103 protein-coding genes and 4 pseudogenes (2 of these 107 running past the window's edge) are annotated in these 115,343 nt (G+C 41.8%); 19 read left to right on the forward strand and 88 right to left on the reverse strand.

The window, feature by feature from the left end:
- The 3 genes in view from O3640_RS04080 to miaA are tightly spaced (at most 31 nt apart) and all read right to left on the reverse strand, a layout consistent with a single transcriptional unit that may run on beyond the window.
- On the reverse strand, positions 1-46 hold the start of the coding sequence (locus O3640_RS04080) for a cystathionine beta-lyase (RefSeq protein WP_268723196.1). 578 nt of this gene lie to the left of the window's left edge; 46 of the gene's 624 nt are visible here — the first part of the coding sequence; its start codon is at positions 44-46; its stop codon lies beyond the left edge, outside the window.
- The gene (gene hflX, locus O3640_RS04085; protein WP_268723195.1) at positions 39-1,277 is read right to left on the reverse strand and encodes a GTPase HflX; all 1,239 of its coding nucleotides are present in this window, start codon (positions 1,275-1,277) and stop codon (positions 39-41) included. The genes O3640_RS04080 and hflX overlap by 8 nt, the downstream gene beginning before the upstream one ends.
- A 31-nt stretch (positions 1,278-1,308) precedes the next feature.
- Positions 1,309-2,193, reverse strand: coding sequence for a tRNA (adenosine(37)-N6)-dimethylallyltransferase MiaA (gene miaA, locus O3640_RS04090; protein WP_195321665.1), 885 nt, complete (start codon positions 2,191-2,193; stop codon positions 1,309-1,311).
- 81 nt (positions 2,194-2,274) lie between these two features.
- Between miaA and O3640_RS04095 the strand changes: the two genes are divergently transcribed.
- Positions 2,275-2,445: a DUF3042 family protein gene (locus O3640_RS04095; protein ID WP_008808815.1), complete on the forward strand. Its 171-nt coding sequence runs from the start codon at positions 2,275-2,277 to the stop codon at positions 2,443-2,445.
- Positions 2,446-2,541: 96 nt separating this feature from the next.
- Here the strand turns inward: O3640_RS04095 and O3640_RS04100 are convergent, their stop codons facing one another.
- The 5 genes from O3640_RS04100 to O3640_RS04120 form a co-directional block, all read right to left on the reverse strand.
- Positions 2,542-3,789 (reverse strand): MFS transporter, encoded by a 1,248-nt coding sequence (locus O3640_RS04100; RefSeq protein WP_371586733.1) that lies wholly within the window; start codon positions 3,787-3,789, stop codon positions 2,542-2,544.
- A gap of 228 nt (positions 3,790-4,017) precedes the next feature.
- Complete coding sequence (locus O3640_RS04105; protein WP_371586734.1) at positions 4,018-4,383, reverse strand: nuclear transport factor 2 family protein; 366 nt, start codon at positions 4,381-4,383, stop codon at positions 4,018-4,020.
- An 83-nt stretch (positions 4,384-4,466) separates the two neighbouring features.
- The gene (locus O3640_RS04110; protein WP_371586735.1) at positions 4,467-5,393 is read right to left on the reverse strand and encodes a helix-turn-helix transcriptional regulator; all 927 of its coding nucleotides are present in this window, start codon (positions 5,391-5,393) and stop codon (positions 4,467-4,469) included.
- 59 nt (positions 5,394-5,452) lie between these two features.
- Positions 5,453-6,643: a methionine adenosyltransferase gene (gene metK, locus O3640_RS04115; RefSeq protein WP_371586737.1), complete on the reverse strand. Its 1,191-nt coding sequence runs from the start codon at positions 6,641-6,643 to the stop codon at positions 5,453-5,455.
- A gap of 415 nt (positions 6,644-7,058) precedes the next feature.
- The gene (locus O3640_RS04120) at positions 7,059-7,547 is read right to left on the reverse strand and encodes a hypothetical protein (RefSeq protein ID WP_227221526.1); all 489 of its coding nucleotides are present in this window, start codon (positions 7,545-7,547) and stop codon (positions 7,059-7,061) included.
- A gap of 336 nt (positions 7,548-7,883) precedes the next feature.
- Here O3640_RS04120 and O3640_RS04125 point away from each other — a divergent pair, with 336 nt between their 5' ends.
- From O3640_RS04125 to O3640_RS04140, 4 genes are read left to right on the forward strand one after another with little or no spacing between them, the layout of a single operon-like run.
- On the forward strand, positions 7,884-8,564 hold the full coding sequence (locus O3640_RS04125) for an amino acid ABC transporter permease (RefSeq protein ID WP_045634939.1): 681 nt from the start codon (positions 7,884-7,886) through the stop codon (positions 8,562-8,564).
- A complete protein-coding gene (locus O3640_RS04130) occupies positions 8,524-9,201 on the forward strand; it encodes an amino acid ABC transporter permease (RefSeq protein WP_195321656.1) in 678 nt (225 codons plus the stop codon). Before O3640_RS04125 ends, O3640_RS04130 begins: the two co-directional genes overlap by 41 nt.
- 1 nt (position 9,202) lies before the next feature.
- Positions 9,203-9,961, forward strand: coding sequence for an amino acid ABC transporter ATP-binding protein (locus O3640_RS04135; RefSeq protein WP_061586258.1), 759 nt, complete (start codon positions 9,203-9,205; stop codon positions 9,959-9,961).
- 11 nt (positions 9,962-9,972) lie between these two features.
- Positions 9,973-10,827 (forward strand): cysteine ABC transporter substrate-binding protein, encoded by an 855-nt coding sequence (locus O3640_RS04140; protein ID WP_195321655.1) that lies wholly within the window; start codon positions 9,973-9,975, stop codon positions 10,825-10,827.
- 76 nt (positions 10,828-10,903) lie between these two features.
- Here the strand turns inward: O3640_RS04140 and O3640_RS04145 are convergent, their stop codons facing one another.
- Positions 10,904-11,371 (reverse strand): deaminase, encoded by a 468-nt coding sequence (locus O3640_RS04145; protein WP_045502598.1) that lies wholly within the window; start codon positions 11,369-11,371, stop codon positions 10,904-10,906.
- Between the two features lie 18 nt (positions 11,372-11,389).
- Positions 11,390-11,956: a TetR/AcrR family transcriptional regulator gene (locus O3640_RS04150; RefSeq protein ID WP_195321654.1), complete on the reverse strand. Its 567-nt coding sequence runs from the start codon at positions 11,954-11,956 to the stop codon at positions 11,390-11,392.
- A 125-nt stretch (positions 11,957-12,081) separates the two neighbouring features.
- Here O3640_RS04150 and O3640_RS04155 point away from each other — a divergent pair, with 125 nt between their 5' ends.
- Positions 12,082-12,927, forward strand: a complete 846-nt coding sequence (locus O3640_RS04155; RefSeq protein WP_195321653.1) for a DegV family protein — start codon at positions 12,082-12,084, stop codon at positions 12,925-12,927.
- Between the two features lie 71 nt (positions 12,928-12,998).
- Here the strand turns inward: O3640_RS04155 and O3640_RS04160 are convergent, their stop codons facing one another.
- From O3640_RS04160 to O3640_RS04225, 14 genes and pseudogenes are all read right to left on the reverse strand, one after another.
- Positions 12,999-13,220 (reverse strand): accessory secretory protein Asp5, encoded by a 222-nt coding sequence (locus O3640_RS04160; protein WP_195321652.1) that lies wholly within the window; start codon positions 13,218-13,220, stop codon positions 12,999-13,001.
- Position 13,221: 1 nt separating this feature from the next.
- Positions 13,222-13,404 (reverse strand): accessory secretory system protein Asp4, encoded by a 183-nt coding sequence (gene asp4, locus O3640_RS04165; RefSeq protein ID WP_045634942.1) that lies wholly within the window; start codon positions 13,402-13,404, stop codon positions 13,222-13,224.
- Complete coding sequence (gene gtfB, locus O3640_RS04170) at positions 13,397-14,749, reverse strand: accessory Sec system glycosylation chaperone GtfB (protein WP_195321650.1); 1,353 nt, start codon at positions 14,747-14,749, stop codon at positions 13,397-13,399. Before gtfB ends, asp4 begins: the two co-directional genes overlap by 8 nt.
- On the reverse strand, positions 14,733-16,253 hold the full coding sequence (gene gtfA / locus O3640_RS04175) for an accessory Sec system glycosyltransferase GtfA (RefSeq protein WP_195321648.1): 1,521 nt from the start codon (positions 16,251-16,253) through the stop codon (positions 14,733-14,735). The genes gtfB and gtfA overlap by 17 nt, the downstream gene beginning before the upstream one ends.
- Before the next feature lie 12 nt (positions 16,254-16,265).
- Positions 16,266-18,647 carry an accessory Sec system translocase SecA2 gene (gene secA2, locus O3640_RS04180; protein WP_268723194.1) on the reverse strand — a complete coding sequence of 794 codons (2,382 nt, stop codon included), beginning with the start codon at positions 18,645-18,647 and terminating at the stop codon, positions 16,266-16,268.
- Positions 18,640-19,119: an accessory Sec system protein Asp3 gene (asp3, locus tag O3640_RS04185; RefSeq protein ID WP_195321644.1), complete on the reverse strand. Its 480-nt coding sequence runs from the start codon at positions 19,117-19,119 to the stop codon at positions 18,640-18,642. Before asp3 ends, secA2 begins: the two co-directional genes overlap by 8 nt.
- Positions 19,116-20,645: an accessory Sec system protein Asp2 gene (gene asp2 / locus O3640_RS04190; RefSeq protein ID WP_195321642.1), complete on the reverse strand. Its 1,530-nt coding sequence runs from the start codon at positions 20,643-20,645 to the stop codon at positions 19,116-19,118. The genes asp3 and asp2 overlap by 4 nt, the downstream gene beginning before the upstream one ends.
- Positions 20,635-22,215, reverse strand: a complete 1,581-nt coding sequence (asp1, locus tag O3640_RS04195) for an accessory Sec system protein Asp1 (protein ID WP_195321640.1) — start codon at positions 22,213-22,215, stop codon at positions 20,635-20,637. The genes asp2 and asp1 overlap by 11 nt, the downstream gene beginning before the upstream one ends.
- A gap of 8 nt (positions 22,216-22,223) precedes the next feature.
- Positions 22,224-23,447, reverse strand: coding sequence for an accessory Sec system protein translocase subunit SecY2 (secY2, locus tag O3640_RS04200; protein ID WP_195321638.1), 1,224 nt, complete (start codon positions 23,445-23,447; stop codon positions 22,224-22,226).
- 31 nt (positions 23,448-23,478) lie between these two features.
- Positions 23,479-24,483, reverse strand: a complete 1,005-nt coding sequence (locus O3640_RS04205; protein WP_048774718.1) for a sugar transferase — start codon at positions 24,481-24,483, stop codon at positions 23,479-23,481.
- Between the two features lie 16 nt (positions 24,484-24,499).
- A pseudogene (locus O3640_RS04210) lies at positions 24,500-26,506 on the reverse strand (SP_1767 family glycosyltransferase); the annotation flags it as partial.
- Positions 26,507-26,886: 380 nt separating this feature from the next.
- On the reverse strand, positions 26,887-32,847 hold the full coding sequence (locus O3640_RS04215; RefSeq protein WP_371586785.1) for an accessory Sec-dependent serine-rich glycoprotein adhesin: 5,961 nt from the start codon (positions 32,845-32,847) through the stop codon (positions 26,887-26,889).
- A 239-nt stretch (positions 32,848-33,086) separates the two neighbouring features.
- Positions 33,087-33,615, reverse strand: a pseudogene (locus tag O3640_RS04220) (ECF transporter S component).
- Positions 33,605-34,468 (reverse strand): pyridoxamine kinase, encoded by an 864-nt coding sequence (locus O3640_RS04225; RefSeq protein ID WP_195321974.1) that lies wholly within the window; start codon positions 34,466-34,468, stop codon positions 33,605-33,607. Before O3640_RS04225 ends, O3640_RS04220 begins: the two are co-directional and overlap by 11 nt.
- Before the next feature lie 55 nt (positions 34,469-34,523).
- On the opposite strand from O3640_RS04225, the gene O3640_RS04230 reads away from it, so the two are divergent.
- Positions 34,524-35,849 carry a PLP-dependent aminotransferase family protein gene (locus O3640_RS04230; protein WP_195321976.1) on the forward strand — a complete coding sequence of 442 codons (1,326 nt, stop codon included), beginning with the start codon at positions 34,524-34,526 and terminating at the stop codon, positions 35,847-35,849.
- A 12-nt stretch (positions 35,850-35,861) separates the two neighbouring features.
- Here O3640_RS04230 and O3640_RS04235 read toward each other — a convergent pair whose 3' ends face one another.
- From O3640_RS04235 to udk, 12 genes are all read right to left on the reverse strand, one after another.
- Positions 35,862-37,604, reverse strand: a complete 1,743-nt coding sequence (locus tag O3640_RS04235; protein ID WP_227221669.1) for an ABC transporter ATP-binding protein — start codon at positions 37,602-37,604, stop codon at positions 35,862-35,864.
- A 1-nt stretch (position 37,605) separates the two neighbouring features.
- Entirely contained in the window at positions 37,606-39,345 is a 1,740-nt protein-coding gene (locus O3640_RS04240; protein WP_195321970.1) for an ABC transporter ATP-binding protein, read from the reverse strand.
- A gap of 90 nt (positions 39,346-39,435) precedes the next feature.
- Positions 39,436-40,107 carry an MmcQ/YjbR family DNA-binding protein gene (locus tag O3640_RS04245; protein WP_125367035.1) on the reverse strand — a complete coding sequence of 224 codons (672 nt, stop codon included), beginning with the start codon at positions 40,105-40,107 and terminating at the stop codon, positions 39,436-39,438.
- A 44-nt stretch (positions 40,108-40,151) separates the two neighbouring features.
- Complete coding sequence (locus tag O3640_RS04250) at positions 40,152-40,784, reverse strand: copper homeostasis protein CutC (protein WP_125367034.1); 633 nt, start codon at positions 40,782-40,784, stop codon at positions 40,152-40,154.
- Between the two features lie 80 nt (positions 40,785-40,864).
- The gene (locus O3640_RS04255; RefSeq protein WP_125367033.1) at positions 40,865-41,731 is read right to left on the reverse strand and encodes a GNAT family N-acetyltransferase; all 867 of its coding nucleotides are present in this window, start codon (positions 41,729-41,731) and stop codon (positions 40,865-40,867) included.
- Positions 41,732-41,742: 11 nt separating this feature from the next.
- Complete coding sequence (locus O3640_RS04260) at positions 41,743-42,357, reverse strand: hypothetical protein (RefSeq protein ID WP_125367032.1); 615 nt, start codon at positions 42,355-42,357, stop codon at positions 41,743-41,745.
- A gap of 185 nt (positions 42,358-42,542) precedes the next feature.
- The gene (gene whiA / locus O3640_RS04265; protein WP_125367031.1) at positions 42,543-43,454 is read right to left on the reverse strand and encodes a DNA-binding protein WhiA; all 912 of its coding nucleotides are present in this window, start codon (positions 43,452-43,454) and stop codon (positions 42,543-42,545) included.
- Complete coding sequence (locus tag O3640_RS04270) at positions 43,451-44,425, reverse strand: YvcK family protein (protein WP_125367030.1); 975 nt, start codon at positions 44,423-44,425, stop codon at positions 43,451-43,453. The genes whiA and O3640_RS04270 overlap by 4 nt, the downstream gene beginning before the upstream one ends.
- A complete protein-coding gene (gene rapZ, locus O3640_RS04275; protein WP_045634959.1) occupies positions 44,422-45,312 on the reverse strand; it encodes an RNase adapter RapZ in 891 nt (296 codons plus the stop codon). Before rapZ ends, O3640_RS04270 begins: the two co-directional genes overlap by 4 nt.
- 24 nt (positions 45,313-45,336) lie before the next feature.
- Positions 45,337-45,717 carry a RidA family protein gene (locus tag O3640_RS04280; protein WP_125367029.1) on the reverse strand — a complete coding sequence of 127 codons (381 nt, stop codon included), beginning with the start codon at positions 45,715-45,717 and terminating at the stop codon, positions 45,337-45,339.
- Positions 45,718-45,935: 218 nt separating this feature from the next.
- On the reverse strand, positions 45,936-46,607 hold the full coding sequence (locus tag O3640_RS04285) for a YoaK family protein (protein WP_125367103.1): 672 nt from the start codon (positions 46,605-46,607) through the stop codon (positions 45,936-45,938).
- Between the two features lie 41 nt (positions 46,608-46,648).
- Positions 46,649-47,281 (reverse strand): uridine kinase, encoded by a 633-nt coding sequence (gene udk / locus O3640_RS04290; RefSeq protein ID WP_008808855.1) that lies wholly within the window; start codon positions 47,279-47,281, stop codon positions 46,649-46,651.
- A 102-nt stretch (positions 47,282-47,383) separates the two neighbouring features.
- Between udk and O3640_RS04295 the strand changes: the two genes are divergently transcribed.
- A complete protein-coding gene (locus O3640_RS04295; RefSeq protein ID WP_125367028.1) occupies positions 47,384-48,364 on the forward strand; it encodes a Gfo/Idh/MocA family protein in 981 nt (326 codons plus the stop codon).
- The gene (locus O3640_RS04300) at positions 48,354-49,445 is read left to right on the forward strand and encodes a DEAD/DEAH box helicase (protein ID WP_185760656.1); all 1,092 of its coding nucleotides are present in this window, start codon (positions 48,354-48,356) and stop codon (positions 49,443-49,445) included. The genes O3640_RS04295 and O3640_RS04300 overlap by 11 nt, the downstream gene beginning before the upstream one ends.
- Before the next feature lie 93 nt (positions 49,446-49,538).
- Here the strand turns inward: O3640_RS04300 and O3640_RS04305 are convergent, their stop codons facing one another.
- From O3640_RS04305 to O3640_RS04385, 17 genes are all read right to left on the reverse strand, one after another.
- Positions 49,539-50,936: a polysaccharide deacetylase family protein gene (locus O3640_RS04305; protein WP_125367026.1), complete on the reverse strand. Its 1,398-nt coding sequence runs from the start codon at positions 50,934-50,936 to the stop codon at positions 49,539-49,541.
- A gap of 164 nt (positions 50,937-51,100) precedes the next feature.
- Positions 51,101-52,033, reverse strand: coding sequence for an alpha/beta fold hydrolase (locus O3640_RS04310; RefSeq protein ID WP_371586751.1), 933 nt, complete (start codon positions 52,031-52,033; stop codon positions 51,101-51,103).
- A gap of 16 nt (positions 52,034-52,049) precedes the next feature.
- Positions 52,050-53,087: a M42 family metallopeptidase gene (locus tag O3640_RS04315; RefSeq protein WP_371586753.1), complete on the reverse strand. Its 1,038-nt coding sequence runs from the start codon at positions 53,085-53,087 to the stop codon at positions 52,050-52,052.
- 87 nt (positions 53,088-53,174) lie between these two features.
- Positions 53,175-54,320: an FtsX-like permease family protein gene (locus O3640_RS04320; RefSeq protein ID WP_082307690.1), complete on the reverse strand. Its 1,146-nt coding sequence runs from the start codon at positions 54,318-54,320 to the stop codon at positions 53,175-53,177.
- Positions 54,321-54,323: 3 nt separating this feature from the next.
- Complete coding sequence (locus tag O3640_RS04325) at positions 54,324-55,004, reverse strand: ABC transporter ATP-binding protein (RefSeq protein WP_125375804.1); 681 nt, start codon at positions 55,002-55,004, stop codon at positions 54,324-54,326.
- Positions 54,997-55,578: a TetR-like C-terminal domain-containing protein gene (locus O3640_RS04330; protein ID WP_082307691.1), complete on the reverse strand. Its 582-nt coding sequence runs from the start codon at positions 55,576-55,578 to the stop codon at positions 54,997-54,999. The genes O3640_RS04325 and O3640_RS04330 overlap by 8 nt, the downstream gene beginning before the upstream one ends.
- Positions 55,579-55,708: 130 nt before the next feature.
- Positions 55,709-63,502 carry an SIALI-17 repeat-containing surface protein gene (locus O3640_RS04335; RefSeq protein ID WP_371586756.1) on the reverse strand — a complete coding sequence of 2,598 codons (7,794 nt, stop codon included), beginning with the start codon at positions 63,500-63,502 and terminating at the stop codon, positions 55,709-55,711.
- A 202-nt stretch (positions 63,503-63,704) separates the two neighbouring features.
- Entirely contained in the window at positions 63,705-64,778 is a 1,074-nt protein-coding gene (locus tag O3640_RS04340) for a hypothetical protein (protein WP_371586758.1), read from the reverse strand.
- Complete coding sequence (locus O3640_RS04345; protein WP_125375803.1) at positions 64,771-67,248, reverse strand: phosphoenolpyruvate synthase; 2,478 nt, start codon at positions 67,246-67,248, stop codon at positions 64,771-64,773. The genes O3640_RS04340 and O3640_RS04345 overlap by 8 nt, the downstream gene beginning before the upstream one ends.
- On the reverse strand, positions 67,248-68,147 hold the full coding sequence (locus O3640_RS04350) for a UbiA family prenyltransferase (RefSeq protein WP_060970740.1): 900 nt from the start codon (positions 68,145-68,147) through the stop codon (positions 67,248-67,250). Before O3640_RS04350 ends, O3640_RS04345 begins: the two co-directional genes overlap by 1 nt.
- Positions 68,132-69,004 (reverse strand): phosphatidylserine decarboxylase, encoded by an 873-nt coding sequence (locus O3640_RS04355; RefSeq protein ID WP_125367019.1) that lies wholly within the window; start codon positions 69,002-69,004, stop codon positions 68,132-68,134. Before O3640_RS04355 ends, O3640_RS04350 begins: the two co-directional genes overlap by 16 nt.
- Positions 68,997-69,629: a phosphatidylcholine/phosphatidylserine synthase gene (locus O3640_RS04360; protein ID WP_125367018.1), complete on the reverse strand. Its 633-nt coding sequence runs from the start codon at positions 69,627-69,629 to the stop codon at positions 68,997-68,999. Before O3640_RS04360 ends, O3640_RS04355 begins: the two co-directional genes overlap by 8 nt.
- Positions 69,616-72,111 carry a PEP/pyruvate-binding domain-containing protein gene (locus O3640_RS04365; RefSeq protein ID WP_125367017.1) on the reverse strand — a complete coding sequence of 832 codons (2,496 nt, stop codon included), beginning with the start codon at positions 72,109-72,111 and terminating at the stop codon, positions 69,616-69,618. Before O3640_RS04365 ends, O3640_RS04360 begins: the two co-directional genes overlap by 14 nt.
- A gap of 14 nt (positions 72,112-72,125) precedes the next feature.
- Positions 72,126-72,716: a CDP-archaeol synthase gene (locus O3640_RS04370; protein WP_125367016.1), complete on the reverse strand. Its 591-nt coding sequence runs from the start codon at positions 72,714-72,716 to the stop codon at positions 72,126-72,128.
- A gap of 185 nt (positions 72,717-72,901) precedes the next feature.
- The gene (galE, locus tag O3640_RS04375; RefSeq protein ID WP_268723189.1) at positions 72,902-73,903 is read right to left on the reverse strand and encodes a UDP-glucose 4-epimerase GalE; all 1,002 of its coding nucleotides are present in this window, start codon (positions 73,901-73,903) and stop codon (positions 72,902-72,904) included.
- A gap of 45 nt (positions 73,904-73,948) precedes the next feature.
- Entirely contained in the window at positions 73,949-75,430 is a 1,482-nt protein-coding gene (gene galT, locus O3640_RS04380) for a UDP-glucose--hexose-1-phosphate uridylyltransferase (RefSeq protein WP_125367014.1), read from the reverse strand.
- Positions 75,431-75,649: 219 nt separating this feature from the next.
- Complete coding sequence (locus O3640_RS04385) at positions 75,650-76,828, reverse strand: galactokinase (RefSeq protein WP_045634971.1); 1,179 nt, start codon at positions 76,826-76,828, stop codon at positions 75,650-75,652.
- 157 nt (positions 76,829-76,985) lie between these two features.
- Here O3640_RS04385 and O3640_RS04390 point away from each other — a divergent pair.
- From O3640_RS04390 to O3640_RS04410, 5 genes and pseudogenes are all read left to right on the forward strand, one after another.
- Positions 76,986-77,605 (forward strand): annotated as a pseudogene (locus O3640_RS04390) (LacI family transcriptional regulator); the annotation flags it as partial.
- A 5-nt stretch (positions 77,606-77,610) separates the two neighbouring features.
- A pseudogene (locus O3640_RS04395) lies at positions 77,611-77,901 on the forward strand (DNA replication protein); the annotation flags it as partial.
- Entirely contained in the window at positions 77,894-78,151 is a 258-nt protein-coding gene (locus O3640_RS04400; RefSeq protein WP_125365355.1) for a plasmid replication protein, read from the forward strand. The pseudogene O3640_RS04395 and the gene O3640_RS04400, both read left to right, overlap by 8 nt.
- 12 nt (positions 78,152-78,163) lie before the next feature.
- Complete coding sequence (locus O3640_RS04405; protein ID WP_001152920.1) at positions 78,164-78,391, forward strand: hypothetical protein; 228 nt, start codon at positions 78,164-78,166, stop codon at positions 78,389-78,391.
- Positions 78,379-78,540, forward strand: coding sequence for a hypothetical protein (locus O3640_RS04410; protein ID WP_001062367.1), 162 nt, complete (start codon positions 78,379-78,381; stop codon positions 78,538-78,540). Before O3640_RS04405 ends, O3640_RS04410 begins: the two co-directional genes overlap by 13 nt.
- Before the next feature lie 225 nt (positions 78,541-78,765).
- Here O3640_RS04410 and O3640_RS04415 read toward each other — a convergent pair whose 3' ends face one another.
- The 17 genes from O3640_RS04415 to O3640_RS04495 all read right to left on the reverse strand — a co-directional run bounded on the left by O3640_RS04415 (position 78,766) and on the right by O3640_RS04495 (position 95,614).
- The gene (locus tag O3640_RS04415) at positions 78,766-79,566 is read right to left on the reverse strand and encodes an energy-coupling factor ABC transporter ATP-binding protein (protein WP_000103848.1); all 801 of its coding nucleotides are present in this window, start codon (positions 79,564-79,566) and stop codon (positions 78,766-78,768) included.
- A complete protein-coding gene (locus O3640_RS04420; protein WP_045773690.1) occupies positions 79,553-80,389 on the reverse strand; it encodes an ABC transporter ATP-binding protein in 837 nt (278 codons plus the stop codon). Before O3640_RS04420 ends, O3640_RS04415 begins: the two co-directional genes overlap by 14 nt.
- Positions 80,365-81,156 carry an energy-coupling factor transporter transmembrane component T gene (locus tag O3640_RS04425; RefSeq protein WP_000130448.1) on the reverse strand — a complete coding sequence of 264 codons (792 nt, stop codon included), beginning with the start codon at positions 81,154-81,156 and terminating at the stop codon, positions 80,365-80,367. The genes O3640_RS04420 and O3640_RS04425 overlap by 25 nt, the downstream gene beginning before the upstream one ends.
- Complete coding sequence (locus O3640_RS04430; RefSeq protein WP_012000350.1) at positions 81,156-81,758, reverse strand: hypothetical protein; 603 nt, start codon at positions 81,756-81,758, stop codon at positions 81,156-81,158. The genes O3640_RS04425 and O3640_RS04430 overlap by 1 nt, the downstream gene beginning before the upstream one ends.
- Before the next feature lie 337 nt (positions 81,759-82,095).
- The gene (locus O3640_RS04435; RefSeq protein ID WP_371586766.1) at positions 82,096-83,616 is read right to left on the reverse strand and encodes an ABC transporter permease/substrate-binding protein; all 1,521 of its coding nucleotides are present in this window, start codon (positions 83,614-83,616) and stop codon (positions 82,096-82,098) included.
- Entirely contained in the window at positions 83,609-84,337 is a 729-nt protein-coding gene (locus tag O3640_RS04440; protein WP_371586768.1) for an ATP-binding cassette domain-containing protein, read from the reverse strand. Before O3640_RS04440 ends, O3640_RS04435 begins: the two co-directional genes overlap by 8 nt.
- A 14-nt stretch (positions 84,338-84,351) precedes the next feature.
- Positions 84,352-85,116: a nuclear transport factor 2 family protein gene (locus O3640_RS04445; RefSeq protein WP_125367010.1), complete on the reverse strand. Its 765-nt coding sequence runs from the start codon at positions 85,114-85,116 to the stop codon at positions 84,352-84,354.
- Between the two features lie 3 nt (positions 85,117-85,119).
- Positions 85,120-85,557, reverse strand: coding sequence for a MarR family winged helix-turn-helix transcriptional regulator (locus tag O3640_RS04450; protein WP_371586771.1), 438 nt, complete (start codon positions 85,555-85,557; stop codon positions 85,120-85,122).
- A 133-nt stretch (positions 85,558-85,690) separates the two neighbouring features.
- Positions 85,691-86,974 carry an McrC family protein gene (locus O3640_RS04455; protein WP_371586773.1) on the reverse strand — a complete coding sequence of 428 codons (1,284 nt, stop codon included), beginning with the start codon at positions 86,972-86,974 and terminating at the stop codon, positions 85,691-85,693.
- Positions 86,961-88,628, reverse strand: coding sequence for an AAA family ATPase (locus tag O3640_RS04460; protein WP_371586776.1), 1,668 nt, complete (start codon positions 88,626-88,628; stop codon positions 86,961-86,963). The genes O3640_RS04455 and O3640_RS04460 overlap by 14 nt, the downstream gene beginning before the upstream one ends.
- Before the next feature lie 135 nt (positions 88,629-88,763).
- Positions 88,764-89,543 (reverse strand): L-threonylcarbamoyladenylate synthase, encoded by a 780-nt coding sequence (locus O3640_RS04465; RefSeq protein ID WP_125367008.1) that lies wholly within the window; start codon positions 89,541-89,543, stop codon positions 88,764-88,766.
- Positions 89,544-89,642: 99 nt separating this feature from the next.
- Positions 89,643-90,233 (reverse strand): 3-isopropylmalate dehydratase small subunit, encoded by a 591-nt coding sequence (gene leuD / locus O3640_RS04470; RefSeq protein WP_125367007.1) that lies wholly within the window; start codon positions 90,231-90,233, stop codon positions 89,643-89,645.
- 9 nt (positions 90,234-90,242) lie between these two features.
- Positions 90,243-91,625, reverse strand: coding sequence for a 3-isopropylmalate dehydratase large subunit (gene leuC, locus O3640_RS04475; RefSeq protein WP_371586777.1), 1,383 nt, complete (start codon positions 91,623-91,625; stop codon positions 90,243-90,245).
- A 1-nt stretch (position 91,626) separates the two neighbouring features.
- Positions 91,627-91,893 carry a DUF1294 domain-containing protein gene (locus tag O3640_RS04480; RefSeq protein WP_045634985.1) on the reverse strand — a complete coding sequence of 89 codons (267 nt, stop codon included), beginning with the start codon at positions 91,891-91,893 and terminating at the stop codon, positions 91,627-91,629.
- The gene (gene leuB / locus O3640_RS04485) at positions 91,890-92,927 is read right to left on the reverse strand and encodes a 3-isopropylmalate dehydrogenase (RefSeq protein WP_125367006.1); all 1,038 of its coding nucleotides are present in this window, start codon (positions 92,925-92,927) and stop codon (positions 91,890-91,892) included. The genes O3640_RS04480 and leuB overlap by 4 nt, the downstream gene beginning before the upstream one ends.
- 12 nt (positions 92,928-92,939) lie before the next feature.
- Positions 92,940-94,508: a 2-isopropylmalate synthase gene (locus tag O3640_RS04490; RefSeq protein ID WP_060970727.1), complete on the reverse strand. Its 1,569-nt coding sequence runs from the start codon at positions 94,506-94,508 to the stop codon at positions 92,940-92,942.
- A gap of 449 nt (positions 94,509-94,957) precedes the next feature.
- Complete coding sequence (locus O3640_RS04495; RefSeq protein ID WP_125367005.1) at positions 94,958-95,614, reverse strand: hypothetical protein; 657 nt, start codon at positions 95,612-95,614, stop codon at positions 94,958-94,960.
- 165 nt (positions 95,615-95,779) lie between these two features.
- Here O3640_RS04495 and O3640_RS04500 point away from each other — a divergent pair, with 165 nt between their 5' ends.
- The gene (locus tag O3640_RS04500; RefSeq protein WP_060970725.1) at positions 95,780-96,781 is read left to right on the forward strand and encodes a LacI family DNA-binding transcriptional regulator; all 1,002 of its coding nucleotides are present in this window, start codon (positions 95,780-95,782) and stop codon (positions 96,779-96,781) included.
- A 16-nt stretch (positions 96,782-96,797) separates the two neighbouring features.
- Positions 96,798-97,733, forward strand: coding sequence for a bifunctional biotin--[acetyl-CoA-carboxylase] ligase/biotin operon repressor BirA (gene birA, locus O3640_RS04505; RefSeq protein ID WP_125367004.1), 936 nt, complete (start codon positions 96,798-96,800; stop codon positions 97,731-97,733).
- Between the two features lie 58 nt (positions 97,734-97,791).
- On the opposite strand, the gene O3640_RS04510 is transcribed toward birA, so the two are convergent.
- The 16 genes from O3640_RS04510 to cdaA form a co-directional block, all read right to left on the reverse strand.
- Complete coding sequence (locus O3640_RS04510; RefSeq protein WP_008808893.1) at positions 97,792-97,977, reverse strand: DUF3272 family protein; 186 nt, start codon at positions 97,975-97,977, stop codon at positions 97,792-97,794.
- Between the two features lie 38 nt (positions 97,978-98,015).
- Positions 98,016-99,686: a DNA polymerase III subunit gamma/tau gene (gene dnaX, locus O3640_RS04515; protein ID WP_082307709.1), complete on the reverse strand. Its 1,671-nt coding sequence runs from the start codon at positions 99,684-99,686 to the stop codon at positions 98,016-98,018.
- Positions 99,686-100,183 carry a GAF domain-containing protein gene (locus tag O3640_RS04520; RefSeq protein WP_082307710.1) on the reverse strand — a complete coding sequence of 166 codons (498 nt, stop codon included), beginning with the start codon at positions 100,181-100,183 and terminating at the stop codon, positions 99,686-99,688. Before O3640_RS04520 ends, dnaX begins: the two co-directional genes overlap by 1 nt.
- 139 nt (positions 100,184-100,322) lie before the next feature.
- Positions 100,323-101,423, reverse strand: coding sequence for an alpha/beta fold hydrolase (locus O3640_RS04525; protein ID WP_371586778.1), 1,101 nt, complete (start codon positions 101,421-101,423; stop codon positions 100,323-100,325).
- A gap of 39 nt (positions 101,424-101,462) precedes the next feature.
- On the reverse strand, positions 101,463-101,759 hold the full coding sequence (locus tag O3640_RS04530; protein WP_081106673.1) for an AbrB/MazE/SpoVT family DNA-binding domain-containing protein: 297 nt from the start codon (positions 101,757-101,759) through the stop codon (positions 101,463-101,465).
- Positions 101,760-101,765: 6 nt separating this feature from the next.
- Complete coding sequence (locus tag O3640_RS04535; protein ID WP_045634994.1) at positions 101,766-102,176, reverse strand: helix-turn-helix domain-containing protein; 411 nt, start codon at positions 102,174-102,176, stop codon at positions 101,766-101,768.
- Positions 102,177-102,293: 117 nt separating this feature from the next.
- Positions 102,294-102,911, reverse strand: coding sequence for a Type 1 glutamine amidotransferase-like domain-containing protein (locus O3640_RS04540; protein ID WP_045773707.1), 618 nt, complete (start codon positions 102,909-102,911; stop codon positions 102,294-102,296).
- A 12-nt stretch (positions 102,912-102,923) separates the two neighbouring features.
- Positions 102,924-103,538 (reverse strand): class I SAM-dependent methyltransferase, encoded by a 615-nt coding sequence (locus O3640_RS04545; protein WP_046165757.1) that lies wholly within the window; start codon positions 103,536-103,538, stop codon positions 102,924-102,926.
- Positions 103,535-104,116 (reverse strand): GrpB family protein, encoded by a 582-nt coding sequence (locus tag O3640_RS04550; RefSeq protein WP_060970346.1) that lies wholly within the window; start codon positions 104,114-104,116, stop codon positions 103,535-103,537. Before O3640_RS04550 ends, O3640_RS04545 begins: the two co-directional genes overlap by 4 nt.
- Before the next feature lie 126 nt (positions 104,117-104,242).
- Positions 104,243-104,398, reverse strand: coding sequence for a hypothetical protein (locus O3640_RS04555; protein WP_008808901.1), 156 nt, complete (start codon positions 104,396-104,398; stop codon positions 104,243-104,245).
- 11 nt (positions 104,399-104,409) lie between these two features.
- Positions 104,410-105,720 carry a GTPase ObgE gene (obgE, locus tag O3640_RS04560; RefSeq protein WP_012000342.1) on the reverse strand — a complete coding sequence of 437 codons (1,311 nt, stop codon included), beginning with the start codon at positions 105,718-105,720 and terminating at the stop codon, positions 104,410-104,412.
- Positions 105,721-105,795: 75 nt separating this feature from the next.
- Positions 105,796-105,927 carry a DUF4044 domain-containing protein gene (locus O3640_RS04565; protein ID WP_268723184.1) on the reverse strand — a complete coding sequence of 44 codons (132 nt, stop codon included), beginning with the start codon at positions 105,925-105,927 and terminating at the stop codon, positions 105,796-105,798.
- A 176-nt stretch (positions 105,928-106,103) separates the two neighbouring features.
- Entirely contained in the window at positions 106,104-107,996 is a 1,893-nt protein-coding gene (locus tag O3640_RS04570) for a Cna B-type domain-containing protein (protein ID WP_012000339.1), read from the reverse strand.
- A gap of 170 nt (positions 107,997-108,166) precedes the next feature.
- Positions 108,167-109,519, reverse strand: a complete 1,353-nt coding sequence (gene glmM, locus O3640_RS04575) for a phosphoglucosamine mutase (protein ID WP_045773711.1) — start codon at positions 109,517-109,519, stop codon at positions 108,167-108,169.
- Between the two features lie 36 nt (positions 109,520-109,555).
- On the reverse strand, positions 109,556-110,302 hold the full coding sequence (locus O3640_RS04580; protein WP_045635001.1) for a YbbR-like domain-containing protein: 747 nt from the start codon (positions 110,300-110,302) through the stop codon (positions 109,556-109,558).
- Positions 110,299-111,147 carry a diadenylate cyclase CdaA gene (gene cdaA, locus O3640_RS04585; RefSeq protein WP_268723183.1) on the reverse strand — a complete coding sequence of 283 codons (849 nt, stop codon included), beginning with the start codon at positions 111,145-111,147 and terminating at the stop codon, positions 110,299-110,301. Before cdaA ends, O3640_RS04580 begins: the two co-directional genes overlap by 4 nt.
- Positions 111,148-111,247: 100 nt before the next feature.
- Between cdaA and murT the strand changes: the two genes are divergently transcribed.
- Genes murT through O3640_RS04600 form a run of 3 tightly spaced genes read left to right on the forward strand, consistent with a single transcriptional unit; the run spans position 111,248 to position 113,652 of the window.
- Positions 111,248-112,591: a lipid II isoglutaminyl synthase subunit MurT gene (murT, locus tag O3640_RS04590; protein ID WP_268723182.1), complete on the forward strand. Its 1,344-nt coding sequence runs from the start codon at positions 111,248-111,250 to the stop codon at positions 112,589-112,591.
- Complete coding sequence (gene gatD / locus O3640_RS04595; protein ID WP_268723181.1) at positions 112,591-113,376, forward strand: lipid II isoglutaminyl synthase subunit GatD; 786 nt, start codon at positions 112,591-112,593, stop codon at positions 113,374-113,376. The genes murT and gatD overlap by 1 nt, the downstream gene beginning before the upstream one ends.
- Positions 113,377-113,394: 18 nt before the next feature.
- On the forward strand, positions 113,395-113,652 hold the full coding sequence (locus tag O3640_RS04600; RefSeq protein WP_060970345.1) for a lipopolysaccharide assembly protein LapA domain-containing protein: 258 nt from the start codon (positions 113,395-113,397) through the stop codon (positions 113,650-113,652).
- Positions 113,653-113,666: 14 nt separating this feature from the next.
- Here the strand turns inward: O3640_RS04600 and O3640_RS04605 are convergent, their stop codons facing one another.
- Together O3640_RS04605 and O3640_RS04610 are read right to left on the reverse strand one after the other, a co-directional pair.
- A complete protein-coding gene (locus tag O3640_RS04605) occupies positions 113,667-114,848 on the reverse strand; it encodes an MFS transporter (protein ID WP_060970344.1) in 1,182 nt (393 codons plus the stop codon).
- A gap of 78 nt (positions 114,849-114,926) precedes the next feature.
- Positions 114,927-115,343, reverse strand: the final stretch of a protein-coding gene (locus O3640_RS04610) for a MutR family transcriptional regulator (RefSeq protein ID WP_268723180.1). Its footprint extends 447 nt past the window's final position; 417 of the gene's 864 nt are visible here — the last part of the coding sequence; its start codon lies beyond the right edge, outside the window; its stop codon occupies positions 114,927-114,929.

Consider the following 115,343-nt stretch of genomic DNA (forward strand, 5'->3'; position numbering starts at 1 on the left):
TTGTAAAACCGCCGTATTTGATGGCCAAGTCAATATAATCAGTCATAAAATTCTTCCAGTTTCCATTTGTTTTTCTCGGCAATCCAGCCTGAAATGGTTTCGATATCGTCTATGTATTCTCGATTCCCCATAATCGCGACTTTCTCTAAATCATGAATCTTGTAAGCTTTAGCTGGAGCTACCTTGATGGTAAAAGGCAAAAATAACTCTTTCATCCGCTCCAGCAGGACTTGCTGCAACACAGCTCTGCTATTATCAGCCTTAGCTGAAATCAAAGAATAAGGAGTCAGGGTTGGAGTGAAATCCTCAGACTTGTCCGCTTTGTTATAGAGAGTCAGACGGGGAATATCCAACATGTCCAGCTCTTTCATAATGTCGAGGACAGTCTTTTCATGCCCCTCATGATGAGGGTCGCTGGCGTCAATAACATGAACCAGCAAATCGACATTTTTGCTCTCTTCCAGCGTGGATTTAAAGCTTGACACCAGCTCCGTCGGCAAATCCTGAATAAAGCCAACTGTGTCTGTCAGAGTGACATTGAGCTGGCCACTTAGGTTGATGTTCTTGGTCGTGGCGTCTAGCGTCGCAAAGAGTTCGTCAGCCTCATACTGACTCTTACTAGTCAAGCAGTTCATGATCGTAGACTTGCCAGCATTGGTGTAGCCGATGAGGCCGATTTTGAAAATACTGGATTCCAACCGTTTTTCACGAACGGTAGCCCGATTTTTCTCCACTGCCTTGAGCTGGCGCTCAATATCATGAATCTGATTGCGGACACTGCGTCGATTGAGCTCAAGTTGGCTTTCACCAGGCCCGCGGGAGCCAATACCACCTGCCTGACGGCTGAGCATAATTCCCTGGCCAACCAAGCGAGGCAGCAGGTACTTGAGCTGGGCCAGATGTACCTGCAGCTTGCCCTCATGACTCCTAGCCCTCATGGCAAAAATATCTAAAATCAGCTGCATACGGTCAATGATCTTGACCCCCAAGCTTTCCTCTAGATTAACATTTTGGCGAGGTGTCAGACGGTTATTGACAATGACGGTCGAAATCTCTTCGGCATCAACCATCTGCCGGATTTCTTCTAACTTTCCAGAACCAACAAAGGTCTTGCTGTCATACTTTTCCCGCTTCTGGCTGTAAGACCCGACTACCTCTGCCCCTGCGGTCTTAGCTAGACTTTGCAGCTCCTCCATAGATAAGTCAAAATTCTCCGTGTCTGCTAGTTCCACACCGACCAAAAAGACACGCTCTATTTTTTTCTCTGTTTCTATCATCTTATATCCTTACTAAGACTTGACCAATCAGCTACTTGTCCAGAAAATTCTTGATGTTCTCCATGACCTGATTTTTATAGTCTGGATTTGCCACCTGATAGAAGGTCACGGACATCCGGTTGCGAAACCAAGTCAGCTGGCGCTTGGCAAAACGGCGGGTATTTCGCTTGAGCTTGTCCACGGCCTCTTCAAGACTTATCTGACCTTCGAAGTAGGGGAAAAGTTCCTTGTAGCCGATACCCTTACTGGCTTGACTGGTTGGAGCCTGTTCATAAAGCCAACGGGCTTCTTCTAAGAGACCATCTTCTATCATCAGATCAACTCGCTGATTGATTCGCTCATAAAGTCGCTCTCGCTCATCATCTAGGCAAATCAGCAGGGCTTCATAATCTGGCTGGCTGTTTTCTAATTGACCACCTAACTGAGCAATCTCCAGCGCCCTCATAGCCCTACGGCGATTTATCTGAGGAATCTCGATACCTAGCTCTGCTATTTTTCCAAACAAATCCTCATCCGACCAACTCTCCAGCTGCGCCCGATAGGCCAGAATCTCCTCGTGAGGAACGGAGCCACCCAAATGGTAGCCCTCAAGCAAGCTCTGAATATAGAGCCCTGTACCACCGCAAATGATGGGAAGCTGTCCTTGAGACTCAATCTCACGAATAGCCTGAGCCGCCTCAGTCACAAAATCATAGGCCGAGTAGCTTTCTCCAACATCACGCACATCCAACAGATGATGGGGAATGCCCTCTTGCTCCTCAGGACGAATCTTAGCCGTGCCAATATCTAAGCCACGATAGACCTGTTGACTGTCACCACTGACGATCTGACCATTAAAGGTTTTAGCAACCTCAATGCTCAGAGCCGTTTTTCCAACAGCTGTAGGCCCTACAATTACAATTATCTTAGTTTTCATTTTTTTCCTTGAAAAAATTTTGATTTTCCGTTACTATTAATTATAACATAAATAATTAAAGTTCAGAAAAGGAGAAATCTTATGGCTAAAGGATTTGGAAAAGGCGTACTTACAGGTGTTGCGGCTACTGTTGCGGCTGTAGCTGGTGCAGTTTATACAGTCAAGAAAAAAGTTATCGAACCTGAAGAACAAAAAGCGGCTTTCATTGAAGAAAACCGTAAAAAAGCAGCTCGCAAACGCGTAGCACACTAAGAGTAACCTTAAAACTCTCTATTTAAAGTAGAGAGTTTTTTACATGATCATAAAAAAGACAAAGAATAATTCTCTTTGTCTTTTTTTATTTAATGGCTACGCTTTTTCTGCTTCAAGACCTTGACCTAGGTCTTGATAAATATCAGATTTCAAATTGCCGATTGTCCAAAGAGCAGCTAGACTGATTAGATACAAAGAGGCAAGAAAAATCATAACTGTTGAAACACCTGAGATATCCAAAATCTTTCCAATAATAACAGATGAAAATCCGCCAATTGCTCGTCCAACATTTAAGATAACATTATTAGCTGTTGATCGAATTTGATGAGGGTATAGACGAGTGATCATGGCACCGTAACCAGCAAACATTCCATTCACAAAGAAACCAACAACTGCTCCACCTATTACCATAGTGGCCATAGAATTTGCAAATTGGAAAAGATAGACACAGATAGATGATGCAAGAAGAAAGCCAGAGTATACGACTCTAGGTCCCCATTTATCCAAAATTTGTCCAAAAGTCAACATTCCTAGGCACATTCCCAAAATGGTTGCCACCATCCAAAGAGAAGAGTCTTTGACAGAAATATTCAAACTAGTTTGAATAATCGTCGGTAACCAGTTCATCATTCCGAAGTAACCAGCGATTTGCACGGTTGTCATAACCATTAGAGCTATGGTTTGTGATGTGAGAGCTGGAGTTTTGAAAAGCTGACTTATTTTAACAGGTTGTGTTGTTTCTTCTTCTACCTTAGCTCCACCGTCGTCACGAATATTCTGATCGTCAATAGCTAAAACCATCCATAGTACTAGGGCAATAGGTGCAAGCCCAAAGAGGAATAGCCCACGCCATCCCAAAGCAGGAGCTAGCCAGCCTGCAAGTAAAGCCGATATAATCGATCCTATTTGACCCGCAATACCGTTTAGGGATGAAATCCGCCCCATCTTTTCTGGTGGAACAATTCCTGCCATTATAGCAATAGCCACGCCATATTCGCCTCCAACACCCATGCCTGCGATAAAGCGCATGATGTAAAGGTAATTGACGTCTTTCGTAAAGAATATTAAACCAGTTGCCAGAGAGAAAATAAGAATGGTCCATTTAAAGACCTTAAATTTGTGATATCGATCAGCTAAAAGGCCAAAAATCAAGCCACCAACAAGCATACCCAAATTAGTTATAGTGGCTATCCAACCACCCTGGGTACCACTAATCCCAAGTTCCGAGATAATAGAGGACATTGAAAAGGCCAGAAACATGACATTTAAGTCATCCGTACCAGAAGCGACAATCGCAGCGACTAAAGCCCGTTGATTGTTTTTGTCTAAAGACAATTTTGACATATGATTCTCCTTAATCGCAGCTCACAGACTGCATTTATTAAATTGAATATACCTTAAAAAGAGGTTGGAAATACTGTTCCCAACCTCTAAAAGTTTACAGAAAATTAGAGCATAACAATTGCTAGTCTCATTTTAGAACTTTCATGTCTCACGGAACATGTTTAAAGTCATATTTAATTTTTAACAGTATAAAACAAGTTAAAGCATTTGTCAAATGAAACTTGAGATTTATTTGCCCTGCATAAACTCTTGGAAACGATGAGTATCAAAGTAAATGTTGGATGCTATTAATTTGTCTGATTCGTCAAATTTTAAAAATTCTGCAACATCCAATTCTAGTTGATTTCCTTGTGGTGACTGCAAGCGATAGCGATTTAAAGCCACTACTTCTCTTCCATCTACCAGCAACTTCTTTACTTCAAAATGCTGACTTAAAGCATAGAATTGACCTGCACCTTGCAGATAAACATCACGACCTTGCCTAATTTCTTGACTGTCGCACATCCCATAATCAAAGTTTTCAGCTACGAAATCTTCCCAGCCACCTTTATTGACTGCGGTAAAATAGCTTTCTGCTAATGTTCTTGTATCCATTTGGAACCTCCAAAAATAATTTAGGCAGTTTTCAAACTAATGAAAGCTTGAGCCCACTTAAGAGTATACAAAAAGCAATATGACTACAGTCTGTCATATTGCTGAAGATTTTTTTGAAGAGTATCAATTAATTTATCCTGCAGTTTTTTTGGCGAAATGACTTTTACTTGCTGACCAAAACTTAAAATCAATTCGAAAAAGGTCGGTGTTAATGCTCTGAAAGCATGGATTATTATTCTGGTTTGCTCAACAGTGATTTCTTCTTCTGTGAAATGATCATAAATTTTTGGAAGCGCAGACTCTGTGAAAATCAACTCCACTTCCTCTTTACTGCCTTCAACTTTATCTTTGGATGGATTTAGAAAAAGATCTAGCTTTTCTTGAGATAAAAGTGGGTAGTCACCAACTTCTATTCCCTCATCTACTAGCTGCAAATCACGAATTCTACTAAGCTTGAAAATACGAAAATCTAATCTTTCAAAGCAGTAGCCGATAACATACCAAGCATTTAGTTTAAAAATCAAACGGTATGGAAAAATCGTTCGTTGGCTTCGTTCCTGTTTTTTAGAAAAATAAGAAAAGGAAACTTTCTTTCCAGTTTGTATAGCCTGCTCAATTTCAAGTAAATAATTTGTATTGAGAGACCATGAAGTAAGATCGAAGTAAAAAGGATTAACATTATCAGTCACTTCTTGAGAAGTAAGCTTATGCTCAATGCTGTCAAAACTTGGACGACCGACAATTTTGCCAACATTTTGGCTCATATTGATGATAAACTGCTTTTCTTCTTCTGTGAAAAAGCTGCTGTCCATCTTGTAGTCATCTGGTATATAAAAGCCTCCCTTATCCCCACGTTCAGAGTAAATAGGGATTCCAGCTAAGCTGAGCGTATCCATATCTCGATATACTGTACGAGTAGATATTTCAAAACGTTCAGCAATTTCTTTAGCTGTTATCTGTCTCTTATTCAAAAGGGCTAATAAAATATAAATTAATCGTTCTAATTTCATAATCTTTATTTTTCTATAAAGTAGAAACCATCAAATACTTATCTTGCAACTCTTTATAATTAGGCTAGATACTCCTTCAACTCTTGAACTTTATCCGTTTTTTCCCAAGGCAGATCAATATCTGTCCTACCCATATGGCCATAAGCAGCTGTCTGACGATAGATTGGTCGTTTTAAATCCAGCATTTGAATGATACCTGCCGGACGCAAATCAAAAATCTGACGAACAGCTTCCTGAAGCTTGCTTTCTGCAACTACTCCAGTGCCAAAAGTATCGATACGTACAGAAACCGGCTGAGCCACACCAATGGCATAAGCTAGCTGTACCTCTGCTTTCTTGGCTAGTCCAGCAGCCACGATGTTTTTAGCAATATAGCGTGCTGCGTATGAAGCTGAGCGGTCGACCTTGGTTGCATCCTTACCAGAGAAGGCACCGCCGCCGTGACGAGCATAACCGCCGTAAGTATCCACAATAATCTTACGTCCAGTCAAGCCAGAGTCACCTTGCGGGCCGCCAATTACAAAACGTCCGGTTGGATTGATGAAAAATTTTGTCTTATCATCCAGATACTGGGCAGGAATAACAGCTTTAATCACCTTTTCAATCACGTCACGATGAATCTCTTCATTGGTCACTTCTGGGTCATGCTGGGTCGAAATAACCACCGTATCCACGCGCACAGGCTGGCCATTTTCATCATACTCAACAGTCACTTGTGACTTAGCATCTGGACGCAGATAGGCAATCTCTCCTGATTTGCGCAATTCTGCCAATCGACGGACTAGCTTATGACTGAGTGAGATAGGCAATGGCATAAGCTCCGGTGTTTCATCCACTGCGAAGCCAAACATAAGCCCTTGGTCACCAGCTCCGATTAAATCCAATGGATCTTGATCTGCATTCCCACGAACCTCTAAAGCTTCATTGACACCCTGAGCGATATCTGGCGACTGCTCCACCAAAGATGGATGCACACCGACGGTCTCTGCCGAAAAGCCATACTCTGTATTGGTGTAGCCAATCTCTGCAATGGTATCACGAACCACACGGTTAATATCTACATAAGCTGTAGTCGAAATCTCACCAAAAACATGAACAGAGCCTGTATAAACAGCTGTTTCAGCAGCCACATGGGCATCTGGATCCTGACTCAAGACAGCATCCAAAATAGCATCGGAAATTTGGTCTGCAATCTTATCGGGATGTCCCTCCGATACAGACTCAGACGTGAAAAGTTTACGTTCTGACATAGAAATGTCCCCCCTTAAATAAATTGTTATAGAGTTACAAAGTACTGATAGAAAAAACTACCACCTTATCGGGACTATATAACTTTTACATTATAACATAATTTACGCTAACACACCTTTGTTTAAAAAAAGAATAAGGTATAGACATAAACTATACCTTATTGAAAACTATGAATCTGCTGTTTTTGACGCACCAACCCAGATTAGGACCACGACTACAATTGCTACAATCAAAAAGAGGCTAAAAGATGAACCAAGTGCCCATACATAAAAAAGCATATACATAATCATTGATAGATAAAGAAAGCTCTTTTGATTGCTTAATTTTTGAGAGTGAAAATAGTTGTACTAGAATGGGGATCGCATCCTTTATGGTTTCAAAAATTTCCGTAAAAAGATATGGCTTCGCGCCATATTATCTCTTTTCTTCTTTAGCCATTAGCGTTCCAACCAAAACGAGAACTGCGAAAACAAAAGGTGCTATTTGAAAAAGATACCAATCAGGGTCTCCTGCACAAAAGGCTGAGATCAGGTAAATACCTGAACTTGCATATAGTAAACCTTTATTTCCGTTATTCATCCCAATCCTAGTTAAAATAGTTGCAATAAGAAAACAAATCAAGCTAGGACCTAGAAAAATCAATAAGACAAGTCCCCATGGTAAAGCTAAACCAAAAAATAATACAAAGAGAATCAGATAAATGATCGATGAGAAGAAGGAAAATGAAAGAAGAGCCGATGTATACTTGGTTTCTTTTGAATCTTTTACCACTTGTTCTGACTCATTTGCTTCATCAATAGATTGATTTTCTTCAATCTTTTCCTTATTTTTTTCATTATCTATCTCCGGACTTACCTCATTACGCGTTTGACTTAACTCCTGGTTTTTCTCTTCATTTGCCATTTGATTTATCCTTCCTATTCTTATATTTCTTGTAAAGGGCAAGATCCCCTTTCATATTTTATATCCATTATACTCTATTTTTTTATTATTATCAGTATAAAATCAAGTATATCCATTTTCTCTTAAAACAATTCAACATCTAAACAAATATCTTTGTCTAGGCCGATTACTAAATTACAATCCTTTTGTCAGTCCTGATAAATTTTTTCTATCAGACCGATAAAATATACATATTATTCAAACAGTGTAATTGATGGTAAAATGACTCTATTATTATACCTGTAAGTTCAGGAAGAAAAATGCTTTCCTGACTTAAGGGAGGGGAGGAATTCATTTTTGGATTGGTCTATTATCGAACAGTACTATCCACTATACCAGCAGGCCTTCTTTTTGACCCTGCATATCGCTATTTGGGGGATAATTGGTTCATTTCTTTTAGGCTTGGTTGTTAGTATCATACGACATTACCGAGTTCCCATCTTGAGTCAGCTAGCTACTGCCTACATTGAGCTATCTCGAAACACGCCACTATTGATTCAGCTCTTCTTTCTGTATTTTGGGCTACCTAGGATTGGTCTTGTCTTGTCTTCAGAAGCTTGTGCGACAATCGGTCTCATTTTCTTAGGCGGATCTTACATGGCTGAATCCTTCCGTAGTGGCTTGGAAGCTGTTAGTCAAACCCAGCATGAAATCGGCCTCTCTATTGGTTTGACACCAAGACAAGTTTTTCGCTACGTTGTTCTTCCACAAGCGACTGCTGTAGCACTTCCTTCCTTTAGTGCCAATGTTATTTTCTTAATCAAGGAAACCTCAGTTTTTTCTGTAGTGGCTTTGGCGGATCTTATGTATGTGGCCAAGGACTTGATTGGACTCTACTACGAGACAGATATTGCCTTAGCCATGTTAGTCCTTGCCTATCTGCTCATGTTATTACCGATTTCACTTCTCTTCGGTTGGATAGAAAGGAGATTACGCCATGCAGGATTCGGGAATCCAGGTACTCTTACAGGGAAATAATCTCCTTCGTATTTTACAAGGCTTGGGAGTCACGATTGGTATTTCAGTTATTTCCGTTCTATTATCCATGGTTCTTGGTACTCTTTTGGGAATTATCATGACTTCTCGATCTAAAATCGTTCGTCTACTGACTCGATTTTATCTAGAATTCATCCGAATTATGCCCCAACTTGTCTTACTCTTTATTGTTTACTTTGGGTTAGCACGCAACTTTAATATCAATATCTCAGGTGAAAGTTCAGCCATCATTGTCTTTACTCTCTGGGGAACGGCTGAAATGGGGGACCTAGTTCGAGGAGCTATCACTTCTCTACCCAAGCACCAGTTTGAAAGTGGCCAAGCGCTTGGTTTAACCAAGTTTCAACTTTACTATTATGTCATCATTCCACAGGTTCTAAGACGTTTACTACCACAAGCCATTAACCTGATTACACGTATGATTAAAACAACTTCGCTAGTCGTTTTGATTGGTGTTGTTGAGGTTACGAAGGTCGGTCAACAAATTATCGATAGCAACCGATTGACCATTCCTACAGCTTCCTTTTGGATCTATGGAACTATTCTTGTTTTATACTTCCTTGTCTGCTTCCCTATTTCCAAATTAGCAGGTCATTTAGAAAAACACTGGAGGAATTAATATGTCTGAAACGATTTTAAAAATAAGGGACCTTCAAAAATCCTTTGGAGACAATCCTATCCTTCAAGGTCTTTCGCTTGAAGTTAAAAAAGGTGAAGTTGTCGTGATTTTGGGTCCTTCTGGATGTGGTAAAAGTACACTTCTTCGTTGTATTAATGGCTTAGAAAATATTCAAGGAGGTGATATCCTCTTAGATGACCAATCCATCACAGGCAATCAAAAGAACTTTCACCTTGTCCGTCAGAAAATTGGTATGGTTTTTCAAAGTTATGAACTCTTTCCACACCTAGATGTTCTGCAAAATCTTATTTTAGGACCAACAAAAGCCCAGGGACGTAAGAAAGAGGAAGTCATTCAGGAAGCCGAACAACTACTGAAACGTGTTGGACTTCTAGATAAAAAGCATAGCTACGCAAGACAGCTCTCTGGAGGTCAAAAACAACGGGTGGCAATTGTTCGTTCCCTTCTCATGCATCCTGAAATCATCCTTTTCGATGAAGTAACCGCCTCTTTAGATCCTGAGATGGTACGAGAGGTGCTAGAATTAATTAATGATCTTGCCCAAGAAGGACGCACCATGATCCTAGTCACACATGAAATGCAATTTGCTCAAGCTATTGCTGATCGAATCATTTTCTTGGACCAAGGACAGATCGCTGAAGAGGGAGATGCTCACTCTTTCTTTACCAATCCTAAAACAAAAAGAGCGCAAGAATTTTTAAACGTATTTGACTTTAGCCAATTTGGCTCATATCTATAAAGGAGACGATTATGAAACTAATTAAATCAATTTTAACTGTAATGACACTTGCCCTTGCTCTAGTCTTTATCACAGCTTGTGGTGCTAGCAAAAACTCCAATGCATCAAGTTCTAAGGCTCGGACCATTGATGAAATTAAGAAAAGTGGCGAGCTTCGTATCGCAGTCTTTGGAGACAAAAAACCTTTCGGTTATGTTGATAATGATGGCTCTTACCAAGGATACGATATCGAACTTGGAAATCAACTTGCCAAAGATCTTGGAGTCAAGGTTAAATACGTCTCTGTTGACGCAGCCAACCGTGCAGAGTACTTGATCTCAAACAAGGTTGATATTACACTGGCAAACTTCACTGTAACAGATGAACGCAAGAAACAAGTTGACTTTGCGCTTCCTTATATGAAGGTTTCACTTGGAGTCGTTTCTCCTAAAGATGCCCTTATAAAAGACGTTAAGGAACTTAAGGGAAAAACTTTGATTGTGACCAAAGGTACAACAGCTGAAACCTACTTTGAAAAGAATCACCCAGAGGTTAAACTTCAAAAATATGATCAATACAGTGACGCCTACCAAGCTCTGCTTGATGGACGTGGTGATGCCTTCTCAACGGATAACACTGAAGTCCTAGCTTGGGCTCTTGAAAACAAGGGTTACGAAGTTGGTATAACTTCTTTAGGTGACCCTGATACTATTGCTCCAGCCGTTCAAAAAGGAAACAAAGAACTTCTTAACTTTATCAACAAGGATATAGAAAAGCTTGGTAAGGAAAACTTCTTCCATAAGGCTTATGAAAAAACTCTTCACCCTACCTACGGCGATGCAGCCAAGGCAGATGATCTTGTTGTAGAAGGTGGTCAAGTCAAATAATCAGTAAGATCGTAAAAAGACTCTATCAAAATGATAGAGCCTTTTTATCTTAAACAATAACTAGGATAGTCACTTTTTAAATAAAATCTGTTTCGGCTATGGCTGACTTCACTTCCTCTAAAGGCAGGTGCACTAATTCCACTTCTTTCTCGCGATACAAGTACTCAGCATACTCGTCAATCCGATACTGATTGATATAGACTACGCGCTTGCATCCGACCTGGAGCAACTGCTTGGTACAGTTGAGACAGGGAAAATGAGTTACATAGGCAGTAAATCCTTTTGGAACACCTCTTTCAGCGCCTTGTAAAATAGCATTAACTTCAGCGTGTAGGGTCCTTACGCAGTGGCCATCGACTACTAAACATTCATGATCAATACAATGTTCTGTTCCTGATACGGAGCCATTATATCCCGTAGAAATAACCTTGTTGTCTTTGACCAAAACCGCTCCTACTCTTGCGCGCTTACAAGTTGAGCGATTGGCAATCAAAAGAGCCTGTGCAGCAAAATATTCATCCCAAGCTAATCGTTTTGTTTCCATTTTTTTCTCTTTTCTTTACTAGATATTTTCTCGAACCATTAAAGGCAAACCAAGAGAAGCAATCTTTTCAGCCGGTACTTTCATACCTTCTTTGATCCATTTTGACAGGACAGAAACCAAAGCTGAGCTCCAGAAAGAATTAACGTAGGACGAAGCATCTTTCTTGGACTCTTGACCTTTCTCTAAAAAGTTAAAAACTGCTTGCGTCAAGTGTTTCTCTAAATTATACTCAACAGCTAAACGAATGAGATACGCTTCCTTCTGTGCCTCTTTAAACAGAGCAAGCCATACTTGGTAAAGCTCCGTCTTAAAATCGAACTGAGCCATTTTTTCCATAATATTATGCACAGTCTGGCCAAAAAGCTCCTCTAGAATCTCTTCTTTTGAGTTGTAGTTTCGGTAAAAAGACGCTCTGGATACTCCAGCACGGTTTACTAACTCAGAAATAGTGATTTTAGCCAATTCTTTCTTCTCTAACAACTGTAATAAGGAAATTTCCAAAGATTCACGAGTTAAACGATTGGATTCCCGATTGGAAATCGTTAGGTTTTCAAGAGATTTTTTGGATATTTTACGTTCAGGCATAACAGTTTCTTCCTTCTTGTCTCATCGGATATCAATAGCTTTCTGGAAAAAGTCTTTCATGATATAATTGTAAAAAAAGACACAATCTTTGTCAATGTATAATTATAGGAACAAGGGGATTAAAAATGACTTGGAAAATCGTTAGTGACTCTGGATGCGATTTTAGAGAATTAAAAGACCTGGCTTTAGACACAAATTTTGAAAATGTCCCACTAACCATTCAGGTAGGCCAGGAAATCTTTATTGACAATGCAGAACTAAATATTGACTTAATGATGGAAAAAATGTATGCCACATCAACTGCTTCCAAATCTGCTTGCCCAAGTCCAGATGACTATCTGAAAGCATTTGCAGGAGCTGATAATATCTTTGTTGTCACTATTACTGGAACCTTATCTGGGAGCCATAACAGCGCTCAGGTTGCTAAAAAGCTTTACCTTGAAGAGCATCCGAATGTCAATATTCATGTGATTGATAGTTTATCAGCTGGAGGTGAAGTTGACTTGCTTGTTCAAAAGCTCAATCAGCTAATTAGTAACGGCCTTTCTTTTGACGAAATCGTACAAGAAATTACAAACTACCAATCAAAAACCAAATTACTTTTTGTCCTGGCCAAAGTGGATAATCTGGTTAAAAACGGGCGATTAAATAAGCTAATTGGAGCAGTCATAGGCTTGCTCAATATTCGCATGGTTGGGGAAGCTGGGCCACAAGGAACCTTAGAACTATTGCAGAAGGCTAGAGGCTATAAGAAGTCGTTGTCTGCTGCTTTTGAAGAAATCATCAAGGCGGGTTATGCAGGAGGTGAAATTATTATCTCTCACCGCAATAATGATAAATTCTGTCAGCAATTCTCTGACTTAGTCAAGGAAAAATTTCCTAACGCCCAAATTCAAGCTATCCAGACATCCGGCTTATGTAGTTTCTATGCAGAAGAAGGCGGATTATTAATGGGATATGAAATCGACTAATAATGAATCAACTTCCTAATATTTAAATCAAAAGAGACCCTAGTCTAAGGGTCTCTTTTTGATCTAAAAAGTTAGGCTGTTTGAATTATATAGAAAATGAGGGTTAAAAAGAGAAGAATACTAACAATCAAAAGAATAATTTTTTTAAAAAAATTTGTCTCCCAATAACCTGACTTACCAATTGTTGAACGAGTTTCGCTGAAAAACTGTTGGTTTTCTCTAGGCAAAGAAATAACCAATGTAATTAAAATAAGAGCAAGTAAGATAGTCAGAATAAGTAATAATTTTTGCATTTTATTTCCTCAAGGCTCCAATCAATGTAAAAATCAGGCCAATCAAGATCATCAAGCCCAAAGCGATGACAAAGATCTTGTTGAGATTTTCACCCAAGCTGGCCTTTTCTTTCTTGGGCTTGCCATGCTTTAGCTCATCTAACCGCCCCTCAATATCCTTATGAAATAAATCTTTTTTAGCCATGCTGACCTCCTAACAAGCTTTGGAGAGTCTCCTGATAAAGACTGACGGGTACATCATTGGCATGCCGGCCTTGAGCTTGCAAGGCCGACCGCATCTGCTCAACACCAGATAAGGCTTCTTCCAGTATCGATGCCAGCTGAGCAGGCTGGCTACTGTCGAAAATATGCTGCTGGGCAATGTAGTGTCTGTCATGCAGGGTCTGCTCAAAGCCTAGGATTAAGAGATTATTCTCAAAAGCCTTGCGCACTGCCTGCAGGACCTGACCTCCGTGATTAATATCCAGATAAATGTCCGATTCCAAGTAGAGCTGCTCAATCTGCTTGAGACTGGCATTTTGATAAAGGACAACATTCTTATAGGACAGCATAGACAAGAGCTTAGGCGACATTTCCGTAAGGGCTGCAATGCGAAAGACTAGCTGTGGCAAGGACTGAACCAAGGTCTCTAAGCCTTCAATCTGATCCGAATGGGTCAGGATTAAAGCATCTTTTCGTAGGTAGTTGTCCCGCTTGAAATCATAATGATAACCCAGATGCAGGAACTTCTGCTGCTGGTCAGCTGTAGCTAGACTCATGGCCTTTTCATAAGTCGCCAAGTCGGGAATGACAATGGTCTGCGCCCGCAGCTGGCTATTTTCCAGAATCAGCTGCATATTGCCCGGAAGCTCGTCATACAGAGGTTCCTGCCAAAAGAGAATATCCTGCCCAGCTCGACCTGTCAGGCTGTGGGAAACCAGGAAAGAATAAGCCAGCGAATTAAAGAGAATGTGATCCAAGTCAAAGTCTAGCCGCTCTAAAAAGAAACGGATAAAATCCACTCGGCTTTTAAAAATCCTCAAAGGCTCTTGATCCAGGGTCAGGATGATGTCACCGGTGGCGTGATTCTCCACGATGCGCTCCTGACCGTCTGTGCTGTAGTAGGTTGTATTGAAAGCCTCCTGGCCTGATTTATAGGCTGTTTTGGCAAAGCAACGGCCTTGCTTATTATAGCGCTCACTCAGTCGGAGCTGGCCTTTTTTATCCAGCCAATCTACCTGTTTGACCAGCCGGCTCTTGGACTGACTAGCATAGTGAATCCGTGCCCTTTCTTCTCCCATGTCACTGACACGCGCCGCCTGATGGTCGCCAGTGATTTCCCAGAAAGGTGGCACTGGCACTTGATTGAAAAAGAGCGGGTGGTCTGCTCCCTCTTCATCCCCCAGAAAGTAAGTATAAGGGGAAATCATATCATCCGGCAGAAAGCCATTGTCCTCAATGATAATGGTCGGACAGTTATAGCCAGCTGCAAGGAGGGAATCATGCAGATCCTGGGTTTCCTGATTGTAATAATCAAAGAGCTGAATCATCTCTGACCTCCTTTAAAAGCTGGGACCAAGCCGCTTCAACTCGGCTGGTCAAATAATTCTCTGCCACTTGATAAGAATGTTGGCTTATTTCCTGCTGGCGTCCTTGGCTAAAGAGAGCTATTATTTTCTCCACAAAAGCAGCAATAATCTGGTCCTCGACTTGATTGGAACTGACCGGTATCAGATAGCCATTTTTACCATCATCGATAAAAGTCTGATTGCCATAGCGGACATCAAAGCCGATGAGAGGAAGACCTGATCCGACCGCTTCCATGAGCGTTAGACCAAAGCCTTCGCTGGTTGAAGCCGTCAGATAAAGCTCATAGCCTGCATAAATCTGACTTAGATCTGCATGCCCTTTGAGCCGAATGTAGTCCTGAGCTCCCGCTTCCTCAATCCTGCGACGTAGCTTGTCCTCTTCGCTCCCCTTACCGTAAATATCCAGAGTCAGTTCAGGCAGCTGGGCATGGGCTTGGACAGTCGCTGCCACTAGCCAATCGATATGCTTTTCCGTAGCAAGACGCGAAGCCGTAATCATGGAGAAAGGCTTGCGAGGCTCTTTGGGATAAGTCAGCTGGTCCAGACTCCCAACCGGTATGGTGACAATCTTGGACTGCTTGTCCGAGTAAAGCTGGAACTGCTGCTCTAGAATCGTTTTCTGAGCCTCTGTTGCCACGATGAAGAAGTCCACCTTGTCTGCATTGGTAAACTGGTAGTCATAGAAATTGTTCCAGAGAATGTAGTCGTCGCTGCTGGCATTTTCACTGAAATGCTCCGCATGGACCACTACTCCCAGCTTAGCCTTCTGGCTCTCTTCAAAGACAACCTGACCAATCCCTGTCTCCCGATCCAAGATGACCACATCATCTGACTGCAGCTGCAAACACTGGAGAAAATAGCGGACCAGCTCAGCCTTGGAATAGAAAATCCGATCTGGAAAGCGATAAAGCTCTTCCTTACCATCCTCTATCAGCATGTCATAAGCCACATTGCCGTCTTCATGGTAGAAACGGCGCTGGTAGAGGGTTGCGGCGTCATTATGGGGCGCGAAGTATTCACTGGCATAGCGGACATAGGAGAAATAATCCTTGCGAATCAATCTCCCCCGCGAGACATACTCCACATGCTCCACAAAGTCCTGATCTTCCTGTCGCAGATAGCAAGTGATAAACTGATCATTCTGCGAATAGAAATAGCGGACAATCTTGCCCTCCCTCTCCGAGCGCTCCGGCTGACCTGCAACTTGAGCCAGTACCTGGTCCAGCGTCACCGTCGTTGGTGCAATCTTAATATCAGTAAAGTAATTATAAAGCCAGATAACTTCCTCATCCAGAAAACCAATATTTTCCGTTAGATGCTGGATATTATCTGCTAAAATCATATCCATAAAGATAAACTTAGCCGGCTGCTGGATCCTGCGAAGAAGCTGGGCTCGATAAACTTGGGCGTATTCTACACCGCTGCTGGCCCAGCCGATGCCTAAGTTGATGTTATATACTGTCATGTTTTCCTCATCCTATGGGAAGTACATTACGACTTCTCCTTTGGGGTTAAGTGCCAATTCACTCATTAAAAGATTTTTAACAATTTGGTGTTTCATACGTTCTTTCATGTATTCAAAACCATCATAAGCCTCTTGGTAATACTCAACTATAGGGTTTTTATTAGAAGTATGAAATCCACTCAAAGCACTTTTTAACTGTTGCAAATAGTCTACTTGTTCAACCCAGTTCTCATCAATCGCCTTAAGAATAGCTAAACGCTGGAATTGACTATAAAGCTTGTCCGACTTAAGATAGCTTTTCTTTGTCAATAATTCCTGCTCAGCAATGGCTTGAAGAAGATGAGAGACTTCTTTTGGAGAGTGAATATCAAACTCCTGGGGAATTCTTTCGGCTCGATTGCTAAAATGGTGCAAGATAAATCGATAAAAATCTGCTCTATTTTCAAAATTTTGTTCAAAAGCAACTTGTTGAATGACATAAGCAAGCACTCTATTGATTTCCTCTTCCATCTCATTTGTATCCTCAAGTAATCGATTTCGCTCCGCATAGGTCAGCTCTCGCTGAATCTTCATACTTTGAGCATACTCCAAAGTCAGGCGCCGTGATAATTTAGCATTGCCCTCACTAGCTTTTTGTGCTTTGGAAACAAGTTTTTTAAAACGTCTTTGTTTAAGCAAGATAGGGTTGTTCTTAAAATCTTCTGGAGAATAATCTCGATAAAAGTTTTTTATCCAATCTGGTCCCCATTTCTTTAGTAAATCATCTTCTAAAGAGATGAAAAACTTACTGATCCCCGGATCACCTTGCCTGCCTGAACGGCCACGAATTTGTAGATCAATTCTATGGTTTTCCATTCTTTCAGTTCCAATAACAACCAATCCACCTAGATCAGCTACTCCTGGACCTAATTTAATATCTGTTCCTCGACCAGCCATAGATGTAGCTACAGTCACCGCTCCAAGCTGACCAGATTCAGCAATCATCTGTGCTTCTCGAGCCGCATTGTTAGCATTTAGCAAGTTGTGGGCAATTCCTTCTCTCAGTAAGAGAGAAGAATAGATTTCAGACATCTCAACAGAACCCGTGAATATCAAAAGAGGATTTCCTTTTGCATGATAATGCTTTACTTCATCCAGTGAAGCAAATACTTTTTCAGGCAAGGTTTGGTAAATCTGATCAGGATAATCTCTTCGAATGACAGGGCAATTTGTTGGAATCTTAACGACAGACATAGAATAAGTTTCTAGGAATTCACTTTCTACAACTTTTCCAGTCCCAGTCATACCCGAGAGTTTCCGAAAGAGTTTAAAAAGATTCTGATAAGTTATGGAGGCCATGGCACGTGTTTCCTGAGTTAGTTTAACATGTTCCTTAGCCTCAATCGCCTGATGCTGGCCTCCTTGAAGACGGGTTAATTCCATAAGGCGACCGGTTGCACGGTCTAAAAGCACTACTTCTGCTTCATTTTCACCTTGTCGTACCACATAGTCTTGATCTTTTTTATAAACCATATGAGCTCTCAAGGCTAGATTGAGATGTCGAACCAATTCCTGATTTTCTTTGGAAAAGAGATGGTTTAATCCTAAGAAAGACTCTGCTGCTCGAATTCCTTTCTGGGTCAGCCAAACTTCATTCTTCTCATCATCATAGCAATAATCCTCATCTTCATAGAGAGTTTGGACTAAAGTGTCCATCATGTCATAGAAATTTGACTGGACACGCGGAGCACCAGATATAATCAAAGGAGTTTGTGCACTGTCCAGAAGAATAGAGTCAATCTCATCTATAATAACATAGTTGAATTCTCTTAGAAATTGATTCTTTTTATTTTCTGCTAAATTTTCGATCAAGTAATCGAATCCTAAAGCACTATTGGTTGTATATATGATATCTGCCTGGTAGATCCTACGTTTTTCCTTGGTCTCCAAGGGCTTTGTTTCATCCGCCCTCACTGCTGTCTCAATCGTCAGTCCTAAAAAACGGTAGACAGGACCCATTTCTTTCGCATCTCGCAAAGCCAGATAGGAATTAGGAGTGACCAACATCGCTCCTTGACCAGACAAGGCATTTAGATAAAGAGGCATAGTCGCTGTCAAAGTTTTACCTTCACCTGTCGCCATTTCAGCAATATTTCCCTCGTGGAGGACAATTGCTCCCATGACTTGGACATCGTAAGGGAACAATCCTAAAATCCTCTTATCCACTTCTCGAACAACAGAATAGGCTTCTGGCAAAAGTTGATCCAAATTTTCCCCATCAGCTAATCTCTTTTTGAATTCGTCAGTTTTTTTCTGTAGGTCTAAATCTGACAGACTAGCCATCTCTTTTTCAAAACTCTTAACTTTGGCTAGAATTTTCTTTAAGCGCTGAATATGAAAAAAGTTTTTAACCATCTGACTCCTCTAAAATTTCTTCAATCTTTAAGCAGTGAAACTCAAAAGACTCAACACCCGCACTAAGGAGCTGTACCTTATAGCTGTAGGCTTCTTTGGGATAAGTAAAAGCCATTTTATCCGAACGCTCAACAATATTGCCGACTTCTTTATTATAACGATCGAAAAAAATGAGTTTTAGAAAAACACTTTCGGAAGGGTAGGAAGTCATATCTCTAGTCAAAGAATAAGGTCTTCCCCTTTTTATCAAAGGAAGAGAAGGTACCTGTCTATCTCCTTGATAGTTCCAACTGGAGGACCATTCATGAATCGTTTGACCAGAAGCCATTAATTTGTTTTCAAAATAGACCTGGTCAGGAGAATGAAATATGATGGTTGAACCATACAAGTAGGTGAAATCTTTTCTAGTTTTTGAGATAGATGCTCCTCTCAACTCTCCCCAGTAAATTTCCTTATGTTTTTGAATCTTCATTTCTTTCTTCCAAATTCTTTTTCTAGTATGATGCGATGATAATTCATAAACCAATTGATCACCATAGTAGAATCGTCATTATGGCGACCTGAAATCCCATTACTCATTAACTGGGTTTCAGTTGGATAGAGGTATTGTACTAAATCTTCGTAAGCTGTTGGATCATAGTCTTCTTCCTTCATGTAGGCCAGACCAAAAATAGTACGGCTGAAATCCGCATTTTTAAATTTTTTCCAATAACGATGATCTAGCTCCGTTACATTTTCTCGACCTTTCCCTCCTGTATGACGATGAAGGATATCAAGAGCCATTGGAAAAACTTCTGGTAGCTGAAGACGGCCACGTTGAGCAATTGTTCCAAGATTAGCAAGTGGTTTACATAAAATAATTGCTCTAGGGCTGAAATCTGCCCCATAATAAGCGGCCCCATAGGTTCCCATGGATATACCAGATAGGATTAATTCTCGCTCAGAAAAACCTAGCAATTTCAGATGTTCTTGGATTATGCGTCTAATACCTTCTTCTAATTCATCGCTACCTAGATAAAAGACACCACCATCTAATCGCTGATCAGAAATCAAAAGAAAAGGGCAACCTAAACCTCTCATCATACCAAATCCTTCGAAGCCTTCTGCTCTGCGGTAGCCAGAAAAATAAACAACCAAAGGTGGCTTAAAATCTCCAGGATAAAAGAAATAATTGATTTCCTGCCGATGTCTATCCTTTAAAATTTTACCTCCCAAAACAAACTTACCAAATTCATAGCGAGTCAAACGCTGGTGGAAGGCACCAATTTTTAAAGTACCAAAGCCTCTGGCTTCTAAAGTGATTCCTAAAAAGGAAGTGAAATCATTATCTAAAACAATGGCTTCCTGCATATCAGTTTCCGAAAAAACTGATTCTCTAACAAGATCACCAGCCGAACCTTCCTGAATATTATATATTCTTAAGCGAAGTTCGCAGCTAAAGTCTTTTTCGTATTCAAGCCAAATTTCTACAGGATTTTTCTTGCTTGCTACAATATTATACTTCCAAGACACAATTGGCCTAAAGTCTGATCCAAAATTTCCTTCCAATTCCAAATTTTCATAGCCATTGTGACAAATCCTGCCCTTAAAACCTGGACTAACGACCATATCAAGAGGTGTCATCTTATCTCCATATTGGCCACGAAAAAGTGCCTTAGAAAGTTTTCTCAGTAAATTTGGTCTATCACTTAGATCTACCTGTTGAGCGCAATATCGTTTAAGGAAAAAGGCGATCGGCTCTTGTATGGCTTGCTGCTTTTTACTGAAAAAAATAGTATAAGGAATAATACTTGATTCAATCAAAAATAAATCTGGAATCAAGTCTAAATCATCTACAATAATGGCACTGAAATGGTTGATTTTCTCCATTTCCATAACTTTTTTGATAGCCAGCTGAGAGTGAGGAAAGAAATAGTACCAATCCATATTATCCGGGATTACTACTTCCTTGCTCCAATCAATGGAACCAATCTGTAAGATCTTCAGCTTATTTTTCATCTATAGCCTCCTTGAGCCACTTCTCCCACCGCTTAATCACTTGATGTCCAGTATTCAGTTTGATCTTTTCGATTGAATAAATCAAGGCCTGATTCCAATTTTTTAGCCCCTGCAAATAATAATCTGCAGCAACTGCAAGTTGAGAGATAGAGTCAAGAATACATCCATTTTGTAAATGAGTCACATAGTCAGATGCAACCAGATTGATCTGTGGAATACCAGCAGAGATACCGGCAATTTGTGTATAAAGATTAGGTTGCTGGCTTAAATCAATAATAAGACGAGTATCATCCAACTCTTGAATCAGGCTAAGCTCATCTGTAATGTTCCTAATCCTAAATCGGTATTCCAACTCTTGGTTTTCTGGCAAAGGGTTTTCTGCTTGGTTATTTTTAAAAGATTTTTTGATAAAATCTTTTAAATCCAAGTAATCAGAAATGAGTTCCTCTACTTTATTCTCCACCTGTTTAATACCCTCTTGCCATGCATTGTATACACCGATAACCAGTTCCGTGTCTGGATGCTGGGCTACATAAAACAGAACCTTAAAAATAGCATAGTCATTCAAAAGCTCACTAAGATCAATTTGATAAAAAATCTTTGACTCGTGACGTTGTTGACTCTTTCCTAGCTGCAAACGTGTATCAAATGGAGACAAGTAATGAATCTTTTCTGCCTGGATAGGAAAACGATTCTGAAGAGTCTCTTTGAAATCCATTCGATCTGTCAATACCAAGTCCGCATACTCCAAATCAGCTTTAAGATTCTCTATATTGCTTGCTTGATTACGTTCGTGGAAAAAACTGAGAATACTATGAGAATGTTGAGGTAACAGATCTAGCACTCCTTGATTAGCAAAAGGCTGTGCAGCGACTACAAATCGGCTGTCTTCTTCAACATTATGAGAAATATAATATCCCAGCTTCTCAAGAATCAAATCTGGCATGCATTCATACTCCAGCTTATCAAAGTCTCGAGAAAAAACTGGATTGACTACTACATAACTATTTTCAAATTTTAGATATTCTCGTATACGCCAATCTCCATTTGGATTTAAGTAGTCCTGGTATATTTCCTGACCATCTTCATAATAGACGATACTAGAGACAAAGCCTCTATCATCAAAAATATTTAGCTTTTCCAGCTGATCATCCTTGAAAAATTTGATAAAACTGATAAAGCCTTCTACTCCAAACTCGACATGAGCATAAAGCTGTCCTTGCCTATGTACGATAATCAAAAATGGAGTATAAATAAATTCACAATCAACTTCCCATTCAAGATCTTTGATTTGTAAAACCTGCATATCATTAGATTCTACAGCCTGGATCTCATCAAAAACTGAATAGTATTCCGTCTCAAAGATATCTTGGCGATGTAAAAAATAACGAGCATGTGGCATATAGGCTTGTAAGAGGAGTTTGACTGGCAGATTCTCACTTTGAAAAATCCGAATCTGATGAATAGTGTCATCAAACTCAAGTCTCTGCATAGATCGGTACCAAGGGATAATATCTCGGTGCCAAACCCTCTTTTCACTTCCACTCCATGAAGGAATAAAATAATACATAGTTCCTCCTAGAACAATGAATGATAACGGTCATTAAGTGTTAAGGTATCTACCTCATCCTTAATAGAATAGACCATGCCAATAAAAATCATAAACATACCAGGAATCATACCAAGCCTCATATAGCGAATATCCAAGAAAATCAGAAGCATTGGAAGACCAGCCACCAAAACTAGATAAAGCGCTCCGACAAAGGCAAAATAACCTATTGTTTTGTGAATATAACGACGGGTTGCTTCACCAGGATACAAATTTTCAATATATTCCCCACTCCTTTGCATCCGCTCTGCGATTTGATCACTGTTAACATTAATAAAAGCAAATGCCCAAGCCAGAATAAAAATAGTCAGCAGATAGAGAATCAACCAAGGTATTCCACCCATCGCTAACCTTAGAATCCATTCTTTCACCAGCCTATTATTTGGTTGGAAAAACAGAACTAGCATGAGGAAATACTGGGGAATGCTGACCAAAGTCATGGCATACATAATAGGAAGACCCCCAGCAGCATTCACTCGAATATCTAGGTAGGAATATTTTTTAAAACGATTATGGATATTTATCTTATTGATCGGTATTCTGTACTTGGCTCTTTCAACTAAAACAGCAAGATATAGAAAACAAAGACTCAAAAGCCCTACTACAGCTAAAATAAGAGGAGAAATTTTGAGTTCTTGGATCGAAAGCCATATGTCCTGCGGAATATAGGAGATCATACTGACCATGACAATCATAATGGAACCTCCAAGCCCCATTGATGAATTAAGGTCAGTCAGCCAAATAAGAAAATATGTTCCCGCTATTAAGATCAAGGTATCCAGGAAGACAATCGTTCCTTGCCCAACTCCTACCACTGTCTTCAAAGGCAAATTAAGAACTAAACCTAAGGATTGAATCAGAGCAATAGCTAGAGTCAACAACATCCTTCTCTTTTCTTGACTCTCCATAGAAAGTTTATTAAGTCCCAATCGTTTCGAAACAGTGAACATTTGCCAGATGAGGATAGACGACATCCAAGGGGCCAGTCCAATCGAAAAGAAAGACATACTCCTTAAATTTCCACCCATCAAAGCAGCTGCATAATTTAGGCTTACTGAATCTCCATTTAGTTTAGCTATATTCGAGACATCAACAAATGGAAGAGTCAACTTACTTCCCAAAATATAGATAAATACAAAAAGTAAGGTCCAAAGAAACTTTTTTAGAATAAGCGGTTTAAAAAATGACTTCACTCTGACTCCTTATGATGATGGCTCGAGAATTTTAAGACAAGACTTCCATCACCGCATCTACTAAGACTTTTTTGCTAAAATAACCTTCCTTGAGCAGGAAAGAGAACTTTCTAACCCGCTCGACCATAGCCTGATACTCCTCGACAGACAGACCTTCAACGATCCGACTGGCCTCTTCCAGACTGTCTACGACAAAGCCCAGACCGTGCTCGCGAATCAGCTCTGCATTGGACAGATAAGAAGGGACGATGACTGGAATCCCAGCTGCCAGATAGGTGGCAGACTTATGAGAGATATTGAGACCATAGTATTCCGGCTCGTCTGCTGGATTTTCCTCAACCCCCCAGACCAGACCCAGACCGCCCTTGGACAGCTCCAAGAGCAACTCTGGCCGGCTGACCCAGCCACGATAGCTAACATTGGCCTCTGGATTTGACTCTTCCTCAAGCGAAAAAATCTCCAGTGGCGTAGCATAAGACCAATTGATCAGATGTGGAAAACGCTCCACACTTCCTGCGAAATACAGCTTAGGCGCAAACTGAGGCTGGTGCAGGGGCAAATCATAGGGATGATCCCACATGCGCTGGATCAAAATCTTGTCCACAGTCAGCCCCTCTGCCAGCAGCTTGTCCCGCATCTGCTCAGAAGGCACGATGACTACATCTGACTGATTGTACATATCGATGTACTCCGGCATCAGATAGTAGTTTGACGGGAACATCAGTGGCGGTACATCATGGATAAAGGTAATTAACTTGGCCTGCAAAATCTTTAGCTTGCTGATAAAGGCCTGGTCAAACTCCCGACCATTCCAAGTGGGCGACTGATAGATAACCACATCGCCATAGCCAACACTAGCCATGATACCGTCCAGACGACGACTGAGCTCCGACTGGCTGTCGCTGTAAATATCGTAAAAATAAAAACTCAGTTCATTGAAGCCCAGTTGCTTGGCTAGCTTGGTCACATCATTCTGGGCAATCAAGGCCGTACTCTGGCCAGACATACCGTATAGATTGGTAATATTAATTTTCATATTCTTTTTCTAATCTTCATTCCTGGGCCAGATTGGCAACAATCTGACTGTCATAAGCTTGGTCGTCTCTAAACTCAATATCCTGATCAAAGTTGTGCTCAGCCGTATGCTTGTGTGACAGCTTGACCTTGTGCCTAGCCCCCATCTGGAACCACTCATACTCTGAGTCAATATGCCCAATATCCAGCGCCCGATAACCTTCCTGAACCAGATCACAGACTAAGACCTTGGCCGTCGGACCCAGCATAGTCAAAATCAGACGATTGTCCACATGCTCTCGAACAGCCTGCTTGATGGCCTCCAGCTTGCCAAAGGCATTGCGAGAAGGACAGATAATTCGCTTGATGGACCTAGCCCCGTAAAAGAGGTCATTGCCCACACCAGAGCGAGAAGTCAAGCCCTCTACGATCAAGAGATCCTTGTCCTGCCATAGCTGCTTGAGCTTTGCAAAATAGCCCGCAGACGGCGTCTTATCTTCCAAGTCGATATAAGGCCGGGAAATAAAAGTTGATCCATACCAAGTTGCCCGGCAAATTTCTAGATAATCTGCCAAATGGTGCTGCAGATGAGCTTTCCAAAAATTCTGGGCATCAATGGAATAGCGCTCTAGCCCTGTAAAGACATCGGACAGACAGACCATCAAACGTTCATCGCTTTCCATAGCCATCATCTCTCTCAAACGCGCTGACAGCTCAGGGTCGTACTCCTGATAAGGTATACCACGACCTGCAATCAAATCCATCTCCCCATCTCCAAAACGAACCACTGAAGCACCTTTCTCCAAGAGATAATCCAGCGACTGGTCGATAGAGAGTACAGAAATCTGGCACTCCTCAGGCTCGGCCATGCCTAGCTTCTCAATAGCCTGAACCATGATTTCAGGATTATCAGCTGGAAAGACTTCCTGCCCCTGCTGGCCATGGGCTGTGCTGTCAAAGGCAAAGACTGGCTTGCCAGAAGACTTAAAGCGAGCAATGATACCACCTACCTCATCACCGGCATTGATATCCAGCAACAGCTGAGACTTGGCTTCCAGCGAATCCAAGAGAGCCGGAATACCAGCAATATCTGAACTGACGCTGACGTTGGGATACTGGAGCAGACGCGTGATTGGCTCTGCTACAACTACCGGTGCCGCAATGTAGAAATGACAGGTAGGCAGGGCTTGAATCAGATAGTTGATATGCAACAGATCACAAGAGTAGGTGTAGACTAGGCAGGACAGACTAGGGCCATCTTCCACTTCTACCATCTTTTGAGTCAGGGCTCCGACTGGCTCCTGCATATCCGACCAATCCAGTCCCTGATAGAACCACCAGACCTCACGATAGATGGACTGAGTATACTCTTTCCAAGGCTTGCGCTCGGTCAGATAGTGAATCACTGGCGGATAAAGACCTTTTTCTGGCTCATAGTCCGAAAAGGTCGTGTGGAGCGTAATGCAGTTATAAGCAAAAGGCAGCTCCATCCAGCGGTTTTCAAAGAGCATATTGAGAATGCTTTGGTCATCCTGACTGACTTTATCATGTAAGTTATCAGTCATCTCAATCAATTGACCCGCAATATCGTTTTCTCTCCAGTAGTTCACATTAATTAGTAAAACACCTGAATTAAAAATCTGCTCGCCAAAATATACTTCTCCACCCAGATCTCTTACCGCTCCAAGCGGATAGGAACCCAAATCAACTTCAAAAACTTCTGATAAATCACGTGTTACTACAATATCGCATTCCAAATAAAGAGCTTGATCTTCCTGTACAAAAGTAGCCGTAAAATATCTCAAGAAAACTGAATAATGGATATTTGTCTTATATTGACTAATATGACTGCTATCCACCCGAGTATTGACGATCTGGCAGTCCAGCTTGGCCAGCTTTTTTTGCATGCTGACAAACCACTCTGTCGGAAAGTCACTATTGATGACATAAAACTTGATAAAGCGATTGTGGCAGACAATGGACTTAATGGTGGTTAAAACTTGATTACAATCAGAAAAGTTGGCACAAATAACAACTGCTCGGTATTCATCATAGTTAGCCATACTTTTATTCTCTAACATATCCACTTAGCCACATACTCCTTATGAAAATAATCATTAACTTAATCTCAATCTAGAAGGTTATTTATAACTCTTTCACAACTGTAAAATCAAGAAATCATAGAGTTTTCTAGCAAAAATAGAATGAGTTTTTAAATCTAGATTTTACTATATTTTTATGTCCATAATTACTTGCGATTTTCTAGATAATTACTTATCCAATTTTTAGTTGAATACATCAAGTACAAATACATCAAGCTATACTAGATATTATATAAAATATTGCTAGAAAAAGCTAGAATATCAAGGATTTTGATAACAAAATCAAAACAGGAAGTTCAAAAACTTCCTGCTTTAATTAATGTTTAATCCTCTGACTCATTTTTCTTCCTTTTCTTAAACGCCAATCCCAAAGCTCCTAACCCTAAAGCCAAAATGGATGCTTTGTTTTCAGATTCACCTGTTCGAGGAAGTTGTCCTTTAGAAATCCTATCATGCATTGATTGACTTGCTGAAGAAGATTGACTCTCAGACAGGCTCTGGCTAAGCGATTGTGAAGCAGACAAACTTTCAGAAAGACTTAGTGAATACAATTCGCTTTCATATATATCATTTAGCTGGCTGTGTAGCACAGATGTACTAATACTCAATGATAGTGACTCACTAACAGACATTGATTCGCTAACACTTACTGATGCATTCGTCGATACAGACTCACTCGCAGATACAGACGCACTCGTCGATGCTGATTCGCTTGCAGAAACAGATGCACTCGTTGAGGCGGACTCACTCGCACTTACAGACGCACTCGTGGATGCGGATTCGCTCGCACTTACCGAAGCGCTCGTTGACGCGGACTCACTCGCACTTACTGAAGCACTCGTGGAGGCCGATTCGCTCGAACTTACTGATGCACTCGTTGAAGCTGATTCACTCGCACTTACTGACGCGCTGGTTGAGGCCGATTCGCTGGCACTTACAGATGCACTCGTTGAAGCCGATTCGCTCGCAGATACAGACGCACTCGTTGAGGCGGACTCGCTGGCACTTACAGATGCACTCGTTGAAGCCGATTCGCTCGCACTTACTGAGGCACTCGTGGATGCGGACGTACTTGCTGAAACAGATGCGCTCGTCGATGCGGACTCGCTTGCACTTACTGAAGCGCTGGTTGACGAGGACTCGCTTGCAGAAACTGACGCACTCGTGGAGGCAGATTCACTGGCAGATACTGAAGCGCTGGTTGACGAGGATTCGCTCGCACTTACTGAGGCACTCGTCGATGCAGACTCACTCGCAGATACTGAAGCGCTCGTCGACGCAGATTCGCTTGCACTTACTGAGGCACTCGTTGAAGCGGATTCGCTGGCACTTACTGAGGCACTCGTTGACGCGGACTCGCTTGCAGATATAGATGCACTCGTTGAAGTCGATTCGCTAGCTGATACTGAAGCACTGGTTGAAGCAGACTCACTCGCACTTACCGATGTGCTCGTTGAGGCCGATTCGCTGGCACTTACAGATGCACTCGTTGAAGCCGATTCGCTAGCACTTACTGAGGCACTCGTTGAAGCGGACGTACTTGCTGAAACAGATGCGCTCGTCGACGCGGATTCGCTTGCAGAGACTGATGCACTGGTCGATGCGGATTCACTGGCACTGACAGACGCGCTCGTGGAGGCTGATTCACTCGCACTTACAGACGCGCTCGTCGACGCGGATTCGCTTGCAGATACAGATGCACTCGTGGAGGCTGATTCGCTCGCACTTACTGAAGCGCTTGTGGAAGCTGATTCGCTTGCTGATACAGATGCACTCGTTGAAGCGGACTCGCTTGCTGATACAGATGCACTCGTGGAGGCCGATTCGCTCGCACTTACTGAAGCGCTTGTGGACGCGGACTCACTGGCACTGACAGACGCACTCGTGGAGGCTGATTCGCTCGCACTTACCGATGCGCTCGTGGAAGCTGATTCGCTGGCACTTACCGATGCGCTCTTGGAGGCCGATTCGCTTGCTGATACAGATGCACTGGTTGAGGCTGACTCACTCGCACTTACTGATGCACTCGTGGAGGCCGATTCGCTTGCAGAGACTGATGCACTGGTCGATGCGGATTCACTGGCACTGACAGACGCGCTCGTTGAGGCTGATTCACTCGCACTTACAGACGCACTCGTGGATGCGGACTCACTCGCGCTGACAGACGCGCTCATCGAAGCTGACTCGCTGGCACTTACTGAGGCACTCGTCGATGCGGACTCGCTGGCACTTACTGAAGCGCTGGTTGACGCGGACTCGCTTGCAGAAACTGACGCACTCGTGGAGGCCGATTCGCTCGCACTTACTGATGCACTCGTTGAAGCAGACTCACTCGCTGATACTGAGGCACTAGTGGAAGACGATTCGCTGGCACTTACTGATGCACTGGTTGAAGCGGACTCACTCGCTGATACTGAGGCACTCGTGGACGCTGAAGTGCTTGCACTCACGGATGCGCTCGTGGAAGCAGACTCACTTGCAGAAACAGACGCACTTGTGGAGGCAGATTCACTCGCACTTACGGACGCACTGGTTGAGGCAGATTCACTCGCACTTACAGACGCACTCGTGGAGGATGATTCGCTCGCTGATACTGAGGCGCTCGTTGAGGCGGACTCACTCGCACTTACCGATGCACTGGTTGAAGCGGACTCACTCGCACTTACCGATGCACTGGTTGAAGCGGACTCACTCGCAGATACTGACGCACTCGTGGAGGCCGATTCGCTCGCACTTACTGAAGCGCTCGTTGAGGCGGACTCACTCGCACTTACCGAAGCGCTTGTGGAAGCCGATTCACTTGCAGATACAGATGCACTGGTTGACGCGGATTCGCTTGCAGATACAGATGCACTCGTGGAGGCCGATTCGCTGGCACTTACAGATGCACTCGTGGAAGCGGACGTACTTGCTGAAACAGATGCGCTCGTCGACGCGGACTCACTCGCACTTACCGATGCGCTCGTGGAGGCCGATTCACTCGCACTTACTGAGGCACTCGTTGACGCGGACTCACTCGCACTTACTGATGCACTCGTGGATGCAGATTCGCTTGCAGAGACTGATGCACTGGTTGAAGCAGACTCACTCGCTGATACTGAAGCGCTGGTTGACGCGGATTCGCTCGCACTTACAGATGCACTCGTCGATGCGGACTCGCTTGCACTTACTGACGCGCTGGTTGACGAGGACTCGCTTGCAGAAACTGACGCACTCGTTGAGGCTGATTCGCTCGCTGATACTGAGGCACTTGTTGAAGCGGATTCACTTGCAGAAACAGATGCGCTCGTGGATGCCGATTCACTGGCACTTACTGACGCACTCGTTGAAGCGGACTCGCTCGCACTTACTGAGGCACTGGTTGAAGCGGACTCACTCGCACTTACTGATGCACTGGTGGAGGCCGATTCGCTCGCACTTACTGAAGCGCTTGTGGACGCGGACGTACTTGCTGAAACAGATGCACTCGTTGACGCTGATTCACTCGCACTTACTGAGGCACTCGTCGATGCTGACTCGCTAGCACTTACAGACGCACTCGTAGACGCGGATTCGCTCGCACTTACCGATGCACTGGTCGATGCGGATTCACTGGCACTGACAGACGCGCTCGTCGATGCGGACTCACTCGCACTTACTGACGCACTCGTGGAGGCCGATTCGCTCGCTGATACAGATGCACTGGTTGAAGCTGATTCGCTTGCTGATACAGATGCGCTCGTTGACGCGGATTCGCTGGCAGAAACAGATGCACTGGTTGAGGCTGACTCGCTGGCTGATACAGATGCACTGGTCGATGCGGACTCACTCGCACTTACTGACGCGCTGGTTGAAGCGGACTCACTAGCACTTACCGATGCGCTTGTTGAAGCTGACTCACTCGCACTTACTGACGCGCTCGTCGACGCGGACGTACTTGCAGATACAGATACACTCGTTGAAGCGGACTCACTCGCAGAAACAGACGCACTCGTTGAAGCTGATTCGCTCGCTGATACAGACGCACTCGTTGACGCTGATTCGCTGGCACTTACTGAGGCACTCGTTGAAGCGGACATACTTGCTGAAACAGATGCACTCGTCGAGGCGGATTCGCTCGCACTTACCGATGCGCTCGTTGAAGCGGATTCGCTGGCACTTACTGAAGCGCTTGTGGAAGCTGATTCGCTTGCTGATACTGAGGCACTCGTTGAAGCGGACGTACTTGCTGAAACAGACGCACTCGTTGACGCTGATTCGCTCGCACTTACAGACGTACTCGTTGATGCGGACCCACTTGCCGATACAGATGCACTGGTCGATGTGGACTCACTGGCAGAGACTGAGGCGCTAGTAGAGGCAGATGTACTTGCTGATACAGATGCGCTTGAGCTAATGGAATTTAATTTTGAGGTCACTAAACTTGCTGAAGCGCTCTCACTTTTGGAAAGAGAAACACTGATAGAATTGGAAGTGCTCTGAGATTTAGATATACTTCCAGCTCTTGTATCAATAAATTCACTTCCGTCAATAATGTCTTTTCTACCATCTCTATAAGTGATAGTCGTTGTACCATTGTTTGAGACAGTAATACCAGTGACGTAATTGGAATTTAGAACATCTTGAGCTCTTAAATCGGGATTGCTCTTCTTGACAGCTTCACGAACTAAATTTTTTTCTACTTCTGTTAATTGATTTGGATTATTGACAAATACGGTATTTTCGGGTGTTTTAATTCTAAATCGAATAATCAGTTTAAACTGACCATTTACCGATGTCTTGGCAACAGCAGCATTTCCCATTTCTGTTTGTGTTGCATTTACATTTCCCGCGGCATCCGTAGCTACAACATAACGAGTGTAATCACCAATTGTTGTGTCTATTGGAACATTACCAAAAATTCTAACTTTTAACTGATTCCCTACTTGAGTCACAGAATACTGCAACCATTCAGTGCCTCTACCAGGTTGGTTATTATATAACCAGCGAACAACCGTTTTAGCCAAATCAAAAGCATTTGAATTATCTGTTACTGTCGCAAAATATTCAAATGACTCACCACGATAAACAGTAATTTCACTTGGAACATCAACAACTGGTCTTTCTGTGTCCTTTTCAACAATCGTTGTGTTATATCCTGCTTTATCCCAACTTCCATTTGTCGTAGCAGCAACTTGTTCAAACTCAAGCGGTAGGTTTGTATTGGTAATTTTTTTATCACTTGTTACTAAGCGGAGTCCAAGTTTGACTTCCCCACCGGTATCGTTTACTTGAGTAGTGATTCTGAGAACATTATTGTTAACAGATTCACCAGTATACAGATTCCAAGCGCCGCCTGAATTGTAGACTCCTCCATTTGCAGCATTTTTACCGTTTATCGTTACTGTACGAGTTTCCTGATTACCACTGATAGATACTAGTGCGCCAAGATTGGACTTTACTTGTCTTGGTGTTAGGTTAATCGTCCAAGTCAAAAGTCGAGTAGTATCATCAAAACTTGTTGTGACACTTTGAATCATGTCCCCTTTTACATCGTGATACTCAACGTTAGGAGCACTTTCAGTAACAGCTCGACGCGTTCTTCTCCGCCCTGTTTGACTAGATGCTTCTGTCGACTGTTGGCTACTTTCGGATCTAGTACTCTCTGATGTAGAGGTGGTAGATCTCTGACTGGCTGAGACTGACTGAGAAGCACTATCTGACGTACTTGTACTTGCACTCACAGAATCAGACGCACTTGAGGAAACAGAAAGAGACTCAGAGGCACTTGCAGATTCTGAGCTAGACAGTGATAGACTTGAACTTGATGATAATGATGCTGATACTGAAAACGACTCTGATATAGATAAACTAGTTGAAACTGAAGAGCTCGCTGAAGTGCTTTGACTTGCTGACAAAGTATCTGATAAGGATTCCACTGGATTGGCTTCTTCAGATGACAAAGTAGTTACAGCTTCTTCGCTTAAAACTGCTTCTCCACGAGTTGCTAAAACATCCCTCGTATCAATCACTTTTTCATGGGCTTGTTCCTCTTCAGCATAAACAGAAGAGCTTGTTACAACAGCTCCACCAAGCACAGCTCCCGTTGCTATAATCCCTTTCAGGTAATTCAGTCCACCCTTTTCTACAGACTGCTCCTCCACTACTTTCACTTCTGCGGAAGAAATATCAGAACCCTTCATTAATCTTAAAAGACCAAATTGAGATGTAGCCGCACGAAGCCAGTGTTTTCCAGACTTAATCAGTTTAAAACGCGTAACACGTTCAACTTCGTGGTATTGTCCCTTTTGACGTTTAAAAAACATGTAATCCCCTCTACTTAATTTAATATCCCAAAAACTTAGTATTTAAAAAAGTATCGTATCTATAGTATCATATTTTTAGTGGAAACAACGGCTTTCTAAGCATTTTTTACAAAAAAATTGATTATTTTTTCATTCTCAAATACTAAAAAAGACGAGTTTATAAACCGTCTTTAAATATGCATTTTTTTATTACTGATTCTTTCTATCCAAAGTATTTAAATTATATTTGATATTTAAAATTATTTTCTAATTGTTTCACTAATTTTCTTAAATATTGGATAAAGGATAGGAACAGCTATAACTGTAGCCAAGCTTGAACCAAAAGTTCCAACTATCTTAACAAGAGCTAAATTTAAGGAAGCACCTAAAGTGAGGTTGCCGAGCATTCCAATCAAAGTGCATTTGAATAGATTTAATACTATTTTGGTCAAAGCAGCTGCAAAACCAACAATCACTAACTTTCCCCTACACTTTGGCATTGCTTCATAAACAAAATGAACAACAAGAATAACAACTAATGCTTCCAAAATTGTAATCCAAACTACTGAAGCATACCCGTTTAATATATCAAAGACTCCCAGACCAACGGTTGCAACCAAAGCACCTTTTCTTACTCCGTAAATAAGAGTAGCTACCACAACTAGAGCATTTCCAAAATGAATAAATTGAGGACCAACAGAATTCTGAAAAACTGAATGCTAAGTGTATTAGAGCCGAAAAGAGACTCAATTCCACTAGTTCACGAGTAGTTAGTTTATTATTTTCCATTAGAAACCTCCAATAATCTTTTAAATTCTATAAATAAATCTCCCAAATGGGGCTGGTAGTATACTCCATAACGAAGATCAGAGTCACAATTCAGTGTCGTTACTAAACTTTTCTCGATGAAGTTAATGAAAACTGGAAGACACTTTTGCAGGTCAATCCCCTGTACAAATGCAGCCGCTACCAAGCCAGTCAACATATCCCCTGTTCCAAAGAATTGTTGCTGAAATCTCTTACCTCTATACAGACTAAATACGCCTTCTTCTTTGTCGAAATAAGCAACACCTATCTGATCGTGACTCAGTGGGAGACCGGTCAATAGAATTTTCTTTGCACCTAATTCGCTCAGACGCTGAGCAAGACTTTTTAAAAATTGCTCTGTCAAATCATTATCTTGATAAGGCAAATCAGCAAGAAAACAAGCTTCTGTTAAATTGGGCAAAATCAAATCTGCTTTTTGACAGAGAGTACGCATACTGGAAATATAATGATCATCAAAGCCTTTGTATAGCTCACCATTGTCACCCATAATAGGGTCTACAATCAAGGGAAGGTTCTCCTGCTCTATAAAATCTATAAGAGATGCGATTTGCTGGCTAGACTTGAGATAGCCTGTCACCAAAGCTGAAAACTCAACACCAATACTCTGCCATTGCTTTAAAAAAGCCTGCATTCCAACAGTGTAGTCATCAATATAAACTTTAGGAAAACCACCAGTGTGAGATGATAGAAGAACTGTGGGAAGAACAGAGACTTCCAACTGACATATGGCAAACAATGGCAGGGCTGCTGTCACAGCAACCTTCCCTAAGCCAGAAATATCACTAGCTAAAATAATTCTCTCTGGTTTTGTCATAACCATTCCATTCGTCCCTCTCCATTTCTACTTTTTTATTGTAAAAAACTTTAAAATAAGTTACAATATGAAAAAATCCAATCTGTATGGGGACAGTTGTATGCTTAAGACAAAATATCAAGAAATTTCAGATCATCTGATTGAACAAATCAAGAGTGGACAGCTTAAAAAAGGAGATAAGCTTCCCTCTATTCGGCTTTTGTCTAAAAGTTACCATTGTAGCAAGGATACCGTTCAAAAGGCTCTTCTAGATCTGAGTTATCAGAAGTACATCTATGCCGTTCCCAAAAGCGGTTATTATGTATTAGAGCAAACTCAAGAAGAAAATAATGATCTAGAGCTTCCCTTAAGAAACGACCGCCATCAAGTCTATGAAGATTTTCGCATCTGCCTAAATGAAACCTTGATTGGGCGTGAGAATTACCTTTTTAACTACTACTCTCAACAAGAGGGACTGAAAGATTTGAGACAATCTGTCAAAAATCTACTTCTAGAATCAGCTATATACCCAACTCTAGACAAGATAGCTTTGACATCTGGTACCCAGCAAGCACTCTATATCCTATCTCAAATAGACTTCCCTAATCACGGCGACACTATTTTAGTAGAACAACCAACTTATCACAGAATAAATGATTTGCTGAAGGCTCAAAATTTAAAATATAAGACCATAGAACGAACTCCAAAAGGAATTGACTTATTGGAATTGGAAAATATCTTTCGTTCAGGAAACATCAAGTTTTTCTATACCATTCCTCGCTTTCACTATCCCTTAGGCCACACTTATAGCCGTCAGGAAAAAGAAGAAATTCTCCGCCTAGCTAAACTTTATCAGGTCTTTCTTATTGAGGATGATTACCTAGCTGATTTTGACAATAAGTCAGAACTAAGCTTTCATTATCTAGATGATAGTGACTCTGTTATTTATATCAAATCTTTTTCAACCAGTCTTTTCCCTGCTCTTCGAATTACAGCTTTGCTATTGCCTGATAGCGTCAAGAAGCAATTTATCGCTTTCAAAAGCATTTTGGACTATGACAGCAATCTTATCATGCAAAAGGCTCTCTCCCTTTATATCGATAATCAAATGTTTCAGAAAAATAGACTGGCGCTACTGCGTTTACAAGAGGAAGAAAAAGAAAATGCCCAACATTTACTTGAAAAAGCTGGTTTTGGACTACCTTACCTACTGACACCAGGAGGTATTTTATTAGATCTAAAAACACTAACATCCATAAGCTCTCTTAAACATAGTGGCCTCCCGCTTGACTTCTTTGAGTCTGCTTATATTGATCCTTGCCCTTATCGCTATGTCAAAATTCGATACCAAGACCTAGAAGCCTCTATAGAGGGACTAAAAAAATATGTAAAAAAAGCTTAGGAAAATTCATTCCTAAGCTTTTTCCAGCATTCCTGCCTGAAGTTGATACATTTTCTTGTAGGTACCATTTTGAGCTAGGAGCTCTTCGTGACTGCCAGATTCGATGATCTGGCCCTTATCTAGCACATAGATACAATTGGCATCCTGAATGGTAGAGAGGCGATGAGCGATGGCAATTGTCGTTCTGCCTTGTCGCATTTTTTTCAGTGAGGCTTGAATCAACTCCTCTGTCTCTGAGTCAATATTGGCAGTAGCCTCGTCTAAAATCAAAATCTTAGGCTTGGTAGCGACTGTCCTAGCAAAAGCTAAGAGCTGGCGCTGGCCACTGGAAAATGCAGCTCCTCGCTCTGTTACTGGTGCATCATAAGTCAATGGCAGTTGATGAATAAAGTCATGAGCATCAACAAACTTAGCAGCCTCTTCAATGTCCTGTTGGCTAAGTCCTTCTTGGTACATCTGGATATTGCTAGCAACAGTCCCATGGTAAAGGAAAGGATCCTGAAGGACCAGTCCAATATGTCGCCTAAGCTCTGCTTGGCTGTAGTCTTTTATATCTTGTCCATCAATCAGAATTTGTCCTCTTTCAAACTCATAAAAGCGCAAAAAGAGGTTGATGATGGAGGATTTACCCGATCCAGTAGATCCAACAAAAGCGATCGTTTCACCTTGCTTGACCTTGAAAGAAATATGTTTCAAAATATCTCTTTTTCCGTCATAAGAAAAACTAACGTCTTTGAATTCTATATCGCCTTTTTGGATTTTCAAGTCTTTATTTTTTTGGATTGGTTCATAGTCTCTCCTATCAATGACTTCAAAAACACGCTCAGCAGAAATCATAGAGGTCTGAAGAACTGAGTAATTTTGCATGACTTCAATCAAAGGATTAAAGAGTTGGTTAGCGTACTGGATAAAGGCATACATGATACCAGCTGTAATTCCTGCAGTTTGCCAAGTTAGACCAAAATAAGTCAGAATAACGCCATAGGCCAGAATTTTCAAAAGAGACATGGCTGGTCGTAAAAGGAGACTGTTGACATCCAGATATCGATTGGTGTAGTTTAGGTGCTCCTGATTAATTTCTTCAAATTCATCAATCAAGCGCTTTTCCTGACCAAAGGCTTGGACAATCCTCATTCCTTCAATAGTCTCGGAAAGCTTTACGTTTAAATCGCTCAACTTACTACGGACTTGCTTGAGCAAGCCAGTTGACAGTTTTTGATAAAGTAAAATCGAGGCCAGCATGATTGGTAAAAATAAAAGGATTAAAAGAGCCAGATGCCAATCCAGAGCAAACATAGTTGCGGCAGTTACCACTAAAATGAAGATTGAACTTAAAAAGCTTGAGAAAATACTACTAAACATATCCGCCACTGCTTGAGTATCATTGGTCAGACGAGAAACGATGGCTCCAGCAGGTGTTTGGTCAAAATAGGCCATTCGTAGCTTTTGAATATTGGCAAAGGCTTCTTGACGTAAGTCACGAACAATACTGTGTGCTACCTTTGCAAATGAATACTGACCTAAAAAAGTCAAAAGCACGCGCAGTATAAACAAGCCATAGTAAATAGCCAAGAGATAAAAACCAGCAGCTGCTTTCCCCAAACTGATAAACTGGTCAATATAAGTTCTAGCCAAAAGTGGTAGGGCAGTTGTAACTAAAGTGGTTAGAAAAACAAAAGCAAATGCTGACAGTGTAAGCCATTTATAAGCAAGCATATAGCTTAGAAGTCTTTGAAAAGTTGATTGTTTTTTCATGTTAGACCTCCTCTAAGCTCTCAGCCAATTGCTGATTTTGATAAGTAGTGGCATACCAGCCATCCTGTGTCAAAAGTTCCTGATGACTACCACTTTCTATAACCTGTCCCTGATCTAAAACTAGGATCAAGTCTGCATGCACGACTGCTGATAAACGATGAGCAGTGATCAAAGTTGTCTTACCAGATCGCTCCCTCTTGAGATTATCTAAAATCAAGTGCTCGGTCTTTGCATCAACAGCAGATAAAGAATCATCCAAGATTAAGATATCAGGATTGAGAATCAAAGCACGACACATGGCCAAGCGTTGCTTTTGTCCACCCGATAAGGATACACCACGCTCCCCAACCAAAGTATCAAATCCATCGGGCATTTGCATGATGTCTTCATAAATTCCGCAAAGTTTAGTAACGGCGATAACGTCCTCATCAGAAAGACTTGGATTCCCAAAGCGGATATTATCTCGAATCGATGTAGCAAACAAGATTTGATCTTGAGGAACATAACCAATCAAGCTCCGCAAAGCAGAAAGGCTGTAATCTCTTATGTCATGTCCAGCCAGGTAAATACTCCCCTCTTGTATATCTTGTTCTCGAAGCAGAAGACGAAGCAAGGTCGTCTTCCCAGAGCCTGTGACACCAACGATGCCTAAGGTCTGCCCCTGCTCAATTGAAAAATGAATATCCCTGAGAGTTGGTCGATCATCATATGCAAATTCTTGAATAGAATAATCCAGGCGACCGTTTTTTATATCCGTAATGGGCGAAGCTACTTCTATCACATCACTTTCTTGGGCTAGTAGACTTTCAATTCGCTCATAAGACACAGTTCCTCGCTGACTAATATTAAAGAGATAGCCCATAGCTTGAAGGGGCCAGACTAACATATCCAGATAAGTAATAAAAGTGACCAACTCTCCCACTGTCAACTGACCTTGACTAATGAAAAGACCACCAAAAATCAAGGTTAAAAGATAGGACAGACCGACAAAAATCAGAACCATAGGATCAAAAAGGGCATTGTACTTAGCTGCAAGGATATTTTTCTTAAAAACATCTTGGTTAATCCTAGCAAAAGCAGCTGTCTCTGCATCTTGATAACCAAAAGACTTGGTCACTTTGATACCTGAGACACTTTCTTGGACCTTATTGTTCAAATCTGAAAAGGCTTCTTGTGCTGCCTTAAAACTTTCATGATTTTTTCGACCGATCAGACTGGTTCCCCAGGCCATAAAAGGCAAGGGTAAAATGGCAATCAGAGTCAATCTCCAGTCCAAGACGAAAAACATGGTAAGAACAGTCACAAGAGCTGTGATTGAAGCGTCTACAGCTGACATGACTCCTCCACCAGCAACCCCAACAACAGCATTGATATCATTAGTGGCGTGAGCCATCAAATCACCTGTCCGATAAGTTTGATAAAAGGAAGGAGACATATGAGTAAAATGCTCAAAGAGACGGTAGCGTAAGATTCTACCCAGACGATTGGCTGTCCCCAAAATATACTTACGCCAGACAAAACGCAAAGCATACATGGCCAAGGCTGACAAAACCAAAATAAAAAGTTGATAGGCTAATTCCAGATTCGTCAAATCTTTACTGGCAATCTGGTCAATCACTTCTCCAATCACACGAGGTGGAAGCAAGTTTAAAAGACTGACCAAAGACAAGGCTAAAATACCAGTAATATAGGGCCACTTTTCTAATTTAAAAAACCAAGATAATTTCTTTAATAACTTCATACTTGTCCTTATTTCTAATCTTCAAATACTATTCATTATACACTCATTTTTGGATTATTGACAGCGAAAAAGGCTGGAAAACTCAGCCTCTTATTTTTTCTTTGTTAAAAGAAAGCTCTCTTCTAAAAGAGAGAATAATTCTTGATCCGTTAGAGTATCATCTAGCGGGAGACTCAGCCAATATTTTTTATTCATATGAAAGGCTGGGTAGATTCCTTTTTCTTGGACTCGTTCTGAGACCTGATTGTTCTTGACATTAAGAACCTCAATTGCTCCGCTTCTTCCTGACTCAAACTTAGACCAGTCAGTCGTCAGAAAGGCTCCATACCACTTCTTTGTACCTTCATGGCGAAATACAGCTGCCTGGGTAGAACTTTTTCTTGAAGACTTAGCCCAAAGGTACTCCAAACTTCCCTGATAACGCTCAGAAACGTGAGCTACCAAGCGCTGACTTTGTTCATAAAGGAAACCAATTTCATCAAAACAATGGCGACGAATATCTAAGAGAAGGTCCAAACAAGCTTCACGCACCTGGGCGACAAACTCGCCTGTCATAGATTCCATGTGAACCTGCCTATACTCATCCCCTGTCTCACAATCAAACAGCTGAAAACTGACACTACTATCTTCAACATTGATCACCATCTGAAAATCTCCAGACATGACTTTTCTTGATATCTGATAGATGCCTTCCTTTTCTAAAAAACCATACTTAACTAGCTTATCATAGTTAGCTTTATATTTTTCGAATAGTTCAAACATGTCTATAAAAAGGAAAGGGAGCCACAGCTCCTCTCCTTATCCTCCTAAAATACTACTTTGGTTCCATGTAGCTGATCCACGCACAACTCAACAACGATTTCATCGCGATTTTGAGTCGTAATACCACCGCCAGGCAGGATTTGAATTCGCTTGTCTGCATAGGCCACCAACTCTTTTAGCCAAGCAAAGTGTTCTTGAATCGTCTCTGTAGCTGGACCTCCATGAGTCAGAATACGCTTAACACCATGCTCAGCCAACCAATCCAAGTCCTCGAATTGCTTGTCTCTTGGAATAGAATCAAAAGCCATGTGAAAGACTACTTCTAAACCTTGTGACACAGCTAGCAAAGACTCAAGATTCTCTGTGTCTAGTTCATTCTCCCTTGTCAGTAGGCCATATACGACACCCTGACTTCCAGCTTCACGCGCCTTTTTAATATCTTCGATCATGATTGCTACTTCAAGGTCAGTATATACAAAATCACCACCTCTAGGACGAATCATGGTCATAATGCTAGTCTCATAAGGCTTGGCCAAGTCTACTGCAGCACGAATGACTCCATAACTTGGCGTGGTTCCTCCGACACTTAAATTGTCACAGAGTTCAACACGACGAGCTCCTGCTTGCATTGCTTTTTCAAGCAAGGTTACATTTTCAGCACAAAATTCGTATAACATCTGCTACTCCTTTGATTTATTATGATATTATTCTAATTCTTTCTTGTTTATTATATCACAACTAGTGAAAAAAAGACGAATTAGCTGTCCATCCCATTTATACTTTCAAAGGAATTTTTACACCAGTCAAGCCATTCTGTTTGGTAGGCTTCATCAGATAAGATACGGTCCTTCAAATCAGCTATTGACAAGATCTTCTTTTCCTTACAGAGTCTAATACAATTGGAATAAAATTTTAAATTTATGTCGTCTCTGTCAAAATATATCGGTATTTCTGACCATCCTCTAAGATATGCAGTGAAAGCTCTGCTATGACCATCTGTCAGGAACCATTTCCCCTCCAATCTTTTTACTGGCAATGGCTTTAATTCTTCTTGGTCAAACCACGTCGCAATTTCTTCTAGCTTTTTTTCTGAAAGGAAAAATTGGCTGGGCTGGATATCAGTTAGAGGTAAAAGTAAATCTAAAACATAACGATGTCCCAGCTCCGTCTCTTCATAAGGATAAAAACCGAATGAAGTAAATAGCTTTTTAGAAGAGAGATTAAAACCATAAATGTCCTGAACCCGTAACTGACGATAAGACAGAGATCGAGCCCTCTCAATCAATGCTCCGATAACTTCTCGTCCAATACCAATAGATCGATAAGTCTCCACTCCGATAACAATAGGTAAGTCATTCTCTGAAAATGTCACATCACCAATTGGCAACCAAGAATCATCCTGCTTAACTTCAATGAAATATAGTTCTCCTCGGTGACTAAGGACCTCATACATCTTCTTGATTTTTTCTAGCGAATAGCTTTCTTTTTTGCCGTCAATTAAATAGACAAGCTCTGGATCCTGATACCAAGAAAAGGCCACTTGATAGTGGCCATCATAAGCTCGCAAACGCAAGTTGCTATTAATTTGAATAAAATCAGGTTGAGCTGAATTTACTATAAGCATATTCTCTACTCCTACTGACCCAGCAAACCTGACACATTCATTGTCAGCTTAACCTTAGCAGTATTATCCTGTATGTTAAGTCCTGTAATTTTAAACTGAGACTCTGGTAGAGAAACCAATATTGTTTCTTGTTCCATGGCTAGATTGCTGGACTGGTCTTTCAATCTATTTTGTAAAATCGAAGCTACAATAGCTTTTGGTACTGGTAGATTTCCTAGACGAGAGCTAGCAAGATCAAATCGTAGGGTATGATTTTCGTAGGCCGCGTAGAATCGCAAATCAAGTTTGCTGTCAACCCCAAGGATTTTTATAGGGAGTTGCAATCTCAATTTATCTCCTTCAATGCTATACGCACTCTCCAATAATTCTTGACTCTGATTATCAGTCAAAAATGATTTCAGTAACTGATTAAATTGTTTGCTGTTAATCGTAATCTCTGTACTTAAACCATTTGTTCCTACTGTTGCATTCTGAAGTCCAGATTCAACCATACTAGACAAACTAATTGTGCTCTCTACATTCTTTAACTGATCAGAGGACTGAATTGAGGAAGGTACCAAAATCAGAATCAGGCCAAATAATAAGACAAGAAGACCAACTACAGAACGTTTGATTATTTTTTTCATTTTTATTCCTTTTTGTAACAAGTCAGAAGATTGATTCTGCCTGCTCTAAAATCATAATAGATCTATTTTACACTAATTTCCTATTACTTTTGTGACAAAAAGATGACATTCCTATGCGGTATCATGACAAAGCCTAGTTTTCCCTTGATAAAAAAGAAAACTAGAGCAGTTTCTAGTTTTCTTGGTTATAAATCATCTGCAATCTTATTAATTTTCCGAAGGCGGTGATTCACGCCACTTTTGGTCAGAGGTTTACTAAGACTATCCGCTAACTGCTGGATAGAGTAATCAGGATGATTAACTCTCAAATGTGCTACCTCTTGTAAATCAATTGGCAGACTCTCCAAGCCACTTGTCTCCATAATCTTTACAATATTATTGATGGTCTTCATACTAGCTGTCACGGTTCGAGCTATATTGGCAGTCTCTGCATTATTAGCTCTATTGATATCATTTCTAGTCTCCCGAAGAATTTTCACAGCTTCAAACTCAGCCATGGCCTCCATTGCTCCAACAACAATCAGAAAATCCATGATATCTTCTGCTCGCTGCAAATATGTAACTGCTCCTTTTTTTCGTTCGATGGTTTTTGCATCTAGTAAGAAACATTGCATCAAACTAGCAAGTCCTTGAGCATGGTCCAAATAGACAGAAACGATTTCTAGTTGGTATTTACCAGATTCTGGGTCTCGCATACTACCGTTTGATAAGAAAGCCCCCCTAAGATAAGCTCTACTTGCTTCATCATCAGATAGAATAAGAGGATCAATCCCCTCTTGGATTCCAAAGAAAGCATCCGCCAGGTGCAAGTCTGACAAGATATCTTCAACTTTTTCATCTAGAAAAACAGTATAGACACGATTTTTTCGTAAATTAGTTTTCTGGTGATGACGTATGTCTGATTTCACCTGATAAAAGCTCAAGAGCAACTCATAAATATGACGAGCAATTTTTGCGTTCTCAGTAGTAATGGATAGAGTTAGTCCTTGACTTGCAATTCCTAAACTACCAGACATCTTCATGATAGCAGCCAATTCACTCTTACTCTTGGTATCTAGTCCTAATAGTTCTTCTTTTACCTTTACCGTAAAGCTCATTTTCGCACCTGAATGTTCTTCATCAATTCTTCCACAACTAAATTACCATCGTGGAAGGCTCCACCATTTTCCAAACGTAAAAAATTAGAAGAAATGACACGAGGAACTTGTTCTTGAAGTCCCTTAAAGTCGTGCTCAACTTGTACCAAATACTCATCAAATTTATTACAATTCATATAATCTTTTGGAACATTTTCAATATTCACCAGCACTGTATCGATAAATTTTTGACCCAAATGACGATGCAAAACATCCACATGATTAGCATCCGTGAAGTGTTCAGTTTCCCCTCTTTGGGTCATAATATTACAGACATAAGCTACCTGAGCCTTGGTTTCAAGTAGAGCTTGGCCAATCTCTTCAATCACCAAATTTGGCAAAATAGAGGTAAAAAGTGATCCTGGACCAAGTACGACCATATCGCTGTCCAAAATGGTCTGAACAACCTTACGGCTGGCTTGGGGCTTTTCATCATCATAAGTATTAGTCACATAGACATGGTCAATCATGCCTTTATAATCGGCAATCCGACTCTCACCTGCCACTTCAACACCATCAGTAAAAACAGCATGAAGGGTTAATGGACTATCGCTGGATGGATAGATTTTTCCCGTTGTATGGAAAAACTTAGTCAGAATTTGCATGGCATTATAGGTTGAGCCCTGCATTTCAGAAATACCAGCAATAATTAAATTTCCTAAAGGATGCCCCGCTAAAGGTCCATCTTGGTCAGCAAAGCGATACTGAAAGACTCGCTCATAAAACTTTGGCATATCAGACAAAGCAACAAGTACATTTCGTAAATCGCCTGGAGGAGTTAGCTGGGTATTTTTTCTTAACTCACCTGAACTCCCCCCATCATCAGCAACCGTTACGATAGCAGAAATATCTACATCCCTTTTTCGTAAACTATCAAGGATAACGGAAATCCCGGTTCCACCACCAATAACAGCTATTTTGGGCTTTCTCATGAGCGATTTACCGTTTCCTTTCTGCGGTCTTTGTCACGATGGCTACAGTTGACAGGCCAATTTTTAGCTAAATCGTCTGCCAAACGCTGAGCAAAGGCAACACTTCTATGTTGACCTCCTGTACAACCAACAGCAATTGTCAAGACTGACTTTCCCTCTTTCTTGTAACCAGGTAAAATCGGTTCAATTAAATTCAGTAGATGTTGATAAAATTCAGTTGACTCCTCATGGTTCATGACATAGTCAAAGACTGGTTTATCCAATCCTGTTTGATTACGTAGTTCTGGCTGATAGTATGGGTTTGGTAAAAAACGAACATCAAAAACCAGATCCGCATCCAAAGGAAGACCATACTTAAATCCAAAACTCATGACCTCAACACGAAAGGATTGTAGTTGAGACTGGTCAGAAAACTGTTCTGAAATAGTCTTTCGCAATTCACGAGGAGTTAAATCTGTCGTATCAACAACATTTTGACTGAGATTCTTAAGAGGAGCCAACAATTCCCGCTCCAACTTAATTCCGTCTAAAATCCGACCGTCTGCTGCCAATGGATGACTACGTCGTGTCTCCTTGTAACGAGCTACTAATTCTTTATCAGCCGCATCTAGAAAGAGAATTTTAAAATCAATTTCTAAATTGTTTTCAACCTGATCTAAAACATTCTGAATTTCAGCAAAAAATGAACGACTACGCATATCCACGACAAGAGCTAGTTTGTCAATATCATTAGTTGTTTCCAATAATTGCAGGAACTTAGGTACAAGTGTTGGCGGGATATTATCAATGGTAAAGTAGCCCAAATCTTCGAATGACTGAATAGCTACTGTCTTTCCTGCACCACTCATTCCTGTAACAATGACTAGTTTCATCTCTTTCTCTGGCATATTCTCTCCCCTCCAGCTAGACCTTTAATCTAGCTCAGCAATGACTTCAATTTCAATTCTAACATCCCGAGGCAGGCGCGCTACTTCTACAGCAGATCGTGCAGGATAGGCGCTTGAAAAGGCTGTTTGATAAACAGCGTTAAAAGCCGCGAAATCATTGATATCACTCAGAAAACAAGTTGCTTTCACGACATGATCAAAATCAGTTCCAGCTTCTGTTAGAATAGCCTTGATATTTGAAAGAACTTGCTCAGTCTGTTCCTCAATCGTGCTACCGACAATCTCACCAGTTTCTGGTGACAAAGGGATCTGGCCACTTGCAAACAAAAGATTACCAGCCACTCGTCCTTGAACATAGGGACCAATAGCTTTAGGTGCTTTATTTGTATTAATTATCTTAGACATTTTCATTCCTCCTTATTTCCCTATTATTATATCATAAAGAGACTCTCCTAGCTCAATCCTTCTATGCCCGCAATTAAAAATCAATAAAATTCTCTAATCCTTTAAAAATCACTTGGGTATTTATTCTGTAATTTATGACGTCTAGTCGACTTAATAAAATTTCGAAACAAAAAACTGAGACAAGCTGACCTCAGTTTATATTTAATGCTATTTACTTGTTATCTTCTACGCAGATATTGAGTTAATCTAAAGATTAGAAAGGCTGATAAAATCAAACTTACTAACCAAATCGTCCTCAAGTACCAGAATTGGATGAGATAAGTAGACGCGATGGCTCCCGTCACAAAACTAGCTAAAAGAGCCACAAAAAACAAGCCTTCTTCTAAGTAAGATATTTTCTTGGTTCGAACGTAAGTCCCAAAAGCAACCATGGTCTTCTTAAGATTACCTGTCATAAAGGAATTATTATAGGCAATGCCATCTACTTCTCCAAAAGCCGTCGCTACCAAACCCATACAAAAACCAAGAGGAGGCACAATGTAGATATTGGCGAAGTTGCCTGGCAAAAATCCAATTATAGAAGATACTAGAATTAGTGGCACAATGCTAGAAAGGCGCCACCAGGATTTTTCAAAAAGATTTTGAAAAACCGTCATTAAAAAGATCCCTAGCATAAAAGCTAACATCGTAGCCAGTTTTACTTCAATTTCTCTTGTCTCATGATTAATCAATTCAACTGAAAGGAAAACAACATTTCCTGTTTGCCCAGCTACCAAGGTCCCTCCCCTTTCAATGAAGGTATAGGCATCCACAAACCCCGCGCAAAATGTTAACAAACAGGCGAAAAATTTAGATCGGGAATGAAATTCTCTTTTCACAATATTTCTCATTTTATTTAAAAAGTCTAGCTCCTTACTAGACTTCCTCCTCATTAATTTCTAGCTTCTTTTAAGATTTTTTCAATCTTAGTTGTGATCAAATCAATGGCAACTTTGTTTGAAGCTCCTTCAGGAATGATGACATCAGCATAGCGCTTAGTCGGCTCAATAAACTGATGATACATGGGTTTCACAACACCCAAATATTGTTCAATAACGCTATCCAGACTACGACCACGTTCTTCCATATCTCGCTTGATCCGGCGAATGATTCGAACATCATCATCTGTGTCAACAAAAATTTTGATATCCATCAAGTCTCGCAAACGCTGATCTTCAAGTACCAAGATCCCTTCTACAATAAATACATCTTTGGGTTCCTGACGATAGGTTTTACTACTACGTGTATGCTCCGTATAATCGTAGGTTGGGATATCTACTGGACGGCCAGCCAAAAGCTCCTTGATTTGTTCAATCATTAGATCTGTATCGAAGGCAAAAGGATGGTCATAGTTGGTCTTAATCCTTTCCTCAAAAGTCAGATGAGACTGGTCTTTATAGTATGAATCATGCTCAATCATAGCAATCTTTTCATTCGGGAAATTAGATAAAATTGCTCTGGAGACGCTCGTTTTACCTCCACCTGATCCACCGGTCACTCCAATAATAATAGGTCTGTTTTGCATTTCTTGCTCCAATATTTTTAATCCTATCTATTTTACACCAAATCATGGTATAATGAAAGGGCTAATCAGTAAAAAATAGAGAGATTTTTAAAGGAGGGAAGCATGTTAAAATTAGGTATTATTGGAACAGGACAGATTTCCCATGAGTTTATCAAGGCTGCTAAACTCAGTGGCCATTATGAGTTACAGGCTGTATATTCGCGGAGCTTAACTTCTGCTCAAGCCTTTGCCCAAGATTATCAAAATGTAGAACTTTTTAGTGATTTTACAGATTTTTTAAAAAGTTCGCTCGATGTAGTCTATATTGCCAGTCCAAATTCCCTACACTTTGAGCATGCTAAACAAGTTATTTTAGCAGGTAAACACGCGATTATTGAAAAACCAGCTGTGTCGCTACCGGAAGAATGGCAAGAACTAGTAGCCCTTTCTAAGAAAAAAGAAGTTTATATTTTTGAAGCTGCCCGTAATTATCATGAAGAAGCCTTCTCTACTATTCAAGGCTTCCTCAAGTACAAGACTATCTGGGGAGCTCACTTCACCTATGCCAAATATTCTTCTAAGATGCAGGCACTACTTGCAGGGAAAGAACCTAATGTCTTTTCTGCCAAGTTTTCTGGTGGAGCTTTGATGGACCTAGGTGTCTATCCCGTATACGCTGCGATTAAGCTCTTTGGTGCCCCTCAATCTGCTCGATACAGTGCTCAACAATTACCTAATACCATTGACTTAAATGGAGTGGGAGCTTTGATATACCCTGATTTCCAAGTCGGGATTCAGGCTGGAAAAAATATCAATAGCAATCTACCCGCAGAAATCTACACGGATCAGGGAACTCTGACTTTAAACAGTATTGAATTTATCAGTTCTGCTATTTTCCAAGGACTAGATGGACAAGAAACCCTTCTTCCCATTCAGCAAGCTTCTCATACCATGCAGGAGGAAGCTAAAGCCTTTGCAACAGTATTACTAAGAAAAGATCGAACAGCTTATGAGGAATGGCTAAAAGCAGCATCTGCCGTTCACCAAACATTGTGGACCATGCGTAAGGATGCTGGCATTAGATTTGAGGTTGATTATGATTAAAAAATATTTTCCTAACTCTTGGCAAGACAAGTTAGAAGACTTAGGATTTTCAGAGCTTACAAGTATACAGGAAGAGATATTTGAGCCAATTTCATCAGGAAAATCTGTTTTAGGGATCAGTCCAACGGGAACTGGCAAAACTCTAGCCTACCTCTTTCCCAGTCTACTTAAGATAACGCCAAAAAAAGCTCAACAGCTCTTGATTTTAGCTCCTAATACTGAGTTGGCTGGACAAATCTTTGAAGTTTGCAAAAGCTGGGCAGACTCACTTGGTTTGAACGCTCAGCTATTCATTTCTGGATCCAGTCAAAAACGCCAGATTGAACGTCTAAAAAAAGGACCTGAAATTATCATTGGTACTCCAGGTCGAATTTTTGAATTGGTCAAGCTGAAAAAAATTAAGATGATGAATATTGATACAATCGTTTTAGATGAATTTGACCAACTGCTCAGCGATTCTCAGTATCATTTTGTTGATAAAATCGTTCGCTATGCACCTCGTGACCACCAGCTGGTATATATGAGCGCCACCGCTAAGTTCGACCACGATAAGATTGCTAAAGACACCCTAAAAATTAGCATTGATAATCAAGTCTTGGACAATATCCAGCATTTTTACATACAAGTTGAAAAACGTGACAAAGTAGAGTTGCTACGCAAACTGTCTAATGTAGAAGAATTTCGTGGGTTGGTTTTCTTCAATTCTCTATCTGATCTGGGTAGTGCTGAGGAAAAACTTCAGTATCGAGAAGCCAATGTTGTTTCACTTGCCAGTGATGTCAATGTTAAGTTCAGAAAGGTGATTCTTGATAAGTTTAAAGACCATCAGATTACTCTCTTGCTGGCCACTGACCTAGTTGCCCGAGGCATCGATATTGACTCTCTGGAATGCGTAGTAAACTATGAGCTTCCTCGCGACATCGAAACCTATACCCACCGATCTGGTCGGACAGGACGTATGGGAAAGGATGGTTCTGTTATCACCCTCATCAGCCATCCAGAAGAGCTGAAGACATTGAAAAAATACGCTTCTGTTCGCGAAATTGTACTAAAAAACCAAGAACTTTATGTAACGAGTTAAGCTAAAAAAGCTTTGGAAATCTAATGTTTCCAAAGCTTTTTGCTTTTACTCATTACCAACAATGATTTCAAAAATCTAACCCCAAGAACTATCTTAGTCTCTACTATAATAGATACGATGTGGCTCTAACTGACCCTCTAGCAACTCATCGACTGTCACCAGAGTGTAGCCATTATTTTGCAGATATTGGATGACACTCGGAAGGGCATCAATACTGGTCTGATGTATATCATGCATGAGGATTATAGAGCCTGGTTGGGTCTTGGCAACCTCCTGCATAATGGCTTTAGTATTGCGTGTCTTCCAATCTAGACTATCCACATTCCACATGATGAAGGATTGGTCAATGGCATTTTGAATCATAGAATTAATAGCTCCATAAGGTGGTCGCGTAATCGTTGGCTTAATCCCTATAACGTTATATATAGCCGTCTGAGTATCAAAAATTTCTTTCTTGACTGTTTCCATAGGCAGTTTAGTTAAAACTGGATGATCCCATGTATGTATTCCAATTTGATGACCTTCATTTTTTACTCTCTTGACAATGTCTGGATTGCTTACTACATTTTGACCTAACATAAAGAAAGTAGCCTTAACACCGTATTTCTTTAGGATATCCAACGCTTGTGGTGTTGTTTTAGCATCCGGTCCATCATCAAAAGTCAGAGCAACCATTTTCTCATGTCTTTTAGATTCATAGTTCTGATATGCTTCCAAGTCCGCTCCTTTTAGATAAGAAGGGTTGATTTGATTATAAAGGCTGGATAAAGGGACTTCTAAACTAGTCAAACCTTGAATTTCTTTAGGTAAGCTAATAGAAAAATGACTATTCTCATACCGGAAATTCCACTGGCTTAAGTCGCTTGCTGACATACTGTTAAGAACTTCTGTCTGAGCCGCTTCATCTATCTGTCTAAAAGTAAGTTGGCTAGAGATTTCACTTAAGAGGACTTCTTTTGCAACTTCTGCATCCTGAAAGACCTTGTCTAAGGTGAAACGATTGCCATCTGAACCTAGATAGTTCCAAGCTATTTGACGAGTTTCAGCAGGACTAATTTTCCTGTTTTTAGCTTGATAATCTTTTCGATGGACCAAAACTTCTTTTACATCAGTTAGACTGGTATCTTTTTCTTCTGAATAATAGAAGGTCAATTGATCAATCTTCCTATCTTTTTTCTGGCCATTCTTGATGGTTTTACTATCAGCATCCATCATTTCTTTGACGATTGAATTGACTTGACCATCACGCAATGGATAGAAGCTTTCAATATAGTGACTACCCTCTTGTCTACTCTTCTTCTCAGTATTTGAAGCGTAATTTTTCTCTTCCTTGGAAATTAAGGCTTCAATCTTCTCCTGGTACTCCTTATCTTGAAAATATGAGTAAATTCTCTTGACTCCAAAAAAGAGGGCAAGAACCACTGTAAAACTAAGCAAGCTAAAGAAAAGAAGTTTCTTTATATTAATTCTTTTTTTATTATGTTTTCTCATACACCTATCCTATCTCTGTATCTCATTCCTAGTGTGTCTTATTTATTATAACCCATCAAGCTGCAAATTTATATTAAATTTTTTAAAAAAATAAATATTAGAAGAACAGCAGGTTATTTAACCTGCTGTTTTTTATTAGATCTCCTAGATATCCTTTCCAAAACTTACTTCAAAAATTTTCTTATTTCCTTAACAAGCTCATCAGGAATATAACTATGAATATAGTGCGGAACATCAAAACTCTTTAGCTGAACATTTTTATGATCTTTAGCAAAGTCTTTCGACATATCTTGCCAGTCCTTTCTAGCAAAACCTGTCCCTTGACCATTGGATACAAATAGTAAATAAGGAATGGCAGGGACTTTGTCTTGCTTTACAAGTTTTGCATTACTTTTAACTTCTTCTGCTTCCTTCATTATGGCATTAGACAAGGGACGTCGATAGAATAAAGCTTTATAAATTGACTTTTCCTTTGGATTTAAAGAACCATTAGACAGGGAACGGATCTCTTTATCCGGAGAATAAAGCCAGCGACTTAGACCCAAGTTAGCAGCAAATTGCAAAGTCTTATATAGAAGCCGATTGGGTCTATACTTATCGTATGCTTGAGGAAGGGACATATCTAACCCAATAATCGCTTCAACTTCCTTAGGGTAAGAAGCAGACCAATGCATAGCTTCAAGTCCCGACATAGAATGTGGAAGGAGAACATATGGCCCTTTGACATCAGCCTTCTGTGAAGCTTTCCTTGTTTGACTTAGAATAGTATCCAAATCACGATGTTTAGACCAGTCATCGCTAAAGCCATACCCAAACTTCTCTACCACAACTACTCGATAGTCCTTTATAAGTTTGGAATACAGGGATTTGAAATTAAGAATAGGTGAACTAGTTCCACTACCCGAGAGAAAGACCAGGGTTTTCGGTCCATTTCCAGCCACATAGACATTCATTTGCTTTCCGTCTACCTCTACTCGCTGACCGATACTAGAGGTGAGGAACTTTTTCTCTTTGTTCAGACTATATTGATGGTATAAAAACACAAGAACTAGAATGAATAGAAGTAAGCTTGAAAAATATTTTAGAAACTTTAGCATAGGACTCCGCTTTTGCCTATCTTACTAACTCGCTTTTCAAATAAGCATCAACCATGCGCTCTGTCGCGACGACTGAATCAATATGCGTCCGCTCATAAGAGTGACTAGATTCAATACCAGCGCCTAAAAGAGCATGCTTAACTTCTGCTCCTGCACTCATAGCTGCAGAGGCGTCTGATCCGTAAAATGGATAGATGTCCAGTTTGTAAGGAATGTCTTGCTCCTTAGCCAAATTTACCAAATGTTGGCGGAAGCCATAGTGATAAGGCCCTGAAGCATCCTTGACACAGATAGAAACCGTATACTCATCAGTCTGCTGGTCGTCACCCATAGCGCCCATATCAACAGCCAGATACTCCACCGCTTGCTCAGGAAGGCTAGAATTAGCCCCGTGCCCAACCTCTTCAAAGACACTGAAAGCAAAATGAGTCGTCACTGGCAGCTGAATATTTTCCTCTTTATAAACGCGCAAAAGATTGAGCAAAATAGCTGCGCTGACCTTATCATCCAGAAAGCGAGACTTGATAAAGCCTGACTCAGTAACTGTGGTACGAGGGTCAAAGGAAATAAAATCACCGACTTCGATTCCTAAATCTCGCGTTTCTTTTTCACTCGTCACCTTTTCATCCAAACGAACTTCCATATTGTCCTGGGTACGCTCAACCGTCCCAGCATCCTTGTAGACATGACAAGAAGTCTGGTGAACCAAAATAGTCCCACTGATAGTCTTACCGCTACTTGCCACATGAATTAGACAGTTTTCTCCTTCAATCATATTCCAAGGGAAACCTCCAATCCGATCCAGTTTAAGACGACCGTCTGACTTGACTGCACGCACAATAGCCCCCAGTGTATCCACATGGGCAGTCACTACCCGATGCTGGGCATCATTTTCACCCTTAACCACAACATGGACGCCACCTTTATTAGTCCGGATAGGCTCATAGCCCAATCCTTCCAAAGTTTTTACCAGATAGTCAGCCACCTCGGCTGTGAAGCCTGTTGGGGAAGGAATCGCCGTTAATTCTTGTAAATATTGAACAGTTTGATTCATTTTAATCTCCTCATATTTTTTTATCATTATAGCACAAAAATAGCTTTTACAGATGGGTTTATCAATGTAAAAGCTAGATTATTTATATTATTCAGCTAGCATGACTTCTTTTAAGGTCAAGCCTTCAATAGTTTTGACATAGTAGGCAAGTAAAAGTTCATATAAGATCACAAAGGCTAAGAAGGCGATTAAGCAAAGCTGAACATCAAATGCGTAGTCGGGGACCCCCTTAGCATCTTTCACAATAACTTTAAGGAGTAACTTCATAAGACCATACTGATATACCGTCCCTAAGACAAAACCAAGGTAAGCAACCACTCGATAACGAGCAAAAATAACGAGACTACATTCTTTTTTGCTATAGCCAAAGGCTTTCATGAGAGCCAGACTGGCTTTGTTTTCTTGGACGACAGTACCTAGACAAAGCAGCAAAATCGAAAGTGACAGAAGAATGCCTATTCCCATCATCATGACTTGAATGGTACCATCTATAAAGTCTTTCATGCCTAAGGAAAGCTGCATCATAGCTGCAAAAGAAAATGCTGCAAAGACAACAAAGAAAATCAATAATTTCCTTTTATAAAAATGAACAGCCCCCAACTCTTTCAAAAAAGGTTTATTTGCTTTAGTTTTATGGTGCTTTTGCTTTACTTGTGCCAACTCAAATCTCTTCAGCAAATAAAGGCTCGGCTGCTTCAATTTAATCAAAGCATAGCCAATTCCTAATAATGCAAATAGAAGAGTCGGTAAGATGACCATCGCAAGAAATAATTGCCAATGAAAATGAATTTCAATAGTGGGCAAGAAACCTTTTTGATTGCGCAAATCATAAAAGTCCTTCATAAAGAAGAATGATGAAGCAAACCCAAGCAAGGCTCCTAGAAAAACTGAACAACTAAAAATCCAGAAATGCTTGGCTAATTCAACATTTTGGTAGCCAAGAGCTTTGAGAATCCCTAACTCTTCCTTATGATCATCAATAAACTGCTTGATATAAAAGAATAAGAGAAGAACAGCTAGGAGAGAAAGCACTCCTCCACTAACCAAGGAGACGAATTTAGCAATGAGAACTTGAGCATCGTAATAAGCCTTGGCTGGTAAAGATAATTTCTCAACCTCAATAGATTGAAGATCAAGGTAAAAATTGATAAATAAAGTCGAGACCAAAACTGCACAAAAACTGATAATGGAGACAACAGATAATTTCCGTAAATCTTTGCTACTAACTACCATAATCTACCACCCAATCTCTTCTACTCTCTTTGGCTCTTCATTGACCGTAATGTCCTGAATTTGCCCGCTATTCACCCTCACCACAGTATTTGCCAGCTGGGCTATATGCTCATTATGAGTAACCATTACTAGGGTAAATCCAAGCTCTTTTTTCATTTGAGCAATGTAGGATAGAATCTGGCGGCCTGTCGCCTCATCGAGAGCTCCTGTCGGCTCATCAAGGAAAAGTACCTTTGGCTTCTTAGCCAAGGCTCTGGCAATCGCTACGCGCTGTTGCTCACCGCCGGATAATTCACTGGGATATTGATGGATTTTTTCTTTTAAACCCATTTCTTCAATAATTGGGAGGTAATCTTGATTCTTTGCAAGATGGGCTCCCATTTTAACATTCTGCACTACCGTCAACTCTTGTAATAAATAATATTGCTGGAATATAAAAGCGACCTGATTCTTACGGAACTTAGTCAGTTGACTTTCACTTAAAGACGCAATATTTTCCCCATCATATAATACTTCACCCTGATCAGGTTTTTCCAAGCCTGAAAGAATGTTTAGCAAAGTCGACTTACCCGATCCAGAAGCTCCCAAAATCACTAAATAATCTTGCTCTTCTATCCGTAAATCGATACCTTTTAAAACCTCATTGGCTCCGTAGGACTTTCTTACTCCCTTTAGTTCAATCATGATTCCCTCCTAATAATTCCTTTATAAGCGCTGTGAAAACTTGTGTCAGCATGGTAGTTAGTTCTGCGGGTGAAAAGCGATAGATTCCTGCAGCAGTCATACTGGCAATTCCATGTGAATAAATAAATAGATGTTGATAAAGTTGCTCTGATAGCTGTCTTGAAAGCCCATATTCCTCTTGAATAGACAGAATCATATTTTCATAACTGTAATCTTTGATTGGTAAAAACTCAGAAAACTGATGAATAGCACGTTCGGACTCATTCATAAAGATCAATTGAAAAAGCTGGGGCTCCTCTGCTGCAAATCGGATATAAGCGATCCCAACAGCCCGAAAGGCTTTTTCTTCCTGCAAGGCAATTTCAACTTGTCTGACAAAGATCCTCTCGGCAGCAACGACGATAGCCTTGCTCAACTCATCCATATTATCGAAAAGACCAAAAATGACCTTAGGTGAAGACTTCAATCTAGCAGCAACAGCTCGTGCCGTGACAGCCGACTTCCCCTCTTCTCGAACAAGATCTAGACAAGCTTCAATGATTTCTTCTTTGGTGAATTTATTTTTTGGAGGCATTGATATCCCTTTCTGATACATTTGTTGCGCAACAATTGTTTCTTTTAAAATATTTAACCATATCCTAACTCAAAAATCAAGAAAAATATAAAAAATACTAGCTAAGTTTCCTTAGCTAGTATTAAAATGATTACTTATTAAAGATTGACTGTCTGAAGTCGTCTGTCTCACGAAGATAAGCGTTGTAAATCTTCTTCTTGAGCAGGTTGACCCAGCTAGCTTCGACACGACTAGTAGCATTGGTAATGTTGCGCACATCCTCTGCTACGGCTGCGTCCATTAGCTTCTGCATCTCTTCATAAGAACGAATGGTTACTTTCTTGGTACTGCTTGGATTTTTTAGCTCGTACTCAATGGTGATTGGTTTGAGCTTGGTCAGCTGATCAATCCGCTCTTGGTACATAGCCTTCTTGAAGGATGCCCAAGAGTCGTATTCACCCTTGAATACATTTTCCAAGACTTTCTGGTCAGTTACGAGACCAACATCTCTTCCGGACCATCCGTCCCAAGTTTTCTTGCCTTCATCAAAGGCTTCCTTAGAGTACTTACCAGAAACATAAGGGACAAATCCTTCATGGTAGCCCTTAGCCGCTAGCAACTCATAGGCCGTGCGACGGAACATGACATCACCCGGCGCTCCATTTGGATTGCTCAAGGCTGAGTAAATTGGTGAGAAGAGGCTGAGACTGAGGTAGCCATTTCGGCCATATTTCCCACTATCCTTGTTCTCCCGACGAGTGATCACATCATTTTCAATCAGAGAGTTAAAGGTCTTCAACTGTTTGATTTCTTCAGCAGTAAAGCTTCGCGTCTGGTTACCAGCATGAGTCTCCTTACCATACTTATCTGTAATATAGTAATTCTCCATCTTCCTGAACCACTGAAGTTTAGCATCATCGCTCTGCTTCAGCATAGATCTACCTTCTAGGTAATCTAGCGTGTAGATCATGTCAAACATACCATGGACATAGTGCTGCAGGTCTTCTGCATTTTGAACGCGTTCCTTGAAGTTATATGTGTGTAGACGCGTCTTAGAGTCTTTGTCCACCTTGAAGAGGGTATTGAGAGTAATGGTAGCTTCATCTGCACTTGGAGTGGACTGCAAGAGTCCACGAGCATAGAGTTCCGCACCCAAGCCCTCACGACGACCATAACCTTCAAAGTAGATACCACCGTCAGAATTATGGGTCATCTCATGCGTATAGACAGAGTTCCCATAGTCTTCTAACAAGCGAGCAGCATCAAAGTGGGTTACACTTCCTGTAGCATAGGCATTGTAGCCCTTGCTTGGGTACCACTTACCAGCTGGTCCGAAGAACTCCTGCATAGCCAGTGATTTTTTGTCATTAGCTGGAGCCCAATATCTTTTACCATCCTTGTCAACCAATGAGAATCCATCGTAAACCAGAACAGAACGGAAGAGCTTGTCCTTGCTTTCATCGCTTAGAATCTTATACCAGAAATCATAGTGATCTCGCTGGTATTCAGCTGTTTTTCTCACTCGGTCTTCGACATATTCAGCTAGCTCTGCATCTGTCCGAACTCTGCCATTGGCATCAAGGCGGTAGCGATCATAAGCTCCCATAGAGAGGGTAGATATATTGGAGATAGCATAGACACCTTTCTCCGTCATGGTCAAGAGTGGCAGAAGCATGCCCTTGTGTTCCCAATTATCTGCAGTAATCTTGTCATAAACGCCAACAGAATACTTGCTCTTGCCCTCGGCTGCATCCTGAAGATGTCTAGCTTCTGCAACATCCGACTTGGCCTCAACGATGTAGGCTTTTGTATTGGTCTTGAGCCATTCATTATTGGTTTTGTATGGAAGGAAGAGCTGACGATAGCCTTCAAGATAATTGAAGAGCCCTCGTTTACCAGTTGCTTCAGAGAGCGAGGTATCATAAGCCATATAGTTGTTCTTGGCTTTAAGATTATTAAAGCCAGACTGACCTAGTGAAATAATGGTATCCAACGTTGAAGCATTATGATTTCCAAAGAAGTCAAACTTATAGGCTGACAAATCCTTGACATTGATATTGTCATAGTTGATATTATACCAGCGGTTGAGATAGGTCAGACCCAGCAGGAAGGCTTCCTTATTGGCTGTAATCTTCTGGGCTACATAGTCAGCCACGACATTGCCTTCAGTATTGATGGACTTGTCCATAGCCAGAACCTTGCGCAACTCTTCTGACAGCTTAGTCTTGACTTGGTCAAAGGCGGTATCCAGATAGAGATCATCCAGAGAAGTATCAGCATTCACGCCTAAAACAGTTCGCATAGTTGGTGAGTCAAGGTCAACCTTGTTCAACTCTGGTAGCACTTGATTAAGAATCCTGCTATAGTCTGATAGGAATGCTTCTGGTGTATAAAGAAGGCCCAAGCCATTTACACTGTACTCAGCAATTGCCTTATATTTGAAATCTCCCTTATAGGTCAGATCCAGGTATTCAACCGTATTATCCTCAAAGTGCAGCATCAGACGGTTAATTCCGGTCTTATTGCTATTGATATCAGTGATAATCTGGTCACCCTTCATCGGAACAACATCCAGCAAGTACTCCGTATTGAGCTTGTGATTATCTGGAAGTTTATTTCCATAAGTAACGATAGTTTCCTTATTGTAGAATGGAAGGAGCTTTTCCATGTTAGCATAAGCTATCAGACGATCTTCTCGGGCATTCTTTTCCTGGGTGTAGTCGACAGAATAAAGGTTAAGATTCGTGTCTTCTAGCGTGGTCGTAATGTCTAGGTCAGCCAGCTTTTCTTCTGCCTCGTTCAGAGTCAGTGTTGAAGTGACAAACTTGTCATTTTCCAGCGTTTTATTTCCTTCAACGGCATAAGCATCTGTGATACGGTTATTCTCATATCCCTGATCGCCAGAAATACTGTAAACATTTGTACCGCTGACATTGCTGATGACATTATCGATCAAGCCATTGAAGTAATTGGAGCCAACCACGCCACCAATCTGACCGTTCTTAGTAGAGTTTTGAATCTTTCCAGCTACATAAGAACGGCTGATGCGGGCATTGTTTTCTAAACGGCCAACCAGACCGCCGAAGCGTTGGTTGTTGGCTCTAGCGCCTGCTAGAATAGTCACATCTGCCCTGCTTTGGCTAATCAAGGAGTTTCCTCCCTTAAGATTGGCAACCAAACCACCGACATTGTATTCCTTGCCCTGCTTATCATTTGACACGATAGTTCCAGTAAAGGAGCTATTGGTAATTTGGGTATTTGTCGCACTCACAACTAGTCCCGCTACATTAGAAGCGTTGCCTACTACCGATACTCTACCTTGGACAGAGAGGTCTGTGATTTGAGCATTTTCAGCACTACGAGCTAGTGCAGCTGAGTCATAGGTACCTACAATATTGACCTCTTTCAAGTCCAGATTAGAAATAGAGGAACCACTCTTGAGATTTTCAAATAACGGCTTGGCCAGATTATAAATAGCGTACTGCTTGCCATTATGGTTACCAGTCAGACTGCCTGTGAAGTTTCCTTTGAGGTAGACATAATCCGCAGGAGCTAGGTTAACCTCGCTCGCATCCAAATCAGCACCCAGAACATAGTTGCCAGCCATATTTTGCTTCATAGCGTCTACCAAACCAGCAAAGCTAGTGTAGACATTTTGCTGACTAGGAACAGCTGCCTTACTGATATAGAAGTCATAGCCAGACTTATAGCCTGTCTCACCTTCTTGTACCAGCTCAGGCAGAGAGACGGTCACCTTATAGACATCCCTGCCATCCTTCTGACTTTCCGCTATGCTGTGAACCGGCAGGAGCATTTCCTTAGATTCACTTGATTTGACTTTGACAAAGTAGGTAGACAGATCCGTAGGCATAGAGCTCATGGATACGACGCGCTTAAACTGGTCGTTTTCTTTGCTGTAAAACTCGGCAGAATCAATATCTCGGAAGGCAATCTTCTTGTATTCTAGCTCAAAGTTACGACTGTCTGTTTCAAACTCAGTGAAGCTGCCATTATCCAGTTCATAAGTCAGCTTGGTTTTCAGAGTATAGCCTGTGTAGTAGTCTAAGTCGCCAATCTTCAGACTTCCTGCGAAATTGGTAATCGGAAGAGTGCGGACAAGCTGATCTCCCTGATACAATTCAGCAGTCGCTGAACGGAAGGACTGGGTCTGGTCTTCTAATCTATATTGGACTGTAACCGACTTGTCATCTGCATTTTCTGTCAAACTTAGAATAGAAACTGTCGGCTTAACTTTAGGCACTCCATTTAGAGCTTCTTTGGCTGCTGTCAGGCTAGCAAATGCTTGATTGACCTGCACTTGAGTGGCAGTTTGATTGTTCAGAACACTTTCTGCCTTGGACAATTCGTCAGTATAAGCTGTCTGCTTATCTGAATCCGCATTCTTATATTTAACAGAAGTTTTAACAGTTGGATTTAAATCGTACTCGTTTTGAAGAGCCGTTTTGACAACCTCAAGACCGCTTAACTGAGCTTTAGCTTGGTTGATTTGTTCCACCAGTTGGTTAACTTCTGCTTGGCTGGCTTGGGATTGGCTCAGAATAGCTTGACCTGCCATCAAGGCAGTATCGTAGTTAGCTTGATGACTCTGACTATCGTTAAAATAACGTGCCTGAGCTTTAATCTGATCCGCTTCTGCTAATAGATTATGCAGTGAAATTAAATCGAACTCCTCTAAAGCTTCTGCTTTCGGTGCATCGTTCGGTACCATGTTCGGCTTAGCCGTGCCGACTTTGACGATTTGCGTTACTGGAGCCAAGGTTTCCTCGTTAGACAACTCTTGGCGGTCGATTTCCCGACCGTTAGAACTGTAGATACGAGTCTTAATCGTCCGTTCTCCTTGGACACCCGGAGTTGCGATTTGACGAGCATCTCGAACCAATTCATCAGTATATTGCTCCTCGGTGTTGAACGCAACCTTCTCAACGCGAATTTCGTCAGTATAAGTCAACGGATACTCTGGTAAAGCTTCTGATTTCGGTGCATCGTTCGGTACCATACTTGGCTTAGCTGTTCCTACTTTGACGACTTGTGTTACAGGAGCTAAGGTTTCTTCATTCGAAAGTTCTTGGCGGTCAACCACTTGACCATTAGAACTGTAGACTCGGGTCTTGATTGTACGCTCGCCCTGGACACCCGGAGTTGTGATTTGACGAGCATCACGAACCAATTCATCCGTTTCTTCTTCACGAATGGTGAAATTGATTTTTTCAACTCTAGTTTCGTCTGTGTAAGTCAGTGGATATTCTGGCAAAGTGTCTGCTTTCGGCGCATCGTTTGGTACCATGCTCGGCTTAGCTGTACCGACCTTGACGATCTGTGTTACGGGAGCTAGGGTTTCCTCGTTAGACAACTCTTGGCGATCAACCTCTTGACCGTTGGAACTGTAGACGCGGGTCTTGATGGTCCGTTCGCCTTGAACTCCCGGAGTTGCGATTTGACGAGCATCGCGAACCAATTCATCGGTATATTGCTCCTCGATGTTGAAGGCTATTTTCTCTACGCGGGTTTCATCTGTATATGTCAGTGGATACTCTGGCAAAGCGTCTGCTTTCGGAGCTTCACTTGGTACCATGGTTGGCTTAGCTGTGCCAACTTTGACGACTTGCGTTACTGGAGCCAATGTTTCCTCGTTAGAAAGCTCTTGACGGTCGATCACTTGGCCATTAGAACTGTAGACTCGAGTCTTAATCGTACGCTCACCTTGGACTCCTGGAGTCGCAATTTGACGAGCATCTCGAACCAATTCATCCGTTTCTTCTTCACGAATGCTAAAGCTGATTTTCTCAACCCGAGTTTCGTCGGTGTAAGTTAGTGGATACTCTGGAAGAGCGTCTGCTTTCGGCGCATCGTTCGGTACCATGCTTGGCTTAGCTGTACCAACCTTGACAACTTGCGTTACGGGAGCCAAGGTTTCTTCATTCGATAGCTCTTGACGATCAACCACTTGACCATGGGAACTGTAGACTCGAGTCTTGATGGTCCGTTCGCCTTGCACTCCTGGAGTCACGATTTGACGAGCATCTCGAACAAGTTCATCGGTATATTGCTCCTCAATAGAAAAATCAATCTTTTCTATTCTAACCTCGTCATTTGTAGTCAATTCCAACTCAGAGTTCTCATAAACAGGAGCTGTATCAGGACTTGTGCCATAAGTCGTCAATTCTGGAACTTCTTGCACTGGTGCTGTTTCGGGGGTTGTACCATAATTGGTCAATTCTGGAACTTCTTGCACCGGTGCTGTTTCAGGGGCTGTACCATAGTTGGTCAACTCTGGAACTTCTTGCACCGGTGCTGTTTCGGGGGTTGTACCGTAGTTGGTCAACTCAGGAACTTCGTGGACTGGGGCTATTTCGGGGGTTGTACCATAATTGGTCAACTCGGGAACTTCATGCACTGGTGCTGTATCTGGTGCTGTGCCATATTCCGTCAGTTCTGGAGTCTCGTGAATTGGAGCTGTCTCGGGACTGGTGCCATATTCTGTCAGTTCAGGAACTTCATGCACTGGTGCTGTTTCAGGAGTTGTACCGTAGTTGGTCAACTCAGGAACTTCATGCACTGGTGCTGTTTCAGGAGTTGTACCGTAGTTGGTCAACTCAGGAACTTCTTGGACAGGTGCTGTCTCAGGACTGGTTCCATATTCTGTCAGTTCAGGAACTTCATGCACTGGAGCTGTATCAGGACTTGTACCATAATTGGTCAGCTCAGGAACTTCATGCACTGGTGCTGTTTCAGGGGTTGTACCATAGTTGGTTAGCTCCGGAACTTCTTGAACCGGTGCGGTATCTGGTGCAGTTCCATAAGTCGTCAATTCTGGAACTTCCTGAACTGGCGCTTCTTTTGGAACAGATTTGACTGCGGCAGTTCCTACCAACACAATTTCCGAAACAGGCTCTGTAGTTACCTGGTCTGAAATCACTTCGCTTTTTACAATTTCTTTACCTGCAATATAATTGCGAGTGACAACAGTACGTGTACCAGCGACACCTGCGCGAATGACCTGAGATTGCCCTTCTGCGAGCTCATTTGAATATTGGTACTCAGTTTGATAAGGCAGGACTTGGGTTTGGGTGCTGTCTTGGCTCTTGAGTTGCAATTCAGGTAATTCAGTAACTGGAAAACGTCGAGCAGATTCGTGCTCTTTAATAGCAATGGCTTTTTCTTGCTCTGTCGGTTTCTCTGTTTCAGTAGATACTGGCTTATTGGGAGCACTTGTATTCTCAGAAAAACTCACAGATTTGCCCGCCTGCTTATTGACTTCAACAGCTGACAAGTCCTTTTGTGCCATAGGAAGCTGATGATTTCCTGCTGCGTTCTCCTTGACCTGTTCACCGCTTTTCAGATATCCTACATATTCAAAACCGGTTATCTCTAAAGGCTCAGGCAGCTTATCTCCTACTGACAAATTCAGCCTTTGATTGTAAGCTGCTAATTCAATATTGGTCACTGCAAACACAGAAGGAGCTAAGAGAATAGAGCCTAGACCCGTCACCAGCAAAATAGAAGACAGGTATCGCTTACCATTTCTACCTCGTGCAATTACTAAGACTGCTAAAGTCAGCCCAGCGACTGCAAAAGTTGCTTCCCACAGACTTGAGTATCCCGTCCTCGGCAGATTATTCTCCAAAAGCCCCTGATTTTTTGGACGATATACTAAATAATAAGCGTCAGAGTTTTCTTCTACAAATTTTGGAAGCTCCTTAACGACCGCATTCTTTTCAGCCTCAGTCAGTTCAGACTCTACTACGTAGTGATATTGAATAGGAATAGTTTGCCTAGCTGATACTTCTGCAGCCTCAATCGTAATTACATTTCCTGCTATCGCTGTACTAAAAAAGAAGCTTCCGATAGTAGCGGAAACCAATCCTACTGATAACTTTCTTAAAGAATAGCGCTGGAACCTCTCACCAGTGATTCTTTTTTCCATAATAATTCCCTTTTCATAATATAATAATCTCTTAAAATTTTACTGAAATTTTTTCAAAAAGACAATTTCTTTGCTCAAAAATATATCTTCAAATACTGAAATTTACTTCTTTTTCAATCAAACATATTATTCATTTTTACCTTTTGAAATAAAAAGCAAATTTCCACTCAGAAAATTTGCTTTTGTAAATATGCTTTAGTAACTATGAATACAATCTTAACTCAAAGAGGCCGTACTCATGCTTGTCCCCTTGCAATTCTGCCACATAGTGACGCGTGACGGTTTTTTGATGAATCAAGGCGCCGATAGCTGAAGCCTGTCGCTTCTGTGCTTCTTTAAAAATCGGATAGGCCAAGGCAGAACCTAACCCCAAGAATTGCTCATCTACTCCTAGATACATAATCGTATAACGTTTGGGAAAACGCTTGGTCCAAAAAAACTTGGCTAGGTTAATAGGAGTCATTTTTTGATAAACCAGAGAGCCATAGTCCGGCATGGCAATCAAAAAACCAGCTAGCTTGCCCTCCTTATAGGCCAGCTTAACCATAGAAAAATCAAGAATATACTGGTATTTTTGAAAAATCTGACTGAACTGCTGACTAGAAATTGACCGATAAATCGGAAAATCTTGATAGAGGCGATTGAGGAGCTCAAAAACCTGCAGCGAAGCTTCTTCCCACTCCTGCTTCTTTGGAGAGCAAATAGTGAAACCTGCTTCTTCAAAAGACTCAAAGCGATGAGCCAGCTTATCCTGATGAGTTTGATTGCTGACCTTGGGATAAAAATTGGATAAATAGCGCTCCTTGATCTCAAAACCAGCTACCTTCCACAGCTTGGGATAATAGTCTGGATTATGAGGCTCCCCTGTAAAAGGGAGATCCTCTGTTCCAGTCAGTTGCATTCGATAGCCTAGCCAAAAACTTGCCTGTACGGGACCGATTATTTTAATCGCTCCGAGTCTGCGGGCAAATCCCGCTAAATGGTCGATAAAAGCAGATGCAATCTGTTGATCATTGATTGACTCGAAAAATCCCAAGTAAGCAGCCTCATCATCTGGATAGAAGGTCAGGAGCCCTCGAATACAAGGCCGACTGTCCACATAGCCAATAAAGGCATAGGTTTCTAGATCGGAACTCAGCGGGTGATTGCCTTCAATCAAAGCAAGCTCTTCCTCTTCCGACTGCATGAGGTGGTCCGGCTTGTAAATCTGCTTGGGCAGGGCTAGAAAATCGGCCAGCTCAGCCGTATTGGGTTTGACTGGTTTAATTTCAAGCATAACCTTCCTCCTTGATCAGTCGAATCTTGCCAGTAAGGCCATCCATCTCAATCCAGTCGCCATTTTGCAAGAGACTGCAAGCTCCTCTAACATTGACAATGGAAGGAATACCCAACTCGCGGGAAATAATAGCAGTGTGGGAGAGCAAAGACCCCTGCTCGGCAATGACACCCTTGGCTTGGGTCAGAAGATAGACCCAGCCTGGATCGGTCATCTTGGTCACGATAATTCGGTCCTGAGCAGACTCAATTTCCTGCACATCTTCCACGACCAAAACCTGAGCCTTGACGCAGCCAGGTGAGCAGCCAATCCCTTGTAAGGCTTGATTGCCCGTATTATGACTGCTGGTGCGGTTTTGCGGTTTCAGGTATTTCTCAAAGACCTGTCCAGCAAAAACATAGCGACTAAAGGTTGGCAGTTCCTTGTCGGCCTCCAACTTCTCCCGACGCTCGGCTATCAAGCCACTAACATCTCTGGGCTTTCTGGTCAGCTCAAACAATTCTTCCTTTGTCAGGTAAAAAACATCGTCAGGCGTAGCCAGCAGTCCTTGCTCGGCTAATTGCTGCCCAAGCGTTCGGAAAATCTGTCGCATCATGCCATAGATTCGTGTGCGGTTTAAGCGGGAGCTTTCCCTATATTTAACACCGATCATGGCTCGCTTGCGAAGAAAATTCGTCCACCAGCCTGATTTTTGCTCCTCTTCTTCAAGTTTCTGAGGGGCCAACTTCTTCTCCTCTTGCTGGCACATTTGCAGCAGGAGCTTGAGTAGACGCTCTGGGTGCGTTCGGAAGGTTGGAGTTTCTAACTTCAACTCTTCTGGAGCTCGATCACCAAATTCATGGATAAAATGGACTATTTCTTGGATCAAAGGGTGCTGGCGACTTAGAAAGACTGCTGGACTTTCACTTGCCATGGCCTGTCTAATCTCTTCGTTTGCTTCTGCTTTCAGCTGAGCTGTTAAAGCCTGCAGAGCCAAGGCTGGCCGCATACTTTCAATCTGCTCAATTCCTGCAATCTCAGCCTGAACAGCCCCGCTGCGACTCGACTTCTTCAGGAGACCAGTATAAACAAAAGCATAGAGGTCATTGACCAGCGTAATGTCCCAGTGAGCCAGAATATCCTCTTTTAGCTTACTGACCAAGGCAATCAAGGTCTCCGCATCTGCTTCGGGAGAAAAGCTCGTTTCGTATTCACGCTGAATCTGGGCAAACTGCTCTTCCAATTGTCGCATTTGCTTGGGAGCCGTCCAAAACTCTCGGATGATTCGGAGCATGATTTGCAGGCGTTTGAAAGCAGACAGGTGTACCGGCATCTGAGGTACCTCTGTCTCTCGCACTCCCAGCATATCCTGCCAGATAGGAATGATTTTCTTAGAAAAAGGCAGAAGCTGCAAGAGCTGATACCAACTCTGAATCTGGTAATAGACTCTGCTATTAATTGGCTGCAGCATATTTTGAAATGTGGCTTCATAAGCTGCCAATTCAGGGGCATTCTTGCCAACCAAGCGTTGAGCCAGACTTCGGAAAATGCTGGCATAAGCCTCTTGGATAAAACTAATAGTCAGAGGACTGGAAACGCCTGGATAGCTCTCGACAATATTGCTGTTATCCAGAATAATCTTCTGTCCCTCTGGCAAGGTGGTAATAGGTCGTGCCTGCAAGAGATAGAGCTGGCCATTTGCGAAGGTAAACTCCATATCCATATAAGGTCCGAAAAGCTGACTCACCTGACTCGCCAAGGCCTGTAACTCCTCGAGTTGTTCCAGTGATACGCCTGGTGAATCCTCCGTCTGCTCTGTATAAAAGAGCTGGTCCTTGGGATGAAGCGTCACCATTGTTGTAGGAATCTTATCCTCGACAACCTTATTGCCCAAGCCCCGACCGATAACAATAATATGCTCGTTCAAAATGCCCTTGGGATTAGCTGTGAAGTAAATCCCAGACAAATCTCCCTCCTGCATGATCTGAACAAGACAAATCATCTGTGCCTGCTTCAAAGATAGTCCTTGCTCAAATAGATAGGTGAGAGCCGATTCCTGATAAAGAGAGAGCAAGGTCGCTTGGATAGCTTCTTTAAGTCCATCCGGCTTCACATTGAGCCGGCTCTCAAACTGACCGGCAAAGGATGAAGCCTTCCCATCCTCAATGGTTGCTGATGAGCGGACTGCAAAGCGACAGTCTTTCCGAGAAAACTCCTGCCGAATCCAGTTTTCTGCTACTGTCAGATCTTCTTGCGCAAACTGCTCTTTAGCCCAATCCTGCAGTTGCTGACTGAGTTGGAACAAGTCCAACTCTCCAGACCGATAGGTTGCTTCCATCTGCTCCAAGTCAGCAGAGCTAGCAGATGTTTGAAAAAAGTCAAAAGCAAACACCGCAAAGTCAGGAACCGGCAAACCAGCAGCCTGCATTTTCAGCAAATGATAGGCCTTGCCTCCGACCTGGTCAAGCCCTGTCTGCTTGATTCTTTTCATTAAAGTACCCCCATCAAGAGATAAACAGCAACGGACAGAACCATGGTCGTCTCTGTGATATAAGTATAGCGCTCCACCCGCTCCCGGATATTAAAGCGAGTTGGATCCTTGATAAACTGCTCAAACTGAACGGTCATCCAGATGACATTCAGTACCAAGACTACCACTCCGACATGGGAAATATTCCATAGGAGAGCGAAATTGGTCAAGATATCCAGCAGAGTCACCACCTCGATAAAACGAGTGGCTTTTTTGTAGCCAAAAAGCATAGAATAGGTCACATACTCGGTCTCGTCTTTTGGTGCCCGAATCTTGCGACAGACTTCCCAGATCAGACTTGGGAAATACATAGTAAAGGCCAGCAAGACGGTTGGCAGGGACAAGAGAGGCAGATTGTACTTGTAGCAGACAAAAGAGATGGTATAGAGATTCAAAATCATCATGACCGGATTATGGGTTACTAGAGCCAACGGCAGGGAATTTTGAATCTTGTCACGCTTGAAGAACCAGAAGGACATGAGGGTTCCGTAGATATAGAGAAATAGAAACCAGCCAATATTGTTCATAAAGAGGATATTGAGAATCACAGACACTGCTACGATAAAGCTGAGGGCAATAGCCAAGTCCTTTTTTTTCACCCGGCCAGATGGCAGAGCTCGATGAGGAAAGAGGCGTCTGTCGGTCTCATAGTCCTTGAAATCATCCGCAATCCGCAGAATCATCAGAAAGACAAAAATCGTAAAAATTCCAATCAACTCCTGATGGTCAAAGTGAAAGGTGGTCACTCCGTCATTGAGAAGAAGGACAAAATAAATCTCAAAAAACATGATGGCAGCCACAAAAAAGCGCGGCAGCAAAGGAAACATTTCCTTATAATAAACAGCTAATCGTTTAAACATAGCTTTTCTCCAATCTTTTCCCCCATTTGAATCTGGGTTTCTATTCCGAGGTCTGAGTAAGTCAGGATATCCTGATCCAAGCGAATCGTGCCTGCTGGATAGAGGACAAGAATGGTTGAGCCACCCAGACCAAAGCAGCCCTTCTCCTGTCCTCTAACCAAATGGTCCTGACTGTGATTGTATATTCTTCCGACCAAGAGAGCCCCTACTTCCATCTGCAGGACAGGTCCTAGGTCGGTATCTAAAAGACAGTATTCTCTTTTATTTTCCTTGTAAATCAGACTCCGCTTCTGGGCAACCTGTCTGACCGTATGCAGGCGGCCTTTGATTTTTCGTCTTCGGATAATGCTTCCGGATTCAGCCGCCAAATAGCGGTGCAGGTCTTCTACTCCCAAGCGATAGACCAGCGCTGTTCCGCCACTAAACATCTGAGCTAACTCTTCATCCAACAGTAAGTCAGCTAGCCTGTATGTCTGACCCTTTATCGTCAGCTGCAAGTCCTGACTAATGGTAAAAGCCTCCAGCTTGGCATCTGCCACAGCAAGTACTTGACTGTCAGGACAGACCGGACGTAGAGCGGGCTTGATTTTCCGCTGGAAAAAAGCCGCAAAGCTAGGATAGGGGCCATCTTCATAGTCAGCTAGATTCAGCTGATAATTTTCAACAAAAGCTGCTATTTTCTTGCAAGAAAAAGCAGTGTAGTCTTTCAAAGTCAGAAGATAAGACAGGCTAGGTCGGGTCAAGATTGGCAATAGGAAGCGACCCCAGGCAGTACCATAAAGCTTGTCTAATAGACCAGACTTGTATTCTGTCGGTTCCACTACTTGGCCAGTCCTTCTCTGATAGACCTTAACCATGCGGAAGAACCCCCAAACCAATCAGACTTGCAATAGCTAGAATCGCAAAGACTAGATAGGCCAGCTTATTTGGCTTGGGAATACGGCAGTTGTAGACAAATAGGAAGGTCAACAAAAGAGACAAGCCAAGCCACACCCAGGCAAAGAAACCAGGCGCCAGCCATTGACAGACCAGATAGGTCAGAGGGAAAAATAGGGCGCTGTAAGTCACGGGCAAGCCGATAAAATAAGAGCCAGATCCTTCATCATGCTTGGCCAAGCGGTTAAAATGCGCCAAGCGTGTGACCGCAGCCAAGACATAGAGGACAGCCAAGATGATATTGGCCACTCCCAAGGGCAACTGAGTCATGAGGAGCACAGCCGGAAGAGCCGCAAAACTAATCATGTCGCAGAGCGAATCAATCTCAATGCCGAAGCGCTTCTGACTTTCAGTCCGCTTCATCCGCCGCGCAACCACACCGTCAAAGAGGTCACAGATACCGCTAACGATAAAGGCCATCATGGCCAGACGCAGCTGGGACTGAACGATGGCATAGACTGCCAACAGTGCAAAAGCAGCACCCATATAGGTCAGGATAACAGATTTGTCGTATTCACCGATAAACAAAGGTTCATTCTTCTTCATGAATTCTTATTTCTCCTCTTCTTCCATCTAAAGTTACCATCATGCCAGTTTCTAGCAGCTGAGTTGCATTCTTGGCGCAGACCAGAGCAGGAATCCCGCATTCCCGAGCGACGATGGAGGCATGGCAGAGAACCCCGCCATACTCTGTCACAAGACCGCCCAGAATACCGAAAACATAACTCCAACCCGTATCTGTATAGCGAGTGACAAGAATTTCTCCCGGTTCAATCGTCTCAATATCAGCCAAATCCAAGAGAACTCGAACCCGACCAGTTACCTGACCGCTACTGGCTGGCATCCCCGTCAGCAGAGCCTGACTCTCATGGGTCACTTCTTCCAGGCTCATCTCTTTGTCAGTCAAATCACCCACTGGCTCAAAATTCCGATAGGCGTGGCAATAATGCCGATTATCAGCCGCTTCTTCTTGGAGCTGGTCAGCAGTCTTTTGCCCTTCCATAAAGGCAGTCAGACTTTCTTTCTTAATGTAAAAAACATCTTGTTCATTTTTTAGAAAGCCTTGCTTTTCATAGGCTCGGCCGAGTTTAAGGCTAATCTGACGAATGAGGTGGTAATAGCGCGTGGAAATATCCTTGAACTCCTCCCGCCACCAGAGCAAGTTCCGCAGGTCTTGACTGATTTTTTCTATCTTTTTCTGCTTGGCTCGAGATAGATGGGCAAGATCCAGCTCTGACTCAGAGACAGAACTGAGCGAAGCTTTGGCCGCCTGGTAGTAAACTGAATCAGCAACCAACTGCTGGACCGCTGTCAGAACCTGATGAGCATCTTCTTCATAACTCGCTACTCGCAAGTCCAGCTCCCGAGCCGAGTGATAGCCAAAATCCCTTTGAAAATCCTGAATCTTGATGAAATCTGCTCGCTCAGGATATTGTGCAGCCAGTTCCTGCAACTCTTCCACTGATAGCTTCAACCAGTCGTCTATCAACTTCTCCTCTGCCAAAATAAGATCCGCAGCTTCCAGCATCCGAGCCAAAGGCTTGGTATGCGAAACATTTCCTAACTTAGCTATCAGTTGGAAAAATTCATCAATCGTCAGCCATTTAAGGAGACTGGTCTTTTTCATAGACAGCTGGACCGTATTGATGTAGGCCTGCCAGAAATAAGTTCCCTCACTGTCTAAATAAGCCTGATTTAGCACTAACTTCCAAAGACTTTCGACCTGCTGCAGCGCGCTTTGGTCATTCAGTTCTCGTATTTCTTGATTCAGGCGGTTAAATTGCTGGCGCAGCTCTTGCAGCTTGTCTGGCGCCTGATGCAGAAAAGTCTTAGTTACTTTTTGCGTTTTCAAAGCTACCCGCAGGAAATTTAAGAGCAAGGCTGGACTTAATTTGCTGGTAAAACCTTGACCTTGGTAGTCTTTATTGACTCCCAGCTCATCATCAAAGTCTCGCTCAATATAGCCTGGAATCTGCTCCATACCTTGCTTGACCACTCCTAAGTTCCAGAAAGGCCGAGCATAATGCAGGCGCATCAGCGGCGGCATCACACCTTCAGGCTCTAGGCCAATTGCCAGCAAAAAGCTAGAAAGGGCCTCTTGCCAAGAATGGCGGTAAAGGCTCCACATCAGATTTGGACAGGGCTGGGCCGCGACGCCACCGTCCCGAAAATTAGCCGTCGTCCAGCGGCCACTGTCGATTTTAGTTGGTACAGTTGTAATGGGTCGAGCCTGCAGCAGATAGACTTGCTCTTGGACAGCACACCACTCAATATCCATCGGCCGACCAAAATACGCCACAATCTGCAAAACTTGCTCGTGCAGCTTCTGCAAGACTGCCAGAGGAATTTCAAACTCTTCAAACTGGATCCAGTCCGGCTTGTACCAAGGAAGAGTCAACTGCTCAGGATTAACTTGACCGCTAACCAAGCTCTCAGCCGAGCCTTTCACATACTCCAAAAGCATGCTCTGGTCCTGATTAGTCGCCACATCTAGGGAAAAACAGACACCGCTAAAGTCAGGCTCTATCTGCTCCTGAATCAGCACTGCCATGGCAAAATCCTGCTCTGGCAGGCCCTGGCGCTGCCAGTAGGCCAAGGCTTCTGGATTAAAGAGAGAAAGCAGACAAGAACGAATGCCCTGCTCAATTTCTGACAGTGTCTGGCAATTGCCAATCGAGTCATACTGGCCAGCAAATGACATGTTCTGTCCGTCTTCTAAAAGGGCACTGCTGCGAACGATATAAGCTTGATTTTCCTGACAAAAGGCTACTAACTCTCGCTTCCAAGCTGGATCCAAGGGATACTGCTGCAAACGCTCCGCAATTCCCTCTTTGCCCAGTTTGATGAGCTCTTGAAGTCCCTGTTTTGAGTATTCTGGCAGAGCTGCTCTTAGCCAAGCCATTACTTGGTCCGCAGGCAAAATCAAACCCTTAGGAACCGAAAGCCCCAGCTGACAGAGGTTGATTAATTGATTGATTTTACCGCCATAGACGGCCGAAGGCTCTTTTTCCAGCCATAGTTCTTTCATCAAATACTCCCATCTCACATACGATTTTTTCTAAGCTTAGCCCAGTAGAGCAGACGATTAACCCCCAGATGCGTGCCTGCCCCTAGGATGAGAATGCCCAGCATCTGCTGCCAAGACAGAGGGATATAGAAAAGTAAGAAAATAATACAGCCAATCAAGGAATCAATCTGATCTATCCAGATAAAGGTCCATTTCCAGCCATTTTCCGCCGTCTTGCCCTCTCTGATTTCCAAACGGCGCTTGATGAAACTATTAGGCAGTTCAAACAAAACATAGGCCAGCCCCAAAAGAGCCCCAAGCACCAGATTAAACAGCACCGTATTTTCGTAGAAGGCATAGACCAAGTGCAGCTTCTCTAGGATAGGAATACTCTTTAAGAGCAAACCCCAAAGGATCTGAGCCAAGGCTCCCCAGACAATCATGCCAAAGAAACCTTTCCAAGTCTTGTTAGCCCCAAAAAGCCTCTTCCCATCCTTTAAAATCAGCCCAGCATCCATGGGTCGGTATGCCGCCTCTAGCAGTGAAGACTTGCAAAAGATCATATTTAGAATCCCAGCCAGAATGACCGGCATCAGGGTGATATATAAGGCAAGAATCGAATGCATACTTATTTCCTATTCTTTTTAATAAGAGTCAACCAGAACTCTTCAAATTATAATGAACCCATTATACCATAAAAATTACAGGCCTTCAGTAGGGCAAACTGTGAAGTGGCCTTCTAATTTCTTCTAGTTTAAGATTTGATTTAAACAAAAAACCAGTAGATCCTACTGGTTTACTTTAGGGACTATTAAACTCTATCATCATAGCCATTTGGATGACTGGAATCCCATTTCCAAGCGGTTTCGATGATGGTTTCGATATTATCAAATTTCGGCTGCCAGCCTAGAACTTTTCTTGCTTTTTCAGAGGAAGCAATCAATGTATCTGGATCCCCTGGGCGCCGCTCTGCTATTTCCAAGAGAATCGGATGTCCTGTCACCTTGCGTGCTGCTTCTACAATCTGCAGGTTGGAAAAACCAGTCGAAGAGCCAAGGTTAAAAGCATCTGATTGTTGACCTGCACGTAGGTAATCAACAGCCAAAATATGGGCGTCAGCCAAGTCGAAAGGATGGACATAATCGCGTACATTGGTCCCGTCCGGAGTATCGTAATCATCGCCAAAAACAGCAATCTTATCGCGTTTGCCCTGAGCCACCTGAAGTACAATGGGCAGGAGATGAGTTTCAGGTCCGTGGTCCTCGCCAATCGAGCCGTCTGGTTTGGCACCGGCCACATTGAAATAACGCAGGGCTACAAAATTGATGCCATAGGCCCTGTCTGCCCAACGCATAATGGTCTCCATCATAAGCTTGCTCTCACCATAAGGATTGATCGGCTTTTGCGGAGTTGTTTCCAGTATCGGAATTTCCTCAGGAATGCCATAAGTCGCAGCAGTCGAAGAAAAGACAATGTTTTTAACGCCGCATTCCTGCATGACCTCTAAAAGGGAAACCATGCCGGCTGTGTTATTGTCAAAATACTTGAGTGGATCTACCATAGACTCAGCGACCAGTGAAAAGGCAGCAAAGTGAATGACTGCATCGATGGATGGATGTTTGGCAAAAACGCTACGCATAAAATCTTTATCTGCCAAATCCCCCTCATAAAAGACTGCTTGCGGATGGACGGCTGCCCGGTGGCCAGTCACCAAATTATCAACAACGACTACTTCTTCCTTACCTGCTGTTATCAAACGGTCAACCATGTGCGAGCCGATATAGCCAGCACCACCTAATACTAAAATTGCCATAAAACTTCCTTTCCCTGTTACGCTAGATTCATTATAACACATTTCCTAAGGCTTAATGCCGACGGATTGGACGAAGCGCATGAAAGCTTCCTGCCCTTCCTCTGTTCGCTTATAAACCCCCGCATCTTCCAACACACGGCTGAAAATTTGCCCTACTGAAGCCTGAACCACATTTTCCACCGTCTCAGCGGTAACATCTGGATTCAGGTCTTTGAGTTGATTGGCCCACTCCTGATGATAGGCAGCAACCTGACAGTCTTCTCCCAGTAAGAAAAGTTCCACCTGTTTGAGTTCTTCCTTGAGACGAGGTGGCAGAATAGCCAGCCCCATCACCTCAATCAGGCCGATATTTTCTTTCTTAATATGCTGCACATCTGCATGAGGATGATAAATGCCGTCTGGATGTTCTGGGGAAGTTTGATTGTCCCGCAAGACCAAGTCTAGTTCAAAAGATCCATCTTTCCTGCGGGCAATCGGTGTGATGGTATGGTGCGGCTCACACTCAGACTCTGCCAACACCTGCACACTTGGGTCAGAATAAGTCCGCCAAGCTTGCAAGATCTTGTCAGCCAACTCAATCAACTGTTCCTTCTTCTCAGATTTCAGCCGAATAACGGACATAGGCCACTTTACAATACCTGCTTCCACCTCTTCAAATCCGCTAAAAGTAAAGCTGCAATCCAGCTCTGCTATTTCCATAGGGAAAGTATGACGTCCGCCCTGATAGTGGTCGTGGGTCAGGATGGAGCCACCGACAATAGGCAGGTCGGCGTTGGAGCCTGCAAAATAGCCTGGAAAGGTCTCAACGATGTCCAGCAGGCGCTCAAAGGTTAGTCGGCTGATAGCCATTGGAAGGTGCTGGCTGTGCAGAAAGATGCAATGCTCATTAAAATAGGCATAGGGCGAATACTGAAAGCCCCACTCCTGTCTAGCTAAGTCAAATCGAATAATCCGATGGTTGGCGCGGGCTGGGTGATCCAAGCGACCCTGGTAGCCTTCATTTTCCATGCAAAGCTGGCAAGCTGGATAATGGCTATTCTTAGCCTTTTTAGCTGCCGCAATCTCCTTGGGATCCTTTTCTGGCTTAGATAGATTGATGGTGATTTCCAAATCTCCATAAGCGGTCGGTGCTTTGAAAGTAATGTTTTTAGCAATAGCCTTTACCTTGATATAATCGTTCTTTTGACTAAGCTGGTAAAAATCAGCCACAGCTTGCTCGGGATTGGAGGCATAAGTCGTCCAGAAGTCCCGATTGAGCTGGCTAGGGGCAGGTGTAATCAAGTCCATGAGCTCAGCTCCCAGTATATCCTGCTCAGCTAGGGTATCACCAATTTTCCCATTCTTGACAGCCACAGCTACCAAGTCATCCTTCAGGTCAATTAGCTGCTCAGCCTCGGTCTCCTGCTCTGCTACTTTCTCTCCAACCAGGGCCATGACACGATTGCTCAGATAGGTGGTATCCATTTCTTCAAAAGTGCTATTGTCAATCACTGCTGACACAAAAACATCTAGTAACTTCTTGGACATAGTTCTTCCTTTCTCTTGCTAGTAAAGAGAGTGGAACAGAAATCAGTAATTCGTTAGAATTCGATTTCGTCGTCCCACCTCCGCACAGTTGAGTAGGGCTGTAAAAGCTGATGAAATCAGCGTAATAGAACCCACTCAACCACTGCGTCTTGCTCAACAATCCAAAGACAATTGAAAGACTAGGATTTTTGTCCCAGACTCAACTTTCTTTCCTGTGAATTAGTCCAGCACTCGGCTTCCGCCAGCTACTTCAGCAATGTAAAAGCTAGGGGCATAGCCGACAACTTCTTGATACTTGCGACCGACATTTTCTTTGAAAGTGTCCACCGCATCCTTAGCAACTAAAGCAATGGCGCAGCCACCAAAGCCAGCTCCGGTCATACGAGCTCCCAGAACACCTTCTTGCTCCCAAGCCGTGTGAACCAAGGTGTCAAGCTCTAGACCAGTCACTTCATAGTCATGCTCCAATGAAACATGGGAAGCATTCATGAGACGGCCAAACTTGTCAAGATCGCCTGCCTGCAAAGCTGCCCGTGCTTGCAAAGTACGTTGATTTTCTAAAACAGCATGACGAGCCCGTTTGAGACGATTTTCATCTTCTATCAGATAGCTATACTCGTCAAAGGACCACTCATTTAATTCACCCAAGGTAGCAATAGACAGCTTGCGATTAAGCTCTTCAACGGCTTTTTCACACTCCGCCCGACGCTCATTGTACTTAGAATCCGCCAATTCCCGACGCTTGTTGGTATTCATAATCACTACGACATTGTCCTGGAGATCAAGCGGAACCAAGTCATACTCAAGTGTATTGGTATCAAGATAAATAGCCCGTTGGTCTGCTCCCATTCCGATCGCAAACTGATCCATAATACCAGAATTAACCCCGATAAATTCATTCTCAGTTAATTTACCGATTTTCACTAGATCCAAACGTTCCAACTGCAAATCAAAAAGTTTCTCAGCAATGATACCCGTTAGGAGCTCAAGTGACGCAGATGAAGATAAGCCAGATCCGTTGGGAATATTTCCATAAACATAGACATCCATGCCTCGGTCAATCATATGACCCGCCTCCTGTAGAAAATGGAGAACTCCTTTTGGATAGTTGGTCCAGTTATGCTCAGGTTCAAAGTGAAGGTTTTCAAGTGGCACTTCAATAATCCCTTTTTCTTCAAAGTTCCCTGAGAAGAATTGCAAGAGCTGGTCATCCCGCTTGCGAGCCGCTCCATAAGTTCCTAGGGAAATTGCTGCAGGAAAGACATGGCCGCCATTATAGTCCGTATGCTCACCAATCAGATTGATCCGACCGGGTGAAAAGAAGGTTTGGTCTGCTTCTACTCCAAAAACCTTGGCAAAATCTGCGCGGACTTGCTCCGCTGAAAGTCTTTTTGACATAAGCTATACTCCTTTAAAATAAATGCCCGATATTGTAATCGTTTTCTTCTATTGTATCCAAGGTTTTTGCCAAAGTCAATCCTTTTTACTAAAGTTTTACTAAACAATCGGTAAAAAGAGAAAAATATGATATACTAACCAAAAAGGAGGAGCATTTATAGCTACATTAAAAGACATTGCACAACTAACCTCTGTCTCTATCGCAACCAGAGTCTATCTGTTACAGAAGAAATCAGACACAGTATTTTAACTTTCGCTGAAGAAATGGGCTATACTAAGTACCTCAAGACAGGCGAATCCCACAAACCCAAGCAAAAGATTGCCATTATCCAATGGGTCAGCGAGCAGGGGGAACTGGACGACCTCTACTACTACCAGATTCGTCTCGGTATTGAAAAAAGAGCCCAAGAGTTGGACTATGATATCTTGCGCTATTTTAACGACCATCCTTTTACTCTGAGCGAGGAAGTGATTGGGATACTCTGTATTGGAAAGTTCAGCCAATCACAAATTTCTGCCTTTGAAGAATACCAAAAACTCCTGGTCTTTTTAGACAGCGATACTCTTTCATTGGGACATACCTGTATTATCACTGACTTTTACACTGCTGTAAAACAAGTTGTAGATTACTTCCTCAGCCAAGGGCTTGATCGTATCGGGATTCTAACAGGGCTTGAGGAAACAACTGACCAAGAAGAAATCATCCAGGACAAGCGTCTAGAAAATTTTAAGAACTATAGTCAAACAAAAGGAATCTACCATGATAAACTGGTCTTTCTAAGCTAGCTATTGAAGCAATGAAAAGCAAGTACACCACGCTATTGCTAGAAAATATGTTGCTAAGTCCGTTTGAAATGCAAGATACAAAAATCATGGCAGGATTGCAAGTCCATGTTTACCCCCTCTATGACGAACTGAAAGAATTAAGAGGGCTAAATAGTGTCAAAGACCACTTGTCTTATGTTGCCAGCAGACGTGAAGAATATTCTAAGCATAATATCGCACGCTACCTCAAAAAAGCCATTGAACAATATCTACCAACGGTTAAAAGGCAGGACTTAAACCATGAGTGAAGACTTAAAAACGATCAAAGAGCTGGCGGATGAGTTGAGTGTTACAAAACAAAATATTCAATATCACTACCAAAGGTTACCAAAAGAATTACAGCTTAAAAGTTCCAATGGGTCTAATCTAATAAATTCTAAAGCAGAAAAAATAATTTTAGGTAAAGTAGAAAGTAGTAGCAAATCAAATACCAAAAACCAACAAATAAGTAGCAAAGACCAACAAATAGAAAAACTAACTAATTTGTTAGACCAGTAACAACGATTAGCCTTGCAAGATAAAAAGTTGCTAGAAGAATACAAGGCGGAAAATGATAACTTAAAAGCCCTCAAAATGCCCTCACAGGAAACAGAATTCAAACACTTAGACAATCAATATAAAGATGAAGTGAACGCTCTTAAAGAGAAGTTGGAAAATTTGCAGGAACAAATCAAAGATCAAAAAAGGATAGAAGAACAAGAAAAACCAATAAAATGGTGGGGACTATGGCGAAAATAGATGATTCAGTTAAAAAGAAAGTTCCAGAATTGCGATTTAAAGGATTCACGGATGAATGGGAACAGCGTAAGTTGGGAGACGAAGTTCGAATAGTGATGGGACAGTCTCCTAATTCAGAAAATTATACTGATGATCCTAATGGGCGCTAAAAATGCGAAGACCTATGAAGACCTATTTTGTATTAGTCAAACAAAAAATCCAAAAAGAAATGGTATATGATTATGAACATGAAACAAAGTAAAATCAAACCGAGTGATCTGAGGAAGCACCCGATGATCATGAAACGTTATTAAACACAAAAGTCACCCATGTGAGTTCTTGCCAGAAGCTGAAGTTAATCCTTCAACCTGGAAAACCCGCAGAGGTGACTTTTTCTATACATCTCGATTTTTCTGGCAATAATCATTAACCGATAAATATGTCTGTGAATCACCCAGCGACTCCGCTATGTCCATAATCCGCGGTGGTAGTAATCCCACTCGCTGGACAAGTTCGTGATTGCTGAACAATTCCCGTGGACTGCCGGCGAAGCCAAACTTCCCGTGTTCCATAACATACACCGACTCAAACTCGGCGGCGACCCAATCCATGTCATGGGTGATGGTCACAACTTGGTGGCCCGAATCAGCCAACTGATGGAAAATTGCGGTCAACTTGCGCCGGCTTTCCCAATCAAGCGACATCATCGGCTCATCAAATAAATAAATCGCCGGATCCACTGCCAAAACTGTGGCAACGCTCAACAGCTTGCGTTCCGACAATGACAGGTCATATGGACTTTCAGCTGTTTTATCATCCAAGCCAACTCTTTTTAGAGCCGCTAAAGCCCGCCTCGTAATCGTGTCGTGGTCATCCATGACCTGCGCGACATTCCACTCCACCTCTCGTTGAACGGTCGGGTTGAAAAGCTGATCGTCAGGATTCTGAAAAGTAATCCCAACCTTCAGTAACTTTTCGACTGGTTTAAGATCATTAAAATTTTCTCCATCGATCTTAATCACACCGGTTTGTGGTGTCAGCAAGCCCGTCAACAATTTGAAGAGCGTTGATTTGCCGGCACCATTTTGGCCGACAATCGCCACCATCGGATCGGCGAAGTGTTTGTCTTCAACATCCAAGCTAAAGGACCGTTCCGGATAAGTGAACGTCAGGTGGCTCAGTTCAATTGTGGACATAACGAACCTCCTTCAGATCAGCGTAATTCACCGGATACCGGCCATCAGCCAAGTGCCAATCCATTTTTTGAGCAAGTTGCTGGATTGTCGGGGCTGGAATCTGCCAGTCAGCTGCCAAATGATTAAACACCTCACCCGGCCTGCCCTGGGCTACCATTTGACCCTCGTGCAGCACCCACACAACGTCGGCGACTTCGCACAAATCGTCAATTTCACTGGTGACAATGAAGACAGTCGTCTCTTTGACTTGGTCCAGCCATTGGAAAAATTGCCGGCGGCCAAGGGGATCCATCTCACTGGTCGGATCATCCATAATCAAAACAGCCGGATTAGCCACAATCGCCGTGGCAATTGCCAACCGCTGGATCTGACCACCGGAAAGGCTCTCGGGACGCAAATTCAGCTGTTCAATCAGCCCCATTTGCGTGGCAACTTCTTCAACCCGTTTTTGAATCAGTCCTTCAGCCATTCCCTGATTAATCAAGTCAAAGGCGATTTCATCGGCAACCGTGTCTGCCAACCCGCTTAGTTGGCCAGCTGGATTTTGCAGTACAACTCCATTCATGGCATTATAAACGGGCCAATTGTCGGACACTCGCTGGCCAAACATGTGCCAGTCGCCCTCAATCTCAGCAGACACAATTTTGGGAATGACCCCTGCCAGCACACGGCACAAAGTCGATTTGCCGGAGTGGCTATTCCCGATAATCCCAACCACCTGGCCGGTATGAACCTCCGCGTTAATCTGACGCAGTTGTGGTTGCTCAGTACCCGGATAACGGGTGGTCAAATTTTCAATTACAATCCGTTTATCTTCGTCCATATTTTCCACCCAATCAATAAAATTGCCAATCCAGTCAGACCAATGTGCAGCGTCCGCGACAGGCGATACACGCGCTGGGAGGTTCTGACAGTCCGGTTGAGATTATCAAAACCTCTCAGTTGGAGAGAAATCGACCGCGTCATCGATTGATCCAAGGTCTTAATCACCAATGGAATTAGAACCGGCAGGACTGACTTTAATTTCTGAATCAACGTTTTTTGCGGATTGGTTCCGCGAACTTTTTGTGCCTGCTGGATTTTCCGCATATTGCGCATCATTTCCGGCAAAATATAACACACCGACATCAGAACGTAGACGGTTTTATAAGACAATCCGGACAGTTCCAAATAGGCCGCATTTTCTGAAATACTCGTGGTCACCATAAAAAAGCCACTGGTCAAAATAATCACCAATACTCGACAACCCAGAGTGGTGGCGTAAATCAGGCCTTCTTTGTAGAACGACACCCCAAGCACAGAAAACAGCACAGTTTGATTCCGACTGTAAAATAACCCTTGGATAATCAGCATGGTGCAAATCAGAAACAGGCTGAATCCCAGCGCCTTAAAGGTGGTAGAACTCAATTTGGAAAATAACAATAGCAGTGTTGCGACAAGAATTAATCCGGCCTGAAGCAATAAATTCATACTGGCAAAGCTCAACAACGTCATGTCCAAGATGAACAAGAGCTTAGTAATCGGATCGATCACCTGGTACCACTTGAGCTTGACCCGTGGCGCTCCAGAAATCAATGTTTTATCAGTCATCATTTATCATCGCTAAAGAAGTGCACCATCCGCTTCGGCAGCTGACGATAGATGAAGAATGCCAGGTAGGCCACGCAGACTTTATCCAAAATATCCAAGACAAACTCATCGGTAAATGAGGCCAGCCACACTGGTGCATGATTGGCGACCATTACCGCAAACAATGAGTCACCCCAAGCGATACCGGTCTGACCACCCCAAAAGATGACGTTGAGCGGCGTTGAAATGACAGCTGAAACGATGGCAATAATAATAGCAGAAACAAATACTCGTCGCGCTGACGAGAACCACCCATTGGCGTGCAAAACTCCGACAGCAATCCCAATTCCGATGCTGGTAATCGCATACACGGTTGAAATTGGCGATAAGGTCAGCCCATAGATCACGTTGTTGATGAAACCACTAATGGCACCGGCAACCGGCCCAGCCAACATGCTGGCAAGAAAGGTTCCCAAAGACCCCAGCCAAACGGGCAACTTTAACCCCTCCGCCAAGGCTTTGGCAACATAGTTAATCCCCACGGCAGCGGGAATCAAAGTCATGGTGGCAGCACTTAACTTAAATTTCCACATACTGGTACGATGAATCGGTTCTGTTTTCATAATCTTCTCCTTTTGTTTTTAAAGAGCCGTGTCTGGATAGACTTTCGGACGCAACGCTCTATTATATATCTACTGAACTGTCTATACACAAGATTTCCATCCTTAGTCGACATGAGCTGGAAATCTTTATTTGTTAAGTAGTTCACAACACATTATACACCTATTCTCTGAATAGTCAAGTGTCTTTACAGTAAAATTTTAGAAAATCCTGAAAATTTTCTCTTCCTTTCCATTTTAAGTGACCTTCAGTAACTCTAACATCAAAAAAGCCCAGACAAAAATATCTGAGCATTTTTCTATATGGTCGTCTAAATAAGTTGAGTTTGACATTCTCAATCTATTTCTTCAAGAAACCTTGTTCTTGCAGAAATTCCTTGGCTACTTGTTCTGCTGGCTTGCCTTCGACACCGACTTGATAGTTAAGCTGGCTCATCTGGCTTTCTGTAATCTTACCAGCCAATTTATTAAGAACCGTTTCCAACTCTGGATGTTTCTTGAGAAGAGCTTCTTTCATCAGAGGAGCCCCTTGATATGGTGGGAAGAGTTGCTTGTCATCTTCCAAGACCTGCAAATCATAACGCGCCAACTCTGCATCTGTCGAATAGGCATCTGTGATTTGAATATCGCCTGACTGAATTGCCTGATAGCGAAGAGCTGGCTCCATGGTCGCTACGTTGAGATTGAGACCATACATTGATTGCAAGCCCTTATTGCCATCTTCACGGTCATTAAACTCGAGAGTAAAGCCTGCCTTCAGCTTCCCTTCCACTTTTTTCAAGTCCGAAATGGTCTTCAAGCCATATTCTTGAGCAATTTTTTTCGGAACAGCTACAGCGTAGGTGTTTTGATAAGACATAGGTTTGAGATAGGCAAGATGATCTTGTTTGCCAATGCCATCACGCGCCACTTGATAAACCTGATCTGGCTCATGACCTACTTTAGGAGATGGTTGAAGCAGACTTTCAGTCACCGTACCGGTAAATTCAGGATAGATATCAATGTCCCCTTTTTTCAGAGCTTCATAGAGGAAGCTTGTTTTCCCAAAATTCGGTTTAACAGTCGCAGTCATACTGGTATTTTCTTCAATCAGCAACTTATACATATTGGCCAAAATTTCGGGTTCTGGTCCCAATTTTCCAGCAATCACCAAGTTTTCTTTCTCTTTTTGAGCTAAGAGTGCTGGACTATAAGACAGACCGAGCAATATGGTCACCAAGGCAAAACCAGAGAAAATCGTCCGCAATTTTGCTTTTTCCATCACTTTTAGTAGGAAGTTAAAGGCAATAGCAAGCACTGCAGAAGAAAGTGCCCCAATCAAAATCAGACTGGTATTATTGCGGTCAATTCCCAAAAGGATAAAGGAACCCAGTCCCCCTGCCCCAATCAAGGCAGCCAAGGTTGCCGTGCCGATAATCAAAACCGTTGCCGTCCGAATCCCAGACATTATGACAGGCATGGCAAGTGGAATTTCAAACTTCTTGAGACGCTCCCACCTGGTCATCCCAAAGGCAATCCCAGCCTCTTGTAGACTTGGATCAATTCCCTTTAGCCCAGTGATGGTATTTTGCAAAATCGGGAAAATCGCATAAATCACTAGAGCCGTCAAAGCAGGCAAGGTTCCAATTCCCATCAAGGGGATAAAGAGTCCCAACAAGGCTAGAGACGGAATGGTCTGGAAAATCCCTGCAATCTGCAAGACCCAGTCCGCCAACTTCTCATGATAGCGAAGATAAACAGCCAAGGGAATAGCAATAAAAATAGCTAGTAATAAGGTCAAAAGTGACAACTTCAAATGTTGAGATAGAGCAGTTACCCAATCACCAAAACGATCCTGAAAAGTTGATATCAAATTAGTCATGAACACTACCTCCAAACAAGTCTGCTACAAAGTCCGTTGCAGGCGCCTTTAAAATCGTCTCAGGATTCGCCACCTGACGAATCTCTCCATCCTGCAAGACAGCAATACGGTCCGCCAATTTCAAAGCTTCATCCGTATCATGGGTCACAAAAATCGTTGTCATTCCAAATTCTTTATGCAATTCTTTCGTCAGAACCTGTAGCTGTTTTCTCGAAATAGCATCCAAGGCCGAAAAGGGCTCATCCATGAGGAGAATTTTAGGCTGACCAATCATGGCACGGACAATGCCGACCCGTTGCTGTTCTCCACCAGATAATTCACTAGGTAAGCGATGCCCATACTCAGCTACCGGTAAACCAACCTTAGCTAAAAGCTCTTCTGTTTTCTGAGCAATTTCTTCCTTAGTCCAGCCCTTCATCTCGGGAATGAGAGCAATATTTTCTGCAACAGTTAGATTGGGAAACAGAGCAATGGCCTGTAAAACATAACCAGTAGAAAGACGAAGTTCACGCTCATCATAGTCTTTGATGCGCTTATCATCCATATAGATATTGCCATCTGTAGGTTCCAAGAGGCGGTTGATCATCTTGAGCATGGTTGTCTTACCGGACCCAGAAGGACCCACTAAAACCATAAACTCACCATCCTCAATCCGTAAATTGACATCTCTCAAGACATCTTTTTCTGTATAGCGTAGCGCTACATTTTTATATTCAATCATTCTTTCTCCTCAATTTAAAACTTCCCTCGATTCATCAAGTCTTCTACCTTAGGCATGACTTCTTTATTGTCCCAATGCTCAACAATCAAGCCATTCTCCAAACGGAAGATATCGTACTGGGCATAGGCAACTCCGTCAATCTGAGTCTGGCCATAGCTAACCACATAGTTTCCTTGTCCCAAAAGCTGGAAAACAAAGTCAAAAGTAACACCATGTTCAGCCACATAGTTTTTATAAGCAGCACTTCCTTGGCTAATCTCATGATTATGCTGAATCAAATAGTCTGCCACATAATCACTCCACTGCTCTAGCTCCCCATTTTGGAAAATTTCTGTCAAGAAACGACGAACCAATTTTTTATTTTCTGCTGTTTTGTCCAAATCCTTGATCTCAAAATCTCCAAAAATCTGGTCTAATTGGCCATTTTCTGGAGCACGATAGTAGTCAATCACATCCCAATGTTCCACAATACGACCATTCTCATCAGAACGGAAAGTATCCGTCGTCACCCATTGAGCTTCCCCGCCATTGAGATATTGATGAACATGGACGAAGACTAGATTGCCATCCTCAATGGTGCGAACAATTTTCATCTCACGCTCGGGATGACGCTCAAAGAAATTTGCAAAGAAAGCCTCAAACCCTTCTTTCCCATCTGGCACACCTGTCGAGTGTTGAATGTAGGTATCCCCTACAGACTGAGCTTGAGCCTCGGCAACACTCCCATCTTGGATGGCATGAATGCATAGATTTTGCGCATTTTCAACTTGTTTTGACATGATTTATGCTTCTTTTTCTTTTAAATTTGCTAAGATGCGTTCCTGATAACTTTCAAACTGACGAATTTCTTCCTCTGAGAAGCCTTTATAAAAAATAGCATCCAATTTTTGACTGATACGATGGCCCACTTCTTTCTGAGACCAACCCCGCTCTGTCAACTTGACATATTTTTTTCGCTTGTCTAAACCACACTGACTATAGGTCACCAAACCCTGTTCTTCCAACTTTTTCAGCATAGTCGTCAGCGTATTATTGGCAAGTCCTGTCGCCAGCGCAATATCTGTCGCCGTCGCGCAGCCCGTTTCACTATTCCATAAAACTATGAGAATCTTGCCCTGTTCACTCCGATAAAGAGCTTCTGGATCTTGGCTCAGTAACTTTTGGAAAATCCGCCCATTCAACAAACGAATATGATAGGCTACTAAATGACTATCTTTCATACTCCCTCCAATTTATTTCTATATCGAATCGATTTTTAATTATTGTAACACCAGATATTACATCTGTCAAGAATTTTGTTCTATTTCGAAATAATTTGAAAAATAAACATAGAAAAAGCAGGTTCACCCTGCTTTAAAATCTAAAATTTATTGTTTCCGATTGATGTATCTGTTGAACAAAATGGTCATAATTTTCAGCTTCTTGAGGGATAAGAATGGACCACTTTTTCAAGAGTGCCCCGTAACCTGCTAATTTACCTATGTCATTATCAACAAACTTCTCCACGCTCGGGAAAATAAGACCGGCTGTTTTAGCTTCTAAAATGTATGTATAGGAAATCAGTTGATATAAATCCTCACGATTAATTCCTTTTTCAGTAAATTCTAGCTTTTTATATTTGGCATCTAGTACGATTTTTAAATCTTTATGATAAAAGTCTGGATAAATATTTCGAACATGACTGCTAAATACAGAAATGCCATCTGTCTTTTCTTTATTTCGTGGATGGATGAAATCTTTTGGCAACAAGGTATAAACATACTCTTCCCAAAGCCAGGAAACATCAAAAAGAATACCATGGATTTTTTGCTCTTGATATCCTAACCCATGCTTCTCTCTATTTAGGATCATCAGGCAAAGCTCTTGCAACTTTCTGTACTCTCTGAAGTAGGCGTGTCGAATGGGTTTCGTTTTATTCATTCTGATAATCTTAACACGATCAGCTAGTTTATAAGACGGAGTCACGCGGATAATTTCTGTTACATTTTCACGATTAGCATCAAACACTCCACTTCCAATTGTTTTCTGATTCTTAATATACTCAATGGTGTGTCGAATCAGCTGCATCAATGGATTATCATAAGCAAACTCTCTAGTAGTGTAGGAAATATTTCCCATAAAAGGAAGATTTTTTTTCAGATGATTTCCAACATCTAGTACACCCTTCACATGACTATCGTTATGGAAAAATCGCTGGTATTCCTTATAAAGACCTTTTCTGAGAGCAGCTTGCAGATATTTGGGAAAGAGATACATCAAAAGCTGATAGAGCTTATCTTCACGCGACAAAGCTACATCTAAGCTAGTGAGATTGATATGAAGAACCTTTTGTAAAAGATAATGCAAAAAATGGTCATTACTTTCATCAGAAAAACGAGAGGCAATCGTTAATCTTTCCTGACCATATCCAAGAAAACCAATCACATTCCCAGTCTTAATTTCCTGATTGAACGTTTCAAAGATTTTTTGATCCCTTTCTAAGTCAGAAGAATTCTTTAAATCACTTGGGAAAATAAAGATACTGTCCTCTATAGAAAGGTTATCCAGTGTTCTATCAAGAAGGGTTTGACTTAGTTTGGGAAATTCTGCGACAAAATCTTCTCTAGCAATTTTATAATGATTATCAGTTATCCGCATTATCATCACCAATATCTTGCTGAACTGTTTGCTCGTTATTTGTCAGATCAAATGCCTTTTTCAAAGTTTCCAACGTTTCAACCTCTTCATAAGAACCTCGCAAGTAGTCCTCTAGGAGTGGCTTAATATAATCAGACCAGAGCAACTCATAGTCAAAGTCTACTTCCTGCAACTTAAGGAAATAACTTGGTCCAACATGGTAATGACTACTGAGCTCTTCTACTTTTTCTATGGAAGCATTCAAGTTTCTTAGACGAATTTTCGCTTCTTCTGCTCCATCTCCAAGAGCTTCATCAAGCATTCCAAGCTGACTTTCAGCCGTAATTTCTACAAAACGGAAACGACGGCGCATGGCAAAATCAAAGGTATCTACCGAGCGGTCAATATCATTCATTGTTCCGATGATGTAGACATTTTCAGGAATATAAAACTTCTCATTAGTTTCATGTAAATTAGAATACTGGGTAGAAATACTCCCCATTTCACCACGATAACCTGGGTCAATAGAGAAAAAGAGTTCACCAAAAATCTTAGAAATCTCCCCACGATTGATTTCATCAATGATGAAGACGAATTTCTTGTCTGTATCAATTTCTGTTGGAGAAATATAGTCTTTTAGACCAAATTTTTTTCTTAACGTTTCAAGAACTTTTTTCCCCTGACTGCGATAATAGGTCTGTTTTAAATAATTTTCATCTTTATAAAGTTCATAGACATAGGACTTAGTCAAAACTGTCCCTTGACTTTTGCTCTCATAATTGACATTAAAATTATTCCGGCTATTAACAGTAAGATAAGAAAAATCAGTCAAACGCTCTTTTTCATCTCTATTATTTACATATTCAAGATAATCATTCCAGGCTTCATCAAAATTATCTTGTCCTCCTGTTTTTTGAGCTTCATTAGCTTTGTGACAAAATTTCTTAAAAATACCATCTTGTAACTCAAAACTTATCTGGCTATTATCATTAGAAACAGGTCTCAACCCCTCTACAAAATCCGTATAATCATAGGATGGGTGAAATTGTACAAATCCGATTTGGTCTTCGTTGCCATCCGTTAATTCTTTGGCAATTTCTTTAGCAAGATAGGTTTTACCTGTACCCGGTGCACCACGGAGGATGAGGTTTTTGGATGAAAGTAAAATATTCTTATACTCGTTGATATTTTCTGATGCGTTTTCCTCGTTTTGAACATCTGAAATCTCATCCTTTTCAATATTAAAATCCACATATAACTCATCAATACTTGAATATGGTAATGCAGATACTGTTGTATTGTCCCATTTCTTAGTTCCAAGAGAATTTAACTGGAAATCACCAAATTTACTAATCGGTATGATTTCAAATCGTCTTGGAAATCCTTCAAACTCACTATCTTCAACATATTGATAAGGACCAATTATTTTAGCCAAAAAAGAAGCCCGTAGATTCTTCCTAGGAACTACTACTAAATCTCCTATACTGACACCATGTTGGAGGAGTGCTACTTGATTCTCTTGTTTTCTAGGTCTTTCTTCCCCATTATAAGGATAATTTTTTTCTTCTATATTATCAAATCCGATATATAGAACATTATCCTTAAAAGATTTCTTATGCAATTTTATGTTAGTAGTTCCGCCAACTGAAATTTTCCAGACTCTTATATTCGACATAAATTCCTCCATTTTCACATTAACATATAATACCTTTTTATATAATAACACTATTAAAGAAGCAAAACAATAAATTAAACAAAAAGCCCAGTGTAGAGAGCTTTATTCACTCTTAACACTAGACTTCTTTTTATCTTAGTAATATTCACCCTGACGGTAATCCCATGAGTTGAAAGTATCGGACAGGTGCATCATGATTTTGTCAATATCCAAGCCTTTGCGGATGACCACTGGTGCTGGTGAGATGGAACGTTGGCCACCTTGTTCTGGAATTAGATTTCCATCCTTGTCAACCATAGAGACCATAACACCTTGCTCATAGCGAGTTTCAATGGTCTTGTCTGGCTGGATAGAGGCGACATAATCATCTGCTTCAATGACGAGGTCAACAGCATTTTCGATGCGCTCGCCAATTCCTTCGACCTTGCCGCGGTTCCCTTTACCAGATGGGTTGGCTGAGGATGCATAGACCATCTTGCCTTCTTCCCAAAGCTTAGCTGCCAGCTGCTCGCCCGCCTTACCAAACTTAATAACAAAACAGCTAGTGCCACGAACATCTGTCATCAGCTCTTCCCGACCGTCGCCATAGGCTTTGAGCTTTTCGAAAGCTTCTGGCTTCCATGGAAGGATACAGCCCAAAAGGATATCTTCATCCCAATGCTTTTGATAAAAGGCTTCAATTTCAGGATTGAGCTGAGCCAAAGCACGGAGCTCATCCATGCTGCCACAGAGGACAACACCAGGCTTATTACGGTTACGTTCCTTAGCTTCGAACTTACGCTCCAAACCTGCCTTATCGCTGGTCATAATGATGTAACCTACCTTAGTCGGACAAACGATACAGCCCCCATCGCCTTTAAGAATGTCATAACCTTCTTGTGAAAGAGTTCCGTTCCATTGAATGTGTTTTGTCATAAGTTTATTCCTTTTCTATTAAATTAAGATTTATTTTACCATATATTCTTATCAGAGACAAGATATATTTAGAATTTTCTGAATATATCAAAAATATGGTTACTGCCAATAAGATGGACGATTTTTTTCATATTCTGCAATCAATTCCTCATACTGCAGGGTAATACCGATATCATCCAACCCGTTGAGGAGCTTGTGCTTCCATTCTCCATCAATGTCAAAGGAGAATTCTCCCACCGGTGAAAAAATCTTCTGCTGTTCCAAATCCACCGTCACTTCATCCGTTGGCTTCAGATTCGCCAAGGCTTGCCGAACTTCCAGTGGCTGGACGATAGGCAACATGCCGTTGTTAAGCTCGTTGTTGTAGTGAATATCTCCAAAAGATCCGGCAATAACTACCTTAAAGCCGTAGTCAGCCAAGGCCCAGGCAGCGTGCTCCCGAGAAGAACCCGCTCCGAAATTGTCCCCTGTAATCAGAATAGTCGCCTTGCGGTACTCAGGTCTATTAAAGACGAAATCAGGATCTTCGGTGTACTGATTGTCTAGGTAACGCCAAGCGTACATAAGATACTTTCCAAAGCCTTTTTTATCAATCAACTTGAGAAACTGCTTAGGTAAAATTTGGTCCGTATCGATATTATCGTTCATGAGTGGGACTGTTGTCCCTGTATAGATTATAAATTTTTCCATAAACCTTCCTTACTGAACCTCTGGTAGCTGACGAATATCTACGAAGCGTCCGGCAATAGCTGCCGCTGCTGCCATGGCAGGACTGCAAAGATGAGTCTTAGCACCAAATCCCTGACGATCCTCAAAGTTCCGATTACTAGTAGAGGCACAGTGGACTCCGTCTGGCACCTTATCTGGATTCATTCCCAGGCACATAGAGCAACCCGGATCGAGCCACTCAAATCCTGCATCCATGAAAATTTTATCCAGTCCCATCCTTTCAGCAGCCCGCTTGACTGGGCGAGAGCCTGGTACGACGATAGCGGTCAGATTAGGAGCAATGTGCTTACCCGCAACAAACTTAGCTGCCAGCTGCAAATCGCTGAGTCTGGCATTGGTGCAGGAACCAATAAAGATATAACCTAGGTCAATATCTTCTGCTTTTTTACCTGGGGATAAGTCCATGTAATTGTAAGCCCGCTCATCGTTCATATCACGTATTTCTGGGAAAGCAGCACCGAACTCTACTCCCATAGAAGGATTGGTTCCCCAAGTCACCATTGGTGCAAGCGTGGAGACATCAATCTCAATGACTTTATCATAGACGGCATCAGGATCACTGACTAGAGTCTTCCAATCAGCTACCGCCGCCTCAAAGTCCTTGGGAGCGCCCGGCCGACCCTTAACGTAATCATAAGTCTTCTGGTCGGGGTTCATAATGCCCATCTTGGAGCCAAACTCAATAGACATATTGCAGATGGTCATACGCTCTTCCATGGTCAGATGGTCAATCGCATCACCAGCATACTCGACCACATGACCGACACCTGCAGCCACACCATATCGGGCAATCAAAGCCAAGATAAAGTCCTTAGAATAGACACCTTTCGGTGGCACTCCGGTAAATTTGACTAACATTTTCTTTGGCTTGACCTGCCAAATGGTCTGCGTGGCAAAGACGTGCTCAACTTCCGAAGTACCGATTCCAAAAGCAATGGCTCCAAAGGCTCCATGAGTGGCCGTGTGACTGTCACCGCAGACGATAAATTTGCCCGGCTGAGTCTTGCCTGTTTCGGGTCCAACCATATGGACAATCCCCTGCAACTCTGATCCGTGAGCCGCATGCTCGATGCCAAAATCCTTGACATTCTCAGAAAGCTTATCAATCTGAGCCTTGGAAATCACATCCCGAATATCATAGATATTGACCGTAGGAACATTATGGTCAAAGGTACCAAATGTCAAGTCCGGCCGTCTAACTTTGCGCCCTGCGTCTCGAAGGCCTTGAAAAGCCTGAGGACTGGTTACTTCATGAATATAATGCTGATCCACATACATAAGCTGAGGCTGGCCTTCTTGACCAGTTATTACGTGCCTTTCCCACAGCTTATCAAAAATCGATTTTCCAGCCATACTAGCTTCTCCATATGTAATATAAAACTACAATTTCTATTATTATTCCACAAATCCAAGTTAACCAGAAATACCATTTTCTAGTCTTATGATGGAAGAGTTGACCGCTTAATAAAGCGCCCAAACCCGCAGCTACCAAAGCTGACAGCAACAAGGTCTTCTCTGGAATGCGGTAGTGATTTTTCTTTGCCTTTCGCTTATCCCAGCCATAAAGCTGGAAAACGATAAGGTTCCATAGCAAGCAAATACCTGTTAATATCCATTTCATAAGTTATTAATAATCGACTCCGTCATTTGAGTTGTTGTCGCCTGTCCTCCCAAATCTCGGCTTAAAATCCCTTGAGCCAAAGTCTTTTCAACTGCTACTTCAATGGCTTCTGCAGCTTCTAGCTCTGAAAAACTATCCCTCAGCATCATGGCTACAGAAAGGATCATACTGATAGGATTGGCAATGCCTTGCCCTGCAATATCAGGAGCTGAGCCATGAATTGGCTCATAAAGACTTGGTCCAGCAGCCGAATGACTGGCTGATGGCATAACTCCTAGCGTTCCTGATAAGACGCTGGACTCGTCAGATAGAATATCCCCGAAGAGATTTTCCGTTACCACAACATCAAACTTAGCAGGATTGGTAATCATAAGCATCGCAGAGCTATCCACCAGCTGGTGCTCCAAGGTCACATCTGGATAATCCTTGGCGACTTCATCTGCTACTCTGCGCCAGAGTTTGGATGTTGCTAGCACATTTTGCTTGTCAATACTGGTCACGCGCTTTCTGCGACCACGCGCAATGTCAAAGGCCTTACGGACAATCCGCTCCACCTCTTCATAGCTGTAGTCGTTGATATCCCGCGCAGATTTGTCCTCCAAAATATGCTCACCAAAGTAAATCCCACCAGTCAGCTCGCGCACGACCACGAAATCCACACCAGCAATTCGCTCTGCCTTCAAAGGCGACAAATGCTTGAGAGGATTGAAAATCTTAACTGGGCGGATATTGGCATAGAGTTCAAGCTCCTTGCGCAGAGCGAGCAAACCCTGCTCTGGCCGAACCGGGGCATTATCATACTGGGGACTGCCGATAGCTGCTAGGAGAATAGCATCCGCCTCCTTGGCCGCTTCTAGAGTTGACTGAGGGAGAGGATGACCTGCTGCATCAATACCAGCACCCCCAAAATCCTTCTCTGTGACTTGATAAGTAAATCCAAACTTGTCCGCAACAGCTGCTAGAACTTGGAGGCCCGCTTCCATGATTTCTGGGCCAATACCGTCGCCTGCCAGAGCTACGATTTTTTTTGTCATAGGTACTCCTTCCTATTCACTAGCGGGTAAATCATGATAAGAAACGCGACGGCCGATTTCACCTGCATTTTCCTTCTGAATAAAAGTATTGGCATGGATATAAGCAATAGCACTAGCCTTAAGAACATCAAAGTCAATACCTGAAGAGTTAAAGATCGTATCAGTATCCGTATTTTCAACAGCTACCAAAACACGAGCCTGAGAGTCGATACCATCCGTTACTGCCTCGATGTTATAAGACAAAAGCTGAACAGACTGGTTAAAGAATTGGTCAATCGCATTAAAGATAGCTTCAACACTTCCCTTGCCTTCTGCCACACAAGTGACTGTCTCACCATCGCCATTAACCAACTGCACATCAGCTGTGATAGTTCGGTCATCATTAGTTGTTAACTGCAGATCATCAAATCTGAATCCTTCTGGATTTTCAACCGTCGTTCCAGCAATCAGAGCTCGAATATCAGCATCTGTGACTTCATTTTTCTTATCTGCCAGAACCTTAAACTTAGCAAAGAGATTATTAATTTCAGATTCAGCAAAGTCCAGAGCCAATTCTTTGAGTTTTTCGACAAAGGCATGGCGACCAGAGAGTTTACCAAGTGGGAGTGAGTTGCTCTTGACACCGACCAACTCTGGGGTGATGATTTCATAAGTCAGTGGGTTCTTAAGAACGCCATCCTGATGGATACCAGACTCATGTGAGAAGGCATTGCCACCAACGACAGCCTTGTTCTTAGGCACTGGAATACCTGAAAAACGAGACACCAGTTCAGAAGTATTAATGGTTTCATTAAGGACGATATCTGTCTCAACCTGATAATAGTCTTGACGAATCTCTAGGGCAACCGCTACTTCTTCCAGAGCCGCATTACCAGCACGCTCACCAATACCGTTGATCGTGCCTTCCACACGTCCAGCACCATATTTAATCGCAGACAAGCTGTTGGCTACTGCCATTCCCAAATCATCATGGCAGTGAGGACTATAAATGATTTCGCGGTCCGTTTGGACATTGTCAATCAGATACTTGAAGATATTACCAAACTCTTCAGGTGTAGTAAAACCAACCGTATCTGGAATATTGATGTAGCTAGCACCCGCGTCAACTGCTGTCTGAACGACTTGAAGCAGAAAATCTAGCTCGGTTCGTGTCGCATCCTCAGGAGAAAACTCAACAATCTCAAACTTAGAGCGAGCATAAGAAACATGTTCCTTAATGGCTTCTAAAATCTCTTCTTTGGACTTTTTCAGCTTGAACTCTCTGTGAATGGGACTAGTCGCAATGAAGACATGAATCTGCGGGTGCTTAGCATCCTTGAGTGCTTCATAGCAGGCATCAATATCAGACTTAACCGAACGCGCTAGACCAGTAACCGATGCTTTAGTGATCGCTTTAGCGATTTCCCGTACTGCTTCAAATGAATCTGGACTAGCAGCTGGGAAGCCAGCCTCGATGGCCGAAATTCCCCATTTTTCAAGTTGTTTAGCAATAGCAACCTTTTCCTTAACGGAAAAGTTCACTCCAGGTGTCTGCTCACCATCCCGAAGGCTGGTATCAAGAAACTCAATTTTTCGTGTCATAGCAACTCCTTTTCTAATACACAAGGACTCTTATAATCAAGGCAAGATAGTGTAAACTAGCAACGGAAAATATCCCTCAGAGACTAGTACTTTTAGCCTCACATAAAAACCTAAATCAATATTGAGGTGAGTAGGTATAAAAAAACATCTCACTTGAGGAACAAGCGAGATGTTGATTTACTCCCGCTTGGTAAGCCAAACAGGACTAATGCTTTTGCACTAGCCCGAGTAACGCAACAACAAAGCAAAGTTTGAAGATTGGTTTGACTTCATGTTTGACTAACTCCTTTTGAGATGATTTCTTATTGTTTAGAATTCTAACACAGTATTTTTGTCTTGTCAAGAAAAAGTCGATATTTTCTGAAAATTTTTAATATACTGCACTCTGTTTCTACCCAGCCAAGTCTTTTTGTTATTAGGAAAAGGAAGATTCGATCAAATCTTAAATATTAAGAAAATTGATCTTGACTAGACAACTGCTTTAAAATTGTCTTTAAGTGTCCAATTCCTCTCTCTACCAAAGCATCTACATCATCTTCTGCTTTTTCAGGATAAGTTGGATACAGGAAATTCCCCACTAAAATCATGGGATTTCCTGACGAGTCTTTTTCTAGACGATAAAAAGAGATAGCTGAAGCCTTGTTGGCTTGCTCTGAACGCTCATATCCTGTCAGCCACTCCTTATCTCCGATAGTGACCTTTCCTTCTTTAGAAAAATGATGACCGTCATCAATCATAGTTTGCTTTAGAGCTTTTTCAGAAAGTTTCTGATTATCTTGAATACGCAAAGTATAAATTTGTACTAAAAAATAACGACCATCTTCTTGAGCAGTATAAGCCACATCTTCATTAGGTTTTAGACTTTGTTCAAGATCTAGTTCCCATTCTTTTGGAATCATATACTTCAGGCTATCCACTGTCTTATCTTGACTATCTTTAACCCAAAGATAATAGGTTTCTCCATCAGAAATGGAGACCGGTTTAGCCTTTGAATAAACATCAAATTGTTGGTCAAGACTTAGCGGTCCTTTCTTACAGGCTGTTAGGAAAAACAAGCCACATAAAAGAGTTGTTAATGCAAGAAAAGTTATTGCAGCTCTTTTCATCTTTTATCCTCCTCATTCAAAGCTTTATTTTATTATACCACATACTATAATCTGCCCACTAATAGCTATGCCAAATATGCTGGGGTGTTTTACTAAATTCTGCTTTGTGATTTACTAATTTTTGATGTATAATGAAAGGATAGTAAAGAAAAAGGATTGAATCGTATGGTTACCATCAAAGATATTGCCCATGCTGCTGGTGTCTCATCTGCGACTGTCTCACGAGTTTTAAACCAGGATCAAGCCATGTCTGTCAGTGATGAAACACGTACAAAAATTTTTACCATCGCTAAACAGCTTGGCTATAAAAAATCAAAGAAAACTAATAAACGATCTAAACCTTCTCACAGAATTGCCATAATCGAATGGTATACAGAACAAGAAGAGCTAGATGATCTCTACTACTACTCTATTCGGTTGGGAGCTGAAAAAAGAGCTCAAGAATTAGGCTATGAAGTCATAAGAATTTTCAACAACGATTCCCTGACTCAACTAGAAAATATTGATGGAATCATAGCTATCGGAAAGTTTAGTCCTGGTAAAATAAAAGAACTAGAGACTTACAGTGATAAACTAGTTTTTGTTGATAGCGATACCTTAAAATCTGGTCATTCTTGCGTCACAACCGACTTTGAAAACTCCGTCATCAATGTTATAGATTACTTTATCAACAGTGGCCTAAAAAAAATTGGTATGATTGCTGGCCAAGAAACCTCTTCTGATAAAAGCACACTTCTATCTGACCCTCGACTCAACACTTTTCAATCCTATCTCAAACAACTCAAGCTATATGATCCCAATCTAATCAAGATTGGAAGTTTTTCTTCAGAAGCGGGATATAAGATCATGAAAAAATTCATTATAGAGCTTGGTGACAAGCTACCTCCAGCCTTCTTTGCAGCAAATGATGCCTTGGCCTCAGGCGCCTTGCGTGCTTTGCAAGAAGCTAAAATCCCTGTCCCAGAAAGAGTTAGCTTGATTTCTTTTAACGATACTTCTCTGGCCAAATACATGTATCCAAAACTCAGTACTGTGACAGTCTTTACCGAAGAAATGGGAAAACAAGCCATTCAGATTCTTGAGCAAAGTTTCCAAAAAGATAGTTCTTCAGTTCCTTATATGGTCAAATTAGCTACAAGATTGACTATTAGAGAAAGCAGCCTTTAAATTAGAAAGATATACCATGAAAACCTACGAAAAACTCTATGATATTCTTAGCCAGGCCGATGATTATGTCAATGGTGAAAAAATAGCCCAAGAGCTAGGGATTACTCGGACCTCTATTTGGAAGGCCATTCAAAAACTTGAGAAAGAAGGCATTCAAATCGAATCAGTCAAGAATCGTGGCTATCGATTGCTTGATGGAGATTTGCTACTTCCTTCTTGGATTGAAGAACACGCTCCTGTTCAGGTTTCCTTCAATCCTGACTGTAAGTCCACTCAGATGGACGCCAAGGCTGGCATGGAGGCCGGACGCCCTGCCGACACTCTCTATCTAGCCTCTGCCCAATCTGCTGGACGCGGCCGTTTTGGCCGAGCCTTTTTCTGTCCCAATCAAGGTGGCTTCTACATGTCTCTCCACCTCAAGCCCAACCTCCCCTTTGACCAGATCCCATCTTATACTATCTTAACTGCGGGAGCCATCTATAAAGCTATAAAAAATTTAACTCTTATGGACATTGACATCAAGTGGGTCAATGATATTTATTTTAAAAATAAAAAGATAGCCGGTATTCTAACAGAAGCTACTACTTCTATCGAGAATGGACAGGTAACTGATGTTATTATTGGAGTTGGCTTTAACTTCTCTATTAAGGATTTTCCTGCAGATCTCAAGGATAAGGCCGGATCATTATTTGATGAGAAACCGCCAATTAGTCGTAATGAGCTCATCGCTGAGATTTGGAAATGCTTTTACGAAAGTGATCCAGAAGAACTCATCTACCTTTACAAACAACATTCCTTGGTGCTAGGGAGGGAAGTCAGCTTCAGTCAAAATAATACTGACTACAAGGGTTTGGCTAAGGACGTTTCTGACAGTGGTCAGCTCCTCGTTCAGCTTGATAATGGTCAGGAAATCTGGCTTAATAGTGGCGAAGTTTCTCTAAGCAGTTGGTAATAGGCCACATAAAATCACAAGATAAAAGGACTGAGTTTTCTCAGTCCTTTTCTTATATTTATTTTAAATGTTTATCAATTTCATCAACAATCCGACCCATGACATAGGAAATCTGAATATTTCGCAAAATCAGAAAGGCCCAGAAAATCGCCATGAAATAGTGTTCCGACATTATGGATTCATTAAAAAAGTATGTTTCAACAGCCGTAAAGAGAGCCACTGTGATAAATTGTCTTCTATTCATAAATGTATTATATCATGAAAAATTCAAAAAATCTTTTATTAGTCTTCTTGCACGGTAATTTTTTCAGCTAAAAAGTCAAATCCTTCTGGAATCAGTTTTTCCTCTCTCTTCTCTTCGACTTCAACTTTACCATTTCTGCTACGAGCCGAGAAATCCGCTCGGATCTTGGTCCATTCTTCTAAGGAAATAGCCAAAATTTCTGGTGAAAACCCTGCTGCGTTGCTAAGAATATTGCCAAACATGGTATTGAGATTGTCTCGCTTCATGGTCTGCTCAGCATTAAAATTAGACTCAAAAGCTAAGATGGCATGGCTTTCATTGGCTGCCACAGGTTGCGAGCCAGCTAATAAAGCCTTGTCCGCCCCAGATAAACTCTCAATGACCTCTCCCCAAGCATTCTGTAGCTTAGTCAGATTGCTACGAGCTAGGCTAGGATTGTCAACAGCTTCCTCCAGTATAGCATTAACTTTATTGCGATCTACACGGTAGCCCTTAGATTTCTGCGGCCGAATATCTGAAGTTTTGATAGGTGCTGCAGGTTTTCCATTGCCATTAGCCAGCTGCTGCTTGAGACTATCAAGCTCTTGCCTCAATCCCTTGAGTTCATCAGCTAGATTATCCGGAATAGCTGCCAACGTAGAATGGCTACTGGTCTCTGCCAGTCGAATGGTCATCATTTCTGTATAAATCTTAGGCTGCAGGCTGTTCTTGATATCAGGCAAACTCTTAGTTGCCATATCAATCATAGCAAAGAGAGTCTCCTGCGGTGTCTTGAGATTTTCCAGAAAGAGCTCACTGGCATGATGATTTTCCCCGCCAGTTTTGACAATGATTAGGTCACGCAGATATTGCAGAAGATCCGTTACGAAACGGGCCATATTTTTTCCGCTGTCAAAAATCAGATTGAGATTATCCAAGGCCGCAACTGAATCATGCGAAATCAAGGCTGCTACATAAGCATCCAAGGCTCCCAAGCTGATAGAGCCTGTGATCTCTTCAGCAATATCAGTGGTCAGACGGTTTTCCTGGGTTAAACTAAGAGCCTGATCAAGGATAGACAGGGCATCCCGCATACCACCTTCTGCTCTACGGGCAATAATCTGCACACCTTCTTGCTCAAAATTAATGCCTTCCTGCTCGAGAATCCACTCAATATGGCCAATAATGTCCTGCGTCTTGATAGACTTAAACTCAAAACGCTGAACACGGGAAAGAATAGTCGCTGGGATCTTATGTAGCTCAGTCGTCGCTAGGATAAAGACCACATTTTCTGTCGGTTCTTCCAAGGTCTTGAGCAAGGCATTAAATGCCCCTGTTGAGAGCATGTGCACCTCGTCAATAATATAGACCTTGTGCTTAGCCATACTAGGTGCATAGGTAGATTTATCCCGAATATCACGAATCTCATCTACCCCATTATTTGAAGCAGCGTCGATTTCTATGACATCTTCAAGGCTTCCCTCAGTAATGGCCTTACAAATATAGCAATCATTGCAGGGCTCGCCGTCCTTTTGATTCGGACAATTCATAGCCTTGGCAAAAATCTTGGCAACACTAGTTTTCCCTGTTCCACGTGGTCCAGAAAAGAGATAAGCATGGCTAATTTTCCCTTGCTCCACAGCCTGTCGCAGAGTGGTTGCCACTACCTGCTGACCCACCAGCTGACCAAAGGTCTGACTGCGGTACTTCCGATATAAAGCTTGATACATTAGGCTTTTTCTCCAAACATTTCAAAATTCCAAATCGTTTTTTCAAGCAAAATCTGGACGAACTTTTCCAGATATTCCTGATCTATCTTATCATAATCGCCTGTCAATGCCGAATCCAAATCTAGCACTCCCAAAAAGTGGCCATCTTTTACCATGGGCACCACAATTTCACTCTTAGCCCGGCTATCACAAGAGATATAGTTGGCATGCTGGCTCACATCGTCTACGATAATCGTTTGCTTTTTCTCAGCAGATTCCCCACAGACACCCTTACCTAAGGCAATATGGACACAGGAAACACCACCCTGAAAAGGCCCCAGAATCAGCTCATTTCCATCAAAAAGATAGAAACCAGTAAAAACCGAATGAGGCAGGGCTTGATTGAGAAGAGCGCTAGCATTGGAAAGATTGGCCAAAGCATTGGTCTCACCATCTAACAAGGCTTCCAGCTGTGCTAATAAAAGTTGATAATTTGAAATTTTATCTTTTGTGTTCATAGAGTCTATTATATCAAAAAAACAGTCTGATGGCCGTTTTTGAAATAAAAATAAGAAGTACAACTAAAATAAACTTTAAACTTTTCGTCAAGTGAAAATCCCAATAGATAAAGCAAAAACATCTCTCACCTTTAAGATTCTATTTACACCTTTTTTGTAAATCATCAATCGCCCGAATAAAAATCTCAGGTTTTTCAGCATGAATATCATGCCCACTCTTGATATTATCTATTAGATGATTGTTCAACAAAAGTTTGTCTACTCGATTAGCATCTTTGTCATCCATAGCACTCAAGAGAATCCCATTTTTATCATAGTAATTCTTCTGATTCAAAGGCCGAGCCACATGAAGCAATATAGATGGACATTGAACTTTTTTCAAGATTTCTTCCTGTTCAAATCCCTTGAACCAAGAAAAATCATAAAATGTTGAGCCAAAACGAAGATCGTAATCTCCTGTTCCATCCTGTAAATTAGCTGTTAAGTCATAGATGAGATTCACTTGTAATTCTGGCGGATAGTACCAAATTCTAGGAATCTTTCCTGGATGATTTTTCATATAGTTCAGAGCTGGTTTTTTGACAATTTTATTAAAATTTTCCTCACCAAAAAGTTTTTTTAAATAAGTATGTTCTAAAAAATAGTCAGTATAATTTTTTTTACCGCTTTTTAAGAAATCATACATATCTTTAAATCCTAACCAAGAAAAAGTAGAAAGTGCTCGACTAGGCTCTGTTGAAAAGAACGGTGCATCTTCTATCAACAGTCCTCTAACAGTATCAGGAGCTAGTGCAGCTACCATTGTTGCCAGAATCCCACCTGATGAATGTCCTGAAATGAACACAGGAGGTTTTATAATATTATGAATAAACCAAATGAAATCCTGACTATTTTCCAGTGCTGAATATTTAGCAGGATTTTTACTAGACCCACCATGTCCATAACAATCTACTGCATATACATGATATCGCTTAGACAATTCTCCAAAAACCTTGGCGTAGTCCTCCCAAGATACTTGCTGGCCATGGATCAGGAGTAAAGGGGGACCATTTTTTGGACCTTCTCCATAATTAATAAGAGATCCATCTGGTAAAGTCACTTGCTTTTCTATCATCCCAGCTTGTCGTATATATTCAAGATTAGCCTTATCATAGTGATGATTGCGATAAGCAAACCACCCTGCACTTACCAATATAACAGCTATCAATATCAAAATAACTAACATCATTGTCCTTTTCATTCATCGCCTGCTACTTTTCTGAAAAATACTTAGGAGTTTCTAGAAAAAATTCGGATCTAATAACGCCAATCCTTGATTTTCATCTCCTAGCAAAAGAAGCTGATCTCCCGCTTTTATTTGAAAAATATTTCGTGCCCGAGGGGGTAAGTGGATTTCACCACGCTCCCCCACCGTTACTGTTCCAAAAATATATTTCCCTTTGATACTAGGAGTTGTCAATAAATTGCTCTCTAAATGTACTAGTTCATCCAAACTCACATCAAAAAAATCAGCGCACTTACCAATATAACAGCTATCAATATCAAAATAACTAACATCATTGTCCTTTTCATTCATCGCCTGCTACTTTTCTGAAAAATACTTAGGAGTTTCTAGAAAAAAATTCGGATCTAATAATGCCAATCCTTGATTTTCATCTCCTAGCAAAAGAAGCTGATCTCCCGCTTTTATTTGAAAAATATTTCGCGCCCGAGGGGGTAAGTGGATTTCACCACGATCCCCCACCGTTACTGTTCCAAAAATATATTTCCCTTTGATACTAGGAGTTGTCAATAAATTGCTCTCTAAATGTACTAGTTCATCCAAACTCACATCAAAAAAATCAGCTAATTGAGAGGAATAAATCACATCTGGAACGCTTTCTCCTGCTTCCCATTTTGCTATAGTCTGCCTTGATACACCTATTTCCTCGGCCAGTTTTTCCTGAGAAATATTCTCTCTTTTTCTTAAAATAGCAATATTTTTAGAAATCATTTTTTAATCTCCTTTTTATGATTACACTGTTAGTATAGCAAAAAAGCTGGTTGCTTCAACCAAGCTTTTCTTACTTTTTATAGACCTTTTGTTAAAATTCGTGGCAAAAATATTTTATTACTCCTCCAAAACCTTCACTTCTTCACCCTCCACAAGCAAAGCTTGACGATTATTTAGGGGAAGGAGATTCAGCTGGTCGCTGTATGTATCCAAAGTAGTCTGGGCACTTTCTACAAAGGGTTCTTCGCCAACATGAGGAAGAACATAAAAATCCACCTCGTTTAATGCCTCTGTACCATTCAGTTCCATAGCAACCGTCTTATCGTCCATGATCTTGTTATAGTCAATGTCCTTAGCTGTGATGATAGCACCAGCGGATTCGCCCACATAAACCATGCCATCCGCAATCTGCTCTTTTATCAAGGACAGAAGTTGCTTTTTCTTAAGTTCTTGCAAAAGGTAAAAGGTATTGCCACCAGAGATATAGAGGAGCTTACTTTGGAAAATCTTAGCTTGAGCTGTTTCTCTATCACAAGCTGAAATATCCAAGACCTCTACTTGAAATCCCAAGTCCTCAAAGGTTTGTAGGGCTTCATCAATATAACCCCTGTACTCTTCTACATTTCCAGCCGTCGGTATAAAAAGTACTTGTTTGCCCAATTGCTTTTCAGATACATATTGTCTGAACAATTCCTTGACTCCCGCAAAATAAGAGCATAAAAATAATTGTTTCATAGGATACCTCCCTTAGTTTTTCACGATTTGATAAAGAATCCATTGACCATTTCTTTGACTATTGAGGAGATGTAGGTCCAAGGCTGTCAAGAAGCTTTCCAGTTTTTCTTGCTTTGTAAAGTCTGGTAGGTAGTAAGCTAATTTGCTCCATTCACATGCCAGTAGAATGGTTCCATCTGGCTTAAGAATCCTCTTAAGTTCTAGGAACGCTTGAGTTAAATCCGACCAATGAAAATGCGTCTGAAAGGCTGTAATCAAATCAAATTCCTCAACAGGAAGATTTGTTTTCTCAACATTTTTCACCTCGAAAGATAGACCAGGCTCAGACAATTCTTCAGCTGATTTGATGGCTGTAGTTGAAATATCAATCCCCAAAACTTGGCTATCAGGAAAGTGCATTTTTAAATACTTCGAGGAGGCTCCATTTCCAACTCCAACATCCAAAATTGAATCAAATTGTTTCTTATAACCCAGCTGACTGACCGACCAAACAACCATGGGCATATAAACACGATTCCATAACTTCATCATCCATAGTCCAATAAAGCCTGATGGTTTCTTAGATTGGTAAATTAAGTAAGGAAAAGCCAGAATAATCATAAGGCCAATCATTGCTAGATAAATCATCTGTCTTCCCTCTCATATCTTCTACCATAAAGCTTTTTAGCTTCTTTAGTGTATTTCTTGATAAAATCCGTCTTGGAATCTGTATAGGCATCCCGATTGTGTTCATACTGTTTCCACAAAGAAAGTTTGAGCTGTTCATAGTTCTTAGCTACAGCAGGGTGCTCCTGTAAATAATCTCTAAAGTAAAGCTCATCATGATCACCTTCATAGCGCAGATGCAGATGGAAAACCCGCTTCGCAAAACCACTCGGTGTGTAGCCCTTATTAAATGACATCCGTCCTTGGCTTTCTGACATGAGGAGATAACCATTTTGTAGCAGCAAGTCTCTCGTTACCGCCATATCTGTTTCTTTGGGAATTTCCAGCATGATGTCCACTATAGGCTTGGCCCAGATGGTCTCTACTGATGTTGAGCCAATATGGCTAAGACGAACAATCTGATGTTCTGGCAAAAAACTCAAAAGCCGAAGTCGCTCCTCCTCATACCAGTCTTTCCACTCATCCTGATGCTCTCTTAAAAAAATCGGAAAAAGTTGCCACAGCTCTTCTAAAGTCATATCCTCTAATGCTTTAGTCATCATCCACTCTCCTTTAGATTCGAATATTCCTTAAACATATTATATCATTATCCAAAACAAAAGAATTGAAATGTCTAACTTTCATAATAAGAAAACACCCTGAGAATTATCCTCAGAGTGCTTATTTTAATCTTTTTTTTGAGCTTTTTCTCTTTCCAATCGTAATTTCCGATTTGGATTAAGACGTGTGAAGAGTTCTTCTAACTTTTCTGCGTTCCAAACGTCTGCTGCTGAGACAAAATTTCCTTTTTCATCACGGAAAGATATTGGTTTATCACCCATTTCAAGCCTCCTTAGTCAACGAATTCAAACTCGAACTTGCCGATGCGAACTAAGTCGCCATCCTTGGCTCCACGAGCACGAAGAGCTTCATCAACTCCCATACCACGAAGCTGACGGGCAAATTTCATAACGGCCTCATCACGGTCAAAGTTGGTCATATTAAAGAGTTTCTCAAGCTTGTCACCTGACAGCACCCAAGTCGCATCATCATCACGAGAGATTTCAAAGGCAGGAGCTTCTTCGTCAAAGCCATAGTAAGCTTCCTCTTCCATTTCAGACTCATCGTAAAGAAGAAATTCAGGTGTCTTATCCAGTAACTCTGCAGTCGCATCCAAGAGGGTTGCAAGGCCTTGCTTAGTCAGACTGGAAATTGGGAAGATTTGTGGCAGTTCCGCAAACTCATCATAATTAGCTGCTAATTTCTCTTTGAATACCTTGAGATTTTCAGCACTATCTGGCATATCCATCTTGTTAGCAACGATAATCTGCGGACGCTCCATGAGACGAAGGTTGTAGGATTCCAACTCTTTATTGATAGCCAGATAGTCCTCATAAGGGTCACGTCCTTCACTCGCTGACATATCGATGACATGAAGAATAACCCGTGTCCGCTCAATATGACGGAGAAACTGGGTTCCCAGTCCGACCCCTTGGCTAGCTCCCTCTATCAAACCCGGTAGATCTGCAACTGCAAAAGACTCGCCAGACTGGGTGCGAACCATGCCTAGATTGGGCACGATTGTCGTGAAATGATAGGCACCGATCTTAGGCTTAGCCGCTGTAATCACGCTAAGCAGAGTGGATTTTCCGACAGATGGGAAGCCGACCAGACCAACGTCTGCTAGGACCTTGAGCTCCAGCAAAAGCTCCCGCTCCTGTCCTGGTTCTCCGTTTTCAGAAATCTCAGGTGCAGGATTTTTAGGCGTTGCAAAACGGATATTTCCACGACCGCCTCGGCCACCACGCGCTACGATAAATTCTTGACCATTTTCTACCAAGTCCGTCAGCACTTTGCCCGTCTCTGCATCACGAACTGTCGTCCCCTGTGGCACTCGAACAATCAAGTCCTCAGCCCCTCGGCCATGCATGCCCTTGGTCATACCCTTTTCACCAGACTGAGCCTTAAAGTGGCGATTATAACGAAAATCCATCAGAGTACGCAGGCCCTCGTCAACGACAAAAACAACATTGCCTCCACGACCGCCATCGCCACCCCAAGGACCACCATTGGGAACGTATTTTTCACGGCGAAAAGCAACCATACCATCACCACCATTACCAGCCTTAACCTGAATCTTGGCTGTATCTAAAAACATACTCATTCTTTCTCTACCTTCTCTTAAATTTCACTTTCATATTCCTAAAAAAAACGCTGAAAGAGCGTTTCGGATTTAAAATTATCTCAAAATAGCGCTGACTGAACTAGCAATAATGGCTCCGACTGTTACCACAATCATGATTACCACAACGACCATTGTTAATTTTTCAAATCCTGTTTTTTTGCGTTTTCCTTCATCTCCAAAAGCCACAATAATTACCTCTTATATTTTTATAGACTTATTCTAACATGATTGATAGTATTTTTCAAATGCTAGTCGCTTCAAATAAAAAAAGAAAGAAGAAAGGCTTGAAAATGATAAACCTTATCTTCTTTCAAATTATTTTGATCACTTAAAAACATACTTCTTTTTTTTTAAGCCATCAATTATTGTTTATTTTTCTTTCTTAAGACTACAAACACACCGCCAAGAATAACCAAAATTGAGACCCCAGCTACTGACAACCAGATCGCTGCTTGCTCACCCGTTTTTGGCAAGGTTGGCTTATTGTCAGCTTTCTTGGTTCCTGGTGTTTTTGGATCTTGTTTATTTGATCCTTTAGGATCTTCTACTTTTGGATCTGGCGTTTTACGACCAGGATCATTCGGATCGCCCCCATCTGGATTGCTTGGTTTATCCTTTCCAGGCTCTCCTGGGTTTGATGGAATAGTTGGCGGATCATAGGTATTAATTAAGTCATAACCTTCAACTTTTGAACTATAGTTTACAATGGCATCTTCACCAATTGTATAGGTAATTTTTTGACCATTTTCATCATTTACTGGAAGACCACTAAATGTGTAGTTCCAGCCATCAGCTTCACTGACAACTTTAGATGCTACTACTTGATTGTTAGCATATAGATTAACTGTAATGCTCTGTGGACGAGTCATGTTTGTATCATTAACCCATGTTTTATGACCTGATACAGAGGTTACTGGTTTGTATGTATTGGTAAAAGTCGCGTCTCCGTCATAAGAAACTGAACCAAATTTTTCGCCCAATACATCAACAACTTTAACTGTTACTTTAACCTCTTTAGCATCATAAGTGTAGCCATCTTCCTGGCCTGGAATTTCTTTAATTACATAGTTGAATGTACCAGCTTGGCTATAGTTGATTGCTGCGAAATTAATAGAACCATCAGCTTCATTAGTAGCTGTCTGTAAAAGTTGCCCCTTGTCATCGTAAAGACCAAAACTAAATTGTCCCTTAGTCAATTCTTTACCGACCAGAGTTTTTTGAGCCTTGATTACAACATCTTTTGAGCGTTCGGCACTTCCATCTCCCGAACCAGCTTCCAATCTAAGTGAGCGATTGATTGTTCGTTCTCCTGGGAAGTTTGTAGCTGACCAAGATAATTTATTATTTACTGTATCACCTACTTTAGTTCCTGGCGCTACACGAGTTGAGTATTCAATATACATTGGCCAATTGTAATTATCACCAAAGTTGATGGTGAATCCATTTACGTCGCCATTTGCATTTTTAGAAAGAACTGCTTTCTTTGTAAAATTGTCAAGTACAGGTAGAGTTAAAAGATGGGCTTCATTACGAATTCCCCCTTGAACTGGTGCATAACGCACAGCTCGTAAACTTCCTGGAACAAGAGTTAAGCCATCACCAAAATTATCAGAAATAACCATTCCACGAAGCATGTCTTGTCGAGCGTTTAAGATGATACGCCATTTAACAATACTTGGGTCTGATTTATCTTGGTAACCATATTTCATCTCGTACTCACCAGCTTGACCATCATCCTTTTTATATTGGAAAGAAAAGTCAGTTTGACCAAAACGGAATGAAACAGGGCCAGACTCTTTGACTGTGTCATTATTTAATCGAACATTGAAATTTAGAGACATTCTCTTATTTTCAGGCAAACGAGAGAAGTAATCACTGAAAGTTACTGTCACCGTCTGATTGTTCGGATCTACTTGAGCGGTACCAACAACTTCACCCTTATCATTTTTGACATCAATGACATTAAAATTCAAAACTGTAATAAGAGTTAACTCTTGAGGCAGCTTCAGAGTAAGGGTATCACCGCTATTAATAGCTTGTGAATCCGGAAAAGTAATGTCACTTGTCACAGCTAAGGTCTCATTTGTCGTAACTGTTGTATCGCTAGTTAGAGGACTACCATTTTTAGTTATAGTAACATTGTTTGTATAGTCAGTAACTTCAGTCGCTTGAGCTGATTTTGTTACACCAAGACCAAAAACAATAGCCGACAACAAAATAAAGAATTTAAGAACAAGATTATTTTTTTCTTTCATTCATTATTCCCTCCTTCATATTTTATTATACCTAAAATACAGAAAAGTAGGAAATGTTTTATAGAAAAATAACAAACAAATCAGTTATAGTACAAGATATATATGTAAATGGATTCATTTCATACAAAAAAGTAGCAAAATCAATGCTACTTCTTTGTTTTCATAGTTATTTATTCAATACCAATTTCTGCACGAACGACATCCGCAATCGTATCAACATAGAAATCAACTTCCTCATGACTTGGAGCTTCCGCCATTACGCGAAGTAATGGTTCAGTTCCACTTGGACGAACTAAAATCCGTCCATTTCCAGCCATTTTTGCTTCCATTTCTTCAATGATTGATTTGATAGCAGGGACTTCCATCGCCTTGTCCTTCATGCAATTTTCTACTCGAATATTGACTAATTTTTGAGGATAAATAGTTACTTCGGATGCAAGTTCTGATAATTTTTTACCAGTCTCTTTCATGATTTTGGTTAATTGTACAGCAGTTAACTGACCGTCACCTGTTGTATTATAATCCATGATAATCACATGTCCAGACTGTTCTCCGCCAAGATTATAGCCAGATTGGCGCATTTCTTCGACTACATAACGGTCTCCAACAGCTGTTACAGCCTTTTGAATTCCTTCTCGATCTAATGCCTTATGGAAACCAAGGTTTGACATAACTGTCGTGACAATAGTGTTTTGAGCCAACTGACCTTTTTCAGATAGATACTTACCGATGATGTACATAATCTTATCACCATCTACCAGCTCACCATTCTCATCCACAGCAATCAGACGATCACTATCTCCATCAAAAGCTAAACCAATAGCTGCGCCAGATTCTCTTACAGTCTCTTGTAAAGCTTCAGGATGAGTCGAACCAACATTCAAGTTAATATTGAGACCATCTGGGTTTTCTCCAATAACAGTCAATTGAGCGCCTAAATCAGCAAAAATCTGACGGGCACTTGTTGAAGCAGCACCATTAGCCGTGTCTAGAGCAACATGCATTCCTTCTAGCTCTAAACCAGTTGAAACTAGGTATTGTTGATACTTGCGTAGTCCTTCTGGATAATCAACAAGAGTTCCGAGTCCCTCAGCACTTGGACGTGGCAAAGTATCTTCAGTCGCATCAAGCAGTGCTTCAATTTCTAGTTCTCGATCATCATCCAATTTATAGCCGTCACCACCAAAAAACTTGATACCATTATCCAGTGCTGGATTGTGGCTGGCAGAAATCATAACTCCGGCGCTTGCTTTTTCTGACTTAACCAAATAAGCTACACCTGGTGTTGCAATAACTCCAAGTTTATAAACATGAATACCAACTGATAAAAGACCAGCTATCAAGGCGCTTTCTAACATTTCTCCTGAAATCCGTGTATCACGTCCAACGAAGACCTTGGGCACTTCACTTTCGTGCTGGCTCAGAACATAACCGCCAAAACGACCTAATTTAAAGGCCAATTCAGGCGTCAATTCCACATTTGCTTCTCCGCGAACACCATCGGTTCCAAAATATTTTCCCATTATTCTATTATTCCTTTCAGGTTATAAACTGTTTTATTAATGATTAGAAGAGCTCGTAGAAGTTGAGCTTGTACTTGTCGAAGATGAACCTGACGTCTTAGTCGTAATCTTCACCGTCGTTTCATAAGGACTAATGACACTTGGTATTGCAGTCCCATTACTGTCTACAGCTCTCAAAGTTGCAACGCCTGTATAATTACCACTAATGACGTCACTCTCTGGTAAGACCGCTTCTACATGGTCAATTCTTTCCATGTAATCCTCATCAGTAAAGACGGTAACCTTCGAATCACCAAAGTTGACACTTGAAATTGAGACTCCCTGAGCAACCTGACTTTCTGTGATAGTGGTCTGTACAGGAAATGTCTTACTCACGCGCTTACCTACTTTTACAGTGATCTTATCAGGATTTACTGTTGCTGTCAGGCCACTAGGTAGATTATTAATGCTTAGTTTCACCTCTGAGATACCTGTCTTAACATTGGTCAGATCAGCTACTATTTTGAATTTCCGAGTACTTTCCTGCATTTCACTGGCCAAGGTCAAGCGATTCGATCCCGTCAAACTAACTGTTGCTTCAGAAGAGAAACCACTTATAAAATATTCATCGCTGTCGTATTTCACGTCAATTGGAACATTTGTAATTGTATTAGTGTATGTTTCAGACTTATTTAAGCGAATATTGGCATTGTTTTGGAAATTGTTTGAGGTTGCATAAACAAATAAGACCAGAGCAAAAAAGATAGAGGAGAGGATATACCAGATATTTTTATAGTTTTTCATTTTCTATGCCCTCCCAATATACGCTGATGCCAACCTTTTTTAACAGGTTGATCAGGAGCCAAAACCTTACGAAGCTCCTCTTCAAATTCCTGCAGAGATAAATCATGCTTGAAGACACCATTGTGAGTGATAGAAATACCTCCAGTTTCCTCTGATACAACAAATGTAAAAGCATCAGAAACCTCAGATAGTCCGATTGCAGCCCGATGCCGAGTACCAAATTCCTTTGAAATCCTTGAATTTTCTGTGAGAGGAAGATAAGCACATGATACAGCAATCTTATTATCTCTGATAATGACTGCACCATCGTGCAAAGGGGTATTGGGGATAAAAATATTAATCAGTAATTCACCTGACACATCCGCATCCAAGGGAATTCCAGTCGAAATATACTCTTGCAAGGTTCTGCTACCTTGAATCGCAACCAAGGCCCCAATTTTACGAGGACTCATATACTCAACAGCTTTGACAAAAGCTTGAATAAGCTTTTCTTCCGAGCTTATAGGAGTTGCTGAAAAAAGATCAGTTGCTCTACCTAAGCGTTCGAGTCCTGTTCGAATTTCTGGAGTAAAAATTACTACAGCTGCAATAACCCCATAAGTGATAACTTGATTAATCAGCCAAGAGATCGTTGCTAGGCCTAGAACATTTGCAATAATTTGTCCTAATACGAAGAGAAAAACTCCACGCAGGAGAATCATAATTTTTGTTCCTGCAACAGCCTTAGTAAAGAAATATAAGATCCAAGCCACCAAAGCAATATCAATGATATTAATCAAAATACTCCAGGGGCTGCCAAACAAACTGGACCAGTACTGGAGATTAGACAATTGTTGAAAATTCATAATCAATCCACCCTATCAAAGAAAACGTTCTTTTCTATTATATCACTTTTAGTAGTTTTTTTCTGTAATCAAATTTACTTTTTATGATAAAATAATTCTTATGAAGATAAATACACTTTTAGGCCTCTGGGCAGGTAAATCCTCCCACTTTGTCCTCAGCAAAATGGGACGTGGATCTACTCTTCCTGGAAAAATTGCCTTAACCTTTGACAAAAACATTTTACAAAACTTAGCTAAGAACTATGAAGTCGTGGTTATTACTGGAACAAACGGAAAGACACTGACCACAGCTTTGACGGTGGGCATTCTCAAGGAAGCTTTTGGAGAAGTTACTACTAATACCAGTGGTGCCAATATGATTACAGGGATTACCACAACCTTCCTGACTGCTAAAAAAGGCAAATCTGGTAAAAATATAGCTGTGCTAGAAATAGATGAAGCCAGCCTATCTCGGATTTGTGACTATATCAAGCCCAGCCTCTTTGTCTTTACCAATATTTTCCGTGACCAGATGGACCGCTATGGTGAGATCTACACAACTTACCAGATGATTTTGGATGCTGCAGCAAAAGTTCCTGAAGCGACAGTGCTAATGAATGGGGACAGCCCTCTCTTTAACTCAGTTAGCCTAAAGAATCCTGTCCGCTACTATGGATTTGACACTGAAAAAAGCCAGGCCCAGCTAGCTCACTATAATACTGAGGGCATCCTCTGTCCCAAGTGCGAGCATATCCTCAAGTATGAGCTCAACACCTATGCCAATCTAGGAGCTTATATCTGTGAGGAATGTGGTTTCAAGCGTCCTAAGCTAGACTACAGCCTGACTGCCCTCAATGCTCTTGAGCATAACCGCTCTGCCTTTACCATTGATGGGCAAGACTATCAGATCAATATCGGTGGGCTCTACAATATCTACAATGCCTTGGCTGCAGTGTCAGTGGCTCAATTCTTTGGAGTTGAGCCTTCTACAATCAAGTCTGGTTTTGATAAGAGCCGAGCTGTCTTTGGCCGTCAGGAAACCTTCAAAATCGGAGATAAAGAGTGTACCCTGGTTTTGATTAAAAATCCAGTTGGTGCTACCCAGGCCTTGGAAATGATTGAGCTTGCACCTTTTGACTTTAGCTTATCTGTCTTGCTCAATGCTAATTATGCGGACGGCATTGATACCAGCTGGATCTGGGATGCTGATTTTGAGAAAATTTTAGCGATGAATATTCCTCATGTCATCGCAGGTGGTGTCCGTCACTCCGAAATAGCTCGTCGACTGCGAGTAACGGGTTATCCAGCAGATCAGATTAGTGAAGTCAAAGACTTAGAAGAAGTTTTCAAGGCCATTGAACAGCAAGAAACCAAGCATGCCTACATCTTAGCAACATATACTGCAATGCTGGAATTCCGAGAGTTGCTGGCAGAGCGTCAGGTTGTTAGAAAGGAGATGAACTAATGGTTTATACATCCCTCACTTCTCCTGATAACCAGGACTACCCTTACGATATTAAAATTGCCCACCTCTATGGAGATCTCATGAATACTTATGGAGATAATGGCAATGTGCTCATGCTTAAATATGTGGCAGAAAAGCTAGGTGCTAGAGTTCAAGTGGATATTGTCTCTCTGGAAGATGGTTTTGACAAGGACAGCTACGACATCGTCTTCTTTGGTGGTGGCCAAGACTATGAACAAACGATCGTAGCTCGTGACTTACCAGCTAAAAAGGATGCCTTAGAAAATTTTATCAACGAAAATGGCGTAGTGTTAGCTATCTGCGGTGGTTTTCAACTCTTGGGAAAATACTATATCGAAGCATCCGGTCGACGGATCGAAGGATTAGGTATCATGGGACATTACACCCTCAACCAGACAAATAATCGCTATATTGGTGATATTAAGATTCATAATGAAGAATTCAATGAGACCTACTATGGCTTTGAAAATCACCAAGGACGTACCTTCCTCTCTGAAGATGAAAAACCTCTTGGAAAAGTCGTCTATGGAAATGGAAACAACCAAGAGGATGGTTGCGAAGGCGTTCATTTTAAAAATGTCTTTGGTTCTTACTTCCATGGTCCCATCTTGTCCCGCAATGCAAACTTGGCCTACCGTCTGGTGACCACAGCTCTGAAAAAGAAGTATGACTCTGATCTTAAATTGGCAGCTTATGAGGACATCTTAGCACTAGAAAAACAGGAAGAATATGGTGATATCAAAAGCAAGGCTGAATTTGAATAAATATATTGGAGAATTATTATGAAAGAAAAACTACATTATATCCTACTTTTAATTACCGTTCTATTGGTTGCTGGTATTTCCTTGGCCAATATGCAGAGCGTCAATGTTAGCTTTATCCTATTTAGCTTCAAACTTCCCTTGATTATATTGATTTTAATCTCAGTACTTCTAGGATCTATTACGACCTTTCTCATCAGCATGGTAAAAAATTTCTCACTGAAAAAAGAGCTTAAGAAAACCAAGGAAGTACTTGAAAACTCACATACAAAAAACTAGGTTGGAAATCCAATCTAGTTTTTTTGTATTCTTTTTTGATAGATATAGGACAGAAAAGCTAGTCCTATCACCCCTAGGCCAATCAGTAGAAAGGAAAGAGTGTGGACACTTGGTAGCATCGTCATCAGAAAAGTCGCAGGAGGCATGAAAAGAATTGCTAGCGTGTAGATAGTCGAGAAAACTCTTCCTAGGTACTGCTTGTCCACCTTGGTCTGAACCTGGCTGAAGAAATGAATGTTGAAAACAGTCATAAAGAGCTCACAGATAAGATTACCAGAATAAGAAAAATAGGGATGAACCGGTAGCAAGGTAGAGACGCCCATGACTGCGACTCCAACACCTGTCAATAGCAGGGCTACAAGTAAGTTGCCCATACTGGCCTTAACCTTGCTGGCTAGAATGGCTCCAATGATTGAGCCTACAGCACCCAAACTCAGAATGCTTGCATAAGAGCCAGTCTTACCGTAGAGCTGATTGGTAAAAGGCAATAGATAATTAAAGGCCGCAAAGAAAAAATTGACTGCCGAAGCTACCAAGAGCAGAAAGAAGATTTCTTTTTGCTGACTGATATAGACTAAACCTTCCTTGATATCTCTCAGGATATTTCCAAGATTGATGGGAGACTTCTGCTTGCTTGGCTCATGATTGGGCAGAAAGTAAACCAAGGCAAAAGCCAGAAAGAAGCTAAGGGCATCCAGCTGAAGGGTCATGCGCAGATTCGCATACTGCATCACGATAAAAGATAAAACTGGGGCTGAGACACTGATAACCTGCAAGGCCAATTCCAGATGAGAATTGTAAGCCACGATGTCTTCTTTGTCCACAATTTCGGTAATATAAGACTTATTAGCTGGTCGAGAAAAAGCAAAGGCTATAGCCTGAACCACATTAGCAAAAATCAGCGCTCCAATCATGAGCTGGTCATTAGAAATAAAAGAAATCAGCAAACAAAGACAGGCACAAATCAAATCTGTTACCATCAGCACCTTCCGTCTGGAAAAGCGGTCCGCAATGGCTCCACCAAAAGGATTGAATAAGATGGAAGTAACTAGCTCTGATATCTGGTAAATGCCCAAGACCGTCTGCCCCAGAGCTCCCAAAGAAGCAAGCCAGATACTATTTCCATAGTCATAAAGCATATTCCCAATTTTATTAATAGCAGCCCGTGTAATAAGCTGTGCTGCCTGTCGATTCATAAAAATACCTCCTTCCATTTCTGAAACTATTGTATCAGGAATAGAGGGAGGTTCTTTATTTTTCCCATATTTGGGAAATTATGCTTTTACAAACTTATCGAAATGCTCTTGATAATAGGCGACTTGCTCAGGTAAATTCAGCACTTCAAAGATGTGCATGGCTTCCTGCATTTGCTTGATGCCCTGCTTCTTCTCTCCCTTCTGATAAGCAGCAAACCCCTTGAGATAGAGGAACACATTGCGTTCATAGAGTTTGATGCCCTTGCCAATGATTTTCTCTACGTAAGCCTCAAAATAACTAGCCTTATCAAAAGAACGACTTTCCAAACAGTGCTGGTAACAATTGAGAGCTAGAATCAAGACTAGTCTCTTATGGCGACCGATTTCTTTGTAGTAGTCCTCCCGCTCCATAACTTCCTTGCCCAGACGGTAGACATAGTCCACATCATAAAAACTATAGAGGTTTCCAAAGAGGATCAGCTCGTACATGGTCCA

Source organism: Streptococcus sp. 27098_8_75 (assembly GCF_041432475.1).
Classification (GTDB): Bacteria; Bacillota; Bacilli; order Lactobacillales; family Streptococcaceae; genus Streptococcus; species Streptococcus gordonii.

Excerpts from the sequence above, each read along its gene's own strand:
- hflX (WP_268723195.1), bottom strand. The coding sequence starts at position 1,277 with ATGATAGAAACAGAGAAAAAAATAGAGCGTGTCTTTTTGGTCGGTGTG.
- miaA (WP_195321665.1), bottom strand. The coding sequence starts at position 2,193 with ATGAAAACTAAGATAATTGTAATTGTAGGGCCTACAGCTGTTGGAAAA.
- O3640_RS04095 (WP_008808815.1), top strand. The coding sequence starts at position 2,275 with ATGGCTAAAGGATTTGGAAAAGGCGTACTTACAGGTGTTGCGGCTACT.
- O3640_RS04100 (WP_371586733.1), bottom strand. The coding sequence starts at position 3,789 with ATGTCAAAATTGTCTTTAGACAAAAACAATCAACGGGCTTTAGTCGCT.
- O3640_RS04105 (WP_371586734.1), bottom strand. The coding sequence starts at position 4,383 with ATGGATACAAGAACATTAGCAGAAAGCTATTTTACCGCAGTCAATAAA.
- O3640_RS04110 (WP_371586735.1), bottom strand. The coding sequence starts at position 5,393 with ATGAAATTAGAACGATTAATTTATATTTTATTAGCCCTTTTGAATAAG.
- metK (WP_371586737.1), bottom strand. The coding sequence starts at position 6,643 with ATGTCAGAACGTAAACTTTTCACGTCTGAGTCTGTATCGGAGGGACAT.
- O3640_RS04120 (WP_227221526.1), bottom strand. The coding sequence starts at position 7,547 with ATGGCAAATGAAGAGAAAAACCAGGAGTTAAGTCAAACGCGTAATGAG.
- O3640_RS04130 (WP_195321656.1), top strand. The coding sequence starts at position 8,524 with ATGCAGGATTCGGGAATCCAGGTACTCTTACAGGGAAATAATCTCCTT.
- O3640_RS04135 (WP_061586258.1), top strand. The coding sequence starts at position 9,203 with ATGTCTGAAACGATTTTAAAAATAAGGGACCTTCAAAAATCCTTTGGA.
- O3640_RS04140 (WP_195321655.1), top strand. The coding sequence starts at position 9,973 with ATGAAACTAATTAAATCAATTTTAACTGTAATGACACTTGCCCTTGCT.
- O3640_RS04145 (WP_045502598.1), bottom strand. The coding sequence starts at position 11,371 with ATGGAAACAAAACGATTAGCTTGGGATGAATATTTTGCTGCACAGGCT.
- O3640_RS04150 (WP_195321654.1), bottom strand. The coding sequence starts at position 11,956 with ATGCCTGAACGTAAAATATCCAAAAAATCTCTTGAAAACCTAACGATT.
- O3640_RS04155 (WP_195321653.1), top strand. The coding sequence starts at position 12,082 with ATGACTTGGAAAATCGTTAGTGACTCTGGATGCGATTTTAGAGAATTA.
- O3640_RS04160 (WP_195321652.1), bottom strand. The coding sequence starts at position 13,220 with ATGCAAAAATTATTACTTATTCTGACTATCTTACTTGCTCTTATTTTA.
- asp4 (WP_045634942.1), bottom strand. The coding sequence starts at position 13,404 with ATGGCTAAAAAAGATTTATTTCATAAGGATATTGAGGGGCGGTTAGAT.
- gtfB (WP_195321650.1), bottom strand. The coding sequence starts at position 14,749 with ATGATTCAGCTCTTTGATTATTACAATCAGGAAACCCAGGATCTGCAT.
- gtfA (WP_195321648.1), bottom strand. The coding sequence starts at position 16,253 with ATGACAGTATATAACATCAACTTAGGCATCGGCTGGGCCAGCAGCGGT.
- secA2 (WP_268723194.1), bottom strand. The coding sequence starts at position 18,647 with ATGGTTAAAAACTTTTTTCATATTCAGCGCTTAAAGAAAATTCTAGCC.
- asp3 (WP_195321644.1), bottom strand. The coding sequence starts at position 19,119 with ATGAAGATTCAAAAACATAAGGAAATTTACTGGGGAGAGTTGAGAGGA.
- asp2 (WP_195321642.1), bottom strand. The coding sequence starts at position 20,645 with ATGAAAAATAAGCTGAAGATCTTACAGATTGGTTCCATTGATTGGAGC.
- asp1 (WP_195321640.1), bottom strand. The coding sequence starts at position 22,215 with ATGTATTATTTTATTCCTTCATGGAGTGGAAGTGAAAAGAGGGTTTGG.
- O3640_RS04205 (WP_048774718.1), bottom strand. The coding sequence starts at position 24,483 with ATGAAAATTAATATTACCAATCTATACGGTATGTCTGGCCAGAGTACG.
- O3640_RS04215 (WP_371586785.1), bottom strand. The coding sequence starts at position 32,847 with ATGTTTTTTAAACGTCAAAAGGGACAATACCACGAAGTTGAACGTGTT.
- O3640_RS04225 (WP_195321974.1), bottom strand. The coding sequence starts at position 34,468 with ATGACAAAACCAGAGAGAATTATTTTAGCTAGTGATATTTCTGGCTTA.
- O3640_RS04235 (WP_227221669.1), bottom strand. The coding sequence starts at position 37,604 with ATGAAAAAACAATCAACTTTTCAAAGACTTCTAAGCTATATGCTTGCT.
- O3640_RS04240 (WP_195321970.1), bottom strand. The coding sequence starts at position 39,345 with ATGAAGTTATTAAAGAAATTATCTTGGTTTTTTAAATTAGAAAAGTGG.
- O3640_RS04245 (WP_125367035.1), bottom strand. The coding sequence starts at position 40,107 with ATGTTTGAACTATTCGAAAAATATAAAGCTAACTATGATAAGCTAGTT.
- O3640_RS04250 (WP_125367034.1), bottom strand. The coding sequence starts at position 40,784 with ATGTTATACGAATTTTGTGCTGAAAATGTAACCTTGCTTGAAAAAGCA.
- O3640_RS04255 (WP_125367033.1), bottom strand. The coding sequence starts at position 41,731 with ATGCTTATAGTAAATTCAGCTCAACCTGATTTTATTCAAATTAATAGC.
- O3640_RS04260 (WP_125367032.1), bottom strand. The coding sequence starts at position 42,357 with ATGAAAAAAATAATCAAACGTTCTGTAGTTGGTCTTCTTGTCTTATTA.
- whiA (WP_125367031.1), bottom strand. The coding sequence starts at position 43,454 with ATGAGCTTTACGGTAAAGGTAAAAGAAGAACTATTAGGACTAGATACC.
- O3640_RS04270 (WP_125367030.1), bottom strand. The coding sequence starts at position 44,425 with ATGAGAAAGCCCAAAATAGCTGTTATTGGTGGTGGAACCGGGATTTCC.
- rapZ (WP_045634959.1), bottom strand. The coding sequence starts at position 45,312 with ATGCCAGAGAAAGAGATGAAACTAGTCATTGTTACAGGAATGAGTGGT.
- O3640_RS04280 (WP_125367029.1), bottom strand. The coding sequence starts at position 45,717 with ATGTCTAAGATAATTAATACAAATAAAGCACCTAAAGCTATTGGTCCC.
- O3640_RS04285 (WP_125367103.1), bottom strand. The coding sequence starts at position 46,607 with ATGAGAAATATTGTGAAAAGAGAATTTCATTCCCGATCTAAATTTTTC.
- udk (WP_008808855.1), bottom strand. The coding sequence starts at position 47,281 with ATGCAAAACAGACCTATTATTATTGGAGTGACCGGTGGATCAGGTGGA.
- O3640_RS04295 (WP_125367028.1), top strand. The coding sequence starts at position 47,384 with ATGTTAAAATTAGGTATTATTGGAACAGGACAGATTTCCCATGAGTTT.
- O3640_RS04305 (WP_125367026.1), bottom strand. The coding sequence starts at position 50,936 with ATGAGAAAACATAATAAAAAAAGAATTAATATAAAGAAACTTCTTTTC.
- O3640_RS04310 (WP_371586751.1), bottom strand. The coding sequence starts at position 52,033 with ATGCTAAAGTTTCTAAAATATTTTTCAAGCTTACTTCTATTCATTCTA.
- O3640_RS04315 (WP_371586753.1), bottom strand. The coding sequence starts at position 53,087 with ATGAATCAAACTGTTCAATATTTACAAGAATTAACGGCGATTCCTTCC.
- O3640_RS04320 (WP_082307690.1), bottom strand. The coding sequence starts at position 54,320 with ATGGTAGTTAGTAGCAAAGATTTACGGAAATTATCTGTTGTCTCCATT.
- O3640_RS04325 (WP_125375804.1), bottom strand. The coding sequence starts at position 55,004 with ATGATTGAACTAAAGGGAGTAAGAAAGTCCTACGGAGCCAATGAGGTT.
- O3640_RS04330 (WP_082307691.1), bottom strand. The coding sequence starts at position 55,578 with ATGCCTCCAAAAAATAAATTCACCAAAGAAGAAATCATTGAAGCTTGT.
- O3640_RS04335 (WP_371586756.1), bottom strand. The coding sequence starts at position 63,502 with ATGGAAAAAAGAATCACTGGTGAGAGGTTCCAGCGCTATTCTTTAAGA.
- O3640_RS04340 (WP_371586758.1), bottom strand. The coding sequence starts at position 64,778 with ATGCTTGAAATTAAACCAGTCAAACCCAATACGGCTGAGCTGGCCGAT.
- O3640_RS04345 (WP_125375803.1), bottom strand. The coding sequence starts at position 67,248 with ATGAAAAGAATCAAGCAGACAGGGCTTGACCAGGTCGGAGGCAAGGCC.
- O3640_RS04350 (WP_060970740.1), bottom strand. The coding sequence starts at position 68,147 with ATGTTTAAACGATTAGCTGTTTATTATAAGGAAATGTTTCCTTTGCTG.
- O3640_RS04355 (WP_125367019.1), bottom strand. The coding sequence starts at position 69,004 with ATGGTTAAGGTCTATCAGAGAAGGACTGGCCAAGTAGTGGAACCGACA.
- O3640_RS04360 (WP_125367018.1), bottom strand. The coding sequence starts at position 69,629 with ATGAAGAAGAATGAACCTTTGTTTATCGGTGAATACGACAAATCTGTT.
- O3640_RS04365 (WP_125367017.1), bottom strand. The coding sequence starts at position 72,111 with ATGAAAGAACTATGGCTGGAAAAAGAGCCTTCGGCCGTCTATGGCGGT.
- O3640_RS04370 (WP_125367016.1), bottom strand. The coding sequence starts at position 72,716 with ATGCATTCGATTCTTGCCTTATATATCACCCTGATGCCGGTCATTCTG.
- galE (WP_268723189.1), bottom strand. The coding sequence starts at position 73,903 with ATGGCAATTTTAGTATTAGGTGGTGCTGGCTATATCGGCTCGCACATG.
- galT (WP_125367014.1), bottom strand. The coding sequence starts at position 75,430 with ATGTCCAAGAAGTTACTAGATGTTTTTGTGTCAGCAGTGATTGACAAT.
- O3640_RS04385 (WP_045634971.1), bottom strand. The coding sequence starts at position 76,828 with ATGTCAAAAAGACTTTCAGCGGAGCAAGTCCGCGCAGATTTTGCCAAG.
- O3640_RS04400 (WP_125365355.1), top strand. The coding sequence starts at position 77,894 with ATGAGTGAAGACTTAAAAACGATCAAAGAGCTGGCGGATGAGTTGAGT.
- O3640_RS04410 (WP_001062367.1), top strand. The coding sequence starts at position 78,379 with ATGGCGAAAATAGATGATTCAGTTAAAAAGAAAGTTCCAGAATTGCGA.
- O3640_RS04415 (WP_000103848.1), bottom strand. The coding sequence starts at position 79,566 with ATGTCCACAATTGAACTGAGCCACCTGACGTTCACTTATCCGGAACGG.
- O3640_RS04420 (WP_045773690.1), bottom strand. The coding sequence starts at position 80,389 with ATGGACGAAGATAAACGGATTGTAATTGAAAATTTGACCACCCGTTAT.
- O3640_RS04425 (WP_000130448.1), bottom strand. The coding sequence starts at position 81,156 with ATGACTGATAAAACATTGATTTCTGGAGCGCCACGGGTCAAGCTCAAG.
- O3640_RS04430 (WP_012000350.1), bottom strand. The coding sequence starts at position 81,758 with ATGAAAACAGAACCGATTCATCGTACCAGTATGTGGAAATTTAAGTTA.
- O3640_RS04435 (WP_371586766.1), bottom strand. The coding sequence starts at position 83,616 with ATGACTAATTTGATATCAACTTTTCAGGATCGTTTTGGTGATTGGGTA.
- O3640_RS04440 (WP_371586768.1), bottom strand. The coding sequence starts at position 84,337 with ATGATTGAATATAAAAATGTAGCGCTACGCTATACAGAAAAAGATGTC.
- O3640_RS04445 (WP_125367010.1), bottom strand. The coding sequence starts at position 85,116 with ATGTCAAAACAAGTTGAAAATGCGCAAAATCTATGCATTCATGCCATC.
- O3640_RS04450 (WP_371586771.1), bottom strand. The coding sequence starts at position 85,557 with ATGAAAGATAGTCATTTAGTAGCCTATCATATTCGTTTGTTGAATGGG.
- O3640_RS04455 (WP_371586773.1), bottom strand. The coding sequence starts at position 86,974 with ATGCGGATAACTGATAATCATTATAAAATTGCTAGAGAAGATTTTGTC.
- O3640_RS04460 (WP_371586776.1), bottom strand. The coding sequence starts at position 88,628 with ATGTCGAATATAAGAGTCTGGAAAATTTCAGTTGGCGGAACTACTAAC.
- O3640_RS04465 (WP_125367008.1), bottom strand. The coding sequence starts at position 89,543 with ATGACAAAACACATTCAATGGAACGGAACTCTTTCACAAGAAGGTTAT.
- leuD (WP_125367007.1), bottom strand. The coding sequence starts at position 90,233 with ATGGAAAAATTTATAATCTATACAGGGACAACAGTCCCACTCATGAAC.
- leuC (WP_371586777.1), bottom strand. The coding sequence starts at position 91,625 with ATGGCTGGAAAATCGATTTTTGATAAGCTGTGGGAAAGGCACGTAATA.
- O3640_RS04480 (WP_045634985.1), bottom strand. The coding sequence starts at position 91,893 with ATGAAATGGATATTAACAGGTATTTGCTTGCTATGGAACCTTATCGTT.
- leuB (WP_125367006.1), bottom strand. The coding sequence starts at position 92,927 with ATGACAAAAAAAATCGTAGCTCTGGCAGGCGACGGTATTGGCCCAGAA.
- O3640_RS04490 (WP_060970727.1), bottom strand. The coding sequence starts at position 94,508 with ATGACACGAAAAATTGAGTTTCTTGATACCAGCCTTCGGGATGGTGAG.
- O3640_RS04495 (WP_125367005.1), bottom strand. The coding sequence starts at position 95,614 with ATGAAAAGAGCTGCAATAACTTTTCTTGCATTAACAACTCTTTTATGT.
- O3640_RS04500 (WP_060970725.1), top strand. The coding sequence starts at position 95,780 with ATGGTTACCATCAAAGATATTGCCCATGCTGCTGGTGTCTCATCTGCG.
- birA (WP_125367004.1), top strand. The coding sequence starts at position 96,798 with ATGAAAACCTACGAAAAACTCTATGATATTCTTAGCCAGGCCGATGAT.
- O3640_RS04510 (WP_008808893.1), bottom strand. The coding sequence starts at position 97,977 with ATGAATAGAAGACAATTTATCACAGTGGCTCTCTTTACGGCTGTTGAA.
- dnaX (WP_082307709.1), bottom strand. The coding sequence starts at position 99,686 with ATGTATCAAGCTTTATATCGGAAGTACCGCAGTCAGACCTTTGGTCAG.
- O3640_RS04520 (WP_082307710.1), bottom strand. The coding sequence starts at position 100,183 with ATGAACACAAAAGATAAAATTTCAAATTATCAACTTTTATTAGCACAG.
- O3640_RS04525 (WP_371586778.1), bottom strand. The coding sequence starts at position 101,423 with ATGAAAAGGACAATGATGTTAGTTATTTTGATATTGATAGCTGTTATA.
- O3640_RS04530 (WP_081106673.1), bottom strand. The coding sequence starts at position 101,759 with ATGAATGAAAAGGACAATGATGTTAGTTATTTTGATATTGATAGCTGT.
- O3640_RS04535 (WP_045634994.1), bottom strand. The coding sequence starts at position 102,176 with ATGATTTCTAAAAATATTGCTATTTTAAGAAAAAGAGAGAATATTTCT.
- O3640_RS04540 (WP_045773707.1), bottom strand. The coding sequence starts at position 102,911 with ATGAAACAATTATTTTTATGCTCTTATTTTGCGGGAGTCAAGGAATTG.
- O3640_RS04545 (WP_046165757.1), bottom strand. The coding sequence starts at position 103,538 with ATGATTTATCTAGCAATGATTGGCCTTATGATTATTCTGGCTTTTCCT.
- O3640_RS04550 (WP_060970346.1), bottom strand. The coding sequence starts at position 104,116 with ATGACTAAAGCATTAGAGGATATGACTTTAGAAGAGCTGTGGCAACTT.
- O3640_RS04555 (WP_008808901.1), bottom strand. The coding sequence starts at position 104,398 with ATGGGTGATAAACCAATATCTTTCCGTGATGAAAAAGGAAATTTTGTC.
- obgE (WP_012000342.1), bottom strand. The coding sequence starts at position 105,720 with ATGAGTATGTTTTTAGATACAGCCAAGATTCAGGTTAAGGCTGGTAAT.
- O3640_RS04570 (WP_012000339.1), bottom strand. The coding sequence starts at position 107,996 with ATGAAAGAAAAAAATAATCTTGTTCTTAAATTCTTTATTTTGTTGTCG.
- glmM (WP_045773711.1), bottom strand. The coding sequence starts at position 109,519 with ATGGGAAAATATTTTGGAACCGATGGTGTTCGCGGAGAAGCAAATGTG.
- O3640_RS04580 (WP_045635001.1), bottom strand. The coding sequence starts at position 110,302 with ATGAAAAACTATAAAAATATCTGGTATATCCTCTCCTCTATCTTTTTT.
- cdaA (WP_268723183.1), bottom strand. The coding sequence starts at position 111,147 with ATGAATTTTCAACAATTGTCTAATCTCCAGTACTGGTCCAGTTTGTTT.
- murT (WP_268723182.1), top strand. The coding sequence starts at position 111,248 with ATGAAGATAAATACACTTTTAGGCCTCTGGGCAGGTAAATCCTCCCAC.
- gatD (WP_268723181.1), top strand. The coding sequence starts at position 112,591 with ATGGTTTATACATCCCTCACTTCTCCTGATAACCAGGACTACCCTTAC.
- O3640_RS04600 (WP_060970345.1), top strand. The coding sequence starts at position 113,395 with ATGAAAGAAAAACTACATTATATCCTACTTTTAATTACCGTTCTATTG.
- O3640_RS04605 (WP_060970344.1), bottom strand. The coding sequence starts at position 114,848 with ATGAATCGACAGGCAGCACAGCTTATTACACGGGCTGCTATTAATAAA.